The sequence below is a fragment of the Tsukamurella sputi genome (assembly GCF_007858445.1).
GTDB classification, from domain to species: Bacteria; Actinomycetota; Actinomycetes; order Mycobacteriales; family Mycobacteriaceae; genus Tsukamurella; species Tsukamurella sputi.
The window spans coordinates 56,660-143,026 of sequence record NZ_VIGV01000007.1 but is presented as its reverse complement, the minus strand read 5'-3'; the positions used below and the strand labels follow the sequence as shown (position 1 = coordinate 143,026).

At 70.2% G+C, this 86,367-nt stretch carries 62 protein-coding genes and 3 tRNA genes (1 of these 65 running past the window's edge); 35 read left to right on the top strand and 30 right to left on the bottom strand.

The annotated features are described in order from the left end of the window. Together FK268_RS18670 and FK268_RS18665 are read left to right on the top strand one after the other, a co-directional pair. Positions 1-1,096, top strand: a 1,096-nt coding sequence (locus FK268_RS18670; protein ID WP_231707146.1) for an ABC transporter ATP-binding protein, incomplete at its 5' end; no start/stop codon positions are given. Beyond that, positions 1,093-1,968: an ABC transporter permease gene (locus FK268_RS18665; RefSeq protein WP_146436789.1), complete on the top strand. Its 876-nt coding sequence runs from the start codon at positions 1,093-1,095 to the stop codon at positions 1,966-1,968. The genes FK268_RS18670 and FK268_RS18665, both read left to right, overlap by 4 nt. Here the strand turns inward: FK268_RS18665 and FK268_RS18660 are convergent, their stop codons facing one another. Continuing rightward, positions 1,969-2,874, bottom strand: a complete 906-nt coding sequence (locus FK268_RS18660; RefSeq protein ID WP_146436787.1) for an undecaprenyl-diphosphate phosphatase — start codon at positions 2,872-2,874, stop codon at positions 1,969-1,971. A gap of 149 nt (positions 2,875-3,023) precedes the next feature. Here FK268_RS18660 and FK268_RS18655 point away from each other — a divergent pair, with 149 nt between their 5' ends. The 7 genes from FK268_RS18655 to FK268_RS18625 all read left to right on the top strand — a co-directional run bounded on the left by FK268_RS18655 (position 3,024) and on the right by FK268_RS18625 (position 14,126). Next, entirely contained in the window at positions 3,024-3,962 is a 939-nt protein-coding gene (locus tag FK268_RS18655; RefSeq protein WP_146436785.1) for an LLM class flavin-dependent oxidoreductase, read from the top strand. 110 nt (positions 3,963-4,072) lie between these two features. Beyond that, on the top strand, positions 4,073-7,987 hold the full coding sequence (locus FK268_RS18650) for a bifunctional nitrate reductase/sulfite reductase flavoprotein subunit alpha (RefSeq protein WP_146436783.1): 3,915 nt from the start codon (positions 4,073-4,075) through the stop codon (positions 7,985-7,987). After that, positions 7,974-9,656 (top strand): NTP transferase domain-containing protein, encoded by a 1,683-nt coding sequence (locus FK268_RS18645; protein WP_146436781.1) that lies wholly within the window; start codon positions 7,974-7,976, stop codon positions 9,654-9,656. The genes FK268_RS18650 and FK268_RS18645 overlap by 14 nt, the downstream gene beginning before the upstream one ends. Before the next feature lie 124 nt (positions 9,657-9,780). After that, complete coding sequence (gene nirB, locus FK268_RS18640) at positions 9,781-12,315, top strand: nitrite reductase large subunit NirB (protein WP_146436779.1); 2,535 nt, start codon at positions 9,781-9,783, stop codon at positions 12,313-12,315. Further along, on the top strand, positions 12,312-12,719 hold the full coding sequence (gene nirD / locus FK268_RS18635) for a nitrite reductase small subunit NirD (RefSeq protein WP_146436777.1): 408 nt from the start codon (positions 12,312-12,314) through the stop codon (positions 12,717-12,719). Before nirB ends, nirD begins: the two co-directional genes overlap by 4 nt. 44 nt (positions 12,720-12,763) lie before the next feature. Beyond that, positions 12,764-13,444 (top strand): serine/threonine-protein kinase, encoded by a 681-nt coding sequence (locus FK268_RS18630; protein ID WP_146436775.1) that lies wholly within the window; start codon positions 12,764-12,766, stop codon positions 13,442-13,444. 16 nt (positions 13,445-13,460) lie between these two features. After that, a complete protein-coding gene (locus FK268_RS18625; RefSeq protein ID WP_146436773.1) occupies positions 13,461-14,126 on the top strand; it encodes a protein kinase family protein in 666 nt (221 codons plus the stop codon). A gap of 18 nt (positions 14,127-14,144) precedes the next feature. Here the strand turns inward: FK268_RS18625 and FK268_RS18620 are convergent, their stop codons facing one another. The 5 genes from FK268_RS18620 to car form a co-directional block, all read right to left on the bottom strand. After that, entirely contained in the window at positions 14,145-14,861 is a 717-nt protein-coding gene (locus FK268_RS18620; RefSeq protein WP_146436771.1) for a sirohydrochlorin chelatase, read from the bottom strand. Position 14,862: 1 nt separating this feature from the next. Then, positions 14,863-16,020: a uroporphyrinogen-III synthase gene (locus FK268_RS18615; protein WP_231707145.1), complete on the bottom strand. Its 1,158-nt coding sequence runs from the start codon at positions 16,018-16,020 to the stop codon at positions 14,863-14,865. Next, complete coding sequence (locus FK268_RS18610) at positions 16,017-17,429, bottom strand: nitrate/nitrite transporter (protein ID WP_146436769.1); 1,413 nt, start codon at positions 17,427-17,429, stop codon at positions 16,017-16,019. Before FK268_RS18610 ends, FK268_RS18615 begins: the two co-directional genes overlap by 4 nt. Before the next feature lie 178 nt (positions 17,430-17,607). After that, positions 17,608-18,153, bottom strand: a complete 546-nt coding sequence (locus FK268_RS18605; RefSeq protein ID WP_146436767.1) for a single-stranded DNA-binding protein — start codon at positions 18,151-18,153, stop codon at positions 17,608-17,610. Between the two features lie 181 nt (positions 18,154-18,334). Further along, a complete protein-coding gene (gene car / locus FK268_RS18600) occupies positions 18,335-21,640 on the bottom strand; it encodes a carboxylic acid reductase (RefSeq protein WP_158636154.1) in 3,306 nt (1,101 codons plus the stop codon). A 229-nt stretch (positions 21,641-21,869) separates the two neighbouring features. Here car and FK268_RS18595 point away from each other — a divergent pair, with 229 nt between their 5' ends. Genes FK268_RS18595 through FK268_RS18580 form a run of 4 tightly spaced genes read left to right on the top strand, consistent with a single transcriptional unit; the run spans position 21,870 to position 26,412 of the window. Next, positions 21,870-22,988, top strand: a complete 1,119-nt coding sequence (locus FK268_RS18595) for an LLM class flavin-dependent oxidoreductase (RefSeq protein ID WP_231707152.1) — start codon at positions 21,870-21,872, stop codon at positions 22,986-22,988. Between the two features lie 28 nt (positions 22,989-23,016). Then, a complete protein-coding gene (gene sfnG / locus FK268_RS18590; RefSeq protein WP_146436761.1) occupies positions 23,017-24,126 on the top strand; it encodes a dimethylsulfone monooxygenase SfnG in 1,110 nt (369 codons plus the stop codon). Beyond that, positions 24,123-25,334 (top strand): SfnB family sulfur acquisition oxidoreductase, encoded by a 1,212-nt coding sequence (locus tag FK268_RS18585; RefSeq protein WP_146436759.1) that lies wholly within the window; start codon positions 24,123-24,125, stop codon positions 25,332-25,334. The genes sfnG and FK268_RS18585 overlap by 4 nt, the downstream gene beginning before the upstream one ends. A gap of 43 nt (positions 25,335-25,377) precedes the next feature. Next, positions 25,378-26,412: an Atu2307/SP_0267 family LLM class monooxygenase gene (locus FK268_RS18580; RefSeq protein ID WP_438696002.1), complete on the top strand. Its 1,035-nt coding sequence runs from the start codon at positions 25,378-25,380 to the stop codon at positions 26,410-26,412. Between the two features lie 41 nt (positions 26,413-26,453). Here FK268_RS18580 and FK268_RS18575 read toward each other — a convergent pair whose 3' ends face one another. After that, positions 26,454-27,128, bottom strand: coding sequence for an SPFH domain-containing protein (locus FK268_RS18575; RefSeq protein WP_231707144.1), 675 nt, complete (start codon positions 27,126-27,128; stop codon positions 26,454-26,456). Between the two features lie 356 nt (positions 27,129-27,484). Here FK268_RS18575 and FK268_RS18570 point away from each other — a divergent pair, with 356 nt between their 5' ends. Both FK268_RS18570 and FK268_RS18565 read left to right on the top strand, forming a co-directional pair. Continuing rightward, positions 27,485-29,938, top strand: coding sequence for an alpha/beta fold hydrolase (locus FK268_RS18570; protein ID WP_231707143.1), 2,454 nt, complete (start codon positions 27,485-27,487; stop codon positions 29,936-29,938). After that, positions 29,935-30,825 (top strand): ABC transporter permease, encoded by an 891-nt coding sequence (locus tag FK268_RS18565; RefSeq protein WP_146436754.1) that lies wholly within the window; start codon positions 29,935-29,937, stop codon positions 30,823-30,825. The genes FK268_RS18570 and FK268_RS18565 overlap by 4 nt, the downstream gene beginning before the upstream one ends. On the opposite strand, the gene FK268_RS18560 is transcribed toward FK268_RS18565, so the two are convergent. The 8 genes from FK268_RS18560 to FK268_RS18525 all read right to left on the bottom strand — a co-directional run bounded on the left by FK268_RS18560 (position 30,818) and on the right by FK268_RS18525 (position 39,923). Next, on the bottom strand, positions 30,818-32,719 hold the full coding sequence (locus FK268_RS18560; RefSeq protein ID WP_146436752.1) for a S9 family peptidase: 1,902 nt from the start codon (positions 32,717-32,719) through the stop codon (positions 30,818-30,820). The two genes, FK268_RS18565 and FK268_RS18560, sit on opposite strands and share 8 nt — an antisense overlap. Before the next feature lie 5 nt (positions 32,720-32,724). Beyond that, a complete protein-coding gene (locus FK268_RS18555) occupies positions 32,725-33,909 on the bottom strand; it encodes an alpha/beta hydrolase family protein (RefSeq protein ID WP_146436750.1) in 1,185 nt (394 codons plus the stop codon). A 74-nt stretch (positions 33,910-33,983) separates the two neighbouring features. Then, complete coding sequence (locus FK268_RS18550) at positions 33,984-34,643, bottom strand: response regulator (protein ID WP_146436748.1); 660 nt, start codon at positions 34,641-34,643, stop codon at positions 33,984-33,986. Beyond that, positions 34,636-36,261, bottom strand: coding sequence for a sensor histidine kinase (locus tag FK268_RS18545; RefSeq protein ID WP_146436746.1), 1,626 nt, complete (start codon positions 36,259-36,261; stop codon positions 34,636-34,638). The genes FK268_RS18550 and FK268_RS18545 overlap by 8 nt, the downstream gene beginning before the upstream one ends. A gap of 28 nt (positions 36,262-36,289) precedes the next feature. Continuing rightward, positions 36,290-37,663 (bottom strand): CitMHS family transporter, encoded by a 1,374-nt coding sequence (locus tag FK268_RS18540; RefSeq protein WP_146436744.1) that lies wholly within the window; start codon positions 37,661-37,663, stop codon positions 36,290-36,292. Positions 37,664-37,798: 135 nt separating this feature from the next. Further along, positions 37,799-39,493, bottom strand: a complete 1,695-nt coding sequence (locus FK268_RS18535; protein ID WP_146436742.1) for a cytochrome c biogenesis protein CcdA — start codon at positions 39,491-39,493, stop codon at positions 37,799-37,801. 1 nt (position 39,494) lies between these two features. Next, entirely contained in the window at positions 39,495-39,761 is a 267-nt protein-coding gene (locus FK268_RS18530; protein ID WP_146436741.1) for a hypothetical protein, read from the bottom strand. Between the two features lie 88 nt (positions 39,762-39,849). Then, a tRNA-Arg gene (locus tag FK268_RS18525) sits at positions 39,850-39,923 on the bottom strand. 109 nt (positions 39,924-40,032) lie between these two features. On the opposite strand from FK268_RS18525, the gene FK268_RS18520 reads away from it, so the two are divergent. Together FK268_RS18520 and FK268_RS18515 are read left to right on the top strand one after the other, a co-directional pair. Beyond that, the gene (locus FK268_RS18520; RefSeq protein ID WP_146436739.1) at positions 40,033-40,593 is read left to right on the top strand and encodes a PadR family transcriptional regulator; all 561 of its coding nucleotides are present in this window, start codon (positions 40,033-40,035) and stop codon (positions 40,591-40,593) included. Between the two features lie 9 nt (positions 40,594-40,602). Beyond that, positions 40,603-42,633: an NADPH-dependent 2,4-dienoyl-CoA reductase gene (locus FK268_RS18515; protein WP_146436737.1), complete on the top strand. Its 2,031-nt coding sequence runs from the start codon at positions 40,603-40,605 to the stop codon at positions 42,631-42,633. Positions 42,634-42,636: 3 nt separating this feature from the next. Here the strand turns inward: FK268_RS18515 and FK268_RS18510 are convergent, their stop codons facing one another. Further along, positions 42,637-43,035, bottom strand: a complete 399-nt coding sequence (locus FK268_RS18510) for a PPOX class F420-dependent oxidoreductase (protein WP_146436735.1) — start codon at positions 43,033-43,035, stop codon at positions 42,637-42,639. Continuing rightward, a complete protein-coding gene (locus FK268_RS18505; RefSeq protein WP_146436813.1) occupies positions 43,032-43,490 on the bottom strand; it encodes a DoxX family protein in 459 nt (152 codons plus the stop codon). Before FK268_RS18505 ends, FK268_RS18510 begins: the two co-directional genes overlap by 4 nt. 188 nt (positions 43,491-43,678) lie before the next feature. On the opposite strand from FK268_RS18505, the gene cmrA reads away from it, so the two are divergent. Further along, positions 43,679-44,485, top strand: a complete 807-nt coding sequence (cmrA, locus tag FK268_RS18500) for a mycolate reductase (RefSeq protein ID WP_146436734.1) — start codon at positions 43,679-43,681, stop codon at positions 44,483-44,485. 90 nt (positions 44,486-44,575) lie between these two features. Here the strand turns inward: cmrA and FK268_RS18495 are convergent, their stop codons facing one another. Beyond that, the gene (locus tag FK268_RS18495; RefSeq protein ID WP_146436733.1) at positions 44,576-46,123 is read right to left on the bottom strand and encodes a helicase HerA-like domain-containing protein; all 1,548 of its coding nucleotides are present in this window, start codon (positions 46,121-46,123) and stop codon (positions 44,576-44,578) included. Between the two features lie 33 nt (positions 46,124-46,156). Here FK268_RS18495 and orn point away from each other — a divergent pair, with 33 nt between their 5' ends. Together orn and FK268_RS18485 are read left to right on the top strand one after the other, a co-directional pair. Continuing rightward, positions 46,157-46,753: an oligoribonuclease gene (orn, locus tag FK268_RS18490; RefSeq protein ID WP_166443502.1), complete on the top strand. Its 597-nt coding sequence runs from the start codon at positions 46,157-46,159 to the stop codon at positions 46,751-46,753. Between the two features lie 101 nt (positions 46,754-46,854). Further along, a tRNA-His gene (locus FK268_RS18485) sits at positions 46,855-46,930 on the top strand. 458 nt (positions 46,931-47,388) lie between these two features. Here FK268_RS18485 and FK268_RS18480 read toward each other — a convergent pair. Next, entirely contained in the window at positions 47,389-47,727 is a 339-nt protein-coding gene (locus FK268_RS18480; protein ID WP_146436732.1) for a hypothetical protein, read from the bottom strand. 455 nt (positions 47,728-48,182) lie between these two features. Here FK268_RS18480 and FK268_RS18475 point away from each other — a divergent pair, with 455 nt between their 5' ends. Together FK268_RS18475 and FK268_RS18470 are read left to right on the top strand one after the other, a co-directional pair. Continuing rightward, positions 48,183-50,621 (top strand): hypothetical protein, encoded by a 2,439-nt coding sequence (locus FK268_RS18475; RefSeq protein ID WP_146436731.1) that lies wholly within the window; start codon positions 48,183-48,185, stop codon positions 50,619-50,621. A 48-nt stretch (positions 50,622-50,669) separates the two neighbouring features. After that, on the top strand, positions 50,670-51,449 hold the full coding sequence (locus tag FK268_RS18470; protein WP_146436730.1) for a hypothetical protein: 780 nt from the start codon (positions 50,670-50,672) through the stop codon (positions 51,447-51,449). A 348-nt stretch (positions 51,450-51,797) separates the two neighbouring features. Here FK268_RS18470 and putP read toward each other — a convergent pair whose 3' ends face one another. After that, entirely contained in the window at positions 51,798-53,297 is a 1,500-nt protein-coding gene (gene putP, locus FK268_RS18465) for a sodium/proline symporter PutP (protein ID WP_146436729.1), read from the bottom strand. 191 nt (positions 53,298-53,488) lie between these two features. On the opposite strand from putP, the gene FK268_RS24285 reads away from it, so the two are divergent. Together FK268_RS24285 and FK268_RS18455 are read left to right on the top strand one after the other, a co-directional pair. After that, complete coding sequence (locus FK268_RS24285) at positions 53,489-54,400, top strand: chymotrypsin family serine protease (RefSeq protein WP_158636153.1); 912 nt, start codon at positions 53,489-53,491, stop codon at positions 54,398-54,400. 40 nt (positions 54,401-54,440) lie between these two features. Beyond that, positions 54,441-54,920, top strand: a complete 480-nt coding sequence (locus tag FK268_RS18455; protein ID WP_146436728.1) for a nitroreductase/quinone reductase family protein — start codon at positions 54,441-54,443, stop codon at positions 54,918-54,920. On the opposite strand, the gene FK268_RS18450 is transcribed toward FK268_RS18455, so the two are convergent. Continuing rightward, positions 54,907-56,403 (bottom strand): PH domain-containing protein, encoded by a 1,497-nt coding sequence (locus tag FK268_RS18450; RefSeq protein WP_146436726.1) that lies wholly within the window; start codon positions 56,401-56,403, stop codon positions 54,907-54,909. The two genes, FK268_RS18455 and FK268_RS18450, sit on opposite strands and share 14 nt — an antisense overlap. Next, entirely contained in the window at positions 56,390-56,914 is a 525-nt protein-coding gene (locus FK268_RS18445; RefSeq protein ID WP_146436724.1) for a PH domain-containing protein, read from the bottom strand. Before FK268_RS18445 ends, FK268_RS18450 begins: the two co-directional genes overlap by 14 nt. 70 nt (positions 56,915-56,984) lie before the next feature. On the opposite strand from FK268_RS18445, the gene FK268_RS18440 reads away from it, so the two are divergent. Both FK268_RS18440 and FK268_RS18435 read left to right on the top strand, forming a co-directional pair. Continuing rightward, positions 56,985-58,154 (top strand): acyl-CoA dehydrogenase family protein, encoded by a 1,170-nt coding sequence (locus tag FK268_RS18440; protein ID WP_146436722.1) that lies wholly within the window; start codon positions 56,985-56,987, stop codon positions 58,152-58,154. 93 nt (positions 58,155-58,247) lie between these two features. Continuing rightward, positions 58,248-58,320: transfer RNA gene (locus tag FK268_RS18435), tRNA-Lys, on the top strand. Positions 58,321-58,524: 204 nt separating this feature from the next. Here FK268_RS18435 and FK268_RS18430 read toward each other — a convergent pair. Beyond that, a complete protein-coding gene (locus tag FK268_RS18430) occupies positions 58,525-58,770 on the bottom strand; it encodes an aromatic acid exporter family protein (RefSeq protein ID WP_146436720.1) in 246 nt (81 codons plus the stop codon). Positions 58,771-58,872: 102 nt separating this feature from the next. Between FK268_RS18430 and FK268_RS18425 the strand changes: the two genes are divergently transcribed. Then, a complete protein-coding gene (locus FK268_RS18425; protein WP_146436718.1) occupies positions 58,873-60,090 on the top strand; it encodes a L,D-transpeptidase in 1,218 nt (405 codons plus the stop codon). Here the strand turns inward: FK268_RS18425 and FK268_RS18420 are convergent. Next, complete coding sequence (locus FK268_RS18420) at positions 60,031-61,347, bottom strand: NAD(P)/FAD-dependent oxidoreductase (protein WP_146436716.1); 1,317 nt, start codon at positions 61,345-61,347, stop codon at positions 60,031-60,033. The genes FK268_RS18425 and FK268_RS18420 overlap by 60 nt on opposite strands. 124 nt (positions 61,348-61,471) lie before the next feature. Here FK268_RS18420 and FK268_RS18415 point away from each other — a divergent pair, with 124 nt between their 5' ends. Then, on the top strand, positions 61,472-62,338 hold the full coding sequence (locus tag FK268_RS18415; protein ID WP_146436714.1) for a LysR family transcriptional regulator: 867 nt from the start codon (positions 61,472-61,474) through the stop codon (positions 62,336-62,338). An 18-nt stretch (positions 62,339-62,356) separates the two neighbouring features. On the opposite strand, the gene FK268_RS18410 is transcribed toward FK268_RS18415, so the two are convergent. Then, entirely contained in the window at positions 62,357-62,740 is a 384-nt protein-coding gene (locus tag FK268_RS18410; protein ID WP_146436712.1) for a hypothetical protein, read from the bottom strand. 18 nt (positions 62,741-62,758) lie between these two features. On the opposite strand from FK268_RS18410, the gene bcp reads away from it, so the two are divergent. The 3 genes from bcp (at position 62,759) to FK268_RS18395 (ending at position 65,381) form a co-directional block, all read left to right on the top strand. Beyond that, positions 62,759-63,232, top strand: a complete 474-nt coding sequence (gene bcp / locus FK268_RS18405; protein WP_146436709.1) for a thioredoxin-dependent thiol peroxidase — start codon at positions 62,759-62,761, stop codon at positions 63,230-63,232. Positions 63,233-63,248: 16 nt separating this feature from the next. Then, a complete protein-coding gene (locus FK268_RS18400; RefSeq protein WP_146436707.1) occupies positions 63,249-64,394 on the top strand; it encodes an acyl-CoA dehydrogenase family protein in 1,146 nt (381 codons plus the stop codon). Positions 64,395-64,562: 168 nt separating this feature from the next. Further along, positions 64,563-65,381: a transglutaminase-like domain-containing protein gene (locus FK268_RS18395; protein ID WP_231707142.1), complete on the top strand. Its 819-nt coding sequence runs from the start codon at positions 64,563-64,565 to the stop codon at positions 65,379-65,381. Between the two features lie 113 nt (positions 65,382-65,494). On the opposite strand, the gene FK268_RS18390 is transcribed toward FK268_RS18395, so the two are convergent. The 3 genes from FK268_RS18390 to FK268_RS18380 all read right to left on the bottom strand — a co-directional run bounded on the left by FK268_RS18390 (position 65,495) and on the right by FK268_RS18380 (position 80,712). Continuing rightward, on the bottom strand, positions 65,495-70,957 hold the full coding sequence (locus tag FK268_RS18390; RefSeq protein ID WP_146436704.1) for an ATP-binding protein: 5,463 nt from the start codon (positions 70,955-70,957) through the stop codon (positions 65,495-65,497). A 65-nt stretch (positions 70,958-71,022) separates the two neighbouring features. Further along, positions 71,023-71,406 carry a holo-ACP synthase AcpS gene (gene acpS / locus FK268_RS18385; RefSeq protein ID WP_146436702.1) on the bottom strand — a complete coding sequence of 128 codons (384 nt, stop codon included), beginning with the start codon at positions 71,404-71,406 and terminating at the stop codon, positions 71,023-71,025. A gap of 18 nt (positions 71,407-71,424) precedes the next feature. Beyond that, positions 71,425-80,712 (bottom strand): type I polyketide synthase, encoded by a 9,288-nt coding sequence (locus FK268_RS18380; protein ID WP_146436700.1) that lies wholly within the window; start codon positions 80,710-80,712, stop codon positions 71,425-71,427. 308 nt (positions 80,713-81,020) lie between these two features. Here FK268_RS18380 and FK268_RS18375 point away from each other — a divergent pair, with 308 nt between their 5' ends. Next, a complete protein-coding gene (locus FK268_RS18375) occupies positions 81,021-81,830 on the top strand; it encodes an NAD-dependent deacylase (protein ID WP_146436698.1) in 810 nt (269 codons plus the stop codon). Here the strand turns inward: FK268_RS18375 and FK268_RS18370 are convergent. Beyond that, positions 81,805-83,043, bottom strand: coding sequence for a hypothetical protein (locus FK268_RS18370; RefSeq protein ID WP_146436696.1), 1,239 nt, complete (start codon positions 83,041-83,043; stop codon positions 81,805-81,807). The two genes, FK268_RS18375 and FK268_RS18370, sit on opposite strands and share 26 nt — an antisense overlap. A gap of 169 nt (positions 83,044-83,212) precedes the next feature. Between FK268_RS18370 and FK268_RS18365 the strand changes: the two genes are divergently transcribed. From FK268_RS18365 to FK268_RS18355, 3 genes are all read left to right on the top strand, one after another. Next, positions 83,213-83,593 carry a hypothetical protein gene (locus tag FK268_RS18365; RefSeq protein ID WP_146436694.1) on the top strand — a complete coding sequence of 127 codons (381 nt, stop codon included), beginning with the start codon at positions 83,213-83,215 and terminating at the stop codon, positions 83,591-83,593. Between the two features lie 22 nt (positions 83,594-83,615). Then, positions 83,616-84,182, top strand: coding sequence for a DUF3558 domain-containing protein (locus FK268_RS18360; protein WP_231707141.1), 567 nt, complete (start codon positions 83,616-83,618; stop codon positions 84,180-84,182). Positions 84,183-84,252: 70 nt separating this feature from the next. Continuing rightward, on the top strand, positions 84,253-85,059 hold the full coding sequence (locus FK268_RS18355; RefSeq protein WP_438696003.1) for a shikimate 5-dehydrogenase: 807 nt from the start codon (positions 84,253-84,255) through the stop codon (positions 85,057-85,059). Between the two features lie 21 nt (positions 85,060-85,080). On the opposite strand, the gene FK268_RS18350 is transcribed toward FK268_RS18355, so the two are convergent. After that, positions 85,081-86,367 carry the final stretch of a PDDEXK-like endonuclease domain-containing protein gene (locus FK268_RS18350; protein WP_146436690.1) on the bottom strand. The gene runs 2,931 nt beyond the window's last position, so only the last 1,287 of its 4,218 coding nucleotides appear in the window; its start codon lies off the right edge, out of view; it ends in the stop codon at positions 85,081-85,083.

Sequence of the window (86,367 nt, the reverse complement as noted above, 5' to 3'; positions counted from 1 at the left end):
CCCGGCCGCGGCGCAGGCCGCGGCCCCGACGGCCGTCGCTGCGCCGGTGCAGCCGCCGTCGGCATCGCCCGCGCCGTCTGCGGTGGCGTCACGTGTTGCCCCGCCCGCCGGACCACCGCCGCCCGCACCCGCACCCGTCCCCGCTCCGCCGGTACAGGCGTCCCCCGGACGCCCGCCCGTGGCGCCGCCTCGCGCGCCGTCGGTGATCAGCGTGCGGAATCTGGTGAAGAGCTACGGCGACCTCCGTGCGGTGGACGGCGTCTCCTTCGACGTCGCCGACGGGAGCACCTTCGCGTTCCTGGGCACGAACGGTGCGGGCAAGTCGACGACGATCAGCTGCATCACCACGCTGAAGTCCGTGGAGTCCGGGGAGATCCACGTCGCCGGGATGCGGGTCGGCGAGCGGGATCTGGACATCCGCCGATCGATCGGCGTGGTCTTCCAGGAGTCACTGCTCGACCCGATCCTGACGGTGCGGGAGAACCTGGCACTGCGCGCCCGGTTCTACGGCGTCGACGGGACCGCCGCGAAGGAGCGGATCGCCGCGTTGTCCGGCCTGCTGGACCTGGAGGAGTTCCTCGGCCGGCGCTACAAGGCGCTCTCCGGCGGCCAGAAGCGCCGGGCCGACATCGCCCGCGCGCTGATCCACCAGCCGCGGATCCTGTTCCTCGACGAGCCGACGACCGGCCTCGACCCCGACTCGCGCGACCGCGTCTGGTCGACGATCCTCGACCTGCAGAAGCGGCTGCGCCTCACTGTCTTCCTCACCACGCACTACATGGAGGAGGCCGAGCGGGCGGACCGGATCGCGATCATCGATCACGGCCGGATCGTCACGGCGGGCACGCCGACGGAGCTCCGTGCCGCGCACGCGAAGGACGAGCTGCGACTGACCCTCCGGGATGCCCGCCGGTTCGACGACCGGTTCGGCGGGCGCGCGACGCTCAACGGACTCGAGCGGAGGATCACCGTCGAATCGAGTCGGGAGGCCATGCACCTGCTGCGCGAGTTCGATTCCGACATCACAGACTTCGAGTTCCGGCACGGAACGATGGACGACGTCTTCCTGAACATCACGCGGAACGGCGGTCGATGATGCTATACCACCTCACCAGGCGCAATGTCGTCGTCTTCTTCCGGGATCCGGCCGCGGTGTTCTTCTCACTGCTGTCGCCGATCATCCTCTTCGTGCTGTTCTCGGCATTCCTCGGCGGGGTGCAGACGAGCGCACTGAAGACCTCACTGCCCACGGCCTCGAGCGACGACGTCGACGCCTTCGTCTACTCCTGGGTGATCGCCAACCTGGTCATGATCACCACTGCCACGACGAGCCTGTCCGCGCTGGTCGTCTTCGTCAACGACAGGGTGGGCAACGTCTTCCGCGACTTCCTGGTCTCCCCGATCAGCCGGTTCCAGATGATCCTGAGCTACCTGCTCGGAGCCTTCCTGGTCTCGACTGCCCTGAGCTCCCTCGTGCTGGTGCTGGCCGAGGTGTACCTGGGGGTCGTCTACTCGGCGGCACTCCCGGTCGGCGCCTTCGCCCAGGCGCTCGTCCAGCTGATCGGCTTCTGCCTGCTCTTCTCGGCGATCTGGAGCCTGGTGGTCACGTTCATCAAGTCCAACGCCGTGTTCACCTCGGTCGCCACCATCGTGGGGACCGCGGGCGGCTTCCTCGCGGGCGCCTACATCACGGTGGGCGCGCTGCCGAGCGGCGTGGTGACCTTCATGAACCTGCTGCCCCTGAACCAGGCCGCCTCGGTGATGCGCGGTCCCTTCACGCGCGCACCGCTGGACGCGCTCGTCGACGATTCCTCACAGGCCCGCGCGAAGGTGCAGGACGAGTACGGCCTGCTCCCCCACATCGCCACCGCGCAGGTGTCCGAGTGGGTGATCTGGCTGCTGTTCGCGGCCCTGTTCGCGGTGTTCACGGCTCTGGGCGCCTGGCGGATCGGCCGGAAGATCGGCTGATCAGGCGACGAGGGTCACGAAAGCCAGGGCGGCCGCGCCGGCGACGATGCAGTACAGGCCGAAGGGCCGCAGAGATCGCGTCGCGAAGTACCTGGTGAGGAATCGCACCGAGACGTACGCGCCGACGCCGGAGAGCACCGATCCGAAGATCACCTGCGGCCAGATGCCGTTCCCGTCCGCGAACAGCTCGGGCAACTTGAGCAGGCCCGCGGCGAGGATCACGGGGGTCGCGAGGAGGAAGGCGAAGCGCGCGGCATCCTCACGCGTCATGCCCTTGGCCAGACCGGCCGTGGTGGTGACGCCGGACCGGGAGATGCCCGGCGCCAGCGCGAGGATCTGCGCCGCCCCGACGGTGACCGCCTCACCGACGGTCATGGTCGCAAGGCGCTCGTCGGCCTCGGGACCGGTGATCCGCTCGTCGACGTACTCCGCGGCCACCACCTGCCCGCGCTTGGCGGTGACGTATTCGATGGTGAGCAGGATGAAACCGTTGACGATGAGCATCAGCGCCGTGGGCACCGGCTTGGCCAGGTGGGTCCGCATGAAGTGGTCGGCCACCAGGCCCACCAGTCCGACGGGGATCGTCGCCGCGATGATGAGCCAGATCAGACGCTGATCGCTGGTCTCGATCCGGCGAGTACGGACCGTGGTGAACAGGGCGCCGATCAAGCGCAACCAATCGCGCCGGAAGTACACGATGAGGCCGATCGCCGTCGCGACGTGCAGGGCCACGATGAACGACAGGTACGGCGAGCCGTCGGCGGACATGTCCATGTCGGACTTCCACTGCCCGCCCACCACTGCCGGGATCAGCACGCTGTGCCCGAGGCTCGAGACGGGGAACAACTCCGTCACGCCCTGCACGATGCCCATCACGCCCGCCTCGACCCATGTCAATCCAGCCACTGCGTTCCACTCCTTCGCTCGGTCGTCAGCGCCCTTCTCTACCGGACGTGAGTGACCACTCGGTGCTGGGCGGGGCAATTGTCCGAAAACCCGCGAGCCAAACCGGTCACATCGGGCGCCGCGGCCCACGGCGGGCCTACGCTGGGGGCATGGGCGCTCCGACCTTCTCGATCTCGATTCCGCAGATCCTCGACGGCCCCTTCGAGCCGGATCCGCTGCGCGCCTATCTCGCCCGCGCCGAGGAACTCGGTTTCGAGGGCGGCTGGACGTCGGAGCAGACGGTGGGCGGTGCGCCGATGCTCGCACCGCTGGAACTGTTGTCCTGGGCCGCGGCGTGCACCAGCCGGCTGCGCCTGGGCGTCGCGGTGATCGTCTCCTCGCTGCACGACCCACTGCAGCTCGCGGCCGCGGCCACTGCGGTCGATCGGATCAGCCACGGGCGACTCGACCTCGGCGTGGGCTCCGGCGGCGACTTCCGTCCGTTCGCCGCCTTCGGCGTCGCCCGCGAGACCTTCATCGGGTCCTACACGGAGGGCATCCACCTCATGAAGGCCGCCTGGGCGGACGATCCGACGGTGACCTTCCACGGCCGCTTCAGGGACGTCGACGGCGTCCCGATCCCGCTCAAGCCCGAACAGCGACCGCACCCGCCCCTGTGGTTCGGCGGCGGCGCGCCCAAGGCTCTCGCCCGTGCGGTGCGGCTCGGCAACGGCTTCATGGGCGCGGGCTCCTCGACGACGGAGCACTTCCGCGGCGCGGTGGCCACCGTCCGTGAGGAGTTGGTCCGGCAGGGGCGCGACGGCACCGGATTCCGGATCGGTAAGCGGGTCTACGTCGTCGTCGACGACGATTCCGCTCGCGCTCGGCGCCGGGCCGACGAGGGGCTCCACCGGATCTACGGAGACCTGGTCTCCCGGTTCGGCGACGTCGCCGTCGCCGGAACACCCGACCAGGTCGCCGACGGCCTCGCCGAGGTCCTCGCCGCCGGCGCGGAGACGATCCTCCTCAATCCGATGGGACACGATGTCGACGCGGACCGGGAGCAGATGGAGCGCCTGCACGCCGAGGTCCTGCCGCGCTTGGTCTGAGCCGGCCCGGCGTCACCGCACAGGCGCGGACACGGATCGGCGCGCACCCGGTGACACCGTCGTAACAATGCGGCCCGGCCCCGGAAACACCGCGCGGGCACCGTGACGGCATGGACATCGAGACGGTGTGCGGATATTGCGGCGTGGGGTGTGGCCTCACCCTGCACGTGCGCGACGGTGCAGTCTCGCGTTCCACGGGTACGAAGGACCACCCGGCGAATCGGGGCCGGCTGTGCACGAAGGGCTCCACCACGGTCGACCTGCTCGCCGCGGGTGGCCGCCAGACCCGCGCCGAACTGCGCGCGGACCGGGACGCGCCTCGCGGCCCCGTCGGCCTCGCGGAAGCGGTCGCCGAGACCGGGCGGCGCCTGCGCGCCATCCGCGACGAGTACGGCCCCGACGCGATCGCTCTCTACGTCAGCGGGCAGATGACGCTGGAGGCGCAGTACCTGGCCACCAAGCTCGCCAAAGGCTTCCTGCGCACGAAGTGGATCGAGTCCAACTCGCGGCTGTGCATGGCGAGCGCGGGCACCGGCTACAAGCAGTCGCTCGGCGCCGACGGTCCGCCCGGGAGCTACGACGACCTCGACCACGCCGATGTCTTCCTGGTCATCGGCGCGAACATGGCAGACTGCCACCCGATCCTGTTCCTGCGCATGATGGACCGGGTCAAGGCCGGGGCGAAGCTCATCGTCGTGGACCCGCGCCGCACCGCGACCGCGGCGAAAGCCGATCTGCACCTGCCGATCCGGCCGGGCACCGACCTGGCGCTGCTCAACGGCCTGCTCCGCGTGCTGTCCGAGCAGAACGTGCTGGACCGCGATTTCATCGCGCAGCACACCGAGGGCTGGGACGCCATGCCCGCCTTCCTCGAGGACTATCCGACGGACCGCGTCGCCGAGATCACGGGCCTCGCCGCAGCCGACATCGAGCGCGCCGCCGAGCTCATCGGGGGAGCCGCGAACTGGACCAGCCTGTGGACCATGGGACTGAACCAGTCCACCCACGGCACCTGGAACACGATCGCACTGTGCAACCTGCACCTGGCGACCGGCGCGATCTGCCGTACCGGCTCGGGCCCCTTCTCCCTCACCGGCCAGCCCAACGCGATGGGCGGCCGCGAGATGGGCTACATGGGACCGGGACTCCCCGGGCAACGCTCCGCGCTGGACGGCGACGACCGCGCGCACACCGAGGCGCTCTGGGGGCTGCCGGAGGGCACGATCCGAAGCGACGCCGGCCAGGGCACGGTGCAGATGTACCGGGACCTCGCCGGCGGCTCGATCAAGGCGGCGTGGATCATCTGCAGCAATCCGGTGGCGTCGATGGCGAACCGCTCCACCGTGATCGACGCGCTGCGCGCGGCCGAACTGGTGGTGGTGCAGGACGCCTACACCGGCACCGAGACCTCGGCCTACGCCGATGTGGTGCTCCCCGCGGCGCTCTGGGCCGAGACCGACGGCGTGATGGTCAATTCGGAACGTTCCCTCACGCGGACCGCCGCCGCGACGCCCCCGCCCGGCGACGCGCTCCCCGACTGGAAGCTGATCTGCCTGGTCGCCGCCGAGCTCGGCCACGGCGCGGACTTCGACTACCCCGACGCCGCAGCGGTCTTCGAGGAGCTCAAGGCCTTCCACAACCCGCGCACCGGCTGGGACCTGCGCGGCGTGGACCACGCGCGGCTGGCGCGCGGACCCGTCCAGTGGCCCGCCGCGCCGGGCGGAGCCGACCGGAACCCGATCCGCTACCTCGACCCCGCGGACACCGCCCGCGGCCCCTTCTTCGCCACCCCCTCCGGCCGCGCTCGTTTCCTCGCGCGGCCCTACCTACCGCCCGCGGAACTCCCCGACGATGAGTACCCCCTGGTCCTCACCACGGGGCGTCTCGCGCACCAGTGGCACACCATGACCAAGACGGGGCGCGTCGCGAAGCTGAACCGCCTCGACCCCGCTCCCTTCCTCCAGCTCAACCCCGAGGACGCCGACCGGCTCGGTCTCACCACCGGGGTACGGGTGCGCGTCTCCAGCCGGCGTGGCGGGGCCACCCTGCCGGTGGCCGTCGACGACGCGGTGCGCCCCGGAGTCTGCTTCGCGCCCATGCATTTCGCCGACTCCTTCGGAGAGGACGTGGCCGTGAACGCGGTGACCAACGACGCCGTCGACCCCGAGTCCCTGCAGCCGGAGTTCAAGGTCTGCGCGGTCGCGCTCACCCCCGTCCCCGCAGATCATCCGGAGCCCGCCGATCGTTCCGGATCGCCGCTCGCCGCAGCACTGGCGCCGTACGCCTCCGGCCCCGGCGAGCTCTCCGCCGAGGCCTCCGGCTACCTCGGCGGCCTGCTCACGGGTCTGAGCGTCGCTCCTCCGACCGGCGTGCCGACGGTGCCGGACGACGCGCCGCTCTCCCCGATGGCGCGGGCCTGGCTCGAGGGCGTCCTCGCCGGCGTCTACGGCGCCGAGTCCACCCCGGCGGACGCGACGACTCCGGCGGTGACCGTGGTGTGGGCGTCGCAGACCGGGACCGCCGAGGGCTGTGCCGCGGAGTGCGCCGCCGCACTGCGGAGCGCGGGCATGACGGCGAAGGTCGTCGGCGCCGAGCGGGTCGCACCGGCGGACCTGACCGGGACCGTCGTCTTCCTGGTGGCCACCACCGGCGACGGCGACGCCCCCGACAACGGCGTCGCCCTGTGGGACGCGCTGGCCGGGGCGGAGCCCGGCGACCTCGGCGGCCTGCGGTTCTCCGTTCTGGGCTTCGGCGATCCGTCCTACGCGGACTTCTGCGGTTTCGCGCGCAAGCTCGATGCCCGCCTGGAGCACCTGGGCGCGACGCGGCTCGCACCACGGGCCTCGTGCGAGCCCGACTACGCCGAGACCGCCGCCGTCTGGCTCGATGCCGTGGTGTCCGCGCTGGACCCCGATGCCGCGCCGATCACGCGAGCGACGGACACCCCGACGGGGCCCTCTCGGAACGAGCCGCTGCGGACTCGGCTGGTGGAGTCCGATCGGCTGTCCGGGGAGGGTTCAGCGAAGGATGTCCGCCGCTTCACCTTCGAGCTTCCGTCCGCGGAGCTGGCCTACCGCGCCGGCGACGCGCTCGGGGTGTGGCCGGTGAACGGCGGCGCGGTGATCGAGGAGTTCTGCGCCCGGACCGGGGTCGACCGTGACACCGTGGCCCTGGAGCGCATGGACCTCACGCGGATCACTCCAGAAGTCCTGCGCTTCGTCGCCGACCGTTCCGGCGCGAGCGACGAGCTGCACCGAGTCCTGGACGACCCCACGACGTTCGCCGGGTGGACCTGGGGCCGCCAGCTCCTCGACCTCCTCGCAGAACATCCGGTGCAGGCGGACCCACACGAGTGGGAGGCGCTGTTACGGCCGCTGACTCCGCGGCTGTACTCGATCTCGTCGAGCCCCCGAGAGAACCCCGAGCGCGTCTCGATCACCGTCTCGGTGGTGTCCTTCGACCACGCCGGCAGGCGCCGGGGCGGAACCTGCTCGACCTTCCTCGCCCGGCTGGAGGTGGGCGACGCAGTCGACGTCTTCGTGCAGCCGACCCGCGCCTTCCTGCCGCCGGAGGACCCGACGGTGCCGGCGATCATGATCGGGCCGGGCACGGGGATCGCGCCCTTCCGCGGATTCCTGCACGATCGGGCCCGCGCCGGTGCGACGGGCCCCAACTGGCTGTTCTTCGGCGAACAGCACGAGGCGACCGACTTCTACTACCGCGCCGAGCTCGACGCTCTCGCGGCCGACGGCGCGCTCACCCGGATGGACACCGCCTTCTCCCGCGATGCGGACCACAAGGTGTACGTGCAGGACCGGATGCGCGAGCACGCCGCCGAGCTGTGGGAATGGATCCGACGCGGAGCGCACCTCTACGTGTGCGGCGACGCGGCGCGCATGGCCCGCGACGTGGACGAGGCGCTGCGCGGTATCGTCGCCGAACACGGCCACATGGCCCCGCGCAGCGCGGACGCCTACGTGGCGGCGCTGTCCGCCGAACGGAGATACGTGCGTGACGTCTACTGACCACGACCCCGCCGCGTCCTGCGACGCGGCCGTCGTCGTGGCCGGTGGCGGCGCCCGCCGCCTCGGACGGGACAAACCCGAGGTCCAGGTCGGCGGACGCCGGCTGCTCGACGCCGCCATCGCGGCGGCGGGCGGTGCGCCCACCGTCGTGGTGGGGCCGCCGCGGGTCGTACCGAGGCAGGTGACGGTGGTCCGCGAGGATCCGGCGGGGGCCGGCCCGCTCGCCGCGATCGCGGCGGGACTCGCCGCGATCCCCTCCGCCGCAAGGACCGTCGCGGTCATCGCCGCCGACGTCCCCGAGATCGAGCCGTCGCAGCTGACCCGGCTCGCCGCGCTGCGAGCCGAGACCGGAGCGACGATGGCGCTCGCCGAGGACGCGCACGGACGGCCCCAGTACCTGCTCGCCGTCTGGGACGTCGCGGCCCTGCGCGCCGCGCTCGCGGGCGTCGGTGACGTCACCGGCGCGCCCGTGCGAGCGATCGTCCCGCCGGACGCGCCCCGGCTCCGACTGCCGCTCGCCGACGTGGACACCCCGGCGGATCTGGACCGCGCCGTCGCGTCTCCGCTCGCCGTCCGCCGACTGCTGCGCACGACCCTTCCCGCTCTCCCCTCCGCCCGCGGACCGCTCGTGACGGGGGCCGTGCTGGCGGAGTCGCTCGTCGCGGCCGCACCTTTCCCGCCCTTCGATCAGTCCGCGATGGACGGGTGGGCGGTCGCGGGGCCGTCGCCGTGGCGCCCGATCGACGGTGCCGCGCTCGCCGGCCACGACGCACCGCAGCTCACGCGCGGGACCGCCGTGCGGATCGCCACCGGCGCACGTCTCCCAGCCGGGGCCGATCGTGTGGTCCGCGACGAGGAGATCGTGCGCGACGGAGACCTGATCGGCTGCACGGATCCCGATCGTGACGACGTCCGACGGGCCGGTTCGGCGTGGCGGGTGCGTACGACGCTCGCACCGGCGGGCACTGCGATCGACGCGGCCGCCGTATCCCTGGCGACGGCCGCCGGGGTGCAGGCGATCGGCTCCCGCGGTCCGCTACGGATCCGGCTGCACACCTCGGGCGATGAGGTCGGGGCGCCCGGCCGGACCGGGCTGCCCGAGACCGCGTGGGGTCCCGTTTCCGCGATCTTCGGGACTGCTGGCGCCGACGTACGGCGGGGACCGCACCTGCGGGACGCGCCCGCGGCGTTCGGGGCCGCGCTCCTGCCGGACGGCGCCGACGTCGTGGCGATCATCGGGGCGACCGGTCGAGGGGCCGCGGATCGGCTGCGCGGCGCACTGGACGAGGCGGGCGCGACGGTGCTCGTCGACGGGGTGGACGTCCGCCCCGGCGGCTCTCTCCTCGTGGCGACGGTGCCGGACGGCCCGATCGTGGTGGGGCTGGGTGGCAATCCGATGGCGGCGATGCTCGGCGCCGCGCTGCTCGCCCGGCCGCTGCGCGAGGCGCTGTTGCGCGAGGAGCCGCGCACCGTCGAACTGCTCCCCCTGGCGGACGCCAACCCCGACGACCGCTGGCGCATGCTCCCCGTGGAACCCGACGGGCAGGGGCGATGGCGCCTGCCCACGACGGTCGCGACGCCGCACCTGCGGGACGCCGTGGGGCGCCGTGCCGTGGCCCTCGTGCCCCCGCTCGCGCGCCCGGGCGACCTGGTCGAACGCCTCGCCTGACTCCTCACGCCCGTGATCCGCGGCCCGTGAGGAAGGCGTGATCGACGGGCAACACGGCGGCACAGCCCCGCAACACCACCTCCTTAGATTCGGAGCCGATGGTTTCCGGCGAGAGGAGAGGTCCATGGTCAACCAGCGCACGGTCGTGGTGGTGGGTCACGGGATGGTCGGCCACAGATTCGTCGAGGCACTGCGCGCCCGCGACGAGGCCGGGGCGTGGCGGATCGTGGTTCTGGGCGAGGAGTCGGACGCGGCCTACGACCGCGTCGGGCTCTCGTCCTACGTCGGGACCTGGGACCGCGGCGAGCTCGCTCTCGCGGGCAACGACTACGCAGGAGATCCGCTGGTGGAGCTACGGCTCGGCGCGCGGGTCATCGGCATCGACCGCGCAGCGCGCACCGTCGCAACGGCCGACGGCCCGATCGCCTACGACGCGCTGGTGCTCGCCACCGGCTCCTACGCCTTCGTGCCACCCGTCCCGGGGCACGACCTCCCCGGTTGTCACGTCTACCGCACCCTCGACGACCTGGACGCACTCCGCGCGGACGCCGACGCCGCGTCGGCCCGCACGGCGGAACCCGTCGGCATCGTAGTCGGCGGCGGACTCCTCGGCCTGGAGGCGGCGAACGCGCTGCGCACCCTGGGCCTGCGCCCGCACGTGGTGGAGGTCAACCCGCGCCTGATGCCCCAGCAGGTCGACGCCGGCGGCGGCGAACACCTGGCGCGGATGATCGGCGACCTCGGGATCGACATCTCGCTCTCGTCGGGTACCAGCGACATCTCCCTCGGCGACCACGGCCTCGCTGTGACGCTCAAGGACGAGACCGTGGTGGACGCGGCGGTCGTGGTCTTCGCCGCCGGTGTCCGGCCGCGCGACGAGCTGGCCCGCGAGGCCGGGCTGGCCGTCGGTGAGCGGGGCGGTGTCATCACCGACCTCGGCTGTGCCACCTCCGATCCCGCCGTCTACGCGATCGGCGAGGTCGCGGCGATCGAGGGCCGCTGCTACGGCCTCGTCGGCCCGGGCTACGCGAGCGCCGAGGTGGTCGCGGACCGCCTGCTCGGCGGCGACGCGCAGTTCCCGGGGGCCGACCTGTCCACCAAGCTCAAGTTGCTCGGCGTCGACGTGGCCTCCTTCGGCGACGCCCTCGGCACCACTCCGGGCGCCCTCGACGTGGTGGTCAGCGACCCGATCGGCGGGACCTACGCGAAGCTGGTCCTCTCCGACGACGCCTCGACGCTACTCGGCGGCGTGCTCGTCGGCGACGCCTCGCAGTACGGCGTGCTGCGGCCCCTCGTCGGCTCGTCCCTGCCGGGCGACCCCGTCTCGCTCATCGCACCCGCCGGCGACGGCTCCCCCGGCATCGGGGTCGGAGCGCTCCCCGACGCTGCGCAGGTCTGCTCGTGCAACGACGTCTCGAAGGGCACGCTGTGCGCGGCGATCGCCGACGGCGCGTGCACGGTCGCGGAGCTCAAGGGCTGCACCAGCGCCGGCACGTCGTGCGGCTCCTGCGTGCCGCTGCTCTCGCAGCTGCTCGAGGCGGAGGGCGTCACCGTCTCGAAGTCGCTGTGCGAGCACTTCACCCAGTCCCGCGCCGAGCTCTTCGAGCTGGTCCAGGCGAGCGGCATCCGCACCTTCAGCGGGCTGATCGAGCGGTTCGGCACCGGCACGGGCTGCGACCTCTGCAAGCCGACGGTGGCATCGATCCTCGCGTCCACCAGTTCGGACCACATCCTCTCCGGCGAGCAGGCGTCCCTGCAGGACAGCAACGATCACTTCCTCGCCAACATCCAGCGCAACGGCACCTACTCGGTGGTGCCCCGCATGCCCGGCGGCGACGTGACCGCCGAGCAGCTGATCGTGATCGGCGAGATCGCCCGCGACTTCGGGCTCTACACCAAGATCACCGGCGGCCAGCGGATCGACATGTTCGGCGCCACAGTCGACCAGTTGCCGCTGATCTGGCGGCGCCTGGTGGACGCCGGCATGGAATCCGGTCAGGCCTACGGCAAATCACTGCGCACCGTGAAGAGCTGCGTCGGCAGCGACTGGTGCCGCTACGGCCAGCAGGACTCGGTGCAGATGGCGATCGATCTCGAGCTGCGGTACCGCGGCCTCCGATCGCCGCACAAGATCAAGATGGGCGTCTCCGGCTGCGCCCGGGAATGCGCGGAAGCCCGCGGCAAGGACGTCGGCGTCATCGCGACGGAGTCCGGGTGGAACCTCTACGTGGGCGGCAACGGCGGCATGACGCCGAGGCACGCGCAGCTCCTCGCCGGCGATCTCGACCGGGAGACGCTGATCACCTACGTCGACCGCTTCCTCATGTACTACATCCGCACCGCCGACCGGCTGCAGCGCACCGCGCCGTGGGTCGAGAGCCTCGACGGCGGCATGGACCGCCTGCGCGCGGTCGTGATCGACGATGCGCTCGGCCTCAACGCGGACTTCGAGGCCACCGTCGCGCGGCACGTGGACGGCTACGCGTGCGAGTGGAAGGGCGTCCTCGACGACCCCGACAAGCTCGCCCGGTTCGTTTCCTTCGTCAACGCTCCCGGTGCCCCCGACCCGACGGTCGACTTCGGCGAGAAGAACGGCCGCAAGGTGCCCATTCTGCTCGGCAGTACCCCGTCGATGCCCCCGAGGAAGGAACAGGCATGACCACGACCCCCTTCGATCTGCACCGATGGACCCGCGACTGGACCGCGGCGTGCCCCGCGGCCCGGCTCGAACCGCTCCGCGGGGTCGCGGTGCTCCTCCCCGACGGTGCCCAGGTGGCCCTGTTCCGGCTGGCCGACGACAGCATTCGGGCGATCGGGAACATCGACCCGATCGGCCGGGCCGCCGTGATGTCACGCGGCATCGTCGGCGATCGGGGCGGGTTCCCGGTGGTCCAGTCGCCGTTGAAGAAGCAGGCCTTCAGCCTGCTGGACGGTCGCTGTCTGGACGCACCCGGCGTCTCGATCCCGGTGTACGACACCAGGATCTCACTCGACGGGACGGTCTTCGTCGCGAACTCACCGGAGGTCCGTTTCGGTTTCCGTCCCCGTCCCGAGATTCTGTGATCGCAGCACCGCTACTCTGCTCCTGACAGCTGAAGGAGTAGGCGATGACAGGTCCCGGCGACCCCTCCGTTCGACTGCACGATCGGCGTCCGATGGCGGCCGCCGACGTCGGCTACCTGATCGGCTCGATCGCGCCGGTCATCGACGCCCGCGGCCGTGCCGGCACGCCGCACGGACGGATCAGTCCGGCCGCCCTCAGCGTCGATCCCGCGGGTAACCCGCAACTGATCGAGGTACCGGACAGCGATGAGGCCGTGGTGTACGCGGCGCCCGAGATCCACGAGACCGGGCTCATCACCGGGCAGTCCGAGGTGTACTCCCTCGGGAACACCACCTACACGCTGCTGACCGGCCATCCGCCGAATCCGTACGGATTCGCGACGGTGCGCAGGGACCGCCCCGACCTGGGGCCCGGCGTCGACGGAGTCCTACTCCAGGCCACCGCTCGCACACCTGAGCTGCGGTTCGCGACGGCGACGGAGTTCGCCGCGGCGTTGACCGAGGCGCTCGAGCAGCCCGTTCAGCCCTCCGCGATTCCGGTGCGGTCCCCGGCCCCGGCACCGGCGCCCCAGCTGGTCGTGGACACCCCCGTGCCCGTGCCTACCGAGCAGACCACCCCCGGCCGCCGCTTCGAGATCCCCGAGGCCGCTCTGCCGATCGTCTTCCTCCTGCTGGTGGTGCTGGCCGCCGCCGGCTTCATGGCGCTGTTCCTCAGCGGTTCCTGAGCCCGCACGGACCCCGATGGCCGACGACGACTTCGCCACCCGCATCCGCGAGACCGGACCGCTCGCGGCGGACCAGGTCGCGCACGTCGTCTCGGCGGTAGCGGACGAGGTCGATCGGCGTGCGGCCGAGGGACGCCCGCACGGCAGGCTCAGCCCTGCGGGGATCGCGCTGACACCGGACGGCCGCGTCGTCCTGGTCGATCCGACATCGCTCGACGGATCCGCGGATACCGGTGCACACGCCGCCCCGGAGATCTTCGGCGGCGCTGCTCCGGACGTGCGGTCCGAGGTCTTCTCGCTGGCCAGTACCGCGCACACGCTCCTGACGGGGACTGCTCCGAACTCCTACCGGATCGCCAACACCCGGCAGGCGCGACCGGACCTCGGGCCGGGCATCGAGGCGGTCCTGACGCGGGCCACATCGCGCGACGCCGCGTTCCGGTTCCAGTCGGCGTCGGATTTCGCCCGGGCTCTCGCCGATGCACTCGCTCCGGAGGCAGGCGCACCCGCTGCCTCGGAGCCCTTCCCGCCCGGGCCCCGCGCACCGGTCCGGGCCGACGGTCCGCTCGCTGGTCCCCGGCTCGGCGTCCTCGGTCGTTGGGCCGGCGCGGTGGGCATCGTTCTCGCCGTGGCGACCGTGCTGCTCTGGGCGGGGGCGTGGGTCGTGCGAGTGCTGTTCTGACGACGACGCGATCGGCGGTCAGCCTCTGCTGACGGCCGTGGCCGGCGCGGCCAGGCCGGCATGACTGCGACGCAGACACGCCAGGCGCACAACAGAGGGGTGCAGACCCAGTGGTGCGGCGACGACGTCCGCGCCCGAGTCCCGGAGCCGCTGCTGGAACAGGCCCTCCGCCAAGAGGTACGACGCCACGGCGACGGACCGCGCACCGTCGGACCGCACGCGCGCGACGACCTCGGAGACCGACGGATAGCCCTCGCTCTGCTGACTGGGGGCCGCGAAGGCGATCGCGACCCTGCTGCCCACCAGCGCGGAGAGCGCGGCGGCGGTCCGCCGGAGCTCGCCCTGCGCGTGCGGGTCGCGCGTCCCGGCGGCGGCCATGACGACGGCGTCGCCGCGCTGCCAGCCCGCCCCCTGCAGGCGACCGAGCATCGCCCGCGCCAACTCCGGGGAGGGGCCGAGCGCGGGCGTCACGGTCGCGGAGCGGTGCCCCGATCCGGCGACCTCCCGCGGCAGATCGTGCCGGACGTGGAAGCCGCTGGACAGGAACGCCGGCACCACTACCGTGGGTTCGTGGTCGAGCTCGGTGAGGACCTCCGCCGGTGTCGGACCGAGGACGTCGACGAAGGCCACGCGCACGGTCTCCGACAGCCGCGCGGACATGGCCTCGGCCAGATCGCCGATCATCGCGACCCCGTGCTCACTGCGGGTGCCGTGCGCCACGAGAAGGGTTCCCACGTCACTGCTCCTCATCGACTGCGAGCCGGTAGCCGCGCTTGACCACGGTGGCGACGATCTCCTTGTGTCCCAGTCCCGTCCGCAGTCGCGCGACCGCCGCCTCGACGGCGTGCGGATCGTCGCCGCCCAGAGCCGAGAGTAGGCCCTCCCGGGAGACGACGGCCCCCGGCTCACGCGCGAGCAGGCGCAGCAGAACGATCGATGTCGGCGTGAGCTCGCGATCCACTCCGTCCACGACCGCGCCCCGGGCACGAAGCCCCAGGCGGTGTCCGGCGACGGGGAGGTCGGGCCGACGGTCGGGCAGGTCCTGCTCGACGAGGCGCGCCAGGGCACCGAGCCGCATCCGCTCCGGGGTGACGGTCTCGATGCCCAGCCGCTCGAGCGGCGTCGCGGTGACCGGCCCCACGCAGTAGGGAACGACGGGCCCGCTCAACGCACCTCGCACGGACTCGTCGAGCCCGAGCTCGGCAGCGCGCTCGAGCACCGATGCCGCGGCGGGTGCGGAGGTGAAGGTCACCGCGTCGACGGCGGAGGTCGCGATCGCCTCGATCAGTCGGTCGAGACCGGTGAGGTCCGCGGGCCGCTCCCAGCGGTACACGGGGACCTCGACGATCTGAGCGCCGAGTGCGCGCAGCCCGTCGAGCAGGCCGGGATTCGGGTCCCATTTGTCGGTCGCGCCGTGCAGCTGGACCGCGACCCTCAGCCCGGTGAGGTCGGAGGTCGAGAGGTGGCTGAGCACCTCGACGGAGGACTCCGATTCGGGAGACCACTCCTCCCGCAGGCCGGCGGCGCGGAGTGCGCCGGTCGCCTTGGGACCGCGGGAGATGACCCGGCCGCCGCCGAGGGCGGCGAGCAGACGTTCGGCGAGTCCCCAGCCCTCGGCCGCCTCGAGCCACCCGCGGAAGCCGATGCCGGTGGTCGCCACCAGTAGGTCCGGCGGGGTGGCGAGCAGTTCCTCCGTCGCGGCGCGCAGCCGATCGTCGTCCGACAGGGGCACCATGGCGATCGCGGGTGCGGCGAGCACGGCGGCGCCGCGCCGCTCGAGCAGGGTGCCCAACTCGTCAGCGCGGCGCGCGGCCGTGATCGCCACGGTGAATCCGACAAGGGGGCGAGCCGGCGCCTCGGTCATCGGATCGGACTCCTTCACTGCGGCGGTCATCGGGTGTCGGCGACGGTGAGGGCACCGTCGCGCGGCGTGGCCTCCAGCGTCCCATGCGCGCGGGGCGCGGGCGTACGCACGTAGACCTTCCAGGTGACCAGCGCGGCGAGCACGTAGAAGGCGCCGAACACCCAGAACGCGATCGTCGCAGTGCCGGACGACTGATACGACGCGCGCAGGACCAGGTTGATCCCGACGCCACCGAGGCCACCGATCGCTCCCGCGATACCGATCACAGCGCCCGACATGGCGCGCGAGTAGTGCGTCCGGGTGGCCTCGTCGACATCGAGCGAACGAGACCTGGCCTCGAAGATCGAGGGGATAATCTTGTACACCGAACCGTTGCCCAGACCGCTGAGCAGGAACAGCGCGATGAACCCGAGGACGTAGGCGCCGAGCACCGCGCCGGACGGCGCGCCCGAGCCCGCCGTGGTCGCCGCCGCGATCAGGACGCCGCCGGCGGCGATCATTCCCGCGAAGACGTAGAGGGTGACCCGGCCACCGCCGAGCCGGTCGGCGAGCTTGCCGCCGTAGACGCGGGATACCGAGCCGAGCAGCGGACCGATGAAGGCGATCTGCGCGGCGTGGAGCGAGGCCTGCGCCGCCGACTCGCCGCCCGCCCGGAAGGTTGCCTGCAGGACCTGGCCGAAGGCGAAGGAGAAGCCGATGAAGGAGCCGAACGTGCCGATGTAGAGCAGGGAGACGATCCAGGTGTCGCGGTCGCGGACAGCGGCGCGCATCGCTGCGGTATCGACCGTCGGGACCTGCAGGTTGTCCATGAACAGAGCCGCACCGACACCGGCCACGGCCAGCAGGACCAGATAGACGGCGCACACCCAGTAGGGCTCGCGGTTGCCCGCCGTCGCGATCACCAGCAGGCCCACCAACTGGACCGCGGGGACGCCGATGTTGCCGCCGCCGGCGTTGAGCCCGAGGGCCCAGCCCTTGAGCCGCTGCGGGAAGAAGGCGTTGATGTTGGTCATGGACGAGGCGAAGTTGCCGCCGCCGAAACCGGTGAGTGCGGCACACACGAGATACACCCACAGCGGCTGCCCGGGATTCGCCAGGATGACCATCGTGGCGATCACGGGCACCGCCAGCACGAATGCGCTGAAGATCGTCCAGTTCCGGCCGCCGAAACGCGCGGTGGCGAGCGTGTACGGGATCCGCAGGCACGAGCCGACGAGGGTGGCGGTGGCGCCGATGAGGAACTTGTCGGCCGTGCTCAGGCCGTAGACGTCCTGCGGCATGAACAGCACCATCACGGACCACAGGGACCACACCGAGAAGCCCACGTGCTCCGCGATCACGGACCACAGCAGGTTCCGCTTCGCGACCTTCTCGCCGCCCGCCTCCCACTGCCGGCGGTTCTCCGGATCCCACTCCGTGATCGTGTGTGATCGGCTCATGTCCAGACCTCCCGGTGCGTCGCGAACTCTTTCGCGTCGAAGGTAGGCAGCCGATGTTGCGCCGCAGGTTCCCGCGATGACCACGCCGTGAACTCGACCTCACGCCGACGCGCCACCGTATGTGAGGCCAAGACACGGGTGTGGACGGGGTCGTCCGGGCGCCGGATCCGACGCCGCGTCAGTAGTCGGGTGTGCTCCCGACTGCTGCGGGCTCACGATCGGCCGATTCATCGCTCACGAATCCATCGGCCACGACTCCCTCCTGCCCGGACTGCGGTGCACATCCGTCACCCGCGTCCTCCCCGGGCGTTCCGGTCGGCCCCGCTCCAGTGGCCTGCGGAGAGATCTCCCGGTAGCGCTCCCCCACACCGACGTACTGGCTGGCGCACATCCGCAGGTTCAGCCCGATGGCGTCGGCCTTGAGGTCGAGCGAACTGTGCCGCTGGCCGTCCGCGCCGTCGAAGGTCTCGTGCTTGAGTTCTCCGTGCACCATGACGGGCCGGCCCTTGGCGATCACGGCGCGCGCGTTACGGGCGAGTGCGCCGAAGGCCTTGACGTTCAGCCAGACCGTGCCGGTCTGCTTCCACTCGCCGTTCTCGTCCAGATAGCCGTTGTTCGCGGCCATGGTGAAGCTCAGGAAGTCGTGCCGCTGATCACGGGCGGACTCCCGGTAGGTCAGGTCGTTCGTGACATTGCCTGCTGCGAATACAAGTACCCCGGGCATGGCGCCCCTCCTCGTCGATGCCGCGACCGGCGGTTCCCGGCCGTCGTCGACGAGTGTCACGCGTCGGTCCCGCCCCGGAGGCCGTCCGGAGCGGGACCTGTGGATGAAACACGTTTCGTACGCTTACTTGTGGAGAACGGGCCCGTCGCCGCTTCCGGCGACGGGCCCCGGGGTGGCAGCTCTACGCGAGCCACCCGGCGGCGACGAATCCGTCGAGGTAGCGCTCGATCAATGCGCGGTCGAGGCCGGGGATGTCACCCGTACCGATCTTCTCCTCCCGCACTGCATCGCGGAAGCGGTCGGCACTGAGTGCGATTCCCGCACCGGCCGGGGTGGGGTTCGCGAAGGAGTGCAGCAGCGGCAGCACCGACCGCTGACGGTCCTCCGCGGGGAGTTCTCGCAACGCGGTCTCGAACCGGGAGAACCACTCGGCGTAGTCGGCCACACGCTCGATCGGACGATCCTCGGCGATCCAGTCGACGAAGTCGTCCAGCCCGGCCCCGCCCTCGTCGACGTTGAGGAGGTGGAAGGTCCGGAATCCCTCGCGTCCGGCCGCCCCGAGGGTGACGATCGACTCGGCGGTGAAATCGACCGGCAGGCCGTCGTAGTGCGCCCGCGGGCCGGTCGGGTCGGCGGAGAAGGAGGCGGGCGCGAGCCCCGTTTCGGCGATGCTCAGGAGCAGCCGGGTGAACTGGTCCACCGGGTTGTACTGGCCGCGGAAACGACTGTGCGCCAGGATCATGTCTGAGCGGAAGACCCGTACCGGGAGCCCGGCGAGATCGGAGGCCTCGCGGAGCAGCACTTCGCCCGCCCACTTGCTCACCGCATAGCCGTTGGCGTAGGCGTCCGCACCGATCCTGCGCTCGGCGCCCGCGACGCGGACGTCGTCGTCCTCGACCAGCAGGCGGCCGTCGTCCTGCGGGACTACGGCGACCGTCGAGACGTAGTCGATCGATTTGCGCCGCACGGTGATCGCGAGGCGTGCGATCTCCGCGGTGCCGACCACGTTCGGACCGAACAGCTGATCGTAGGGCAGGACGTGGTTGACCATGGCGCCGCAGTGGACCACGTGATCCACGCTGTCCGCGAGGCGATCCCAGGTCGGGCCGTCGAGGCCGAGGGACGGCGCACCGAAGTCGCCGACGACGACCTCGAGATGACGCTCGGCAAGGCTCGCGAACTCCGCGGTGAGCGCGGGATCGGAGGTCCCGATCGCGTCGAAGACGCGGCGACGCGCGTCGTCGGCGTCGGCGCCGCGAACCAGAGCGACGACCGTTCCGTCGTGCCGCGCGACGCGCCGCAACCACTCGAGTAGCAGGAACCGGCCGAGATACCCCGTCGCACCCGTGACCAGGACCGTCGAGGGTTCACCGTGCGGCGCGGGCGTCGACGGTGCCGCCGCCAGCAGCTCCGGGTCGACGAATCGATCCAACGTCAAGTCGGAGGCGCGGGCGATCTGCGCGTCGGCGCCATGGATCGTGGCCGCGGTCGGGGCGCTGAGTACGCCCGCCTGCGCCGCCTCGATGTGCTCGATCACACCACCCAGGGTCGCGGTGGGCCCGACGATCGTCTGCACCGGCACGGGCAGGTCGTAGAGCCCCTCCAGCGTGGTGGCCAGCGACAACGCGGAGAGCGAGTCGCCGCCGAGATCCACGAACCGGGTCTGCGCGTCGAGTTCCTCGGGGAGGACCCCGAGCGTCAGGGCGGCGGCGCGCACGACGGTGTCCGCCACGGACGCACCGGTGTCGAGGTCGCGCAGGCCCGCGCGACGACGTTCCTCGGCTGCGTCGTACAGGGCGGCGAGCTCGGCGCCGTACCGCGCATTGAGAGCCGGGCGCACGAGCTTGCCGATACCCGATCGCAGGCCGTTCTCCTGGGAGAAGGGCTCGCGCTCGATGATGACGTCGCGTGGCAGCTCGTAGCCCGCGAGGTCGTTCTCCCGGGCGATCGCCGCGAGACCGTCGAGCACGCGCGTGCGTGCCTCGGCGTCGGTCTCCCCCTCGGGTCCGGGCGAGGGCACCACCACGCCGAGGAGGTACGAACGCTCACTGCTGCCGTACAGGAAGATCTGGTGCACATCACGACCGGCGGCGTACGTGGCCTCGAGCTGCGCGATCGGCACGAATTCGCCCTGCGCCAGCTTGATCACATTGCTGCGACGGTCGACGTACTCGAGACGGTCCGGCGCGAGCTCGGCCATGACGTCGCCGGTGCGGTAGAAGCCCTCGTCGTCGCGGATACGCTTGTCGGAGTTGTAGTACCCGGGGATGAGCTGAGTCGACTTCACCAGGAGTTCGCCCCGCGGATGGGGCGAGTCGGTGACGAAGTAGCCGAGTTCGGGGACGTCGATGAGCTTGTACTCGGTCACCGGCGGTCGCGCGATCACGCCGTCACGGGTGACGCCGCCCGCCTCCGTGGACCCGTAGCCGATCTGGATGTCGATGCCCAGCAGCCACTCCATGAACGTCTGCAGTTCGGCGGACAGCGCGGCACTGCCGCACATCGCGGCCTGGAGACGACCGCCGAGCACTCGATCGCGCAGTTCGACGCGTGCGGTCTCCGTGTCGGTCTCCGCTTCGAGGGCCAGGAAACGCTGGTGGATCAGCTCGCACACCCGGGGCACGAGGCCGATCGCGGTGGGACGTGCGGCGGCGAGGTCGTCGAACAGTGTCGACATGTCGGGCGCACCGGCGAAGTACCCGGTACCTCCCGAGGCCAGACCGGCGATCAGCCAGTTGCGCCCGTACATGTGGCTCATCGGCAGGAAGTGGAGCAGCGATTCGGACGGCAGGTCGACGTCGACGATGCTGTCGACCTTGAGCCAGGCGTCGGCGACGAGCTGCTCGGTGTACATCGCGCCCTTCGGCGTACCCGTGCTGCCGGACGTGTAGATCAGCGTGACGAGCGGATCCGTCCCCGGCTCGGGCTCGAAGAGTGCGGGCGCGGGCAGCGCTTCGCCGGCGAGGATGTCGGCCTCGAGCCCCTCGTAGCCGGAGTGCTCACCGTCGAAGACCACGACGCGCGGCGTCGCCGCGGACTCGGCGAGGGCCTGCTTCGCGAGAGAGACCTGATCGGCGCTGACGGCGAAGATCTTCGGCCTGGTCTCGTCGAGGATGGCGGCGATGCGCGCGGCCGGGGCGCCGGCCTGCAGAGGAACGTTCGGGGCGCCCAGCAGCGTGGTAGCGAGGTCGACGGTGACGAAGTCGGCACTGGTGAAGCCGAGGATCGCGACGAAGTCGCCCACCGCCAGCTCGCTCTGCCATGCTGCCGCCAACGCGCTGACCCGTCGCCAGATGTCGCCGTAGGAGACCGTGACGTACGGGCCCCGGGGACCTCCGTCCCGGGTGGCGAACGCCGGACGGTCGGTGAACCGGGCGAAGACCCGCTCGATCACCTGGGGAAGCCGCTCGGCCTGCGCCTCGGCCTGGCCTTTCACCTCGGAGCCGGTGACCGCGGGATCGCTACCCTGCATTGCCTCAATGGACATTCGACACCTCATTTCACTACGAAACTCTAAGTAACACTTTCCCTAGCTTAGCTACTGACCGGTAGCTCCGCACGTTCGACGCATGACGAGTCGAAACCTGGCCCCCGCGGCACCGTGGTGGTGGACTTGCGCTTCGTACCCGACCCATCGACGGAAGGCCGCCGTGAGCTCGCCGAACCCCCTCCACCTTCACTGGTTCCTGCCTACGTACGGCGACTCCCGGAACCTCATGGCGGGCGGACACGGCAGCTCGATGAGCGGCGACCGGCCGGCGAACCTGCACTACCTCAAGCAACTCGCGCTGGCCGCGGAGGCGAACGAGTTCGAAGCGGTCCTCATCCCCACCGGCCTGTGGTGCGAGGACGCCTGGCTCACCGCCGCCCTGCTCACCGAGGCCACGCAGAAGCTCAAGTTCCTCGTCGCGCTCCGTCCAGGACTGGTCAGCCCCCTTCTGTCGGCGCAGATGGCCAGCACGCTGCAGTGGCAGTCCGGCGGACGCGTTCTCCTCAACGTCGTCACCGGCGGCGAGTCCTCGGAGCAGCGCGCCTTCGGTGACACCTTGAGCAAGGAGGAGCGCTACGCCCGGTGCGGCGAGTTCCTCGACATCACCCAGCGACTGTGGACCTCGTCCGAGCCGGTGAGCTTCCACGGTGAGCATCTGACGACCGAAGGCGCGGTCCTCGCCCGGCGCCCCGATCCGGCTCCGCCGATCTTCTTCGGCGGCAGTTCCCCCGCGGCGGGCGACGTCGCGGCGAAGTACGCGGACACGTACCTCACCTGGGGCGAGCCGCCGGCGCAGGTCGCGAAGAAGCTCGACTGGGTGCGCGGCCTGGCCGCCGCCCAGGGTCGGACCCTGACGTACGGCATCCGGCTGCACGTGATCTCGCGCGACACCAGCGAGGAGGCCTGGGCCGAGGCGAACCGCCTCCTCGGCAACCTGGACCCGGCGACCGTCCGCGCAGCACAGGCGAACCTCGCGAAGAGCGAGTCCGAAGGGCAGCGCCTGATGCGCGAGCTGCACGGCGGCGGAGCGGCCTTCGACGAGGCCGCGGACGCCCGGTCGCTGCAGGTCTACCCGGGCCTGTGGACCGGCGTCGGCCTCGTCCGCGGCGGCGCAGGCACGGCGCTCGTCGGCTCGCACGACGAGGTCGCCGACCTCATCGCCGAGTACGCGGCCCTGGGCATCGATCACTTCATCCTCTCCGGGTACCCGCACCTGGAGGAGGCCTACCACTTCGGCGAGGGTGTCCGGCCCCGCCTCGCGGCACGCGGCCTCCTCAACGCCTCCGGCGCACCGTCGGAGCCCGTGCGCGGCGCCTTCCTGCCCGACATGTCCCCGACCTCCTAGCCCGGTTCGCCGACCCGAAGGACTCCGCATGACCACCGAGAAGATCGCCGACGAGATCAAGTTCGCCTACTGGGTGCCCAACGTCTCGGGCGGACTGGTCACCAGTGACATCGAGCAGCGCACGAACTGGGACTTCGAGTACAACAAGAAGCTCGCCCAGACCGCGGAGCGCGTGGGCTTCGAGTACGCGCTCTCGCAGGTGCGGTACATGGCCAGCTACGGCGCCGAGTACCAGCACGAGTCCACCTCCTTCAGCCTCGCCCTTCTCGGAGCGACGGAGAAGCTCAAGGTCATCGCCGCCGTGCACCCCGGCCTGTGGCATCCCGCCGTCCTCGCGAAGTTCGGCGCCACCGCGGACCACCTGTCGAACGGCCGGTTCGCGATCAACGTCGTCTCGGGCTGGTTCGCCGGCGAGTTCAAGGCCCTCGGCGAGCCCTGGCTCGAGCACGACGAGCGCTACCGTCGCAGCGCCGAGTTCCTCGAGGTGATCCGCAAGATCTGGACCGAGGACAACGTCGACTTCGGCGGCGACTTCTACCGGATCCGCGACTTCACCCTCAAGCCCAAGCCGCTCAACACTCCCGAGCGCCCGAATCCCGAGCTCTTCCAGGGCGGCAACTCATCGGCCGCGCGGATCAACGGCGGGAAGTACGCCGACTGGTACTTCTCCAACGGCAAGGACTTCGACGGCGTCACCGACCAGCTCGACGATCTGCGTCGCGTCGCCCGCGAGGCGCAGCGCGAGGTGAAGTTCGGGCTCAACGGCTTCATCATCGCCCGCGACACCGAGAAGGAGGCGCGGGACACCCTGCGCGAGATCGTCGAGAAGGCGAACAAGCCCGCCGTCGAGGGCTTCCGCGACGCGGTGCAGCAGGCCGGCAAGTCCACCTCCGACGGCCGCGGAATGTGGGCGGACTCCTCGTTCGAGGATCTCGTGCAGTACAACGACGGCTTCCGCACCCAGCTCATCGGCACTCCGGAGCAGGTCGCGGAGCGGATCGTCGCGTACAAGGAGCTCGGCGTCGACCTCATCCTCGGCGGTTTCCTGCACTTCCAGGAGGAGATCGAGTACTTCGGCGAGAAGGTGCTGCCGCTGGTCCGCGAGATCGAGGCGAGCCGATCCGAGGCGCTGGCGTGACTGTCGCGCAGGTAGTCGACTCGCGGCCCGCCGCGGCGATCGACTCCGCCGAGGCCGCCGTCGACGCGGCGCGCGAGCTCGCGGCGCGGTTCGCCGACGGTGCAGCCGAACGCGACCGCGAGCGACGCCTGCCGCACGCGGAGGTCGAATACCTCTCCGACGCAGGGCTGTTCGCGCTGACGGTGCCGGCCCGTTTCGGCGGACCCGATCTGCCGCCGTCCGTCGTCGCCGAGGTCTTCCGGACGGTCGCCACCGCCGACGGCTCGCTCGCGCAGATCCCCCACAGCCACTACGTGTATCTCACCGCACTGCGCCTGGCTGGCCCGGAGGCGTTGCAGCGCAGGATCTTCGGACAGGTGCTCGACGGTGCGCGGATCGCCAACGCACAGTCCGAGCGGGGCGGGAAGACGGTGGCCGACGTGGCCACCACGCTCACGCGCACCGCGGACGGCGCACATCTCGACGGCGAGAAGTTCTACTGCACGGGCTCACCGTACGCACATCTCCTGGCCGTGCTCGCGCGAGACGCGGACTCCGGGGACCAGGTGATCGCCTTCGTTCCGGCGGACACACCGGGGGTCTCCATCGCCGACGACTGGAACGGATTGGGACAGAGGACCACCGGGAGCGGCACCGTCCGGTTCGACGATGTCGCCGTACCGCTCGACGCGGTCTTCACCCGCTCCGCCGCGGTGTCCGAGCCCACCGGCTACGGCGCCTTCGCGCAGCTGCTGCACGTCGCGATCGACACCGGAATCGCCCGCGGCGCACTCGAGGCCGCGGCCGACTTCGTCCGCACGAAGTCACGCCCCTGGTTCGAGGCCGAGGTCGATCGGGCGCAGGACGATCCGCTCGTGATCCACCGCTTCGGCGAGCTGACGGTGACGGTCCGCGCCGCGGAGGCCGCGCTCACCGTCGCCGCACGGGCGGTGGACGCAGCCTTCGCGACCCTGGGCTCCGACACCGCCGCCGAGGCCTCCCTCGCCGTGGCCACCGCGAAGGTGCTCGCCGATCGTGCCGCGACGGAGGTGCCCGCCGCCCTGTTCGAGGTGAGCGGCACCCGGAGCGCCGCGGGCGATGCGGGCCTCGACCGGTACTGGCGCGACGGTCGCACGCACACCCTGCACGATCCGGTGCGGTACAAGGTCCACCACTTGGGCCGGTTCACCCTGAACGAGGAGCGTCCGCCGCTGCACGGCGTCGTCTGACCACCGGAATAGATTCGGACCTCAGTCCGTTTGTCCGGGTACTATGACTGACATGAAGATTCCCGAGTTCGGAGTGGACACGTTCGGCGGCGTCACGAAGGACGCCCACGGCGAGCCGCTGCCCCATCCCCAGGTGATCCGCGACCTCGTCGAGGAGGCCGTCGTGGCCGACCGCGCGGGCCTCGACTTCTTCGGCGTCGGCGAGCACCACCGTGCGGACTTCGCCGTCTCGAGCCCGGAGATGGTGCTCGCGGCGATCGCGGCGCGCACCGACTCCATCCGCCTGGGTTCCACGGTGACGGTCCTGAGCTCGGATGACCCCGTCCGCGTCTACGAGCGCTTCGCGACGCTCGACGCCGTCTCGCAGGGCCGTGCCGAGATCGTCGCGGGGCGCGGCTCGTTCACGGAGTCCTTCCCCTTGTTCGGCTACGACCTGCAGGACTACGAGGTCCTCTTCGAGGAGAAGCTGGAGCTGCTGGCCGCACTCCTCACCGAGGAACCGGTCACCTGGTCCGGGACCACTCGCGCCCCGCTCACGGAGCAGCGCGTGTACCCGGCGACGGCGGACGGCATCCGCGCCTGGGTGGGCGTCGGCGGCAGCCCCGAGTCGGTGGTCCGCACGGCCCGCTACGGCTTCGGCCTCTTCCTGGCGATCATCGGCGGGCCGGCGGAGCGCTTCACCGCGTACACCGACCTGTTCCGCCGCGCCGAGAACGAATTCGGTGGTGCGCCGCAGCCGATCGCGGTGCACTCACCCGGACTGGTCGCCAAGTCCGACGATCTGGCCCGCGAGCTGGTCCACGACGGTTGGCTGCGGATGCGCCGCCGCATGGGTGCGGAGCGCGGATGGCCGCCGCCCGCGCCCGGCGACTTCGAGCGCGAGGTCGAATCCGGCTCGCTGTACCTCGGCTCGCCGGAGACGGTCGCCCGGCGGATCGCAACGACGGTCCGCGCCCTCGGCGTCGATCGCTTCGATCTCAAGTACGACCAGCCTGTGACCCACGACGACCTCCTGCAGTCGATCTCCCTCTACGGCGAGAAGGTCGTCCCGATGGTCAAGGACATGCTCAGCGACTGACCCGTGGCTTGCACCGGGCCCGTCGCAGGCACTGCGGAGCCCTATCGGTCGGACTCGCCGAAGACGATCTTCGCACCGGCCGGCGCGGCCTCGATCATGCGCAGCCGCGCGAGGGCCGGTGACGCGTCGAGCATGCGGCCTGCGTTCGCGAGCGCGCGCAGCGCGGCGGTCTCGGAGCGCGCCTCCTCCAGCCGGGCCGCACCGCGCGCCTTCGCGGTGATGAGTTCGACCGCCGCGCGACGGATCTCGCTCGGCAGCACGACGTCCTTGACCACCACCGCGAGCACCTCCACGCCCACCGTCTCGGCCGCACCGCCCATCTGAGTGCGCAACGCCTCGCCGTCGATCGCATCGGTACGGCGCACCAGGTCGTCGACACCGATGCCGCCCAGCACCTCGCGCAGCGCCACCTGCGCGGCCAGGTACAGCACGCCGTCGGGGTCCGCGGCCCGCTCGAGGTACGCCACCGGGTCAGTGACCCGGACCCGCAGCGTCATCGACATCCGGACGGGTACCGATTCCGCGGTGACGATCTCCTGCGGCGCCACAGCGATCAGTCGTTCGGCGACGACCACGGGCACGACGGCGTTCGCGGCACGCACCCGATGCGGGCCGGCTCCGAGGACGCGGACGGCGGCGCCGTCCTGGTACTCGACGGCGCGGCGGCCCACCGGCACGACAATGCGTCGGCCACGGACGGCGGTCACGATGAACACGGTGGTACTCCTTTCCTGGTGGCGCCGAGGCCTACGTGGGACACCGCACCGCCGGGCGGGCGGCGACGGCGGGATGTCCCGGGTAGTGGCCGGGGCATCGCAGGGCCGCCGCCGCCCGCGCTCCCGGCGGGTCGGCATGCGAGGGACTCGAACCCTCTGGGCCCCGAGAGGCCGTGCCATAGTCGGTTCTGCCGGTTCGAACACGCGGGACCGGTCGCGGTATCCCGCTCCGGCCGCTCCCCGATCAGTGCCGGCTCCCACGATGACAGTCGGCGGTGAAAGATGGCAAAGGGTTTTTCGCGGCAAGCGAACTCGCCTCGACGGCACGGCCGGGAAAGCGCACATATCCTGGTCGGGTGCCCCCACCTCGCGCTCTGCGCGGCGCCGCGAAGCGCCCCCTCCTCACCGGTGCGGCGCTGGCCGCCGTCGTGATCATCGTCGCCGCGTTCGCCGCCTGCGGCCTCGGGGGGCGGAGCGCACCGTCGTTCCAGCGCACCGACCAGGCGATCGACGGGGCCGGCGTGACCCTCGACACCTCCTTCTTCCGACCCGACGGCGCCGCCCCCGCTCCCGCGGTCCTGCTCGCGCACGGCTTCGGTGGAACCAAGGAGGACGTCCGCAGCGAGGCGGAACAGCTAGCGGGACGGGGATACGCCGTGCTCACGTACACGGCCCGCGGGTTCGGGAAGTCGACGGGGCTCGTCGGCCTCGACTCCCCGGACGCCGAGGTCGCCGACGCACGCAAGCTCCTCGACTGGCTCGCGGCCCGGCCGGACGTGCAGCAGGACGGTCCCGGCGACCCTCGCGTCGGCGTGGCGGGCGGCAGCTACGGCGGCGCCCTCGCGCTCCTGCTCGCCGGGCACGACAAGCGCGTCGACGCCATCGCCCCGCGGATCACGTACTGGGACCTCGAACAAGCCCTCTTTCCCGGCGGGGTCTACAAGAAGCAGTGGGCGGGCATCCTGTTCACGATGGGCGGCGGCTGCGCGAAGTTCGAGCCGGCGGTCTGCGAAATGTACACCCGGATCGCGCAGGGCGGCCCTCTCACCGACGCCGATCGCACGCTGCTCGCCGCGCGCAGCCCCGCGTCGGTCGGCGCGGACATCCGCGTCCCCACCTACCTGGCACAGGGCGAACTGGATTCGCTGTTCCCGCTCGACCACGCCGACGAGGCGGCCCGCAGGATCACCGCGAACGGCGCCCCTGTCTCCGTCGACTGGATCGCGGGCGGCCACGACGCGGGCAGCGCGGAGGACGCCCGGGTGAACGCACGCACGGTGGAGTGGTTCGACCGCTACCTGAAGAAGACGGACGCGCCGGCGGTGCCCGCATTCCAGGTGTCCCGCTCCGGCGGCATCGACCGCGAAACCGGCGAACGGACCGTGCGCTCGTCGAGCTCCGACGCCTACCCCGGGCTCTCCGGGACCATCACGCGCACCGTCGCGCTGCCCGGCACCCCGCAGCGCGCGGAGAACCCGCCCGGCGGTACTCCCCCGTCGATCTCGGGCGTACCGGGGCTCGGGGCCCTCGCCTCCTCCGCGGCGGCCCTCGGCTCGGGCGGGCTCTCGCGCGACCTTCCCTCCCAGGCCGCCGTCGTCGATTCCGAGCCGCTCGCCGGGCCGGTCACGGTCACAGGCGCTCCGACGGTGTCGATCAAGGTCGAGTCCTCGGCACCCGACGCCGTGCTCTTCGCGAAGCTCTACGACGTGGGGCCGGAAGGGACACCGATCCTGCCCCAGCAACTGGCCGCACCGATCCGCATCCCGCTCACCGGGGGTAGCACCACCGCGACGGTCCGCCTGCCCGTGATCGACCACGAGTTCGCCGCGGGCCACCGGATGCGCGTGGCCTTCGCCACCACGGACCTCGCCTACCTCACGCCGTCGGCCCCCGCGACGCACACGATCACGGTCACCGGACCGCTGACCGTGCCGGAGGTCCCCGCCCTGAGGACCGCACCGGCACCGCTACCCACCTGGGTATGGGCGCTGCCGATCATCGCCGTGATCCTCGCGGGCGCGATCCTGTTCGTCCGCAGACCGCGAACCGCCTCGGCGGTGGACCCCGCCCTCTCCGACGTCGCGCTGCAGGTCACGGGCCTGTCGAAGAAGTACGCGGGTGGCGACGGCTACAGCGTGCGGGACGTGACTTTCCGCGTCGACCGGGGACAGGTGCTGGGCCTGCTCGGCCCGAACGGCGCGGGCAAGACGACGACGCTGCGGATGCTGATGGGTCTCATCACGCCCGACGAGGGTGGGATCCGCGTCTTCGGCCACACGATCCGCCCCGGCGCGCCGGTGCTCTCCCGCGTCGGTGCGTTCGTCGAGGGCGCGGGCTTCCTGCCGCACCTGTCGGGCCGCGCGAATCTCGACCTGTACTGGCGGGCCACGGGACGCCCCTCCGACGAGGCGCACCTCGACGAGGCCCTCGAGATCGCGGACCTCGGCACCGCACTCGAACGGCCCGTCCGGACCTACTCGCAGGGTATGCGGCAGCGGCTCGCCATCGCCCAGGCGATGCTCGGGCTGCCCGATGTCCTGGTGCTCGACGAGCCCACGAACGGGCTCGACCCCTCGCAGATCCGGGAGATGCGCGACGCGATCGTCCGGTACGGCGCCACGGGCCGCACCGTGATCGTGTCCAGCCATCTGCTGGCCGAGGTCGAGCAGACCTGCACGCACGTGGTGGTGCTGCGGCGCGGTGAGCTGATCGCCGCCGGCACCGTCGAGGAGATCGTGACGGCGGACGAAGGGGCCGGCTCCCGCACCCTCGAAGACGCGTTCCTCCAGCTGACGGGAGACGAGGCATGACCGCGACCGACGGATCGACGACGGCCAGGACGGACGACGCGAGCGGTGCCGCGCCGGGGTACTCCCCCGGGCGCACCCTGACGGTCGGCGTGGAGCTCGCGCGGCAACTACGGCGCCGGCGAACGCTGGTGATGGCCGCGCTGCTCGCGGCGCTGCCGATCGTCCTCATCATCGCCCTCGCGGTGGGCACCAAGGACGAGGGCCGCGGCAGCGGGCGGCCGTCGATGTTCGACGTGGCCACCGCCTCCGGCCTCAATCTGACGGCCACCGTGCTCATCGCCGGGACGGGCTTCCTCCTGGTGATCCCGGTGGCGCTCTTCTTCGGCGACGCCGTGGCGTCGGAGGCCGACTGGTCCTCCCTGCGCTATCTCCTCGCAGCACCGGTCCCCCGGACGCGACTCCTGGTCACCAAGGCGATCGTCGCGCTCATCCTCTCCGTCGCGTCGGTCGCCCTGCTCACCGCCGTCGCCCTTGCCGCAGGCACCCTCGCCTACGGCTGGGGACCGTTGCAGACGCCGGCGAACACCGCACTACCCGCAGCCGAAGGGCTCTGGCGCCTGCTGCTCGCGGCCGGCTTCATCATCGTCTCCGAGCTGGCCACCGCCGGGCTGGCGCTGTGGCTCTCGACGCGCACCGACGCTCCGCTCGCCGCGGTCGGCGGCGCCGTCGGTCTGACCGTGATCGGGAGCGTCCTGGACCAGGTGACGGCCCTCGGCGGACTGCGCGCGGCACTGCCCGCGCACTGGCAGTACGCCTGGACCGACCTGCTGCAGCCGAGCATCGAGTGGGCCGCGATGGCACAGGGCGTCTCGCTGTCGGTGAGCATCGCCCTCGTCTTCTTCGCCCTCGCCGTGCGCGGCTTCCGGACGAAGGACGTCGTCAGCTGACGTCGCGCGGCGACTCGGTGCGCCCGCCGAGGTGCTCGGCCAGGAACCGCTCGCTCGCGCGGAACATCTCGATCGTGTTCTCCGGGTTGACGAAGCCGTGGCCCTCGTCGGCCTTGAGCAGGTACTCGACCTCCACGCCTCGCTCGCGCAGCGCCGCGACCAGGTTGTCGGACTCCGCCTGCACCACGCGCGGGTCGTTGGCGCCCTGCACCACCAGGAGCGGCGTGCGGATCTGCTCGACACGGGTGATCGGCGAGCGGGCCAGCATGTCGGCCAACTGGTCCGGGTCCGACGGGTCGCCGACGTACCGGAACCAGTTGTTGGCGAGGTACGGCCGAGCGATCTCGGGCAGGGTCGCCATGAAGTTCGGCAGGCTCGAGATGCCCACGTAGTCGATCGCCGCGGCGAAGACGTCCGGGGTGAAGGTGACGCCGACCAGGGTCGCGTAGCCACCGTAGGAGCCGCCGAAGATCCCGAGCCGCCGAGGATCCGCGATGCCCTCGGCGACGGCCCAGTCCACCGCGTCGATGAGATCGTCGTGCATGGCGCCGGCCAGCTCGCCGATGCCCGCCTGCGTGTGCGCCTTGCCGTAGCCCGTCGAGCCGCGGAAGTTCACCTGCAGCACGGCGTAACCGCGATTCGCGAGGAGCTGCACCTCGCCGTGGTATCCCCAGGTGTCCCGGAACCAGGGGCCGCCGTGCACGAGCAGCACAAGGGGCAGGTTCCGCGGCTCCACGCCGACGGGCAGCGTGAGGTACGACGGGAGGGCCCGCCCGTCGCGGGCAGAGATCGTGACGGGCGACATCGGCGCCAACTGCTCGGGATCCAGATGAGGGAAGGGCCGGAACAGGAGCCGGGACGCGCCCGTGCGGTGGTCGTAGAGGTAGGTGACGCCCGGGTCGCGGTCGTCCACGAACGAGACCACCCAGCGGTTCCCGTCGAGGTCCGACGAGAGTGCGCCGATGTCCCCGTCGGACAGGCCGCTCAGAGCGGCCAGCACCTCGCCGAAACGCGGGTCGAGTGCGTGGATCTCCTGGCGCTCGCCGAGGTAGCGCACCGCGAGGAGCTCGCCGGTGCGCGGATCGACGATGAGCGGCTGCGGCATGGTCGGCGCGACGAGCCCGGTGGTATCGAGGTCGAGCGTCGGATGCGCGTCCACCTCGGTCTGCGCACCGGTGGAACCGTCGAGGTGGACGAGGCGAGTGAGATCGCGGTCGCGGTTGGATCCGAGCCAGAGGCCGCCGTCGGGCGCCGGGACGATCGGGAACACGCCGAGCGGGTAGTCGATGCCGTCGAACTCGGCGATCGGACGGAGTGCCCGAGCGTCGGTGTCCCACCGGCAGATCGCGATGGCGCCCGCGGCGTCCTGCGTCGAAGCGAACAGCGTGCCGTCCGCGCCGTACACCCATCCCGCGACGTTGCCCGGGTTTCGTTCGATCTCGGTCAGCTCGCCAGTGGCGATGTCGAGCGCGTGGACGTCGAACTCGTCGACCTTGCGGGCGTTGGTCGAGATGATCGCGACGCCCGGACGCGCGATGGGCAGGTCCATGAGAAAGGTGGTCGCCCCGTCGAAGGGGGTCAGGTCGACGGCCGGCGCGTCGGGATCCTCGAGGTCGGCGCGCATGAGATGCCAGCGCTCGTCGCCGCCGTTGTCCTGCAGATAGATCAGCCACCGCGGATCGGTGGTCCAGGAGAACATCTGGACACTGCGCGTCGCGTCGGCGGTGACCGCCCGGGCCGGCTCGTTCCCGTCGAGGTCCTCCACCCAGACGTTCAGGCGGCCGTTCGACGGGGCGAGGAAGGCGATCCGGGTGCCGTCGGGCGAGATCTTCGCCGCGGCCCGGACGGGCGAATCGAAGAACTCCTCGACCGTGACGAGGCTCGGCAGTGCCATGCCGGTCAGGCGAGGATGCGCGCCAGGAAGGGGGTCGAATCCTTCATGGAGGCGAGCACCGCGCCGCTGTGATCGGCGTCGGGGTACTGGTGCAGTTCGACCTGCGTGCCGCTCTTCTTCAACGCCGCCGCCAGGGCGATCGAGGACTGGACGGGGACGTCGGTGTCCTTGAGCCCGACACCGAGGAAGACCGGCCGGTCGTAGCCCGATGTGGGCGTACCCATGTACTCGTCCAGGGCCGCGCTCGCGCCGGGGACGGTGCCGATCTTCGCCGTGACGAAATCGGTCGGCTTCTGCCCGGCGAGGGTCGTGCTGAGCTGGGCGTAGCACTGCACCTCGGCCTTCGCGGCGGCCGCCTTGCCGCGCGGGGTGAGTACCGAATCGAAGTCGACGCCGGGGTTCGCCTCCCGGATCCCGGCCAGGATGTACGCGGTGTAGGACGTCGCGGCGGAACTCAGGCCGCCGGGCAGGCCGGTGTCGGGCCCGACGTTCTTCACCACGTCCTCGATCTTGAACGGCGTGCCCGTGGCGACCACGCCGCGGTAGTCGAGGTCGCTGCCCGCGCTGAACTGCGTAGCCCACCGCGCGCTGTTGACCGCGGCGCCGCCGCCCTGCGACTGGCCGACGATGGCCCACTTCTTCGACAGGTTCAGTGATCGGTCGGCATGGGCCGCCACTACGGAGTCGACGACGTTGTGCGCCGTCGAGACGCTGTTGAGGTAGCTCATGAGGCCCGGCGTGCCGAGGCCCGCGTAGTCGGACGCCACGATCGCATAGCCCTGCGAGAGCCAGTGCCCCAGGTACTGCTTGTCCCTGTCCGACCGCGGGTTCGCGGACGGGGCGCAATCGTCGCCGAGGCCGACGGTGCCGTGGGCCCACGCGATCACGGGCCAACCGCCCGCCGGCGCGGCGCCCTTGGGCACGAAGATCGCACCGGTGCTGGTGGCCGCCTTCCCGTGCTGATCGGTGGTCGAGTAGAGCACTCGCTTGGCCGTCCCCGCGCCGGGCAGGGACACCGCGGGATCGAGCGCGACGGACCTGATCTGCTGGCCGCCCTTCCCGGGTATCGGTCCGGAGTAGTTCGCGGCGTCCAGGCCCGACCAGGTGGGCGCCGCCGCGGCGGGCACGGCGACGAGCCCTGCGCCCAGGAGTGCGGTGGTGACAGCGAGCGCGAGCCGAGTGGTCCTCATGCGATGGACTCTAACGCCAACACCGGCCCGGTACCCGGCGAGTCGGCCGATCGGTTCCGACCGTGGAAGTCGGCTCAGCGCAGCGCGTACCGCTGACGTGGCCGTCCCGTGGTGCCGTACTGCAGGGCCATCGTCAGCGTTCCCTCTCGCACCAGGTCCGCGAGGTAGCGGCGCGCGGTAGCCGGCGAGACCCCGACGTCGGCGGCGATGTCGTCCGCGAGCATCGGCGCGCCGGAGCGGCGCAGCGCCTCGACGATCCGCCGCTCCGTCACCGAGCCGCTGTCGTCGCGGCGCGGCGCCGGACGCTCGCTGCGCAGGACGGAGGCCGCGGCGTCCACCTGTTCCTGGGTCACCTCGGCACCGACCAGGATCCTGCGGTACGCGGTGTACGCGCCGAGGCGACGGGCGAGCTCCGTGGCCGGGAAGGGCTTGATCAGGTACTGCAACGCTCCTGCTGCCAGTCCCGCGCGGACGCTCGCTGCGTCGTCCGCGGCGCCGAGGATGAAGGCGTCACACTGCATCTCCCGCACCAGGTCGATCCCGGAACCGTCGGGCAGGTAGACGTCGACGAGCGCCAGGTCGACGTGCTCACGCTCGAGGATCGCGCGCGCCTCGGAGACGGTGCGCGCGGAGCCCACCGTGGTGAGACCGACCATGGTGTCCACGATCTTCGCGTGCAGCGCGGCGACGCGGAAGTCGTCGTCCACGACGAGGATCCGCATGTCGTCAGGCATCGTCGCGCACCCCCTCGGGCAGAGTCGCCATCACGGTCGTCGGTGCGTCGGCGCCGCCCCGCTCCACGATCACGACCTCTCCCCCGTGCCCGCGCGCCACCTGCCGGGCGATCACCAGTCCGAGGCCGCGGCCGCCGGGCACCGTCGGATCACTGCGCGTGGTGACGCCCTCCACGAATGGATCGTCGACAGTGAATCCGGGCCCGCTGTCGACGACGATCACGGCGAGGTCGACACCGTCACGCAGCACGTCGACCTCGACCGTCCGGGGTTCTGGGCCCTCGGCTGCAGCGTCGATGGCGTTGTCGAGGAGATTGCCCACGAGGGTCGTGGTGTCGACGGGGTGCGCGAGTACCCCCACGAACGCCGTGTCCGCACCGACGCGCAACAGCACGCCCCGTTCGCGGGCACGCGCCGCCTTGGCGGAGACGAAGGCCCTCAGGTGCGGCTCGTCCAGGCGATCGAGGCCCGAGACGGGGAGGACCGCCGTGTCCCCCGCGATCTCGTCGAGGTACGCGACCGCCTCGTCGGTGCGGCCGTCGCGCAGGAGGCCGGCGACGACGTGCATCCGGTTCGCGGACTCGTGCCGCTGGGCCCGCAATGCGGCGCTCATCGCCTGCACCGAGTCGAGCTCCCTGGTCAGCTTCTCGAGGTCGGTACGGTCCACCGCCGTCAGCACGGTGCCGAGGTCGGTGCCGCCGCGATGCACGCGGCGGGACGCCACGAGCACCACGCGCTCGTTCACGGCTGCCGCGACGGGCACCTCGGTCGGTGTCGCGACGACCCCGGCGACCCGCTCGGTCAGGCCGAGGTCCGCGAGCGGTGTGCCGGCCGCCGCGGTGACGCCGAGCAACTCACGGGCGCGGTCGTTGATCACGCGGACGATGCCCTGCGCGTCGATGGCGATCACTCCTTCCGAGCCCGAGTAGAGCACGGCGTTCTGCTCGCGGATCAGCTCCGCCATCTCCTCCGGCTCCAGGCCCAGCGTGAGGCGGCGCCACCGTCGGGCGAGGAGGGCGGAGCCGATGACGCCGACGGCGAGGGCGAGCGCGGCGAGCCCCGTCAGCAGGACGACGGTGTGGCGCGCCGCCTCCGCGACGGTCTCCGTGGAGATACCGACACTGACCAGGCCGACGACGGTGCCGTCGGCGCCCAGGACCGGCGCCTTGGCCCGCACGGAGTCGCCGAGGGTGCCCTGCTGGCGCGTCACCTCGACGTCGCCGCCGAGGGCTCGTGAGGGGTCGGTGCTCAGTGGCGCACCCAGCTGGGCCGGATCCGGATGCGCGATGCGGTATCCCGCATCATCGGCGATCACCACGAAGAGCACGCCGGTGCGTTCCGTGATGGCGAGTGCCTGGCGTTGCAGCGGCGCGGCGGCGAGTTCCTCCCGGGAGGCCGGTCGTCCGGCACGACGCGCCGCCGACTGCGCCGCGGCGCCGGCACGGACATCGGTGTCGGAGGCGACCGTCTCGGCGATCACCGCCGCCCGCTGCCCGTACTCCGCGCGCGTGTCCGTGTCCACCCGGTGCAGCACGATGCCGAAACCGGCGGCCAGGCTGACGATGATGATCACCACCTGGAGCAGGAGGATCTGCGTGCGCAGCCGGATCCCGGGCATCCGCTCAGCCTAGCGACTCACGCACCGCTCAGAACGGGATCTGGCCGACGAGGACGCCGACCACCAGCATGACGATCGAGACGACGACGGCGCGCCAGAGCACCTTCTTGTGATGATCGGCCAGGCCGACGCCGGCGAGCGCGACGAGCAGCAGGATGGCCGGGACCAGCGGGCTCTGCATGTGGAAGGGCTGGCCGGTGATCGAGGCCCTGGCCATCTCGGCGGCGCTGATGCCGTAGTGGCTCGCGGTCTCGGACAGCACGGGCAGGATGCCGAAGTAGAAGGCATCGTTGGACATCAGGAAGGTGAACGGGATCGACAGGACGCCGGTGATGACCGCGAGGTGCGGACCCATCGAGGACGGGATGATGCCGGTGACCCAGGCGGCGACCGAGTCCACCATGCCGGTCCCCTTGAAGACGCCGGTGAGAACCGCTGCGGCGAAGACCATCCCGACCACCGAGACGATCGACTTCGAGTGCCGCGTGATGGCCTCCTGCTGATCGGCGACCTTCGGGAAGTTCACGGCGAGCGCGATCGCGGCGGCGATCATGAACAGCACGGGGATCGGCAGCAGGTCCAGAGTGAGCACAGACAGCAGCGCAACAGTGAGAGCGGCGTTGAACCACAGCAGCTTCGGGTTGCCGTGCGCCCCGGTGACCGCGGTCAGGGCGCTGTCGCCGGTACCCCCGGTGGGCGGAACGGATGCATCCGCACCGTCGCCGCCCACGGTGCCGCCGGACCCGCCCGCACCGACACCGGAGAGGACACGCTCACGGATCACGATGCTGCCGAGACGCTTCCGCTCCATCAGACCCAGGTGCCACGCGAAGGCGAGGACCACGACCATGCCCGCGACCAGCGACGGGATCATGGGCACGAAGACCTCGGACGGCGAGATCTTCAGCGCGGCGGCCGCGCGGGCGGTGGGCCCGCCCCACGGCAGGATGTTCATCGTTCCGTTGGCGAGGCCCGCGACCACCGTGAGGACGACGGGGCTGACGCCCAGCTTGAGGTATAGCGGCAGCAGTGCGGAGGTGGTCACGATGAACGTGGTCGATCCGTCACCGTCGAGCGAGACGACTCCCGCCAGGACCGCCGTACCGAGCACCAGCTTGGCGGGATCCTCGCCGACCACCCGGACCACCGCACGGATGACCGGATCGAAGAGTCCCACGTCGATCATCACCCCGAAGAAGATGATCGCGAAGAACAGCATCGCCGCTGTGGGGGCGAGGTCCTTGATGCCGTCGGTGATCATCTTGCCGATGCCGGTGCCCGCCCCGGCGAGCAGCCCGAAGATCACCGGGACGGCGATCAGCGCGACGATGGGGGTCGCGCGGCGCGTCATGATGACGACCATGAACGCCGCGACCATGGTCAGTCCCAAGACTGTCAGCATGGGGTTTCTCCTCGTGAATGAGTGATCGATGCAACACGGGGAGCATGGACGTGATCAGCCTCACAGCGCGTGCTTGTGCGTCTTAGTCGCACTTCTGCGCGTTTTGCGCGCTACCGCGCTCTCCTCGGGACCGGGTCACCCGAAGGTGAACGAGTAGGCCGTCAGCCCGGGACTCAGGCCGACGGTGACCGTCCCGGCTCCGGAGGCGGGACGGTCGACGACCGTGCGGATGTCCGGCGGACCGTCGACGGCGATCGTCCGGACGGTGCCACCGTCGGCGACGGTGAGCGTGCCCGTGCCGCCGACATCCAGGAAGACGCGCTGCGCCGTGTAGGCGAGCGTGAGAGCGGCGCCTTCGCCGGCGCGGATGTCCTCGGCACCGACGATCCAGGTGCCGTCGAGCGCGAACCTGTTCGGCTGCACCACATCCGGGCGGGTGAACGTGCGGGTGCCGGCCCCGTAGTCCCCGGTGCCGCCGTAGCCCTGTTGCTTGTCCGCGCCGAGGTAGAGCTCGGGCGTGCGGTCCGCGTTGCGCGGCGTGGCGTCGGGGACGTCGGTGGCGGGCGGCAGCGTCGCACCGGGTCGGGCCGCGAGCAGGAGCGAGCGAATGGCGCTCTCGGCCTTGTCGTAGTGGCCCTCGCCGAGTGTGACCAGCCGGATCGTGCCCGTGGCGTCCACGAGGTAGCCCGCAGGCCAGGCGACGTTGCGATAGGCCGCCCACGTCGCGGAACGATTGTCGACCGCGATCGGGAAGGTCAGCCCGAGTTTGCGCGCGCCGGCGGTGACGTTGTCGGTGTCGTGCTCGAAGGCGTATTCCGGCGTGTGCACCCCGATGACCTCGAAGCCGAGGTCGCGGTAGTTCTTCCACCACGCTTCGACATGCGGCAGGTCGCGCTGGCAGTTGATGCACGAGTACGCCCAGAAATCGATGAGGACCACCTTGCCGCGCAGGTCCGCCATGGTGCGCGGCGCCACCCCGAGCCACGGCCCGAGGCCCGAGAACTCCGGCGCGCGCCCGCAATCGGTGAGTTGCGCCGTGCCCGTGAACGCGGCCTGCTGGCACTGCTGCAGCGAGCCCGCACCCGTGACCTGCGGGGCAACGGCGGCGGCACCCAGCCGATCGCCGACGGCCTGCGTGTAGTCGGGGACGCGGCGCTGAATCAGATCGGTGACGTTCAGCGCGAGCGCGACGGCGAGCGCGATCACGAGCACGCCGCCGACCGCCCGGATGGTCCGCTGCCGACTCTGCAGTGCGCGGACCCGCTCGGCCAGGCGGTGTCCGGTGAGGGCGATGGCGAGCAGCGGGATCGCAGTGCCAACGGCGAACGACGCCGTGAGGATCAGCGTGCGTGGACCGATGGTGTCGGTGGCGCCGGCGAGCGCGATCGCGGCCAGGACCGGTCCGGCGCACGGCACGTACACCGCGCCGAGCGCGACACCCAGGGCGAAGGCGCCCGCGGCACCGTCACCGTGGAATCCCGGCACCCGCTGCGGGATCCGCACGAAGGGCCGCTCCACGAGGCGTTCCAGCGGCGGGAACAGCATGGCCGCGCCGAGCACCAACAGCGCCGTGATCCCGACCCAGCGGATCAGCCCGGTGGGCAGGTGCAGGAGCGCGAGGACGACGGTGCCGAACAGCGTGAAGAGGGAGAAGCTGAGCACCAGGCCCGCGACGATCACAACCGGGCGAGCCCGGGAGGCGCGGGCACCGTCGACCCCCGCGCCGGCACCGCCGAGCAGGACGACCGGCAGGACCGGGAGCACGCACGGCGAGACTCCCGCGAGGACGCCGCCGACGAGACCGACCAGCGGGAGCGCGAGCTCGCTCACGTCACCAGGTGGTCCCGTTCACTCCGGGGATCACACAGTGTCCCCACTTGTCGACCCGGCCGATGATCATCATGTCGTAGCCCGTGCAGTTCGAATTGATCGTCGCGCAGGTGTGAATGGTGGTGATCACCTTGTTCTCGCCCGGCTTGCCGCACTGGGAGCCGACCGGCGGTGGCGCGGGCGCCGGGTCCGCGACCGCCGTGCCGCCGCTGCCGAACAGGGCCACCGCACATGCCACCACCGCGAATGTTCGAATTGTCCGCTTCATCGAGCACCTCCTGTGAGGCCCCCACGTCCACCGTCGATCGTAACGCCGCGCAGCGCGCCGGCACCAGCCCCGATCTGCGGTTTTCTTGCGCCCCCGGCAGGAATCGAACCTGCGACCTAGAGATTAGAAGGCTCTTGCTCTATCCAACTGAGCTACGGAGGCAGTGGTGCGGCCGTCATCTTATCCGGAATCGGCTCCACCGCGGGCAATAGGCATCAAGGCGAAGTGCAACTAGTTGCATAGGGACGGAAGCGGCGGTAGCCTCAGCCCTGTGGCACTCGAACACGCGCTCCTGGTCTCCCTGAGCGAGCGATCGGGCACCGGGTACCAGCTCACCCGGCGCTTCGACCGCTCGATCGGGCACTGGTGGCGCGCCTCGCATCAGCAGATCTACAAGACGCTGGCGCGGATGACGGAGAACGGCCTCGTGACCTACGTCGAACAGGCGCAGGACGGCAAGCCGGACAAGAAGGTCTACTCGATCACCGACACGGGCCGCAAGACCCTGTCGGAGTGGATCCGCACCCCGGGCAAGGACGCGGCGGACCGCCGGGAGCTGGCCACCCGGATCCGCGGTGCTGCCCCCTCGGACCTGCCGGACCTCGTCACGGACATCCGGCGCGTCCGCGATCTCCACGCCGAGCGGGCCGCACTCTTCCGCACCTTCGAGAGCCGCGACTACCCCACCCCGTCCACCCTGACCGGCACGGAGTTGCAGCAGTACCTCGTACTGCGCGGCGGCGTGCTCTCGGAACAGGGCACCGTCGACTGGCTCGACGAAGTGCTCGCAGCCCTACCCAGCCCCGTCTCGAACCCCGATCAGCGGGATTAAGGATCAGCCATGTCAGCCAAGTACCCCCATCTGTTCGAGCCCCTCGACCTCGGGCACACGACGCTGAAGAACCGCGTCGTGATGGGCTCGATGCACACCGGCCTCGAGGACATGCCGTGGGACATCGGCAAGCTCGCGGCCTACTTCGCTGCGCGCGCGAAGGGCGGCGTCGGCCTCATCATCACCGGCGGTTACTCCCCCAACATCACCGGCTGGCTGCTGCCCGCAGGTGCGAAGATGTCCAGCCCCATCGACGCGATCCTGCACAAGCGCGTGACCGACGCGGTCCACAAGGAGGGCGGCAAGATCGCGATGCAGTTGCTCCACGCCGGCCGCTACTCGTACAACCCGCTCAGCGCCTCGGCCAGCGCGATCAAGGCGCCCATCAACCCGTTCAAGCCGCGCGCGATGTCGGGCTTCGAGGTCCGCAAGACCATCCGCGACTTCGGCAACGCCGCCCGCACCGCGCAGAAAGCCGGCTACGACGGCGTCGAGGTGATGGGCGGCGAGGGCTACCTGATCAACCAGTTCCTCGCGGCGCACACGAACAAGCGCACCGACGAGTGGGGCGGCTCCGCCGAGAACCGCCAGCGCTTCCCCGTGGAGATCGTCAAGGAGATCCGCAAGCGCTGCGGTGAGGACTTCATCGTGGTCTTCCGCCTGTCGATGGCGGATTTCGTCCCGGACGGCCAGACCCGCGACGAGATCCTCTCGCTCGCCCACAAGCTCGAGGACGCCGGCGTGGACATCCTCAACACCGACATCGGCTGGCACGAAGCCCGGGTGCCCACGATCGTGACCTCGGTGCCGCGCGCCGCCTTCGCCGCTTTCACCGCCGACGTCACGCGCGCCGTGAACATCCCCGTGTGCGCCGCGAACCGCATCAACATGCCCGCCACCGCTGAGGAGCTCCTCGAGCGCGGCGACGCCCAGTTGGTGCAGATCGCCCGCCCGCTGCTCGCCGATCCGGAGTGGGCCAACAAGGCCCGCGACGAGCGCGCCGAGGAGATCAACACCTGCATCGGCTGCAACCAGGCGTGCCTCGACCACGCCTTCGTGCACAAGAAGGTCTCCTGCCTCGTCAACCCGCGCGCGGGCCGCGAGACGGATCTCGTTCTCGCACCGACCCGTGCCGCGAAGCGCGTCGCCGTCGTCGGCGCCGGGCCCGCGGGCCTCTCCGCCGCGGTGAGCGCGGCCGAACGCGGCCACAAGGTGGACCTGTTCGAGGCCTCGGAGAAGATCGGCGGCCAGTTCGGCTACGCCGCGAAGATCCCCGGCAAGGAGGAGTTCAACGAGACCATCCGGTACTTCACCACGATGCTGGACCGGAACCAGGTGACCGTGCACCTGAACACACGCGCGGACGTCGACGCTCTGGCGGGCAAGTTCGACGAGGTGATCATCGCGACCGGCGTCGTGCCGCGCGTCCCGTCGTTCCCCGGCGTGGACCACCCGAAGGTCATCACGTACGCCGAGGCGATCAGCGGAGCCAAGGAGATCGGTGACACCGTCGCTATCATGGGCGCCGGTGGCATCGGCTTCGACGTGGCCGAGTTCGTGACTACCGACAAGTCCCCCACGCTGCACCTGGACGAATGGAACGCCGAGTGGGGCGTCACCCGCCAGGGCGACGTGCCCGGCTTCATCACCAAGCCGGCCCCTGCACCGTCGACCCGGTCCAAGGTGTACATGCTGCAGCGCAAGTCGACCCCTCAGGGCATCGGCCTCGGCAAGACCACCGGCTGGGTGCACCGAGCGACGGTCAAGATGAAGGGCGTGGAGCAGCTGGGGGGCGTCAACTACGAGAAGGTCGACGACGCCGGCCTGCACATCACCTTCGGCGAGGAGCGCAAGGACGCCCGCGTGCTCGACGTGGAGACGGTGATCCTGTGCACCGGACAGGAGTCGGTGCGCGACCTCGACGAGGCGCTCGCCGAGCGCGGCGTCAAGGCGCACGTCATCGGCGGCGCGGCGCTCGCCGCCGAGCTGGACGCCAAGCGCGCGATCCGGCAGGGCACCGAGATCGCGGCCGCGCTGTAGCGCCTACTTCAGGGCGTTGCCGCTGAACAGGGTGGGGCGGATCGCGATCCTGATGCGATCCGCCGCATCCGGCGGTACCACCGATCCCTGGCCGTAGCGCTCGGCGAGCCGGGTGTAGAGGGATCCCGTGGGGTCTGGCTCGACGCGGTCGAGCTCGCCCCGGATCTCCAGGTAGTTGTACGGGTTCCCCTCCGGCAGCAGGGAGATCGCGACGCGCGGCTCGTGCTGCAGGTTGCGGTACTTCTGCCGGTAGTCCGTGTGGGTGAACCAGATGAGTCCGTCCTCGAAGAGGAACCACATCGGGTTGACCTGCGGGCCACCGTCGGGGCGGACCGTCGCAAGGTCGACGACGACGGCCTGGTCGAGGAGTGCGCGGGCGGCTTCGGGGATGTCTGCGGTCATACCGCAGACTCTGCCGCATCCTTCTCGTCGGCGCGGTCCGATGGAGCCTTCGCCTCAGCCTGATCGCCGTCCCGGAGACGGCCGATCACGGCGTCGACGCTGATCGGTCCGGCGCCGGTGAAGGCGAACAGCAGTGGCACCCAGCAGTACAGGACCGACAGCTCACCGCCGTTCGCGAGCGGGGACAGCCCGTCGCCGGCGTGGAAGGCGAAGTACGCGTACGCCATCGAGCCCGAGGCGATGATCGCGGCGGGACGGGTGAGCGCGCCGACGGCGATGAGCAGGCCGCCCGCGAGCTGGATCGCGGCGCCCCACCAACTGGGCCAGGCGAAGACCTCCGGGCTCGACCGTCGGCCGTCGAGGAAGCCCCAGAAGGTTCCGGCGCCGTGAAGCGCGAACAGCACGCCCGTCACGATCCGGAGTGCGGACAGGTAGTACGGGGCCCAGCGGTTCATGTCTTCCACCTTCCGCAATGATATTGGCGAGGCTAACCTAACGTCAGAGCTCCGGGTGCGCCACTCGAAGCGCGTCTTCGCAGGTCCAGCGTGCGTGGAACCCCCGAGCGGCCGGTCCCGTATACCGGCCGTCACAGTGCGGAGTTCGCGATATCGGCTCGTCCGTGCCCTCCCGTACCATCTCCCCCATGCCAGTACCCGCACCCCATCAGTCCGCCCGCGCCGTCGTCACCGGCGGCTCCTCCGGCATCGGTGTCGCCCTCGCGACGGAGCTAGCCCGCCGTGGTCACTCGGTGATCCTCGTCGCGCGCAGCACCGGCCCCATGGAGGAACTGGCCGCGAAGCTGCGCGCCGAGTTCGGCGTCGAGGCCGAGGTCCGCGGCGTCGACCTGTCCGATCACGACGCCCGCGGTGTGCTCTGCAAGGAGCTCGCCTCGCGCGAGATCTCCATCCTCTGCAACAACGCCGGCACCGCGACCTTCGGCCGCGTCATCGACCTCGACTTCGACTACGAGCGCGCGCAGCTGGAGCTCAACGCGAACGCCGTGCACGATCTGACGCTGGCCGTGCTCCCCCAGATGGTGAAGCGCGGCAACGGCGGCATCATGATCACCGGCTCGGCGGCCGGCAACATGCCGATCCCGAACAACGCCACCTACGCGGCGTCGAAAGCCTTCGCCAACACCTTCTCCGAGTCGCTCCGCGGCGAGCTGAAGTCGACCGGCGTGCACGTCACGCTGCTCGCACCCGGTCCCGTGCGCACTGAGCTCCCCGACCCCGAGGACCGCTCCACGGTGGAGAAGGTCGTTCCCGAGTTCCTCTGGATCAACACCGAGTACACCGCCCGCGTCACCCTCGACGCGCTGGAGAAGAACAAGATGCGCGTCGTCCCCGGGCTGCTGTCCAAGGGCATGTCGATGGCGGGCCACTACACCCCGCGCGCGATCATGGCGCCCATCGTCGGGCAGATGTACAAGAAGCTCGCGGGCAACTGAGCCCTACGACAGGTCGCCCGCCGCTGCGGAGAACGCCGCTCGCCCCGTGGATGCACGGGGCGAGCGGCGTTTTCAGCGGTAGCCGAGACCTCAGCGGCGACGCCTGGTGCCGAAGATGCTGCGGGAGAGCTCCCTACCGGCGCTGGAGGCGGCCGAGCGGAGGAAGGACTTCACGGCGGGGTTGCTCATCACGTCCGAGACCCACGAGGACTCCTCCTCTTCCTTCTTCGGCGCCGGCGGGGGCGGCGGGGTCTGCTCGGCGGGAGCGTTCTCCTGCTGCGCCTGCTGCGCGTTGGCGGACAGCTTCTCGAAGGCCGAGAGGTTGTCGACGGTCTGCGAGTACTTACCCCACAGGGGCGACGCGTGCGCGGCCGAACGGATGGCATCGTCGCCGATCGCAGACATCAGCGAGCGCGGCGCGCGCAGCCGGGTCCACGCGACCGGGGTCGGCGCGCCCTTGTCGGAGAGCACGGTGACGATCGCCTCGCCGATACCGAGGCTGGTGAGCGCCTGGTCGAGCTTGTAGGCGGGCGAGGTCGGGTAGGTCTTGACCGTCTTCGACAGCGCGGCCTGATCCTCCGGCGTGAAGGCGCGCAGGGCGTGCTGGATGCGCGCGCCGAGCTGGCTGAGCACCGGATTCGGAATGTCGGTGGGCAGCTGCGAGCAGAAGAAGACACCCACGCCCTTCGAGCGGATCAGCTTGACGGTCTGCTCGACCTGATCCTTGAAGGCCTTACTGGCGTCGGCGAAGAGCAGGTGCGCCTCGTCGAAGATGAAGACCAGCTTCGGCTTGTCGAGGTCGCCCGCCTCCGGCAGGTACTGGAACAGGTCCGCGAGGACCCACATGAGGAAGGTCGAGAACAGAGCGGGTCGAGCAGCCTGGTCGCCGAGTTCGAAGAGCGTGACCACGCCCTGTCCGCCCGCGGTGCGCAACAGGTCGCCCATGTCGATCTCGGGCTCGCCGAAGAAGGTGTCACCACCCTCGGCCTCCAGGTTGACCAGCGCACGCAGGATCACGCCGGCGGTCTGCTTGCTGACGCCTCCGATGCCCTCGAGGTCGGCCTTGCCCTCGGCCGAGGTGAGGTACTGGATGACCGAGCGCAGGTCCTTGAGGTCGAGCAGCTCGAGCTGGTTCTGATCGGCCCAGTGGAAGATCAGGCCGAGCGTCGACTCCTGGGTGGCGTTGAGGCTCAGGACCTTCGACAGCAGGATCGGCCCGAACGAGGAGATGGTGGCGCGGATCGGCACGCCGATGCCGTTGGTGCCGAGCGAGACGAACTCCGTCGGGACGTTGGCAGGCTTCCAGTCGTCACCGGTGTCCGCCGCGCGTGCCGTGGTGCGGTCGCTCGTCTCGCCCTGCTTGGACAGCCCCGCCAAGTCGCCCTTGATATCGGCGAGGACGACGGGCACGCCGTTGGCCGACAGCTGCTCGACGATGAGCTGCAGCGTCTTCGTCTTACCGGTGCCGGTGGCGCCGGCGACGAGGCCGTGCCGGTTCATCATCGCCAGCGGAATCCGCACCTTCGCCGTGGGGTCGACGGTGCCGTCCACCAGCACGGTGCCGAGCTCCAGGGCGGGGCCCGAGAAGTCGTATCCGGCCGCGATCGTCTGCGCCGGGGAGTTCGCGTTGTCAGTCACGGTGCAAAGACTAGCTTGGATACGCTGAACCCCGTGGATGACAAACTCGTATGGGTCGATTGTGAGATGACCGGCCTCGATCTGACCTCCGACCGCCTCATCGAGATCGCCGCACTGGTGACCGACGGGGACCTCAACATCCTCGGCGAGGGCGTGGACCTGGTGATCCACGCGGACGACGCCGCGCTCGCCGCGATGCCGCCTGTCGTGCAGGAGATGCACGCCCGCTCGGGCCTGACCGAGGAGGTCCGCGCGTCGACGGTGACCGTGCGCGAGGCCGAAGAGGCCGTACTCGCCTACCTGCGCGAGCACATCGAGGCCGGCGCCGTCCCGCTCGCCGGCAACTCGATCGCGACGGATCGGCGATTCATCGCCAAGGAGATGCCGGAGCTCGACGGCTTCCTGCACTACCGCATGGTGGACGTCAGCTCGATCAAGGAGCTGTGCCGCCGCTGGTACCCGCGGATCTACTTCGGCCAGCCCGACAAGGGCCTCGCGCACCGCGCGCTCGCCGATATCCGCGAGTCGATCCGCGAGCTGAAGTACTACCGCAGCACCGCCTTCGTCCCCGCGCCCGGACCGACGACCGAGCAGATCACCGCGGCCGTGGAGGAACTCGGCCCCGCCTGAAGCCGCAGGTCGCCGCACTCGGCGAGGCGGAGGCGATACCGATTGGATTCCGCTGGAACCGTCGGGTAAAGTTCTCCGAGCCTGGCGATCCCAGGCACCTGGTGGGTGTAGTTCAGTTGGTAGAGCACCAGATTGTGATTCTGGCTGTCGCGGGTTCGAGTCCCGTCATCCACCCCACGCGGTGAAGGCCGGTCAACCAGCGCGAATGCTGGTTGACCGGCCTTCACTCGTTTCTGCGGTAGTTCGGCAGATTCGGGCCGCGCAGCCTTAGCGCATCCTTGTGCATGGTCTTCGGGTGTCCAATTTGATCGACCCCGGTAGGTGTTGGCGCACCTGAACCGGGGTCTGGACACGAACGGACTAGACCCGCTCATGCATGACACAACTGTATCTCGGGCACGCATGGCTGCCCGTCAATTCCTCGACGCTCTCGCGCTCGTGCTGGTCTCCTACGCCGCCCTGTACGCCCTCGCGGCTGTCGTCTGGGCGGTGTTCGTGTGAACCACCACTCCCCGCAGGTCATCAACCAGCACACCGAAGCCGCCGTATACACCCCCGGCTCGCCGCTGTGGTTCGCACCACGCCACGCCCTCACCCGCGGCCCGTGAGGCTAACCCCGACGACCTCACAGCCGCCTACAACGCCGCCCGATCGGCAGCAGCGGAACGCCAAGGCGACCTTGACCTACTGACACCTGAAGCATCGTTGAGCCGGGCTGGTCCGCGGTCACCTGGTGCAAACGAGCCGGATTCGAACTCACGGAATGCCACGGCGAAGCCGTTCCAGCCAGCAACGGCCTCCACGTAGGGGTTGACCGGGCAGGTTGGGAACGGTTCTTCCAGTTTCCTGCCGCTGACCTCAATGAAGTAATCGATGCGCTTACGACGCTTCGCCGTGCGCGGGATCTTGTCGCCTACCGCGGGTTCGAGACTGCCGACCTGCGCAAGTAGCCCCTGGAAAGCCCCGATGGTCACAGAGCCGGTTCGAGTCCGGTTCGGGGCGCAACGTCGCTCTAGGGGCAGTCCGACGGAAACCGACTGACCGGCACGTAGCTCAGTCTCACGCCGTGCCCGTGAGCCACCTGACCCGCGATTGATCAGCCCGGATCCGGTGCCATGATTCGACCTTGCCGGATTCCGGTGAGGGTACTTGTCGTGGCGTGATCGAATAGCGGCGTCTGGTCTTCGGGAAGTCTGGGGAGGGGGCACCTCGACACCGGCACCCCTGGGTGCACCGAAGTTCCTGAACCGGGCAGCCACTCTGATTGCAGACCGTGAACTCCGACTGTACCGTTCACCCTGGTTAGTGAACGAGACATACAACTCAGTGCATTCAGGAGGTTCCGGTGGCATCAAGGCCCCGCCACACCCGCGCAGCCCAGGCCTCCACGGCACCTCCTCCTTCGGACCGCGCCACCCGACTGCAGGGGTTGTTCCTGACCGTCATCGGCCTCGCTGGGATCGTCGGTGGCGTCCTGTTCTCCATCGAGGCGCCCCGGTTCACTCCCGTGCCGCTGGTGTTCTTGACCTTCTGGCTTGTGATGGTCATCGTCGGGCGGATCCTGTTCACCGGACTGGACAAGCTACGCCACTCCGGCGCGAACACGCCGACCAGCGAGCAGGCTCGGGCCGCTGCTGCAGTGGCGGGTATCGTGATCGCTGTCGGAATGATTGGCTTCACCGCCACCACCGCAGGAAGTGGCACCGCTGCGGCAGCGCCGTGCCCGGGCGGAGGCCCCGCCACCTGCGGGCCGACCGGACCGGACCTGACCTTCGCTCCCCCTACAGGGCAGGCCACAGCCCCCGGACAGCAGCCGGGCCAGCAGGGCGGCCAGGACAACAACGGCATCGCGACTTCCCCGGCTAAGGGGGGTGACAACGGCCCCGGTATCCAAGCTCAAACACCCGAGTTCGGAACCCCCGGCCAGCAGGCCCCGAACATCCCCGGCAACGAACAACCCGGCCAAGGCGGCGGCCAGCAGCAGGGACAGCAGCCGCAGGGCAACGGGCAGAGACAGCAGAACCAGAACCCGGCGGTGCAGACCACCGCACCCGGCGGGCCGCAGCAGACCGGACAGCAGCAGCCCGGCCAGCAGCCCCAGTCAGGGCAGCCCTCGACTGCCACGGTCACGGTCACCACGACCCAATCCGAATGCCCGATGCCTGGCGCCCCCGGAGCCAACGGCGGCGCTCCCGGTGCGCCCGGCGCAGACGGCAACGACAGCGGCGGCGTGGACAGCGACGACGAGAACAAGGACGGACCCTCTTCGTGGGCCTACCTCGTCGGTGAAGCGACAGGCATCATGGCAGGAGGCAGGACCCGACGGCGACCGACCCCGGGCGCTGTCGCCTCACAGCTATCCTCCGAAACTCTCACCGACACAACCGCCGTCACCAAGACCAGCAGCGAGTACTACAGCTCCGCGCAAATCAACCCGAGCCCATCCACCCCTGAGGCCTTCGAGCCGAACACAGCTGACGCCCCACCCGCACACCAACCGCAGCAACCTCCATCGACTGGATCCGGAAGCAGCGGAAGCGGCCCAAGCCCGTCCCCGAGCCCGAGCACATCAGGCGGGCAGGGCGAGTCGGTTGGATCCTCACCAGGGCGGGGTGTCGGCACCGGCAGTGGTAGCGGCTCCACACCGACTCCGATGCCCGGCAGTGCAGGCGACAGCATCACCCCGACCAACTTCGGCGGTCCCGACGGTGAGGGATACCCGCAGCCGGGCGGAGTCCCCGGGATCTTCTCGTTCCTGTGGCCACTCGTGAACGCCCTCGCGAAATTCTTTCAAGATATCTACAACCGTCTGATCAAACCATTTCTCGACTGGATCGCGGAAATCATTCGGAGCATCAACAAATACCTCATCGGCCTTCCCGGGCTGATCGCAATCCTTCCGGATATCCTTCGGAAGTATCTCGAAGGGATCGTCGGCCTCATTCGAGGACCCGAACGGGGAATGGCTCCGCCTACGACCGGAAACCCCGGCACCACCGCGCCCACCAGCCCCGGCGACGGGGAAGGTGGAGGCAACGGCGATGGGAACAAACCACCCAAGCCCACACCCCCGATCGTTCTACCTCCAGGACAGAACCCCGGAACTGATCTCCCGACGCCTGCAGACCCCGGCACACCCCTGCCCGGACAACCCCGGCCACCCATCACACCCAAACCCACCACACCACCCGACCCCGGAAAAATCCCCGCACCCGGCCGCATCGACCCCGAAACCGGCCTCCCCGTCATCCCCCAACAACCCCGACCCAGCACCACACCACAACCCGGCACAGGCTCCACACCCAGCGCCAGCAACGGCGGTCAGGCACCGAAGCCAAAGAAGCAACCCCCCGCTCCCACCAAACCGCCCCCCAAGCCCGGCAACGGAGGAGGCCCCGGCAAATGGGAGAGAACTAACGAGTCAGGCGGCGCAAACGCTGAACAGAACCGACCTTTCCAGGAAACGGTGACCGGCGTCGACGGCGCGTGGTCCTACGTAGTAAACGGCGTCAAATTCGACGGCTTCGAAATCCTCAAGGGGATACTCAAAGTCCTTGTCGATGCCAAGTTTGGCAGCAGCGGGTACGGTGCGCTACTAAAGCCCGACGGAACTCTAGTTGACGTCTCCTCTCCAAATACTCCGCCTTTCGTTAAGGGAATCTACGACTCTCTTGTTTCTGAGATTCAGCGCCAGATTGCGGCCGTCAACGCTCTTCCGAATCCGCAGAATTTTCCAATCTACTGGGTAGCAAATTCTCCCACGACCGCCGCCGCCCTTAAAGCAGTGCTCGATCAGGTACCGGAAGCGGCCGGTAGGATTACGGTAGTCACCGTTGACGTCTGGAACGCTCTAAAGGGAATTAAGTAACGAAATGAATGCTGCTGCCGCCGCCACCACAAAACAAGGAGTCGCCCCATGAGCTATCAGCGATGGAGGATTCATTGCGAATCCCCCGAAATCGGCTTCGACACGAAGGGAAGCTCCGATATACCTGAGCAACGAGCCCTCGAACTCGCACGATTTCTGTTTACTGTCGCCACCGGTTCTTATTGGTTCATAGGAGTCGGTTCCGAGACAACCTACGATACAACAGAGCTCCCAAACTCTCCAGACCTCGCGGCGGCGACACTGCTTGACCATTTCCAATCCCATCGCGACAGAGGAATAGTCCACCTTGAATGCCACGGCGACTACCAATGCGGCCTCATTTATAGCGACGGAATGTTGATCGTGAGCGACCTCTCTAACGTCGCGAACCCAGACGCAATCGCCGCGTCAGTAGTCGACTGGTATTCAAAAGCGCGAAATGCATGGCCAGTTACTTCATCCGCTGCCGTTAGTTTCGATCAAAGAGAAATACAACGATCCAGAGAACGAGCCCAGCTGTTTGCCGACATCGAGGTCAGTTCCCTCATGCGTGGCGAATTACCACCTCCCCGCCCTCAGCCCAACACGCTGTCAACGATCTCAACTATCGGATGGCTGAATACGCTTCGTGCGACAGACCTGACGTTTCCAGAGCTTCTCGCCGAAGGCGTTGATTGGACTCCTAACGAGAAATCAGAGTATGGCCTACTGCAGGTCGGATACGAGCCAGAGGACTTCACGTTCGAGATGGCCGAGTCAGTCCACCGCGCTTGTGGGAACCCGACGCTGGAAGAGATGCGAACGACATTGGCTATGCTTCAAACTTGACGAGAGCGAGGCGGTGGCCCAGCGATTCGCTGAGGCCGCCGCTACTATCGACTAGCGCCGTGATCGTAACCAATCAGATGCCCCATCCGCCGCGCAGCACGCCGATAGCCCATCAGAGCCGCCGGGGTCGCCCCGTACTTCTCCCACCAATCAGCAGGCCAGCGGACACCAGTCCGAGCACGCCCACGGGTTCGAGTCCCGTCATCCACCCCACGCGGTGAAGGCCGGTCGAGCAGCAGAAATGCTGATCGACCGGCCTTTCCTCGTATGCGGGCGACTCGGACGAGCCGCTGAGCGAACAACACCCCCTACGAGCCACGGTCGAGGGTGCTGTCGTTCGGATCGCTCTTACGCCGGCTGCCTCTCCGCGAGGCGGGAGGCCTCGTCGAACTCGGCGTCGACGGCATCGTCGGGCTTGTAGGTGGCGAGACTGACGCCGATCGCGACCACCAGGTTCGCGGCGAAGCCGGGGACGATCTCGTACAGAGCGAAGGGCGGCCACTGGCCCCAGACGAAGGCGACGGCAGCGCCGACGATGAGGCCGGACAGCGCACCCGCTGCGGTGAGCCTGCGCCAGAACAGCGCGAGGAGTACGACCGGACCGAAGGACGAGCCGAATCCGGCCCACGCGAAGCCGACCAGTTCGAGGATGCTGTCCGACGGGTCGATCGCGAGGAGCACCGCGATCACAGCGACGATGAGAACGCCGAGCCTGCCGAGCAACACGTAGGTCTTGTCGCTGATCTGCGAGTCCCGCCCGGACTTCTCGGCGAAGATCTTGAACAGGTCCTCCACCAGCGCCGACGAGCACACGACGAGCTGCGATGACACCGTCGACATGATGGCGGCGAGCACCGCCGCCAGGACGAGACCGGCGACGAACGGGTGGAACAGGATCTGCGCGAGCACCAGGAAGACGGTCTCGGGGTCCTTCGGCGCCTTCTCCGGGTGCAGCGCGAAGTAGGCGATGCCGATGAACGCGGTCGCGATCGCGCCGAGCGCCGTCGCCACCATCCAGCTGATGCCGAAGCGGCGGGCGGTGGCGGCCTCCTGCGGCGAGCGCAGCGCCATGAACCGCACGATGATGTGCGGCTGGCCGAAGTAGCCCAGGCCCCACGCCGCCGCGGAGATGATGCCGAGGGCTGTGCCGCCGGCGAACAGGCTGAAGAAGTCGGGGTTGACCGAGTTCACGGTGTCGACGGTGACCGACGGGCCGCCGACCTCGATCAGGGCGACGATCGGCACCGCGACCAGCGCTGCGAGCATCAGCAGCCCCTGCGCGACGTCGGTCAGAGTCGCGCCGAGGAAGCCGCCGAACAGCGTGTAGACCATGGTCACCACGGCGACGATGAGCATGCCGTGGATGTACTGCACACCGAAGGTGCTGTCGAAGAACTTGCCCGCGGCCACCATGCCGCTGGAGACGTAGAACGTGAAGAAGACCAGGATGATGAGGCCGCAGACGATCCGCAGCGATCGCGACCGGTCGCGCAGCCGGTGCTCGAGGAAGCTGGGGATGGTGATCGAGTTGCCCGCGACCTCGGTGTACGAGCGCAGACGCGGCGCGACGAACTTCCAGTTCAGCCAGGCCCCGATCGTGAGGCCGATCGCGATCCACGACTCGACGAGCCCTTTCGCATAGATCGCGCCGGGCAGGCCCATCAACAACCACCCGGACATGTCGGACGCGCCGGCACTGAGCGCGGCGACCCAGGGCTTGAGCCCGCGTCCCGCGAGCATGTAGTCGTCGAGGTTGTCGCGCGTCTTCCGGTACGCGCTCCAACCGATGTACAACATGGCCGCGAAGTACAGCGCTACTGCGACGGTCTGATACGTCTGGTCGGACACGGGGTCTCCTCTGGTCCAGGAACCGAAACTCACTGTTCACGCATGGTCTATGGCGGCAGCGAAATCCCAGTTCGGCAAACTGATCTCACTCGAGTCGATCATGCGGAATGGTAGGCTCGGCCACGACTTTCTGCGGCGCTTTCCAGGGCGCCACTCGATCACACGCCCCATGACCCTAGGAGGGTTCGACCTTGACCGACGGGACGCGCATCGGTGCGGTACTGCGACGCGGAGCGATCGGGGTGGTCACCGTTCTGGTATCGGGATCGCTCCTGACTCCGGCGTTCGCGACCGCCGCGCCCACCGCTCCCGTCCCGTCGCCGAGCCCCACGCCCAAGCCCGCGGCGCCCTCCGCCCCCGGCACTCCGGCGAAGCCGAGCGCGGCGCCGAAGCCCGCACCGGGCGCACCGTCGACGCCCGCGAAGCCGAGCGCCCCTGCACCCGTGCAGACCCCGGCCCCGACCTCGGTCGCGCCGGGCGACCGGATCGACATCCTGCAGCGCTCGCTGGGCGGCGGCCGGTTCGAGTCGCTGCAGTGCACGATGGGCTTCGCGGTGACCGCGCCGGACGGCGAGCGCCTGGGCGTGACGGCAGGGCACTGCGGTGCACCGCAGCAGCCGGTAGGCGTCAAGAAGTGGATCGTCGGCGAGGTGGTCCAGTCGCAGGCTCCCGAGGTCAAAGAGGACCCGAACCGTCCGGGGCACTACTCCCCCGTCGACCCGTTCGGCCCGGACTGGGGCACGTTCCGGCTCACGGATCCGCAGGTGAAGCTGCTCTCATCGGCGCCCGGTATGGCGCCGCGGTCGGTGGGCACCGCGCGGATCGGGGATCCGGTGTGCCAGTTGGGTTCGGTGAACGGGCGCCGCTGCGGCAAGGTCACCAAGGTGATGGGTGACTGGATGGTGACCGACATCGTCACCACGCAGGGCGACAGCGGCGGGCCGCTCGTCCGCACCTCCGACAACGCAGCGCTCGGCATCATCACCGACGCGGTCACGCTGACGGACCGCGATTCCGGTCGCGTCACCCAGCAGCTCACGCAGTACTACTCGCTGAACGCCGTGCTGCGCGCCGCGGGTGGCGCGCGACTCGCCACGAACTGATCGCGCCCCGGAGACCGCGGGAGTTCACTACACTGCCGCCATGGCGATCCTGGACGATCTCAAGGCACGGTTCCTGCAGCTCGGGCGGCATCGTGCCGTATCCCGGATGGTGCGCGCCACGGTCCCGCTCGACAAGGCGGTCACCCGGATCAGCGGCGGCAGCATCCACCTGATCCCGGAGGCACTGCTCCCGCAACTCACCCTGACCACGGTGGGACGGCGCAGTGGCGTTGCCCGGGCCGTGCCGCTGCTGTACGTGCGGGACGGAGCCGACTTCGTCGTGATCGCCTCCAACTTCGGCCAGAAGCACCACCCCGCGTGGTCGTACAACCTCGAGGCCACGCCCGACGCCGAGGTGCTCCTCGGGACGCGCCGCATCCCGGTGCGGGCCCGGCGGATCTCCGAATCGGATCGGAAACGCCTGTGGCCGAGCATCGTCGCGGTGTGGCCGGCGTACGACGACTACGTCGAACGGGCCGGCGGCCGCACGATCAAGCTGTACCGGCTCACGCCTCGCTGACGGCGAGGAAGCCCGTCACGATCTCCGGTTCGACGGTGCGCGCGACGTCCGCGGCCCGGCCCGGCGTCACGTCGACGGCGCCGAACGCACCCGCCGCCGTCGCCACCGTCAGCGTCGCGACGCCGGCCCGGCGTTGGAAGAAGGTCTCGCGCGTGACGAAGCCGATCACCCCGTCGAACTCGAGGACGGTACGGGTGCGCGCAACGGTGGGAGCACCGAGGACGACGATGTCCCCGTCGGTGACCGTGCCGAGATTCGCGTAGCGCACCCGGGCCAGGGCGACGGCGAGCACGACCACGACGACCGCGCCGACGATCGGCAGCGCCTTCCATGCGCCCGGGGCGACCACGGCGAGTGCCAGTGAGACGGCCACCGGAACGAGCGCCGCCAGCAGCGCGCGGGTGTACCTGCGGCGCAGTGCCACCGGCCCGTGCCCGACGAGGGGCCGCTCGACGACTCCCTGCCTGCCGAGGACCTGCTCGGCGACGCGCACGCCCTCGGAGCGAGGGGCGGGCGGCAGCAGCGTGGGATTGCGGTCCGTGCCCGTGGCGATCGCCCTCAGCTTCGCGCCGCGCGGGATGCGCATCAGCACCGGCTCGTGCAGTTGCACGCCGCGCACCCGCTTGCGCTCGATCGTCGCGGCCACGGTCGAGATGAGACCGCGACTGGTGTGCAGCGCACCGTCGGCCCGGCGGACCAGCCGGAAGCCCCAGAAGGCGAGGACGTACGCGAGCACGGAGATGAGGACCGAGACGATCACGACCAGCACGACCGCGGCCGGGATCACCACTGCGGCGCCCAGATCGAGGATCTTGACGAACCAGGACTCGGCGAGCTCGGAGCCGCGCTCGCGCAGCCCGGCCTCGTCGACGATGCGGAAACCGATACCGGCGCCCGCAGCGACCACGGCGAAGCCGGTGAGCGAGAACGGCGCGAACCGGATCCACTCCGGGCGCAACCGCGCCAACTCCTCCTCCGGCTGCGGTGCGACGGGCGGCGGGTCACCGCCCTCGTCGAGCCCGTCCGTCGGTGTCGGCGCAGCGGTCCGGCGCAGGAGGTCGTGGCCGAGCGCCTCCGCGACGTCCGCAGGAATGGGGTCGAGTATCAGGGCCGATTCCTTGCCGCCCACGCCGGTTCCGACCACGACCTTGCGCAGCGAGAGGGCGCGCTCGATGGGTCCGGCTGTCACGTCGACACTGCGAATGCGGTCGCGGCGTGCGGTGGCGGAGACCTTGCGCACCAGCCCGTGCCGCAGCTCCAGCTGATCCTCGGTGACCCGCCATCGGGTGGTGAGCCACGGCAGGAGGCCCACCAGCGCGCTGATGGCGACGCCGGCGATGATGAAGAACACCGGCCCGGCCGCGCGACCGAGAAAGAAGACGCCGATCAGCGCGGGAATGAGCGACGGCACCGCTTTGATGACGCGGGTTCCGATCCCCCACGGCGACAGCCTGTTCCAGCCGTCCTCCTCAGGTCGCGTCATCGGTGTCCTCCGCTGCGCTGACGGTCAGGCCCGCGGCGATCGCCTGCGCGGTCTCCGTCGGCAGACCCGAGATCCGCACCGTGCCCGCCGACGAGGCAGTGGTCACCGTCACAGTCGACAGGCCGAAGGAGCGCTCCAGCGGCCCCGCTACGGTGTCGATCACCTGCACCCGCGAGACCGGGATCAGCACCCGCGTCCGCGTCAGCCACCCCGCCTGCGAGTACACCGCCACCGCATTGACCTCCCACCGGTGGAAGGCGTAGCGGAAGCGCGGCATCACGATCAAGTGCGCCGCGGCCGCCGCCGCGAGCACGAGGAAGGCCGCCACGGCGACGAACCACGGGACGTCGGGGATCAGCGCGAGCACCACTGTGACCAGTGGGATCACGATCACCCAGCGGATCGCGGCACGGACGGTCCACCAGGTCTTCGCGCGGGGCGAGACCTGATGGGCCGGCGGCCTGAGCACTTCTGCGGCGCCCGCCACCGCGGGGGTTCCGGGAAGGGTCATGCGCCCAGCTAAGCACGACTTTCCGCCTTCGGGCCAGCACATCCGGCTAGGGTGGCGCCGAGGAGGGACCATGACCACACACCCCGACGAGTTGGCGGGCCTGACCGGCCTGTTCTCGGACCAAGAGCGCGCCATCGCGGATTCGGTGCGCGCGTTGACCACCCGCGAGGTCGAGCCGCACGTCGCCGACTGGTTCGAGCGTGGAGAGATCGACGATCCCCGCGGACTGATGCGCAAGCTCGGCGCGCTGGGCCTGCTCGGCATGCACCTCGACGGCTACGGGTGCGCCGGAACCACCGCCACCGAGTACGGCGTGGCCTGCCTCGAACTCGAGGCCTGCGATTCAGGCCTGCGCTCGATGGTCTCCGTCGAGGGCTCGCTCGCCATGTTCGCGATCTGGAAATGGGCGAGCGAGGAGGAGAAGCAGCGGTGGTTACCCGGCATGGCGGCCGGCGAGCTGATCGGCTGCTTCGGGCTCACCGAGCCCGATCACGGCTCCGACCCGGCGAACATGCGGACCCGGGCGCGCCGCGACGGCGACGATTGGATCATCGACGGCCGGAAGATGTGGATCACCAACGGCTCCCTCGCCGACGTGGCCGTGATCTGGGCGCAGACCGATGACGGCGTGCGCGGCTTCGCCGTCCCGACCGAGACCGCGGGATTCCGCGCGAACACGATCAAGCACAAGATGTCCTTGCGCGCATCGGTCACCGCCGAGCTCGTGCTCGACGGTGTGCGCGTCCCCGACTCCGCCGCCTTCCCCGAGGTCCGCGGCCTGCGCGGGCCGCTCTCCTGCCTCAGCGAGGCCCGGTACGGCATCGTCTGGGGCGCGATGGGCGCCGCGCGGACCGCCCTGGAGTGCGCGCAGCGGTACTCCGTGGAGCGCGAGCAGTTCGGACGGCCGATCGGCGGCTTCCAGCTGACCCAGCAGAAGCTCGCCGACATGACCCTCGAGTACACGAAGGGCGTGCTGTTGGCCGTCCACCTGGGACGCCTCAAGGACGCCGGAGCCCTTCGCCCCGAACAGGTCTCCCTCGGCAAGCTGAACAACGTCCGCGAGGCGATCGACATCTGCCGCACCGCCCGCACGATCCTCGGCGCGAACGGCATCTCGCTCGAGTACCCCGTGATCCGGCACGCGAACAACCTGGAGAGCGTGCTGACCTACGAGGGCACCGTGGAGATGCACACCCTCATCCTGGGCCAGAAGCTGACTGGGCAGAGCGCCTTCCAGTGAGCCACCGATAGCTCAGAAACCAACCCTGACCAGCCGATTTCACGTTTCGCTCCACCTCTTGCTAATGTATTCCAGCACGCAGCGAGCGAGCACGCGCCATTAGCTCAATTGGCAGAGCAGCTGACTCTTAATCAGCGGGTTCGGGGTTCGAGTCCCTGATGGCGCACTCCAAAGAAGACCCGCCACCTCACGGTGGCGGGTCTTCTTCCGTTTGAGCCACGCAAGTGCCCGCGATCACCGGACTTGAACCTTCTAATTTTAGTGACGCTAAGTTAGTCTGGCGAACGAGCCTGGGGAGCAACCACCTCACCTGTCGCCCGCAGCGTTCTCCCCAGGCTCTCACCCAGGTCGGGACGACGGGGCCGGCGAGTCAGTCGGCGTCGTCGTCCTTACCGGCCCCGTAGCCGAGGGCCATCGCGAAGGCGATCCCCAGGGCCAGTCCGATGCCGATTCCCAGCGCCGAATTCCCCAAGCCGGTGCCGATACTCGCGCCGAGGACGACACCGATTCCGAGCCCCAGGGCGAGCTTGTTGTAGCCCTTGTCGCTCCACGGTCCGGGGGCACGACCATCGCCGTCCCGCGCCTCGGGCCGCGGCCCGTCACCGTCGTCACTCACACCCCGCACCGTACCGGCTCGACCTGGGACACGCCCGGTAGAATCGGGAGCAATCGGTCGCCGGTCGGCCGACATCCGTTCGATGCTTGATGGAGCTGAGCCATGCGCAACCGTCCCGCCGTGATCCGACGCATCCTCACGGCGGTGTCGGTCACGACGCTCTCCGCGGCGCTGGTCGCCGGCTGCACGTCGTCGCCCGGCAACGTGGCCCTGCCCGACGCGAGCCAGAAGATCACGGACTCCACCCCCTTCTTCGACCTACTGCGCCCGCAGATCACCTCCAGCGTTCGCAGCGGTGATGTCGACGTACAGCCGGGTGTCCCCGTCAAGGTCACAGCCGCCGGAGGCACGCTGACCAAGGTCGTGATCACGAACGCGGACGGCAAGGAGGTCTCGGGCAAACTCGCCGACGACGGCCGCTCGTGGAGCAACTCGGAACCGCTCGGCTACAACAAGACCTACAAACTGCGCGCGGAGGCCAACGGCATCGGCGGCGTGAACGTCGCCAACGAGACCTTCAGCACGCAATCGCCGAACAACCTGGCCCAGGCGTACTTCACCACCACCGACAACTCCACCGTCGGCGTCGGGCAGACCGTGGGGGTGAAGTTCGACGAGCGGATCGCCGACCGCGCGGCGGCGCAGCGCGCCATCAAGATCGTCACCGATCCGCCGGTCGAGGGCGCCTTCTACTGGGTCAGCCCGTCGGAGGTCCGCTGGCGCCCCGAGTCCTACTTCAAGCCCGGCACCAAGGTCAGCGTGGACGTGAAGATCTACGGTGTCGATCTGGGCAACGGCACCTTCGGCCAGAAGGACGCCTCGACCCGGTTCACGGTGGGCGACGAGGTGATCACGACCGTCTCCGACAAGGACAAGATCGTCCGCGTCACGAAGAACGGCAAGCTGATCAAGACGATGCCCACCTCGATGGGCGGCCCCGGCAACGAGACGCCGAACGGGGTCTACCTGATCGGCGATCACCGCGAGAACATGATCATGGACTCATCCACCTACGGCGTCCCGGTGAACTCCCCCAACGGATACCGCACGCTGGTCGACTACGCGGTGCAGATGTCCTACAGCGGCATCTACCTGCACAGTGCCCCGTGGTCGGTGAACCAGCAGGGCTACACCAACGTGAGCCACGGGTGCCTCAACGTGAGCACCGAGAACGCCCTCTGGTTCCTGCAGAACACCAAGCGCGGCGACATCGTCAAGGTCACCGACACCGCGGGGCCCACGTTGGAGGGCACCGACGGACTAGGCGACTGGAACATTCCGTGGTCCGTCTGGCGCGCCGGCAACGCCAAGACCGGGTAGGTCCTCCCCCGCGTCCGCGGGAACGGGCACGACGGTGACCGTCGGCGCACCGTCGAAGCCCGGGCGAGCGGTGCCGACGAAGGCACGCAACCAGTCCCGAAGCACCGCGACGCGGTTGCCCATGCCGGCCAGGTAGTACAGGTGCACGGCCAGCCAGCCCGCCCACGCGAGGATGCCGGTGAGGCCCGGCAGGCCGAGCGGCGGCTGGATCACCGCGTGCGGAGTGTCGATCATCGCCATGCTGCCCTTGTCCAGGTAGCGGAAGTGCGTGCCCGGCCCCTTCTTCCCGCGGATCACGTCGGCGGCGTGACGGCCCTGCTGCATGGCGACGGGACTCTGGCCGGGAAGGCCGTTCAGGGCGGTCATGTCGCCGAGCGCGAAGACGTCCGCACGGCCGCCGACGGTGAGGTCGCGGTTGATCAGGAGCCGGCCCGCGCGGTCGGTCTCGCAGCCGGTTGCCTCGGCGATCACACCGGCGAGCGGGGTGGCCTTGACGCCTGCCGACCAGACGACGGTGCCCGCGGCGATCTCGCGCTCGACTCCGGCCTTGTCCCTGACAGTGACCACGCCGTCCTCGATGGCGGTGACGAAGGTGCCGGTGTGCACCTGCACGCCCGCCTCCTCGAGGGTGGCGCGGGTGTAGCCCGAGAGAGTGCCGCCGTAGAAGGGCAGCACGTCGTCGGCACCCTCCACGAGGTGGATGCGGACCTCGGCGCGATCGTGGAAGCGTCGGGCGAGCTCGGCCACCTGGCCGGCCACCTCGACGCCGGTGGCGCCGGCGCCGACGACCACGAAGGTCCGGTCAGCGCTCTCAGCGGGGGCCGCGAAGGCGGCGCGCATCCTCGTCCGGAGGTTCTCGGCGTCCTCAAGGGTCTTCAGGGCGAAGGTGCGGTCGGCCCACTCGTCGTGACCGAAGTAGGCCTGCGCGGCGCCCGCAGCGACGATCAGGTAGGTGTAGCCGATCTGCTCGATGCCGTCGTCCGTGGCGTACGTGACCACCTTCCGCTCGGCGTCGACCTCCGTAACGTAGCCGGTGACGACGTCGACGGTGCGGCGCTTGCGGAGGACCTCCGCGATGGGCGGCGCGATCCGCTCGCCCGCGGTGACGCCGGTGGCCACCTGGTACAGCAGCGGCTGGAAGAGGTGGGTGCCGTTCGCCGAGATGAGGGTGGTCTCGATGTTCGACTTCGCGAGCTGCTTCGCGGCGGCGAGGCCGCCGAATCCCGAGCCGATCACCACGACGTGGGTGCTGCGCATGATCTTCTCCTCCTTCAAGACGTCGTTGTCTACTACCAGATTGGTGCATGGATAGACCGGCTTCAACCTGGTAGATCGCCCTCCTGATGATGCAATCCATCTGTTCTGTTCATATACTCGTGGAATGGAGTTCCGTCAGCTCGAGTACCTGGTCGCGGTGGCGGACCACGGGGGCTTCTCGCGCGCGGCGAAGCAGTGCTTCGTCTCGCAATCGGCGGTGAGCCACCAGATCGCCACGCTGGAGAAGGAGCTGGGAGCCGAGCTCTTCGAGCGCGCGGGGCGACGGGTGCGGCTCACCGACGCCGGCGAGGCGCTCCTCCCCCGCGCCCGGGAACTGCTCCGGCTGCGCGACGAGGCCGTCGACGCCGTCCGTCCCCGCCCGGACCGGATCCGGCTCGCGGCGAACATGTCCTTCGCGCGATCCGCGCTCGCCGCCGCGTCCGACGTCCGAGAACGACACCCCGGAGCGGAGATCGACTTCCTCATCATGCCCTTCGCCCAGCGCATCGCCGCCGTGAGATCGGGCGAAGCCGACCTTGCGCTGATCCGCGGCCGCCTCGACGAGCCGGGCCTCTACCTCGAACCGCTCTGGGTCGACAATCCGCTCATCGCCTTCTCCACCCGACATCCGCTGGCGGCGCTCGGGAGGGCACCGACGACCGCGGAGCTGGCGCAGTACCCCCTGCTCCTGCCGCCGCCCCACCACCAGGTGCTGCTGCACCGACTCGTCGACAAGGTCTTCACCGCCGACGGCCTGAACGTTCTCCTCGGGCCGGAGATCCGCGACGACCACCCCGTTGCCTTCGAGCTGATCAACCACCCCGACGGCTGGACCCTGCTGTACGAGGACCCGCGGCAGCCCGGCATCGCCAGTCGTCCCGCACCGGGCTTCACCCTGCCCGTCTCCGCAGTACTGCGCACGGATGCGACACCGAATCCGCTGGTCGCGGAACTCCTGGTAGGACTGTCGAACGGGTATCGCCGCATCTGACGTCCGGACGGTCCGTCGTCAGGACTTGCCGCGGAGCCGCCTGGACATCTCGTTCGGCACCGCGAGCACCCGCTCCGCGACGGTCACCGCGGCACCGGGCACCGCCAACAGCGAGTTGAGCTTCTCCAGCGCCGCGTCGGTCTTCTCGAGGGTGGCCGAGAACCGTGCGGTGAGCTTCTCGAACTCGTCGAGGTTTCGATTCACCCGGGCCACGGTCTCGTCGAACGTGGACATGGTCGCGCTCATGTTGTCCATGGTCACGGACATGTCCTCGAGCATGGCGGTCGCCTGATCGATCGTCATGTCCGCGTTGAGCGCAGCGCTCGCCAGATTCCGGATACGGGTGCGCCCGCGACCGCCGGCGGCGCCGGAGGGCCCCGATCCCTCGTCCTGTGGTGCCATGACCGATACGGTAGCGGCATGACGACATCGACGCGGCTGGAGCCGGGAGTTAATGCACCTTCTTTCACTTTGCCCGACCAGGACGGCAAGCCCGTTTCACTCGACGACTACCGTGGCCAGCGGGTCGTCCTGTACTTCTACCCCGCGGCGATGACGCCCGGTTGCACGAAGCAGGCCTGCGACTTCCGCGATAATCTGGCCGACTTCGGCGACGCGGGCCTCGCCGTCCTGGGCATCTCCCCGGACAAGCCGGAGAAGCTCAAGAAGTTCCAGGAGCGCGATTCGATCACATTTCCGCTCCTCTCGGACCCTGATAAGCAGGTGCTTACCGAATACGGCGCCTTCGGTGAGAAGATGATGTACGGCAAGACCGTGACGGGCGTCATCAGGTCGACGTTCGTCATCGCTGCGGACGGCACCATCGAGGTGGCGCAGTACAACGTGCGCGCGACCGGGCACGTCGCCAAGTTGCGCCGCGACCTGAAGCTCTAGAGAGGAACCCACCGACGTGGAACGCACCATCTACTCCGAGGATCACCTGCAGTTCGGCTCCGCCGTCCGCGACTACCTGCAGAAGCAGGTCCTGCCGCACGCCGAGCAGTACATCGACGACAAGCTGATCCCCCGCGACGTCTGGCGCGGCCTCGGCGAGCAGGGCGTTCTCGGCCTGGAGATCCCCGAGTCGTACGGCGGCGGCGAGGCGGACGACTACCGCTTCAACGCCGTCGCGCAGGAGGAGCTGGCGGCGGTCTCGATGGCCTTCGCCAGCTCGGTGGGCATCGACTTCGACATCACCACCCCGTACATCGTGCGCCTGGGCACCGAGGAGGCGAAGCAGCAGTGGCTGCCCGCCATCGCGTCCGGCGATGCGGTGGCCGCGATCGGCATGACCGAGCCCGCCGCCGGCTCGGACCTGGCCGGCATCAAGTCGACCGCTGTGCGCAGCGGCGACGACTGGATCCTCAACGGCTCCAAGACGTTCATCACCAACGGCTACACCTGCGACGTCGCGGTGATCGCGGCGAAGACCAACCCCGACGCCAAGGCGCGGGGCATCTCGCTGTTCGCCGTCGACTGCTCGCTGCCCGGCTTCGAGCGCGGCCGCAAGCTCGACAAGGTGGGCCAGCCCGAGGCGGACACCGCGGAGCTCTTCTACTCCGATCTCCGAGTGCCCTCCAGCGCCCTCATCGGCGAGGTGGACCGCGGCTTCTACCACATGATGGAGAAGCTGCCCCAGGAGCGCATCGGCTCGGCCGTGGGCAATGTCGCGCACGCCAAGCAGATCCTCGCCGAGACCATCGAGTACGCGCGCGAGCGCAAGGCCTTCGGCGCGTCCATCGGCTCGTTCCAGCACAACAAGTTCCTGCTGGCCGACCTGGTGACCAAGATCGAGATGGTGCAGGCCTACGTCGACCAGGCGATTCTCGCGCACGCCGAGGGCACGCTGACCGCCGTCGACGCGGCGAAGGTCAAGTACATCTCCGCCGAAATCCAGAACCAGGTGCTCGATTCCTGTGTGCAGCTGCACGGCGGCTACGGCTACATGCGCGAGTACCGCGCCGCCCGCGCGTGGATGGACGCCCGCGTCACCCGCATCTGGGCCGGCTCGTCCGAGATCATGAAGGAGATCATCGGGCGCGATCTCGCGCTGTAGATCTTCCACGACGAACGGCCGGGTCGCCTTGCGCGACCCGGCCGTTCGTCATCTCCTGGATTCGACAGCTAGTGATTCTGCTCCCGCCGCACGACTCTCGGATTCTGTCCGTTCCGGACAGCGCCGTCCGGCGGACCTGTCGGCACCGAGCTGGTTACGCTCGTCGGTGTGACGATCGCGTATGACCGCCCGGGGCGGCTGACTGGTCTGGACGGAGTGCAGTCAGCGGCGATCGGGGTGCTCGACACCGATCCGGTGGCGATCTGCGTGCCGGTGCAGGGTTTGGTGATTCAGCCGACCGATCCGGGCGCGCGTGATCTCCCCGAGCACCGTCAGGCGGAGAATCAGGTCCGGCCGGCTGCCGACCTGGTTGCTCGCCTGTACGAGCTTGCTCCGAGGCCGATCACAGAGCCGCGGGAACCGCACCAGCGCGTGGTCGGCACGTGTCGCCATTTCGCGGTACTCGCGTGTTCCCTGCTGCGTCATCGCGGAGTGCCATCCCGCGTCCGCTGCGGATTCGCGACCTACTTCGTGAAGGACCGAGCAGTCGACCACTGGATGGTCGAGTACCGCGACCACGATGGTGGTAGGTGGATCCGTCTCGATCCGGAGATTCTCGGGCAGAAAGTGGTCGAACATCCCGAAGATCTTGCACAAGACCAGTTCCTGTCGGGGGCCGAAGCGTGGATCGCCTTCCGGCGCGGGGAGATCAACGCAGATCGGTTCGGCGTGTTCGGCACGGAGAACTGGGGGCCCGCAGAGATCCGCGGAAACCTGGTGAAGGATCTCGCGTCCCTGAACAAGGTCGAGATGCTCCCCTGGGACGAATGGGGTCGGATGACCGAGGCCTACGAGGGAACGACCGGACCGGACTACGACTACCTCCTCGACGACGTTGCTGCGGTCTGCGCGGCAGACGATCCTGCCGCGATCGCCGCCATCTACGAGCATCCAGACCTTGAGGTCCCCGATCCTCTGATCCGCTGAAGGCCTTGCCGGGATCGACTGGGAGCAGTGGCCGGTTTCCGCTTCGGGTGGCCATACATTGCCGAAGGGCACCGTCGGGAATCCCCGACGGTGCCCTTCGTGCGTAATGGAACCTACTGCGCGGCCTCGATCACCGAGATGATCTTCGGGCGCAGATCCGCGGCGGCGATGATCTCGTCGACCGAGCCGACCTCGACCGCGCGACGGATGCTGTGGACCCCGTCGAACTCGGAGGCGACCTCACCCAGCTTCTCGGCCCGGACGGAGCCGCGCACCTCGTCGAGCTCCGCGAGCAGCGCGGCGCGCTCGGTGCCGGTGGCCTCGGTGAGCTGAGCCTCGAGCTCCTTGACCCGGGCGTCACCCGCGGTGCGGGCGTTGACCTCGCCCGAGAAGACCACCGCAGCAGCGGGGGCGCCGCCGAGCACGGACGCGAAGGATCCCTCGATGGCCAGCACCGTCATGTTCGGGTTCAGCTGCTTGCTGAACACCACGAACGCGCCGCCGTGGTAGCGCGAGATCACACAGAAGACGATCGGACCGGAGAAGTTGACGATCGCGCGACCGATCTCGGCGCCGTACTCCAGCTGGAGCTTGCGCAGCGACTCCGGCGAACCGTCGAAGCCCGACAGGTTGGCGAGCACCACCAGCGGGCGGTTGTCGCTCGCCGCGTTGATCGCGCGGGCCGCCTTCTTCGACGACTGCGGGAACAGCGTGCCGGCCGTGTAGGTGTCCGGGCCGTCGGTGGCCGGGAAGCCCAGGCGCGGGACCGACTTCGACTCGATGCCCAGCAGGCAGACCGGGATGCCGCCGATGTGCACGTCCTGCACCACCGCGGTCTCGGCGTCGGCCATGCCGGCCCAGCGCTCGAGCACCTCGTGGTCCTGGTCGGACAGCGCGCGCATCACGGTGCGGATGTCGAAGGGCTTCTTGCGATCCGGGTTCTTCTCCGCGGAGAAGATGTCGCCCACCGTCGTGAAATCGCTGTCGGCCAGCACGTGCGGGAAGGTCGTGATATCGCGGTCGGCCGGATCCGTCGTGGCGGCGCGACGCGGTGCCTGCTCGCCCGGGGCGATGTAGGTGTGCGCGTAGTGCTCCATCAGGATCGAATGCGCGCCCATGAGATCCGCCGCCCAGTACTGCGCCTGGCCGTTCGGTCCCATGATCCGGTCGTAGCCGCCGATGCCGAAGTTGTCCTCGGCGGAGACGCCGCCCGAGAAGTCCAGCGACTGCTTGCCGGTGAGCACCATCGCCGACTCCGGCGTCATGATCAGCACGCCCTTGGTGTGCATGAGCATGGTCGCCTCGGCGTTCCAGTACGGCTGCGCGCCCACGTTGATGCCGGCGGAGACGATGTTGATCTCACCGCCCTGCTGCGTGAACTCGACGATCTTCTTCAGCGCCGCCGCGACCCAGTCCATGTTCTCGGTGCCCGAGTCCATGGAGATGCGGGCGCCGGCGGACAGGGCGTACCACTCGACGGGCAGCTCCATCCGGTGCGCCAGATCGATCGCCGCGCTGATCCGGCGGCACTCCGCCTCCGCGAGCGCGCCGAGCGACTTCGTCGGATCACCCAGCAGCAGAACGCGCTTGACGCCCTCGGGATACAGATCGGTCGCGGTCGAGATGACGCCCACGACGATGCCGGCCGTGTTGCGTCCCTTCGGCCGGTCCGTGGGCACGAGCACGTCGGCGATGTCACCCTCGGCCAGCTCGTACTCGACGAAATCGCCCAGTGCGCCGGTCAGCTCGTACGGGTACACCGTGTTGCGGCTCGCGGCGCGCAGCACCTTCTGGCGGTAGCCGTCGATCGGCTCCACCACGTCGACCGCGTCCTCCGCGGGAGCGCCGATGTGCAGATCGGCGCGGCCGGTGGGGCTGAAGGAGACCCGCACCTCGGTCTTGACCAGTTCGCCCGTGGCCGCGTCACGGCGGCGGCCGATCAGCAGCACCTCCTCGAGACCCGCGCCGACCGTGGTCGACTCGATGTGCCCGGCGAGCGCCTCGAGCTCGGCGTCGCTCAGGTCCACCGGCGGCCAGATGTACATGACGATCCGGTTGGTGGGCAGCCGCTTCGCACTCGGGCGAGCGGCCTGGGCCCGACGGATCGAGTCCACGCACGTCGCGAGCGCGATCTCGGCGGTCGGCAGGGCGAGCAGGCGGCCCTTGCCGTCGCGCACCGCAGCCAGGTCGCGGACCTGGGCGAAGGCGACGAGGCGATCGTCCGCAGGGTTCTCCTTGGCGACCGCGCGGTAGAGGTAGACCTCCTCGTCGTCCGACGAGGTCAGGCGCGTCAGGTCGAAGCGGCGCAGGCGCTCGAGCTGCATGCGCTGCGCGATGTACGGGTGCAGGCCCCGGATGAGGCGGTCCTCCGCAACGCCGTTGGTGGCGGCGCGGAAGGTGAAGTGATGGTGCATGACCGCGCCACCGCTGCCCGCGACGGTGATCGTCACGCGGCGCACCTGCGCCGGCAGCGGATGCGCCGACAGCACGCTGTCGAAGGCCGCGACCATCTCGTCCTGGTCCTCGGGCTGCTGCTCCCAGCTGAGGTAGATGTCGGCGTCCACGGACGCGGCACCGTCGGCGACCTTCGCGAGACCGGCGACCGCGTCACCGAGCCCGTCGTAGGCGACGGCCGCGGAGGCGAGCAGCGCACCGTCGCGCGCGGCGACGACCCACTCGGTGCCCGCCACGTCCTGCGTGCGGACCTCGGTGAGCCCCTTGTTGCCGTAGTAACGACGGGTCAGGACCTCGAGCATGACCGCGTTGTCGGTGGGATGATCCCCCGCCAGGCGCTCGCCCAGCAGCAGGACCAGCGGCTCGGTGCTGCGCACCATCTCGGCGATCCGATCGGCCCGATCGGCGGCCGTGGGGTTCTGGTCGAGGTGCGTCAGGTGCGCACGGACCGCGGCGTACACGCCCTCACGGTTACCGCGCAGCAGGGGCTGGCCGAACCAGGCGAAAACGACGCCGCGGGCGAGATCCGCGATGACCGGGTACCGCGACTGCGTCGCGTCGATGAGGCGCTCGAGCACGGCGCGGGCGTCGCCGCCCTGCTCGGCCGACGGGGCGGGTTCGCGGAGCCACTTGCGCAGCAGCGCGGTGATCACGCGGACGCCGACCTTGGGCCGCTGCTGCGCGAGGAAGATGCGGAAGACGGCGGACTCCAGATCCGGCGTCCGGTCGAGCTCGGCGACGCCGTAGTGCCCCAGTGCCGACGCCAGCTTGGCGCGGTACGAGTCGGGCAGGCCCGCGCGGTCCGCGTCGAGGCTGCGCAGGTAGGTGTGGAAGTGCTCGCGCGGGCTGTGCACCTCGTCGTCACCGCCGACCGAGCGGCGCAGACCGAGCTCGGCGAGATCGGCGAAGACGCCGGCGAGCGCCAACTCCTCGGCGGCCGGGACCGCGCCCTCGAGCTCGGCGGCCACCCGGTCCACGAGGTACTCGTCGAGCAGGCGGCTCTCATCCGCCGGATCGACGTCGAAGCCGAGCAGCTGGCTGCGCAGGGCGTCACGCCCCGCAGCGGCACGCTCGACGGCACCGACCTGGGCCGGCTCGGCCGGCAGGTCGATCGGGCCCGCCGCGGACCCGGCGGCGTCCTCGTCGCCGTCGCCCAGGGGCTCGAGCCGCAGCAGCGCGGCGCCCGCCTCGACCTGGCTGCCGACGGTGACCGAGCACTCCTTGAGGCGCGCCGAGAAGGGCGCGCGGAGCACCGTCTCCATCTTCATCGACTCGAGCACGAGGATCGGGGCGCCGGCCTCGACCTCGTCGCCGACGGCCAGCGGCACGGCGACCACCAGGGCCGGAGCGGGCGAGCGGACCACGCCGCCCTCGTCGCGGCTGACCCGGTGGGTGACGCCGTCCACGTCGACCACGTGCACCGGGCCGTGGGTGCCGGTGGTGAGCCGGTAGCGGACGCCGTTCACGACGGCCTGGCCGGTGTGGTTGTCGAAACGCTCCAGATCGACGTCCGCGGTGCGGGTCTCCGCGCCCGTGTCGATGACGAGGCGGAAGGTGTGGGCGCCGGTGCGGGCCACGCGGACACGGTAGCTCGCGCCGCGCAGCTTGAAGTCGAGCGGCGTGCCGCTCTCGTGCTGCACCTGCGGGCGGCCGCCCGAGGCGGTGGTGAGCAGACGGGCCAGCTCGGCCCGCTCCTCGTCCTCGTAGGCGTCGATCGCCGCGGAGGCCAGCGCGACGGAGGTGTGGCGGTCGGCCACCAGTCGGCCCTCGCCGCGGACGCGGTCGATCCAGCCGGTGTCGGCGCTGCCGTCGATCACCTCGGGCTGGTTCAGCAGATCCAGGACGAAGCTCTTGTTCGTGGCGCCGCCCTCGATGATGACGCGGGTCTCGTTCATGGCGCGGCGCAGGCGGCCGAGGGCCTGCTCGCGGTCGCTGCCGTAGGCGATGACCTTGGCGATCATCGAATCGAAGTCGGCGGGGATGGTGTCGCCCTGCGAGACGCCGGTATCGATGCGGATACCGGGGCCGGCGGGCAGATCCAGCAGCGCGATGCGGCCCGGCGCGGGCGCGAAGTCGCGGTCCGGATCCTCCGCGTTCAGGCGCGCCTCGATGGCGTGCCCGCGCTCGACCGGACGCACACCGTCGAGCTTGCCGCCCGAGGCGACGTGCAGCTGCGCGCGCACCAGATCGAAGTCGTTGGTGACCTCGGTGATGGGGTGCTCGACCTGCAGGCGGGTGTTCACCTCGAGGAAGGCGAGCAGATCGTCGCCCGGGTGGTACAGGAACTCGACGGTGGCGGCGCCGCGGTAGCCGACCTTGATCGCGAGGCGCTCCGCGGACTCCTTGAGCCGCTGCACCTGCTCGGCCCCGAGCACGGGCGAGGCCGACTCCTCGATGACCTTCTGGTTACGGCGCTGCACCGAACAGTCGCGCACGCCGAGGGCCCACGCGGTCTCGCCGTCGGAGATCACCTGGACCTCGACGTGGCGGGCACCGGTGACCAGGCGCTCGAGGAAGACGACGCCGCTGCCGAAGGCGCGCTCGGCCTCCTCACGGGTGCGGAGGTAGGCCTCCTCGAGGTCCGCGTCGGAGGCGACCATGCGGATACCACGACCGCCGCCGCCGGCCGTCGCCTTGAGCATCAGCGGGTAGCCGATGTCCTTGGCCTTGTCCTTGGCGTCCTCGAGCGTCTCCACGGGGCCGCGGCTCCACGGCGCGACGGGGACGCCGACCTCTTCGGCGATGAGCTTGGCGCCGATCTTGTCGCCCAGCTGACGCATGGCCTCGGGGCTCGGGCCGACGAAGACGACGCCGACCTCGGCGCACTTCTCGGCGAAGACGGGATCCTCGGCGACGAAGCCCCAGCCGACCCACGCCGCGTCGGCGCCGGTCTCCTGCAGGGCCTTACCCAGCAGCTCGTAGTTGAGGTACGGCCGCGCCGCGGCGGGGCCCAGGTCGTAGGCGATGTCGGCCTCGCGGACGAAGGTCGCAGTCCGGTCGACGTCGGTGTAGAGGGCGACGGTCTCGATCTGCTGCCCGGTCTCGGCGGCCAGGTCGCGGACCGCATGAATGAGGCGCATCGCGGCCTCACCTCGGTTCACGATGGCGATTCGGCTGAACACTCGCTTGTTCCCTTTCGGCTCAATCCTCTGCCCGACTGCAGTCCGCTGCCGGACCGTCGTGCTCTTTACGTTCTCTCGATCACCGCGAACGCCGCCGCGGTGTCACCGTCGTGGGTGAGTGACACATGGATCGTCGCACCCGGGCCCAGGTCGTCCGCGATACGGCCGTACACCCGTATCGCGGGCCTCCCCCAGGCATCGGAGACGACCTCCACCTCCCGCGCGCCGACCTCCTTCTCGGCCGGCCGCTGGGCGTAGAAGCCGGACGAGAAGGCCTTGAAGACGGCCTCCTTGGCCGCCCACCTGGCGGCCAAGGAGCGGACGTCGCCCGCGGCGTCCCGTCGTTCGGCGGGACTGAACGACGAGAGCATCGTGGTCCCGGGCTGCGCGAGTTGCTCCGCGAACCCGGGCACGTGCACCACGTCGATCCCGACTCCCACCACGGCCATGGCGGGAAGCCTATCCGGCTACCGGCATCCGTCGGCGCAGTACGTGCCGTCGGGTCCCAGCCGCTCGCTCTCGTCGAGCAGCAGGGCCGCCTCGTTCCGGTCCGTGACCTCCGACGAGACGTCGGCACCGAAGCGCCGTCCGGCCGGCGGCTTGCGGTACAGGTCCGAGCGGCCGCACATGGCGGAGAGCACCGCGCGCCGACCCGCGACCTCGCGCTCGCGCGCCGTCGCCAGGTACTCGGCCCGCGCCGCCTCGTCGAGCGAGGCCAGGAAGGCGTCCCGGTGAACGACCGCGATGAGGCCCGAGACGTGGCCGAATCCCAGCGAGGTGAGCAGGCCCGCCTTCGGCCGGAAGCTCTTGTCGAAACGGTGCGTCTCGCGCAGCCACACCAGGTGCGGGTACTTGCGCATCTCGTCGTCCACGCAGTCCAGGCTGCGGTTCGGCGGGACCACCTGCTCGTTGAGCATCTGGCACATGCCGATCAGCTGGAAGGCGGCGGCGCCGCCCTTCGCGTGGCCGGTGAGCGACTTCTGCGAGACCACGAACATCGGGGCGCCCTCGGAGCGGCCGATCGACGCGGCGATCCGCTCGTGCAGGTTCGCCTCGTTCGGGTCGTTCGCGTTGGTCGACGTGTCGTGCTTGCTGATGATCGAGACGTCGTCCGCCGAGACGCCCAGCTGCCGCAGGCTGCGCGCCATCGGGGCCTCCGGGCCGCCGGCGGCCACGGACAGCGCGCCCATGCCCGGCGCCGGGATCGAGGTGTGCACACCGTCGCCGAAGCTCTGCGCCCACGCCACCACGCCGAGGACGGGCAGGCCCATCTTCGCCGCAATGTCGCCGCGGGCCAGCAGCACCGTGCCGCCGCCGTTGGACTCGACGAAGCCGCCGCGCCGACGGTCGTTGGCGCGTGAGAAGCGGCGGGGGCTGATGCCCTTGGCCAGCATCTTCTCGCTGTCCGCGGTGGCCTGCATCATGCCGAAGCCGGTGATGCCCTCGATCGAGAGGTCGTCGAAGCCGCCCGTGACCGCGAACAGGGCCTTGCCGACCTTGATCTTGTCGACGCCCTCTTCGACGGAGACCGCCGCCGTGGCGCACGCCGCGACCGGGTGGATCATCGCGCCGTAGCTGCCCACGTAGCTCTGCACCACGTGCGCGGCCACGACGTTCGGCAGGGCCTCCTGCAGGATGTCGTTCTGGTTCGGCTCACCCAGCAGGGTGTTGATGAACAGGTCGCGCATCGAGCTCATGCCGCCCATGCCCGTGCCCTGTGTGTTCGCCACGTGCGACGGGTGCACGTACTCCATCAGCTCGGCCGGCTCGAAGCCCGCGGAGATGAAGGCGTCGACGGTGGCGACCAGGTTCCAGATCGCGAGCCGGTCGACCGACTCGACCATCTCCGGCGTGATGCCCCAGTGCGTCGGGTCGAAACCGTCCGGCACCTGTCCGCCCACGCTGCGCAGCAGCTTGGTGCGGCGCGGCACCCGGATCTCCGTGCCCGCCTTGCGGGTGACGTTCCACTCGCCGGACTCCATCGGCACCGCGCGGGTGTTCTCCGGATCGGCGTCCACGAAGGCCCGGGCCTCCGCCTCGTTCGCCACCACGAAGGACATGTCCTCCGGCAGGAACACCGAGACCAGCAGCGGCGCCGTCTGATCGACGATGTCGCCGTCGTTGCTGAACTCGCGGATGCCGCAGCGCTCCACGACCGCGTCGTGGTACTTGTCGGCCAGCTCGGCCTCGGGCACCAGCTCACCGGACTCGGCGTCGTACCAGCCCGGCTCGGGGTCCTGTTCCCAGGTGATCATGCCGGTCACCCACGCCAGCTCGGCGACGCCGGCCGCCGAGAGCTTCTCGTCGACCTCCATCTCGAACCGGGTGCGCGAGCTGCCGTACGGGCCGACCTCGCCGGCGCCGACGATGACGACCATGTCCTCGGGCCGGGCCTCGATCGAGCCCCAGTCGGGATCGCCCAGGGTCGCGACCGGGGCACCCGGCAGGGCCGCGATGGTGCCCTCGTCGTCGCCCTCCGCCGCCTCCGCGAGACGGGCCTCCATGGCCTGCTCTGCGAGGGCCTTCATATCGAGATTGACGCCGCCCAGGCCGCCGGTGAGATCGTCGAACAGCGGTGCCGTCGCGGCCCGCTCCCGCGCCTCGGCGCTCGCGTTGGCGAGCAGCTTGTCGGCCATCTCGAACGTCGACCAGGTGCGCACGCCGGCCGCCTCGACGGCCTCGACCAGCGGGTCGTTGCCGCCCATGAGGCCCGTGCCGCGGACCCAGCCGATGATGGCGTGGGCCAGGGTGACGCGCTCCGACCAGGACTTCTCGGCGTTCCAGCGGGTGACGAGCGCATCGAGCGAGGCCTTCGACTCGCCGTACGCTCCGTCGCCGCCGAACATGCCGCGGTTGGGCGAACCCGGGAGCACGACGTGCAGCCGCGAGGCCAGATCGACGTCCTTGCCGATGGACGCCAGGCCGGCGATGAGCCGCTCCACCGACCACAACAGGATCTTCATCTCGAGCTCGGCGCGCGGGCCGGCGTCGGACATGTCACCCGAGACCCTGGGCGCCGCGAACGGGAAGAGCATGGTCGGGACCAGCGCCTCCTTGTGCACCACCGTGTAGGGGCCGACCGTCTCGGCCTGGCGCTCCCCGATCCACGCGGTCAGTGCGTCGACATCGGCGTAGCTCGCCATGTTGGCGGGCACCACCCACAGCGCCGCATCGGTGCGGGCGCTGGTGCGGTACAGCTCCTTGAAGAAGTTGAGGCGCTTCTCGTCGAGGCGGCTCGTGGTGGCGATGACGGTCGCGCCGCCGGCCAGCAGCCGCGCGGCGACGGCACCGGCGATCGAGCCGGCCGATGCGCCCGTGACCACGGCCACCTCGCCGGCGTAGACGCCCGGCTCGGGGGTCGACTCCGCGAGTCCGGAGAGGAAGGCGTACGCACGAGCGTGCTCCGGCCGTCCGGCCGCGGTGGCCTTCTTCTCCCACCACTTGGCCTGGCTGACCAGTGCCGGGCCGGCACCCTTCGCGGTCTCCAGGATGTGCTTGCTGTAGGTCGGGAAGGTCGACGGATCCATGTTCCACACGCGGAGCAGGTCCTCGCGGGCACTGGCCCAGCGGTCGTCCAGGAGGACGGCCTTGTTCGCGTCGAAGGCCGGCGCGACGGCGCTGGTCCAGTCGTCACCCAGCTCGGTGGCGATCAGCGCGGCGAGCCGCTCCGACTCGTCGTCGAGCGCGGGCAGGCCGCTCTCCTGCTTCTCGAGCCCCAGCTTCTGCAGGAGCACGCGGGCCGACGCGGCGAGCGCGCCGTCCTCGCCCGTGATGGCGGAGGTGAACTCGGCGAGCGCCGCGGCGTCGACGGTCGCGCCGCCGCCCCCGCCGCCGGCAGAAGGCTTGCCCACGGGCACGCCCTGCGCGGCGCCGACCTCGGCCACCGCGCGGTCGATCAGCGCGTCGAGCGCGGCCGCGTTGGACACCGGACCGTCCAGCAGCGTCGCGAGATCGCCGCCGCGGACCGAGGCGCCCTCACGGGTGCCGGTGGCCAGCGCCAGCACGGTGTGCTGCGCCCAGCCCGGGCCCAGCTCCCACGTGCCGGTCACGTACTCGGTGATGTAGTTGGGGCGCTTGCCGGTGGAGCCGAGCAGCTTGCGCAACTGGTTGCCGACGGTCTCCGACAGCACGGGGCCGAGCGGCTTGTAGGTGCGCGCCAGCTTGGTGACGGTGGTCGCCAGCGTCGGCAGGTCGGCCTCCGCGGCACCGTCGATGGCGCCCAGGTTGAGCTCCGAGCCCAGGTCGAGCAGCAGCTGGTTGCGGCGCGAGCTCACGCCGTCGCACAGGGTCTCGATGGTGTCGGTCTTCTCCAGCTGATCCGGACGCATCTTGGTCCAGATCGCGATCATGGCGCGCGTGGCGTCCGCGGCGTCGAAGCCGAGGTCGGCCGGGCGCGGGCCACCCGACGGCGCGGTCGCCACCGGGGCGGCGGTCGGAGCCGCGGCGACGGGAGCCGCGGCGGGCGCCGCATCCTCGGCCGCGTCGGCACCGTCGTCCTCCGGGGTGTCCTCGTCAGTCGCGAAGACCTTGGCCGCATCGCGCTCGGCGTTGAGCACGGTCGCGGCGGCGCGCTGGTACGAGGCCAGGGCCAGCGTGCGGCTGGCGAGATTCGCGAGCGTCGGGGCGGACGCGAGGCCCACCTCGATGAAGCGCTCCACGCCGAGGCCACCGTGATCGGTGTCGATGAGCAGCTGATCCTGCGTCTCGATCCACCGGACGGGGCTCGCGAACTGCCATGCCAGCAGCTCGATGAGCAGCGTGCGCGCCGTCTGCATCGGGTGCGCGGCGGCGCGCTCCCAGTCGGCGACGAGCTCGCGCACCGGCTCGCTCGGCACCACGTCGAGGATGGACAGCGCGAAGTCGGCCGTCAGCTCGAAGGGGCGGGCGACGAGGTTCGGCAGGTACTTGCCGACCAGCTTGGTGTAGTCGAACTCGGCGGGCACCAGCTCCTGCAGGCGCGCCGCGAACTCGGGCACGCCGTCGCGCAGCACCGACGAGTGGAACGGGATGTCGATGCCGGGCACCAGCTGGAATGCCTTCGGGCTGCCGGTGCGCTCGGCGATCGCCTTCTCCAGCGCGGCCAGGCCGGCGGCGTTGCCGACCACCACGTACTGCGCGCCACGCAGGTTGAGGTTCACGATCTCGGCGAACTCGTCGGCACCCTCGAGGTTGCCCTCGACCCAGTTGGTGAGCTCGGCGTCGTCGACGTCGAAGAGCTCGGGGCGCAGCGCCGCCATGGAGTAGGGGCTGCGGCCGTCCTCGTCGCGGGGCACCAGCTGCTGCATGATGCGGCCGCGGTGGAAGACGGTCTCGAGGATGGTGCCGAGCGGCAGGACGCCGGCCGAGGCCAGCGCGTTGTACTCGCCGACGGAGTGACCCGCGATGATCGGATCGTCCACGCGGGCACCGATCTCGGTGAGCTCGGCCAGCTGCGCGCACGCCACGGTCGCCATCGCGACCTGGGTGAACTCGGTCAGGTACAGCACACCGTCGGGATGGCTGTAGACCGTACCGTTCGCCCGGATCGACAGCGGGTTGTCGCGGACCACCGCGAGGATGGAGAAGCCGAGGTTCTCGCGGGTGTGCGCGTCGGCGGCGTCCCAGACCTCGCGGGCGGCCTTGCTGCGCGAGCGCTGGCTCAGGCCCATGCCCTTGCCCTGGATGCCCTGGCCGGGGAAGACGTACGCGGTGACGGCCGGGAAGGCCACGGCCGAGGCGGCCATCACCAGGTCGTCGCCGACCCGCGCGGTGATCTCGAGCAGCTCGCCGCCGCGGTCGATGCCGACGCGCTCGACGGTGAACTGCACCTCGTCGCCCGGGAGGACCATGCCCAGGAAGCGGGTGGTCCAGCCACGGATCTTGCGGTGCATCACGTCGCCGTTGGAGGCGGAGGCGACCTGCTGCGCGGCGGCCGAGAGCCACATGCCGTGCACGATCGGGCCGGGCAGACCGGCCAGGCTGGCGGCGACCTGCGAGGTGTGGATCGGGTTGTGATCGCCCGAGACGGCGGCGAAGCCGCTCATGTCCTGCGGGGCGTTCACGACGGCCTGGCGGAGCCGCTTGCGCGGGGTCTCGGTGGCGGTCTCGCCGCGCGCGCCGCCCGCGGGCTGCGGGTCGGCCAGCTCGGCGTCGCCGGTGCGGCCGCGGATCGCGAAGCGCTCGGTCATGACGACGGCGGGGGCGTCGGCGCCCGGGGAGCGGACGTCGATGCCGACGGTGACGACGGTGCCGATATCGGTGGCGGTCACGTCCTCGAGGCGCGCGGTGGCGCGGTAGGCGCCCGGCGTCGGGTTGGTGGCCAGCTCGATCGCGTGGTCCAGGTGGACCAGGTCGAGCATGCCCTCGACGACGGGGCGTCCCTCGGCCGTGGTGGCGGCGCCGACCACGGCGAACGAGGCCGGCCAGCACAGGCCGACGAAGGCGTCCGGCACGGCGAGCTGCTCGTCGCCGTACAGGGCCGACAGACCCACGGGGAGGCTGTCCGCGGTGATGGCCGCGTGGTCGGCGGCGTCCTCGGCGCGGAACTCGAAGTCGATGGTCGCGGCACCGTCCGCCACCTGCGGAAGGTCGCCGGCGGCGGCCAGGGCCACGAGCTTGGACATGGCCGTGCTGGCCTCGCCGAGCTCGATGACGGGGACGCCACCGTCGGCGCAGCTGTCCGGAACCTGGATCGGGATCACGAGATCGGTGCCCGACACGGGGATCTCGAGGACGACGGCGTTCGGGCCGGTCACGGACAGGCGTGCGCCGGTGCCGGAGTGCAGGGCCGAGTCGCCGTCGACGGTCCAGGTGCTGCCGGCACCGAGACGGGCGATGGGGCTGTGCACGAGACGGCCGGCCCAGAGGATGTTGGTCGCGGCGAGGGCCCGCGCCAGCGGCACGGACTCGACGTCCGGCACGACGCGACGGCCGGCGACGGCCTGCGGGGAATCGCCCGCGCCGAGGCGACGGCGCACCAGTTCGGCCTCGAAGCGGTTCAGCAGGTCGCCGACGGGCTCGTCGACGCGGGTGATGCCGGCGACGGCCTCCGGGCCGGGGATGATGCACACCTCGTCGGCGGAGTAGCGCGGCGAGTGCGCCTGCCACAGCGAGTCGGAGCGCCACCAGCGGCGGACGTCCTTGTCGACGACGGGGACGAAGTTGACCGGCTTGCCGGGGGTGCGGCACAGCGAGACGAAGAAGGGCACGTCCGCGGGGTGCAGTCGGGTCGACGAGGCCTCCGGGTAGCGCTGCAGCAGCCGGTCGAGGGCGGCGTAGGCGTCGTCGGTGGCGGCCACGTCCGCGAACGCGGTCTCGATCGGGCCGCGGTCCTCCTCGGCGAGGCGGGCCTCGGCGCGGTGCAGCATCGACAGGAAGCGGTCCTGGTGCGTGATGTCGAGCCAGCCGTAGTCGCCGAAGCGGTTCGGATCGGCGGTGGCGACCTGCTCGCGGGTGCCGACCGACAGCTCGAGGTAGCGCTCGAGCCACTGGGCGTAGGTCATCGCGTCGGCGTCGCCGAAGTATGGCTTGGCGGTACCGGCCATCGCGGCGATGATCTCGTCGCGGCGCTCGGCGACGGCGTCGGCGTCGCCCGCGACCTCGTCGAGCAGGCGGCCGCACGCGGACGCGGTGTTGTCGATCTCGTGGATGTCGGCGCCGAGCTGGCTGCGGCCCGAGGCCATGCCGCCACCCGCGTGGCCCGCACCGATCCAGTCGGGGGTGCCGGGGATCTCGGCGAGGAGGCGCTTGACGTCGTCGGAGGTGGTGGCCTCCAGGGTCGCCATGGCCGCGGTGCCGACGAGGATGCCGTCGACCGGCATCGCGGGGGCACCGTACTTGCGCGACCACTCGCCGGACAGGTACTCGGCCGCCAGCTCGGGCGTGCCGATGCCGCCGCCGACGGCGAGCACGACGTTGTTGCGGTCGCGCAGCTCGGCGTAGGTCACGAGCAGCAGCTCGTCGAGGTCCTCCCAGGAGTGGTGGCCGCCGGCCTTGCCGCCCTCGACGTGCACGATCACCGGGTACTGCGGTACCTCGGCGGCGATGCGCGCCACCTGGCGGATCTGCTCGACGGTGCCGGGCTTGAAGGCGACGTGGCGCATGCCGGCCTCGGTGAGCTCCTCGACGAGGGCCGTGGCCTCCTCCAGCTCGGGGATGCCGGCGGTGATGATGACGCCGTCGAGCGGGGCGCCGGCCGCACGCGCCTTCTGCACGATCCGCTTGCCGCCGAGCTGCAGCTTCCACAGGTAAGGGTCGAGGAAGAGCGAGTTGAACTGGGCGGCGCGACCGGGCTCGAGGAGGTCGGTGAGCTTGGCGATGTTGTCCGCGAAGATCGGCTCGGTGACCTGGCCGCCGCCGGCGAGCTCGGCCCAGTGGCCGGCGTTCGCGGCCGCGGCGACGATGCCGGGATCGACCGTCGTCGGGGTCATGCCGGCGAGCAGGATGGGGCTGCGACCGGTGAGCTCGGTGAAGCGGGTGGACAGCACGGTGCGGCCGTCCGGGAGGGAGACGAGGCGGGGCGAGAACTCCGACCAGGCCAGCGGCAGCTCGGGGACGCCGCCGGGCGAGAAGAGGTTGCGCGCACCGCGCAGGGTGGTGGCGGGCACGAGACCCACGCCGCGACCACGAGCGGGCGCGGCGGAGAGCTTGGTGGCGATGTCCTCCGGGCCGAGGTCGATCAGCCAGCGGGCGCCCTTGGCGATCGCGCCCTCGACGTCGGCGACCCAGTCGACCTGCTCGACGAGCACGGCCGCGGCGAGGCGGCCGGCGACCTCGGCGTCGAGGCCGCAGCGCTCGGCCCACTCGGTGACCAGGGCGACGCCCTCGGCGAGCGCCGGGTGATGGAAGCCGATGTCGACCGCGACGTCCTCGAACTTCGGGGCGAAGGCGGCGCCGCCGGTGAGCTTCTCCTTGCGCTGCTCCTCCTCGGCCTCGGCGACCGACTCGCAGAACTCGCGGAAGCCCGCGAGCAGCTTGGGGGTGCCGGTGAGCACGAAGGAGTTGCGGTTGTTGCGGACCGCGAGGACCGGGCCGCAGGCGTCGAAGGCGACGGTGGCGGTGAAGTCCGCGAGCTGCGACTCCAGCTTGTCCTGACGGACGCCGGTGACCGCCATCATCGGGGTGGCGCCGCCGAGAGCGACGAGGCCCTTGCGGCGGGCGACGACACGCCCCGCGGCGCCGATGAGGCGCGCGATCGCGAGCAGATCACCCTCGTTGCCACGGGAGGCGAAGGCGGAGACGGCGAGTTGGCCCTGGGAGTGGCCGATGGCGGCCACGGGCGGCACGTCCCACGGGTCGAGCCCCTGGGCCTCCAGCCCGTACAGGGCGACGAGCTGCGCGAACAGCACGCCGGGCACGGAGAACACGGCGCCCTCGACCTGGGGCGCGAGCAGCCGGCGCGACGCGGGTGCGGCGGCCTGACCCGCATCCTCGGCCTCGTCGTCGGTGGTCTCGGCCTCGGAGGCGGCGATCGACGCATCGCGCCAGCGCATCGGGTCGAAGGTCAGCGCCTGCGCGCGCAGCAGTTCGGCGCGGACGGGCTCGAGCACGCTGTCGGCGCGCGCGACGAAGCCGTCGAAGAGTTCGCGGTACTCGGGATCATCGGCGAGACCGGTCTGCTCGAGGAGCGAGACGAGACCCGGCAGCCACGGGCCGCCCTGCCCGCCGAAGGTGAGTGCGTACTGCTCCCCTGCTGCCAACCTGTCCACCAGTGCGTCGTTGTTCCGCGGTCCCTTCGCGGTGCGTGCATTCGCGGTGACGAAGTCGTCGACAGTCATGAATCTCCCTCGGATCAGCTCGCTGCGCGCCGCATGACGGCACGTCCGCGGCAGGCCCGCGGAAAACCCGTATTCCATGAGACCACAGGATTGGCACTACCTCTGACGTGCGAAGATGTAACCAGTGGGTATACCGGCGAGTAGCTTGGGCATATCGATTCACGGGTGTATCCGAATGCCGATACACCCATGAATCCACGCAGGTCTGGGAGCGCGTGACGGCGATCACCGATGTTTCCCGCGAGTAGCAGTTGTTATCGAATCGTTACCTTTCCGATCGCCCCGTCGGGCCTCGGTAGGCTGAGCCGATGCAGCCCGGAACGCACCCCTCCGACCGGTCCGATGTACCCGTCGAGGTGGTGGAGCAGGTGCGCTCCGCCGAGTCGGTCGCGGTGCTCACCGGCGCGGGGATGAGCCGGGAATCCGGCATCTCCACCTTCCGCGAGGCGCAGACCGGCCTGTGGGAGCAGTACGACCCCGAGGCCATCGCCTCCGTCGACGGCTGGAACCGCGATCACGAACTCGTCTGGGGCTGGTACCAGTGGCGCGCGCACGTCGCGCGGCAGTCCGATCCGAACGCGGGGCACCTCGCCCTCGCCGAACTGGCCGCGAACCGGACGGTCTCGATCGTCACGCAGAACGTCGACGACCTGCACGAGCGCGCGGGTTCCCGCGTCCTCTCGCACCTGCACGGCAGCCTGTTCGAGCCGCGGTGCGAGCACTGCGGGGCCCGGTACGACGGGGCCGACGCCTTCCTTCCCGACGATGCCGACGTCTCGCCGCAGCTCCGCGCGACCCCGCCGACGTGCATGCAGTGCCTCTCCCGCGTCCGCCCCGGCATCGTCTGGTTCGGCGAAGCGCTGCCTTTGGACGCGTGGAGCCGCGCCGAGGCGGCGGTATTGATGGCCGACGTGGTGCTCGTGATCGGCACGTCGGGCATCGTCTATCCCGCGGCACGTCTCCCCGAGACCGCGCTCGCCGCCGGCATCCCGGTGATCGAGATCAACCCCGAGATCACGCCGCTCAGCGATTCCGCCTCGTACCACTGGCGGGGCACCGCCGCCACGACGCTGCCCGCGCTCGTCGCCGCCGTCAGCGTGGGCGCGGCGCGGCCTTAGCCGGCGGTGGGGCCGTTCGCGGAGCGTCCGGCGGACCGTCGGGCTTCCACTGACCGATCACCCCAGGCCCCACGAGCGGGAGATCACCGACCAGCTCCTCCCCGTTCTGCCGATCGATGAGGTACGCCGGAACACGGTGGCGGCCGTTCCCTTGCCCGCGTTGTCCGCCCGCCCCGGCGGCGGGCGCACCGAAGGGCCCCGACGGGCGCGCCCCGCTGCTCGTGGCACCGGCGCCGGACGGCGCGGGCGTCGATCGGGCGACAGCGGTCTCCTGCCGCATCCCCAGCGGCGAGGCGACCTGACCCGCACCTCCGCGCACGCCGCTCACGCCCGCGCCCCGGCCGCCCGCGCCGACGGGGACCGACGCAGCCGGCGAGAGCAACGACGTGGGCTGCTCGACATCGGCCGCCGGGTCGTCGTCGGACCGGTCATAGCCCGTCGGATCGCCCGACGGGGTGTCGTTCCCCCCACCCGCCGACGAGTCCGTACCGGTCCCGGTGCCGCTCGATCCCGTTCCGGTGCCCGGGTCGGTGCCGGCCTGCTGTGCGGACGCGGCGCCGGTAGCCGCGTCGTCGGCCGTCGTGCCGGTCGCGCGGGTGTCATCAGAGGTCGTCGCGTCGGAGGTCGTCGCATCGGGCTCCGCCGTCGCGTCCCCGGCGCCGGCGTCACCCCCGCCCGAGCCGTCGCCGGTCCCGCCTCCCGGCGGGTTGTACTCCACCGGGGCGCTGTCGGGGGCCTTGTCACCCCACTGCTGCCAGGGCCTGAAGTCGTAGCGGACCTTGGCCACTTCCGCGCCGAGAGGCATCGTGCTCGCATCCGCACGCACCGGCACCGTGTACATCGACCGGAGTTCCGCCGCGACCCTGGCCCCGACGCGGTCGTTGCTCCGACTCCCGCGCTCAGAGTAGTCAGCGAGGTCGCTGAATCGCTGGTTCGTCGTGTACGCCGTCCTGGAGAGGCCGGTGAGCTGCTTGACGGTCCGCCCGAACTCCAGCCCCAACTCGGCCGACGACCGGACGAAACGGCCGGCCTGAAGGTAGCTCTCCTCCGCCGCCTCCCCCGTCCACTTCGGCGCGATCACGCCGATGTCGCGCTCCAGCTCGGCGATGCTCAACACGTGCGTCGCCCCGGTCTGTCCGACGGCGCGCGCATCCGCCTCGACTCCCCCGCCCGAGATCGCCCGTGCGAGCGCACGGATCTCCGCTGCGGACATCCCGCTGACATCCGTGCTGCCGACCTCGCGAAAACCGCTCATACCCATTGGACGCACCAGGCCGCCGTCCGGTTCCCTCGGATCACGGCCCGCTGGGAACCGATCGCCGAGCTGATGCGTCCAATTCATAGGGACGCCTGCGGACGACGTCCATGGGAAGGGCACGCGCATGGCTGACGAGGACCTCGACCGGATGATGGCGCTGGCCCGCGTGGCGATCCAGGATCGCCCGAACATGGTCTCCGACGGCAACCCGCAGGAGCAACTCGCCCGTGCCTTCGAACGTCATGCGAATCGAGTCGATAGCGCAGCGTATAGCCTTCGTGAGGTTGGTCAGCAGAACAACCTCGGTCCGACGGTCGAGGGCGAGGCCGCCACCCACAACATCCGCCTCGGCGCATACGAACACGACCGTTCGCTGTACAACTCGATGCGGGCTCAGGCCGCCGACGCCCGCGCGATCGCGGACGCGCTCCGCGACATCGGGCGGCAACTCCTGCGCACCGAGGGCACCAGCGAAGCCGAGATCCGCCGCCTGATCGGCGGTTGAGGTGCGGCGCATCCTGCCTCTCGTGACGGGGCTCCTGCTCGTGGCTAGTTGCGCGTCCCAGATCCCGGGCGAGGCATCGTCCCCGCTCAGATCGCCGCGCACATCGGTCAAGCCCCTCCCGTTCACCCCGACGATCCAGGGTCGGACCAACGACCGCACCGACGGCACCACGTTCGAGCCCTGCAGTGCGTACACCGATGCCGAACTCCAAGCGCTGGGCATCAACCCAGCTACCCGCGGCGACGCCGCCCAGATCGACTACCCCAACTACCGCGGTTGCCGCTGGCGGGCCAACGACTACACCGCAGCCCGCGGCGGCGGCGAATACTCGCAGATCGTCGGCCGCGAAATGACGCTGCCCGAGTACAAGAAGTACATGAGCTCGATGCCCTGGCAGCCTGACAGGGTGGTGCACGGTCGCCCCCTCGCCGTCGCTATCGAGAACGACTATTGCGTCGCCAACTTCGCCTCCGAATTCGCCATCGTCACCACCATCGTTGCATCGTCGAAGCCCTCCCCCGGCAACGTGGCGGAATGCGACCGCGCCATCGCGTTCGCCTCCCTCGCCATCACCAAAGCCCCGGAATGACACCGATCATGCCGCCGACGGTGCAGCGCGCCCCGGGACTAACCTCGACGGGGTGAACGATTCGATCGCGATGCCGGACCGCGACACCGTGCTCTGCATGTCGCTGTCCGGCCGGCCCAGCAGCATCGGCACCCGGTTCCACAACTACCTGTACCGCGAGCTGGGGCTGAACTACATCTACAAGGCCTTCAGCACGACCGACCTCCCCGCGGCGATCGGCGGCGTCCGAGCGCTCGGGATCCGGGGCTGCGCGATCTCGATGCCCTTCAAGGAGGCCGTCATCGACCTGGCCGACGTGATGGAACCGTCGGCGACGGCCATCGACTCGGTGAACACGATCGTCAACGAGGACGGTGTGCTGCACGCCCACAACACCGACTACGCCGCTGTCGCATCGCTCCTGCGCTCGCACGGCGTCGATCCGGCATCGCCCGTCGCGGTGCGCGGTTCGGGCGGGATGGCGAAGGCCGTCGTGGCCGCGCTCCGCGATCACGGCTGCACCGACGTCACCGTCGTCGCGCGGAACGCGGAGACCGGCTCCGCGCTCGCGGGGCTCTACGGCTTCCGCCACGCGAGCGCGCCGCCCGACGCCTCGCGGGTCCTGGTCAACGCGACGCCGGTCGGCATGGAGGGCGGCCCCGCGGCCGACGACCTCTCCTTCCCCGCGCCGCTGATCGACGCGGCGGACACCGTCTTCGACGTGGTCGCGATGCCGCCCGAGACCCCGCTGATCCGTGCGGGGCGTGCCGCCGGGGCGAGGGTCATCACCGGCGCCGAGGTCATCGCGCTGCAGGCCGCGGAGCAATTCGTGCTGTACACGGGTGTGCGTCCGGATCCCGACCTGGTGCGCCGCGCTTCGGAGTACTCCCGCTCCTGACCATCCGCGGCGCTGCCCTCGCTACTCCGTGTCGATGTCGAGCCCGACGGGTTCCCACACCTCCACGGACCCGTCGGAGGCGCGCTCACCGACGGTGAGCGCGCGCTGCAGGGTCAGCGGGTGCACGCCGCGGCGGTCCAGCGCCTTCACCACGACCGCCATCGCGGCGTCGGGGTCCGTGGCGTAGACCGACTCGCGGACGCGGACGAACTCCCAGCCGCACCGTCGCAGCTCCCGTTCCCGCTCGATGTCGGACCGGGCCTGCTCGGGCGTCGACGCGAAATCCGCACTGTCGCACTCGACCGCGAGCTTGCCCTGCTCTCCGGTGACCACGAGGTCGATGGCGCGGTTGTTCACCACGACCTTCGGGTTGACGTGGTAGCCCATGTCGCGCAGCCGTGCGAAGACCTGCTGCTCGAAGAGGTTGTCGAAGGGCTCGACGCGACGGTCCGCCGGCACGTCCACCGGCATCGGTTGCGCCACCTCGACATCGGCGCGGGTGACGTAGCGCAGCAACGACGCCCGCAGATCGGCGCTCTTGAGGTCGGACTCGTCGACCGAGGTGAACAGCCACATCTGATCCCGCGCCCGGGACGCGGCCACGTTGAAGCGGCGCTGGAAGTCGCGGCCGGTCAGGGCGCGGAAGCGGTAGTCCGGTGCGACGACCATGGACAGCATCATCACGTCCCGCTCGTCGCCCTGGAAATCGGGCGGCGTGCCCACGCGCAGGCGGCGGGCGTCCCATTCGTCGGGGTCGATCGATTCGCGCAGGCGCCGGTAGAGCTCGTCGACCTGGCCCTGGCCCTGCAGCGCGATGACGCCGAAGGTGCGCCCGGCGTACAGCGGGTCGGCGAAGCACCGCACCAGCTGGTCGACGATGGCCTGCGCCTCCGTCGGGTTGCTGATCCGGGCGCCCTCGCCCACGACCTTCGCCTTCGGCACGTGCGTCACGCGGAGCGGGACGGGGCGGTCGGCGCCGTAGTGCCGCACCGGGATCAGCGGGGCGTCGCTGTAGAACTGGCGCGAGGAGAAGTCGATGATCTCCGGCATGCACCGGAAGTGCTCGCGCAGCCGGACGGTGTGCCCGAACCGCGTGCGGAGCAACGTGAACAGGCTGGAGCGCGGCGTGAGCGAGTCCCGCAGATACGGCGGGATGTCGGGCAGCTGCGCATCGAGCCGGGCGAAGACGTCGTCGAGGTTGACGCCGGTGAACGACGAGGGCGCGCACTGGTTCTCGTCGCCCACGACGATCACGCGCGGCGCGAGCCAGAGCAGGAAGGAGCTCGTGATGTCGGCCTGGCTGGCCTC

Excerpts from the sequence above, each read along its gene's own strand:
- FK268_RS18540 (WP_146436744.1), bottom strand. The coding sequence starts at position 37,663 with ATGCTGACAGTCTTGGGACTGACCATGGTCGCGGCGTTCATGGTCGTC.
- FK268_RS18445 (WP_146436724.1), bottom strand. The coding sequence starts at position 56,914 with ATGACCCTTCCCGGAACCCCCGCGGTGGCGGGCGCCGCAGAAGTGCTC.
- FK268_RS18610 (WP_146436769.1), bottom strand. The coding sequence starts at position 17,429 with ATGAGCCGATCACACACGATCACGGAGTGGGATCCGGAGAACCGCCGG.
- bcp (WP_146436709.1), top strand. The coding sequence starts at position 62,759 with ATGACGACATCGACGCGGCTGGAGCCGGGAGTTAATGCACCTTCTTTC.
- FK268_RS18560 (WP_146436752.1), bottom strand. The coding sequence starts at position 32,719 with ATGGCACTGCCGAGCCTCGTCACGGTCGAGGAGTTCTTCGATTCGCCC.
- FK268_RS18415 (WP_146436714.1), top strand. The coding sequence starts at position 61,472 with ATGGAGTTCCGTCAGCTCGAGTACCTGGTCGCGGTGGCGGACCACGGG.
- sfnG (WP_146436761.1), top strand. The coding sequence starts at position 23,017 with ATGACCACCGAGAAGATCGCCGACGAGATCAAGTTCGCCTACTGGGTG.
- FK268_RS18425 (WP_146436718.1), top strand. The coding sequence starts at position 58,873 with ATGCGCAACCGTCCCGCCGTGATCCGACGCATCCTCACGGCGGTGTCG.
- FK268_RS18555 (WP_146436750.1), bottom strand. The coding sequence starts at position 33,909 with ATGAGGACCACTCGGCTCGCGCTCGCTGTCACCACCGCACTCCTGGGC.
- FK268_RS18420 (WP_146436716.1), bottom strand. The coding sequence starts at position 61,347 with ATGCGCAGCACCCACGTCGTGGTGATCGGCTCGGGATTCGGCGGCCTC.
- FK268_RS18565 (WP_146436754.1), top strand. The coding sequence starts at position 29,935 with ATGACCGCGACCGACGGATCGACGACGGCCAGGACGGACGACGCGAGC.
- FK268_RS18370 (WP_146436696.1), bottom strand. The coding sequence starts at position 83,043 with ATGTCCGCAGCGGAGATCCGTGCGCTCGCACGGGCGATCTCGGGCGGG.
- nirB (WP_146436779.1), top strand. The coding sequence starts at position 9,781 with ATGGTCAACCAGCGCACGGTCGTGGTGGTGGGTCACGGGATGGTCGGC.
- nirD (WP_146436777.1), top strand. The coding sequence starts at position 12,312 with ATGACCACGACCCCCTTCGATCTGCACCGATGGACCCGCGACTGGACC.
- FK268_RS18615 (WP_231707145.1), bottom strand. The coding sequence starts at position 16,020 with ATGACCGCCGCAGTGAAGGAGTCCGATCCGATGACCGAGGCGCCGGCT.
- FK268_RS18605 (WP_146436767.1), bottom strand. The coding sequence starts at position 18,153 with ATGCCCGGGGTACTTGTATTCGCAGCAGGCAATGTCACGAACGACCTG.
- FK268_RS18580 (WP_438696002.1), top strand. The coding sequence starts at position 25,378 with ATGACTGACATGAAGATTCCCGAGTTCGGAGTGGACACGTTCGGCGGC.
- FK268_RS18365 (WP_146436694.1), top strand. The coding sequence starts at position 83,213 with ATGGCTGACGAGGACCTCGACCGGATGATGGCGCTGGCCCGCGTGGCG.
- FK268_RS18440 (WP_146436722.1), top strand. The coding sequence starts at position 56,985 with ATGACCACACACCCCGACGAGTTGGCGGGCCTGACCGGCCTGTTCTCG.
- FK268_RS18455 (WP_146436728.1), top strand. The coding sequence starts at position 54,441 with ATGGCGATCCTGGACGATCTCAAGGCACGGTTCCTGCAGCTCGGGCGG.
- FK268_RS18550 (WP_146436748.1), bottom strand. The coding sequence starts at position 34,643 with ATGCCTGACGACATGCGGATCCTCGTCGTGGACGACGACTTCCGCGTC.
- FK268_RS18515 (WP_146436737.1), top strand. The coding sequence starts at position 40,603 with ATGTCAGCCAAGTACCCCCATCTGTTCGAGCCCCTCGACCTCGGGCAC.
- FK268_RS18665 (WP_146436789.1), top strand. The coding sequence starts at position 1,093 with ATGATGCTATACCACCTCACCAGGCGCAATGTCGTCGTCTTCTTCCGG.
- FK268_RS18380 (WP_146436700.1), bottom strand. The coding sequence starts at position 80,712 with ATGACTGTCGACGACTTCGTCACCGCGAATGCACGCACCGCGAAGGGA.
- FK268_RS18655 (WP_146436785.1), top strand. The coding sequence starts at position 3,024 with ATGGGCGCTCCGACCTTCTCGATCTCGATTCCGCAGATCCTCGACGGC.
- FK268_RS18505 (WP_146436813.1), bottom strand. The coding sequence starts at position 43,490 with ATGAACCGCTGGGCCCCGTACTACCTGTCCGCACTCCGGATCGTGACG.
- FK268_RS18595 (WP_231707152.1), top strand. The coding sequence starts at position 21,870 with ATGGCGGGCGGACACGGCAGCTCGATGAGCGGCGACCGGCCGGCGAAC.
- FK268_RS18530 (WP_146436741.1), bottom strand. The coding sequence starts at position 39,761 with ATGAAGCGGACAATTCGAACATTCGCGGTGGTGGCATGTGCGGTGGCC.
- FK268_RS18510 (WP_146436735.1), bottom strand. The coding sequence starts at position 43,035 with ATGACCGCAGACATCCCCGAAGCCGCCCGCGCACTCCTCGACCAGGCC.
- car (WP_158636154.1), bottom strand. The coding sequence starts at position 21,640 with ATGTCCATTGAGGCAATGCAGGGTAGCGATCCCGCGGTCACCGGCTCC.
- FK268_RS18375 (WP_146436698.1), top strand. The coding sequence starts at position 81,021 with ATGCAGCCCGGAACGCACCCCTCCGACCGGTCCGATGTACCCGTCGAG.
- FK268_RS18355 (WP_438696003.1), top strand. The coding sequence starts at position 84,253 with ATGCCGGACCGCGACACCGTGCTCTGCATGTCGCTGTCCGGCCGGCCC.
- FK268_RS18630 (WP_146436775.1), top strand. The coding sequence starts at position 12,764 with ATGACAGGTCCCGGCGACCCCTCCGTTCGACTGCACGATCGGCGTCCG.
- FK268_RS18625 (WP_146436773.1), top strand. The coding sequence starts at position 13,461 with ATGGCCGACGACGACTTCGCCACCCGCATCCGCGAGACCGGACCGCTC.
- FK268_RS18450 (WP_146436726.1), bottom strand. The coding sequence starts at position 56,403 with ATGACGCGACCTGAGGAGGACGGCTGGAACAGGCTGTCGCCGTGGGGG.
- acpS (WP_146436702.1), bottom strand. The coding sequence starts at position 71,406 with ATGGCCGTGGTGGGAGTCGGGATCGACGTGGTGCACGTGCCCGGGTTC.
- FK268_RS18545 (WP_146436746.1), bottom strand. The coding sequence starts at position 36,261 with ATGCCCGGGATCCGGCTGCGCACGCAGATCCTCCTGCTCCAGGTGGTG.
- FK268_RS18470 (WP_146436730.1), top strand. The coding sequence starts at position 50,670 with ATGAGCTATCAGCGATGGAGGATTCATTGCGAATCCCCCGAAATCGGC.
- FK268_RS18410 (WP_146436712.1), bottom strand. The coding sequence starts at position 62,740 with ATGGCACCACAGGACGAGGGATCGGGGCCCTCCGGCGCCGCCGGCGGT.
- FK268_RS18650 (WP_146436783.1), top strand. The coding sequence starts at position 4,073 with ATGGACATCGAGACGGTGTGCGGATATTGCGGCGTGGGGTGTGGCCTC.
- cmrA (WP_146436734.1), top strand. The coding sequence starts at position 43,679 with ATGCCAGTACCCGCACCCCATCAGTCCGCCCGCGCCGTCGTCACCGGC.